General features: G+C 66.4%; 109 protein-coding genes, 9 tRNA genes and 1 other RNA gene (2 of these 119 only partly in view). 66 read left to right on the top strand and 53 right to left on the bottom strand.

The genetic code is table 11. The features are described from left to right. The 14 genes from AC5P7U_RS14080 to AC5P7U_RS14015 form a co-directional block, all read left to right on the top strand. Positions 1–31, top strand: partial view of a hypothetical protein gene (locus AC5P7U_RS14080; RefSeq protein WP_004154550.1) — the end only. 338 nt of this gene lie to the left of the window's left edge; 31 of the gene's 369 nt are visible here — the last part of the coding sequence; its start codon lies beyond the left edge, outside the window; its stop codon occupies positions 29–31. A gap of 138 nt (positions 32–169) precedes the next feature. Beyond that, positions 170–254: transfer RNA gene (locus tag AC5P7U_RS14075), tRNA-Leu, on the top strand. Between the two features lie 159 nt (positions 255–413). After that, positions 414–974: an OB-fold protein gene (locus AC5P7U_RS14070; protein WP_308308122.1), complete on the top strand. Its 561-nt coding sequence runs from the start codon at positions 414–416 to the stop codon at positions 972–974. A 315-nt stretch (positions 975–1,289) separates the two neighbouring features. Next, entirely contained in the window at positions 1,290–2,585 is a 1,296-nt protein-coding gene (tig, locus tag AC5P7U_RS14065; protein WP_197563632.1) for a trigger factor, read from the top strand. A 76-nt stretch (positions 2,586–2,661) separates the two neighbouring features. Then, complete coding sequence (clpP, locus tag AC5P7U_RS14060) at positions 2,662–3,288, top strand: ATP-dependent Clp endopeptidase proteolytic subunit ClpP (protein WP_004146318.1); 627 nt, start codon at positions 2,662–2,664, stop codon at positions 3,286–3,288. A 126-nt stretch (positions 3,289–3,414) separates the two neighbouring features. Next, on the top strand, positions 3,415–4,704 hold the full coding sequence (gene clpX / locus AC5P7U_RS14055) for an ATP-dependent Clp protease ATP-binding subunit ClpX (protein ID WP_004154600.1): 1,290 nt from the start codon (positions 3,415–3,417) through the stop codon (positions 4,702–4,704). Positions 4,705–4,846: 142 nt separating this feature from the next. Further along, positions 4,847–7,294: an endopeptidase La gene (lon, locus tag AC5P7U_RS14050; RefSeq protein WP_308308121.1), complete on the top strand. Its 2,448-nt coding sequence runs from the start codon at positions 4,847–4,849 to the stop codon at positions 7,292–7,294. 217 nt (positions 7,295–7,511) lie between these two features. Continuing rightward, entirely contained in the window at positions 7,512–7,784 is a 273-nt protein-coding gene (locus AC5P7U_RS14045) for an HU family DNA-binding protein (RefSeq protein ID WP_004146343.1), read from the top strand. Between the two features lie 11 nt (positions 7,785–7,795). Then, positions 7,796–7,870: transfer RNA gene (locus AC5P7U_RS14040), tRNA-Val, on the top strand. Positions 7,871–7,896: 26 nt separating this feature from the next. Beyond that, positions 7,897–7,973 (top strand) — tRNA-Asp (locus AC5P7U_RS14035). A gap of 83 nt (positions 7,974–8,056) precedes the next feature. Continuing rightward, a tRNA-Asp gene (locus AC5P7U_RS14030) sits at positions 8,057–8,133 on the top strand. An 87-nt stretch (positions 8,134–8,220) separates the two neighbouring features. Further along, positions 8,221–8,297, top strand: a tRNA-Asp gene (locus AC5P7U_RS14025). A 106-nt stretch (positions 8,298–8,403) separates the two neighbouring features. Continuing rightward, positions 8,404–8,480: transfer RNA gene (locus AC5P7U_RS14020), tRNA-Asp, on the top strand. A 147-nt stretch (positions 8,481–8,627) separates the two neighbouring features. Continuing rightward, positions 8,628–10,583 (top strand): peptidyl-prolyl cis-trans isomerase, encoded by a 1,956-nt coding sequence (locus tag AC5P7U_RS14015; protein ID WP_004154601.1) that lies wholly within the window; start codon positions 8,628–8,630, stop codon positions 10,581–10,583. Between the two features lie 132 nt (positions 10,584–10,715). On the opposite strand, the gene AC5P7U_RS14010 is transcribed toward AC5P7U_RS14015, so the two are convergent. After that, a complete protein-coding gene (locus AC5P7U_RS14010) occupies positions 10,716–11,915 on the bottom strand; it encodes a lytic transglycosylase domain-containing protein (RefSeq protein ID WP_495221216.1) in 1,200 nt (399 codons plus the stop codon). Then, the gene (gloB, locus tag AC5P7U_RS14005; protein WP_495221215.1) at positions 11,912–12,676 is read right to left on the bottom strand and encodes a hydroxyacylglutathione hydrolase; all 765 of its coding nucleotides are present in this window, start codon (positions 12,674–12,676) and stop codon (positions 11,912–11,914) included. Before gloB ends, AC5P7U_RS14010 begins: the two co-directional genes overlap by 4 nt. A gap of 11 nt (positions 12,677–12,687) precedes the next feature. On the opposite strand from gloB, the gene AC5P7U_RS14000 reads away from it, so the two are divergent. The 3 genes from AC5P7U_RS14000 to dnaQ are packed head-to-tail and all read left to right on the top strand — an operon-like array spanning position 12,688 to position 14,533. Further along, positions 12,688–13,332 carry a class I SAM-dependent methyltransferase gene (locus AC5P7U_RS14000; RefSeq protein WP_004154602.1) on the top strand — a complete coding sequence of 215 codons (645 nt, stop codon included), beginning with the start codon at positions 12,688–12,690 and terminating at the stop codon, positions 13,330–13,332. Positions 13,333–13,344: 12 nt separating this feature from the next. Next, the gene (gene rnhA, locus AC5P7U_RS13995; RefSeq protein ID WP_004154603.1) at positions 13,345–13,797 is read left to right on the top strand and encodes a ribonuclease HI; all 453 of its coding nucleotides are present in this window, start codon (positions 13,345–13,347) and stop codon (positions 13,795–13,797) included. Between the two features lie 4 nt (positions 13,798–13,801). After that, positions 13,802–14,533 (top strand): DNA polymerase III subunit epsilon, encoded by a 732-nt coding sequence (gene dnaQ / locus AC5P7U_RS13990; RefSeq protein ID WP_495221214.1) that lies wholly within the window; start codon positions 13,802–13,804, stop codon positions 14,531–14,533. Between the two features lie 65 nt (positions 14,534–14,598). On the opposite strand, the gene AC5P7U_RS13985 is transcribed toward dnaQ, so the two are convergent. Beyond that, positions 14,599–15,303 carry a PP2C family protein-serine/threonine phosphatase gene (locus tag AC5P7U_RS13985; protein ID WP_133933935.1) on the bottom strand — a complete coding sequence of 235 codons (705 nt, stop codon included), beginning with the start codon at positions 15,301–15,303 and terminating at the stop codon, positions 14,599–14,601. Positions 15,304–15,468: 165 nt separating this feature from the next. Here AC5P7U_RS13985 and AC5P7U_RS13980 point away from each other — a divergent pair. Next, positions 15,469–15,559, top strand: a tRNA-Ser gene (locus tag AC5P7U_RS13980). 309 nt (positions 15,560–15,868) lie between these two features. Next, a complete protein-coding gene (locus tag AC5P7U_RS13975; protein ID WP_197563622.1) occupies positions 15,869–16,273 on the top strand; it encodes a DUF6165 family protein in 405 nt (134 codons plus the stop codon). 48 nt (positions 16,274–16,321) lie between these two features. Here AC5P7U_RS13975 and AC5P7U_RS13970 read toward each other — a convergent pair whose 3' ends face one another. Beyond that, on the bottom strand, positions 16,322–17,368 hold the full coding sequence (locus AC5P7U_RS13970; protein ID WP_495221213.1) for a glycosyltransferase family 9 protein: 1,047 nt from the start codon (positions 17,366–17,368) through the stop codon (positions 16,322–16,324). A 20-nt stretch (positions 17,369–17,388) separates the two neighbouring features. On the opposite strand from AC5P7U_RS13970, the gene AC5P7U_RS13965 reads away from it, so the two are divergent. The 3 genes from AC5P7U_RS13965 to AC5P7U_RS13955 are packed head-to-tail and all read left to right on the top strand — an operon-like array spanning position 17,389 to position 19,291. After that, positions 17,389–18,138, top strand: coding sequence for a 3-deoxy-D-manno-octulosonic acid kinase (locus AC5P7U_RS13965; RefSeq protein ID WP_197563618.1), 750 nt, complete (start codon positions 17,389–17,391; stop codon positions 18,136–18,138). After that, the gene (locus AC5P7U_RS13960; protein WP_495221212.1) at positions 18,138–18,905 is read left to right on the top strand and encodes an MBL fold metallo-hydrolase; all 768 of its coding nucleotides are present in this window, start codon (positions 18,138–18,140) and stop codon (positions 18,903–18,905) included. Before AC5P7U_RS13965 ends, AC5P7U_RS13960 begins: the two co-directional genes overlap by 1 nt. Continuing rightward, entirely contained in the window at positions 18,902–19,291 is a 390-nt protein-coding gene (locus AC5P7U_RS13955; RefSeq protein ID WP_004154610.1) for a nuclear transport factor 2 family protein, read from the top strand. Before AC5P7U_RS13960 ends, AC5P7U_RS13955 begins: the two co-directional genes overlap by 4 nt. Before the next feature lie 79 nt (positions 19,292–19,370). Here AC5P7U_RS13955 and ffs read toward each other — a convergent pair. Beyond that, positions 19,371–19,467: signal recognition particle sRNA small type (gene ffs / locus AC5P7U_RS13950), an RNA gene on the bottom strand. A 300-nt stretch (positions 19,468–19,767) separates the two neighbouring features. Here ffs and AC5P7U_RS13945 point away from each other — a divergent pair. Continuing rightward, complete coding sequence (locus AC5P7U_RS13945; protein ID WP_004154611.1) at positions 19,768–20,085, top strand: DMT family transporter; 318 nt, start codon at positions 19,768–19,770, stop codon at positions 20,083–20,085. 366 nt (positions 20,086–20,451) lie between these two features. Continuing rightward, positions 20,452–31,338 (top strand): autotransporter-associated beta strand repeat-containing protein, encoded by a 10,887-nt coding sequence (locus tag AC5P7U_RS13940; RefSeq protein WP_495221211.1) that lies wholly within the window; start codon positions 20,452–20,454, stop codon positions 31,336–31,338. Between the two features lie 57 nt (positions 31,339–31,395). Here the strand turns inward: AC5P7U_RS13940 and AC5P7U_RS13935 are convergent, their stop codons facing one another. The 3 genes from AC5P7U_RS13935 to AC5P7U_RS13925 all read right to left on the bottom strand — a co-directional run bounded on the left by AC5P7U_RS13935 (position 31,396) and on the right by AC5P7U_RS13925 (position 33,449). Next, positions 31,396–31,839, bottom strand: coding sequence for a GNAT family N-acetyltransferase (locus AC5P7U_RS13935; protein ID WP_197563612.1), 444 nt, complete (start codon positions 31,837–31,839; stop codon positions 31,396–31,398). 82 nt (positions 31,840–31,921) lie between these two features. Then, positions 31,922–33,043, bottom strand: coding sequence for a DUF3667 domain-containing protein (locus AC5P7U_RS13930; protein WP_414555865.1), 1,122 nt, complete (start codon positions 33,041–33,043; stop codon positions 31,922–31,924). A gap of 313 nt (positions 33,044–33,356) precedes the next feature. After that, positions 33,357–33,449 (bottom strand) — tRNA-Ser (locus AC5P7U_RS13925). 144 nt (positions 33,450–33,593) lie between these two features. Between AC5P7U_RS13925 and dnaX the strand changes: the two genes are divergently transcribed. From dnaX to AC5P7U_RS13905, 4 genes are all read left to right on the top strand, one after another. Beyond that, positions 33,594–35,645 carry a DNA polymerase III subunit gamma/tau gene (gene dnaX / locus AC5P7U_RS13920; protein WP_414555275.1) on the top strand — a complete coding sequence of 684 codons (2,052 nt, stop codon included), beginning with the start codon at positions 33,594–33,596 and terminating at the stop codon, positions 35,643–35,645. A 6-nt stretch (positions 35,646–35,651) separates the two neighbouring features. Further along, entirely contained in the window at positions 35,652–35,972 is a 321-nt protein-coding gene (locus AC5P7U_RS13915; protein ID WP_004154630.1) for a YbaB/EbfC family nucleoid-associated protein, read from the top strand. 86 nt (positions 35,973–36,058) lie between these two features. Further along, entirely contained in the window at positions 36,059–36,658 is a 600-nt protein-coding gene (gene recR / locus AC5P7U_RS13910; protein ID WP_008267969.1) for a recombination mediator RecR, read from the top strand. Between the two features lie 67 nt (positions 36,659–36,725). Beyond that, complete coding sequence (locus tag AC5P7U_RS13905; RefSeq protein WP_004154631.1) at positions 36,726–37,085, top strand: histidine triad nucleotide-binding protein; 360 nt, start codon at positions 36,726–36,728, stop codon at positions 37,083–37,085. A 78-nt stretch (positions 37,086–37,163) separates the two neighbouring features. Here AC5P7U_RS13905 and AC5P7U_RS13900 read toward each other — a convergent pair whose 3' ends face one another. From AC5P7U_RS13900 to AC5P7U_RS13885, 4 genes are read right to left on the bottom strand one after another with little or no spacing between them, the layout of a single operon-like run. Beyond that, a complete protein-coding gene (locus tag AC5P7U_RS13900) occupies positions 37,164–37,691 on the bottom strand; it encodes a Slp family lipoprotein (protein ID WP_004154632.1) in 528 nt (175 codons plus the stop codon). Beyond that, positions 37,688–39,637, bottom strand: coding sequence for a transglutaminase TgpA family protein (locus tag AC5P7U_RS13895; RefSeq protein WP_197563608.1), 1,950 nt, complete (start codon positions 39,635–39,637; stop codon positions 37,688–37,690). The genes AC5P7U_RS13900 and AC5P7U_RS13895 overlap by 4 nt, the downstream gene beginning before the upstream one ends. After that, the gene (locus AC5P7U_RS13890; protein ID WP_004154635.1) at positions 39,630–40,574 is read right to left on the bottom strand and encodes a DUF58 domain-containing protein; all 945 of its coding nucleotides are present in this window, start codon (positions 40,572–40,574) and stop codon (positions 39,630–39,632) included. Before AC5P7U_RS13890 ends, AC5P7U_RS13895 begins: the two co-directional genes overlap by 8 nt. 2 nt (positions 40,575–40,576) lie before the next feature. Further along, positions 40,577–41,530, bottom strand: a complete 954-nt coding sequence (locus AC5P7U_RS13885) for an AAA family ATPase (RefSeq protein WP_049457627.1) — start codon at positions 41,528–41,530, stop codon at positions 40,577–40,579. Between the two features lie 42 nt (positions 41,531–41,572). Here AC5P7U_RS13885 and AC5P7U_RS13880 point away from each other — a divergent pair, with 42 nt between their 5' ends. After that, positions 41,573–43,408, top strand: a complete 1,836-nt coding sequence (locus AC5P7U_RS13880; protein ID WP_308309303.1) for a glycosyltransferase family 39 protein — start codon at positions 41,573–41,575, stop codon at positions 43,406–43,408. Positions 43,409–43,496: 88 nt separating this feature from the next. On the opposite strand, the gene AC5P7U_RS13875 is transcribed toward AC5P7U_RS13880, so the two are convergent. Continuing rightward, entirely contained in the window at positions 43,497–44,066 is a 570-nt protein-coding gene (locus tag AC5P7U_RS13875; RefSeq protein WP_197563604.1) for a Maf family protein, read from the bottom strand. A gap of 112 nt (positions 44,067–44,178) precedes the next feature. Here AC5P7U_RS13875 and AC5P7U_RS13870 point away from each other — a divergent pair, with 112 nt between their 5' ends. From AC5P7U_RS13870 to AC5P7U_RS13800, 15 genes are all read left to right on the top strand, one after another. Then, positions 44,179–44,688 carry a YceD family protein gene (locus tag AC5P7U_RS13870; protein ID WP_049457624.1) on the top strand — a complete coding sequence of 170 codons (510 nt, stop codon included), beginning with the start codon at positions 44,179–44,181 and terminating at the stop codon, positions 44,686–44,688. A gap of 107 nt (positions 44,689–44,795) precedes the next feature. Next, on the top strand, positions 44,796–44,990 hold the full coding sequence (gene rpmF / locus AC5P7U_RS13865; protein WP_004154640.1) for a 50S ribosomal protein L32: 195 nt from the start codon (positions 44,796–44,798) through the stop codon (positions 44,988–44,990). A 91-nt stretch (positions 44,991–45,081) separates the two neighbouring features. Beyond that, on the top strand, positions 45,082–46,059 hold the full coding sequence (locus AC5P7U_RS13860) for a beta-ketoacyl-ACP synthase III (protein ID WP_004154642.1): 978 nt from the start codon (positions 45,082–45,084) through the stop codon (positions 46,057–46,059). A gap of 77 nt (positions 46,060–46,136) precedes the next feature. Next, complete coding sequence (locus AC5P7U_RS13855; protein WP_004154643.1) at positions 46,137–46,919, top strand: BUD32 family EKC/KEOPS complex subunit; 783 nt, start codon at positions 46,137–46,139, stop codon at positions 46,917–46,919. Between the two features lie 136 nt (positions 46,920–47,055). Beyond that, positions 47,056–48,000, top strand: a complete 945-nt coding sequence (fabD, locus tag AC5P7U_RS13850) for an ACP S-malonyltransferase (RefSeq protein ID WP_008268782.1) — start codon at positions 47,056–47,058, stop codon at positions 47,998–48,000. An 81-nt stretch (positions 48,001–48,081) separates the two neighbouring features. Further along, positions 48,082–48,825, top strand: a complete 744-nt coding sequence (fabG, locus tag AC5P7U_RS13845) for a 3-oxoacyl-ACP reductase FabG (protein WP_004146899.1) — start codon at positions 48,082–48,084, stop codon at positions 48,823–48,825. Positions 48,826–48,977: 152 nt separating this feature from the next. Continuing rightward, positions 48,978–49,217, top strand: coding sequence for an acyl carrier protein (gene acpP / locus AC5P7U_RS13840; RefSeq protein ID WP_005408313.1), 240 nt, complete (start codon positions 48,978–48,980; stop codon positions 49,215–49,217). Between the two features lie 143 nt (positions 49,218–49,360). Further along, on the top strand, positions 49,361–50,623 hold the full coding sequence (gene fabF, locus AC5P7U_RS13835) for a beta-ketoacyl-ACP synthase II (RefSeq protein ID WP_049457622.1): 1,263 nt from the start codon (positions 49,361–49,363) through the stop codon (positions 50,621–50,623). 101 nt (positions 50,624–50,724) lie between these two features. After that, positions 50,725–52,089 carry an aminodeoxychorismate synthase component I gene (locus tag AC5P7U_RS13830; RefSeq protein ID WP_197565083.1) on the top strand — a complete coding sequence of 455 codons (1,365 nt, stop codon included), beginning with the start codon at positions 50,725–50,727 and terminating at the stop codon, positions 52,087–52,089. A 164-nt stretch (positions 52,090–52,253) separates the two neighbouring features. Beyond that, the gene (mltG, locus tag AC5P7U_RS13825; protein ID WP_004154649.1) at positions 52,254–53,315 is read left to right on the top strand and encodes an endolytic transglycosylase MltG; all 1,062 of its coding nucleotides are present in this window, start codon (positions 52,254–52,256) and stop codon (positions 53,313–53,315) included. Continuing rightward, positions 53,312–53,977: a dTMP kinase gene (gene tmk, locus AC5P7U_RS13820; protein WP_004154650.1), complete on the top strand. Its 666-nt coding sequence runs from the start codon at positions 53,312–53,314 to the stop codon at positions 53,975–53,977. Before mltG ends, tmk begins: the two co-directional genes overlap by 4 nt. Continuing rightward, positions 53,974–54,930, top strand: a complete 957-nt coding sequence (locus tag AC5P7U_RS13815; RefSeq protein ID WP_049457619.1) for a DNA polymerase III subunit delta' — start codon at positions 53,974–53,976, stop codon at positions 54,928–54,930. The genes tmk and AC5P7U_RS13815 overlap by 4 nt, the downstream gene beginning before the upstream one ends. Continuing rightward, the gene (locus AC5P7U_RS13810) at positions 54,927–55,280 is read left to right on the top strand and encodes a PilZ domain-containing protein (RefSeq protein ID WP_004154652.1); all 354 of its coding nucleotides are present in this window, start codon (positions 54,927–54,929) and stop codon (positions 55,278–55,280) included. Before AC5P7U_RS13815 ends, AC5P7U_RS13810 begins: the two co-directional genes overlap by 4 nt. 109 nt (positions 55,281–55,389) lie before the next feature. Further along, a tRNA-Val gene (locus AC5P7U_RS13805) sits at positions 55,390–55,464 on the top strand. Between the two features lie 307 nt (positions 55,465–55,771). Then, positions 55,772–56,269 carry a DUF4760 domain-containing protein gene (locus tag AC5P7U_RS13800; protein ID WP_197563728.1) on the top strand — a complete coding sequence of 166 codons (498 nt, stop codon included), beginning with the start codon at positions 55,772–55,774 and terminating at the stop codon, positions 56,267–56,269. Positions 56,270–56,300: 31 nt separating this feature from the next. Here the strand turns inward: AC5P7U_RS13800 and AC5P7U_RS13795 are convergent, their stop codons facing one another. Both AC5P7U_RS13795 and AC5P7U_RS13790 read right to left on the bottom strand, forming a co-directional pair. Beyond that, complete coding sequence (locus tag AC5P7U_RS13795; protein WP_197563729.1) at positions 56,301–56,630, bottom strand: hypothetical protein; 330 nt, start codon at positions 56,628–56,630, stop codon at positions 56,301–56,303. Positions 56,631–56,719: 89 nt separating this feature from the next. Then, the gene (locus AC5P7U_RS13790; protein WP_197563730.1) at positions 56,720–57,088 is read right to left on the bottom strand and encodes a hypothetical protein; all 369 of its coding nucleotides are present in this window, start codon (positions 57,086–57,088) and stop codon (positions 56,720–56,722) included. 562 nt (positions 57,089–57,650) lie between these two features. Here AC5P7U_RS13790 and AC5P7U_RS13785 point away from each other — a divergent pair. Both AC5P7U_RS13785 and AC5P7U_RS13780 read left to right on the top strand, forming a co-directional pair. After that, on the top strand, positions 57,651–57,845 hold the full coding sequence (locus AC5P7U_RS13785; protein ID WP_197563731.1) for a DUF2158 domain-containing protein: 195 nt from the start codon (positions 57,651–57,653) through the stop codon (positions 57,843–57,845). After that, positions 57,842–58,108, top strand: coding sequence for a DUF6953 family protein (locus AC5P7U_RS13780; protein ID WP_414555277.1), 267 nt, complete (start codon positions 57,842–57,844; stop codon positions 58,106–58,108). Before AC5P7U_RS13785 ends, AC5P7U_RS13780 begins: the two co-directional genes overlap by 4 nt. Before the next feature lie 114 nt (positions 58,109–58,222). On the opposite strand, the gene AC5P7U_RS13775 is transcribed toward AC5P7U_RS13780, so the two are convergent. Together AC5P7U_RS13775 and AC5P7U_RS13770 are read right to left on the bottom strand one after the other, a co-directional pair. After that, positions 58,223–58,675, bottom strand: a complete 453-nt coding sequence (locus tag AC5P7U_RS13775) for a hypothetical protein (RefSeq protein WP_197563732.1) — start codon at positions 58,673–58,675, stop codon at positions 58,223–58,225. A gap of 10 nt (positions 58,676–58,685) precedes the next feature. Next, positions 58,686–59,093, bottom strand: coding sequence for a hypothetical protein (locus tag AC5P7U_RS13770; protein ID WP_197563733.1), 408 nt, complete (start codon positions 59,091–59,093; stop codon positions 58,686–58,688). 606 nt (positions 59,094–59,699) lie between these two features. On the opposite strand from AC5P7U_RS13770, the gene AC5P7U_RS13765 reads away from it, so the two are divergent. Continuing rightward, positions 59,700–59,987: a DUF3892 domain-containing protein gene (locus AC5P7U_RS13765; RefSeq protein ID WP_197563734.1), complete on the top strand. Its 288-nt coding sequence runs from the start codon at positions 59,700–59,702 to the stop codon at positions 59,985–59,987. Between the two features lie 112 nt (positions 59,988–60,099). Next, positions 60,100–60,366 (top strand): hypothetical protein, encoded by a 267-nt coding sequence (locus AC5P7U_RS13760; protein WP_197563735.1) that lies wholly within the window; start codon positions 60,100–60,102, stop codon positions 60,364–60,366. A gap of 367 nt (positions 60,367–60,733) precedes the next feature. Here the strand turns inward: AC5P7U_RS13760 and AC5P7U_RS13755 are convergent, their stop codons facing one another. After that, on the bottom strand, positions 60,734–61,297 hold the full coding sequence (locus AC5P7U_RS13755; protein WP_197563736.1) for a hypothetical protein: 564 nt from the start codon (positions 61,295–61,297) through the stop codon (positions 60,734–60,736). A 52-nt stretch (positions 61,298–61,349) separates the two neighbouring features. Continuing rightward, positions 61,350–61,757, bottom strand: coding sequence for a hypothetical protein (locus AC5P7U_RS13750; protein WP_197563737.1), 408 nt, complete (start codon positions 61,755–61,757; stop codon positions 61,350–61,352). 518 nt (positions 61,758–62,275) lie between these two features. On the opposite strand from AC5P7U_RS13750, the gene AC5P7U_RS13745 reads away from it, so the two are divergent. After that, positions 62,276–62,656 (top strand): tautomerase family protein, encoded by a 381-nt coding sequence (locus AC5P7U_RS13745; protein ID WP_197563738.1) that lies wholly within the window; start codon positions 62,276–62,278, stop codon positions 62,654–62,656. Positions 62,657–62,737: 81 nt separating this feature from the next. Here AC5P7U_RS13745 and AC5P7U_RS13740 read toward each other — a convergent pair whose 3' ends face one another. From AC5P7U_RS13740 to AC5P7U_RS13630, 23 genes are all read right to left on the bottom strand, one after another. Then, positions 62,738–63,811 carry a phage late control D family protein gene (locus tag AC5P7U_RS13740; RefSeq protein ID WP_197563739.1) on the bottom strand — a complete coding sequence of 358 codons (1,074 nt, stop codon included), beginning with the start codon at positions 63,809–63,811 and terminating at the stop codon, positions 62,738–62,740. Then, positions 63,802–64,017 carry a tail protein X gene (locus AC5P7U_RS13735; RefSeq protein WP_008266797.1) on the bottom strand — a complete coding sequence of 72 codons (216 nt, stop codon included), beginning with the start codon at positions 64,015–64,017 and terminating at the stop codon, positions 63,802–63,804. The genes AC5P7U_RS13740 and AC5P7U_RS13735 overlap by 10 nt, the downstream gene beginning before the upstream one ends. Then, positions 64,001–64,468 carry a phage tail protein gene (locus tag AC5P7U_RS13730; RefSeq protein WP_004154659.1) on the bottom strand — a complete coding sequence of 156 codons (468 nt, stop codon included), beginning with the start codon at positions 64,466–64,468 and terminating at the stop codon, positions 64,001–64,003. Before AC5P7U_RS13730 ends, AC5P7U_RS13735 begins: the two co-directional genes overlap by 17 nt. A gap of 2 nt (positions 64,469–64,470) precedes the next feature. Then, positions 64,471–66,933, bottom strand: coding sequence for a phage tail tape measure protein (locus AC5P7U_RS13725; protein ID WP_414555279.1), 2,463 nt, complete (start codon positions 66,931–66,933; stop codon positions 64,471–64,473). A 120-nt stretch (positions 66,934–67,053) separates the two neighbouring features. Then, the gene (locus tag AC5P7U_RS13720) at positions 67,054–67,344 is read right to left on the bottom strand and encodes a phage tail assembly protein (RefSeq protein ID WP_004154663.1); all 291 of its coding nucleotides are present in this window, start codon (positions 67,342–67,344) and stop codon (positions 67,054–67,056) included. A gap of 81 nt (positions 67,345–67,425) precedes the next feature. Next, positions 67,426–67,929: a phage major tail tube protein gene (locus AC5P7U_RS13715; RefSeq protein WP_004154666.1), complete on the bottom strand. Its 504-nt coding sequence runs from the start codon at positions 67,927–67,929 to the stop codon at positions 67,426–67,428. Positions 67,930–67,931: 2 nt separating this feature from the next. After that, positions 67,932–69,134 carry a phage tail sheath C-terminal domain-containing protein gene (locus AC5P7U_RS13710; protein ID WP_197563741.1) on the bottom strand — a complete coding sequence of 401 codons (1,203 nt, stop codon included), beginning with the start codon at positions 69,132–69,134 and terminating at the stop codon, positions 67,932–67,934. A gap of 102 nt (positions 69,135–69,236) precedes the next feature. Continuing rightward, the gene (locus AC5P7U_RS13705) at positions 69,237–69,869 is read right to left on the bottom strand and encodes a hypothetical protein (RefSeq protein ID WP_004154668.1); all 633 of its coding nucleotides are present in this window, start codon (positions 69,867–69,869) and stop codon (positions 69,237–69,239) included. A gap of 1 nt (position 69,870) precedes the next feature. Beyond that, positions 69,871–71,862, bottom strand: coding sequence for a tail fiber domain-containing protein (locus AC5P7U_RS13700; protein WP_197563742.1), 1,992 nt, complete (start codon positions 71,860–71,862; stop codon positions 69,871–69,873). A gap of 7 nt (positions 71,863–71,869) precedes the next feature. Beyond that, a complete protein-coding gene (locus tag AC5P7U_RS13695; protein ID WP_414555287.1) occupies positions 71,870–72,418 on the bottom strand; it encodes a phage tail protein I in 549 nt (182 codons plus the stop codon). Positions 72,419–72,641: 223 nt separating this feature from the next. After that, positions 72,642–73,538: a baseplate assembly protein gene (locus AC5P7U_RS13690; RefSeq protein ID WP_495221207.1), complete on the bottom strand. Its 897-nt coding sequence runs from the start codon at positions 73,536–73,538 to the stop codon at positions 72,642–72,644. 2 nt (positions 73,539–73,540) lie between these two features. Next, positions 73,541–73,879, bottom strand: coding sequence for a GPW/gp25 family protein (locus tag AC5P7U_RS13685; RefSeq protein WP_197563744.1), 339 nt, complete (start codon positions 73,877–73,879; stop codon positions 73,541–73,543). A 52-nt stretch (positions 73,880–73,931) separates the two neighbouring features. Continuing rightward, positions 73,932–74,522 carry a phage baseplate assembly protein V gene (locus AC5P7U_RS13680; protein ID WP_495221205.1) on the bottom strand — a complete coding sequence of 197 codons (591 nt, stop codon included), beginning with the start codon at positions 74,520–74,522 and terminating at the stop codon, positions 73,932–73,934. After that, entirely contained in the window at positions 74,519–75,070 is a 552-nt protein-coding gene (locus AC5P7U_RS13675) for a hypothetical protein (RefSeq protein ID WP_495221204.1), read from the bottom strand. Before AC5P7U_RS13675 ends, AC5P7U_RS13680 begins: the two co-directional genes overlap by 4 nt. Positions 75,071–75,187: 117 nt before the next feature. Further along, positions 75,188–75,448, bottom strand: a complete 261-nt coding sequence (locus tag AC5P7U_RS13670) for a hypothetical protein (RefSeq protein WP_495221203.1) — start codon at positions 75,446–75,448, stop codon at positions 75,188–75,190. Next, positions 75,432–75,809, bottom strand: coding sequence for a hypothetical protein (locus tag AC5P7U_RS13665; protein ID WP_495221202.1), 378 nt, complete (start codon positions 75,807–75,809; stop codon positions 75,432–75,434). The genes AC5P7U_RS13670 and AC5P7U_RS13665 overlap by 17 nt, the downstream gene beginning before the upstream one ends. Then, positions 75,806–76,291: a glycoside hydrolase family 24 protein gene (locus AC5P7U_RS13660; RefSeq protein WP_164240523.1), complete on the bottom strand. Its 486-nt coding sequence runs from the start codon at positions 76,289–76,291 to the stop codon at positions 75,806–75,808. Before AC5P7U_RS13660 ends, AC5P7U_RS13665 begins: the two co-directional genes overlap by 4 nt. After that, positions 76,288–76,638, bottom strand: coding sequence for a hypothetical protein (locus AC5P7U_RS13655; protein WP_164086085.1), 351 nt, complete (start codon positions 76,636–76,638; stop codon positions 76,288–76,290). The genes AC5P7U_RS13660 and AC5P7U_RS13655 overlap by 4 nt, the downstream gene beginning before the upstream one ends. Beyond that, positions 76,635–77,063, bottom strand: a complete 429-nt coding sequence (locus tag AC5P7U_RS13650) for a helix-turn-helix domain-containing protein (RefSeq protein ID WP_495221201.1) — start codon at positions 77,061–77,063, stop codon at positions 76,635–76,637. Before AC5P7U_RS13650 ends, AC5P7U_RS13655 begins: the two co-directional genes overlap by 4 nt. A 352-nt stretch (positions 77,064–77,415) precedes the next feature. Beyond that, positions 77,416–77,793 (bottom strand): hypothetical protein, encoded by a 378-nt coding sequence (locus AC5P7U_RS13645; protein WP_004154679.1) that lies wholly within the window; start codon positions 77,791–77,793, stop codon positions 77,416–77,418. 152 nt (positions 77,794–77,945) lie between these two features. Continuing rightward, a complete protein-coding gene (locus AC5P7U_RS13640; RefSeq protein ID WP_197563750.1) occupies positions 77,946–78,497 on the bottom strand; it encodes a nucleoside/nucleotide kinase family protein in 552 nt (183 codons plus the stop codon). 41 nt (positions 78,498–78,538) lie between these two features. Next, entirely contained in the window at positions 78,539–78,766 is a 228-nt protein-coding gene (locus tag AC5P7U_RS13635; protein WP_197563751.1) for a hypothetical protein, read from the bottom strand. Between the two features lie 157 nt (positions 78,767–78,923). After that, entirely contained in the window at positions 78,924–81,260 is a 2,337-nt protein-coding gene (locus AC5P7U_RS13630; RefSeq protein WP_197563752.1) for a VapE domain-containing protein, read from the bottom strand. 480 nt (positions 81,261–81,740) lie between these two features. Here AC5P7U_RS13630 and AC5P7U_RS13625 point away from each other — a divergent pair, with 480 nt between their 5' ends. The 5 genes from AC5P7U_RS13625 to AC5P7U_RS13605 all read left to right on the top strand — a co-directional run bounded on the left by AC5P7U_RS13625 (position 81,741) and on the right by AC5P7U_RS13605 (position 86,613). Then, a complete protein-coding gene (locus AC5P7U_RS13625) occupies positions 81,741–81,965 on the top strand; it encodes a hypothetical protein (protein ID WP_004154683.1) in 225 nt (74 codons plus the stop codon). 11 nt (positions 81,966–81,976) lie between these two features. Then, positions 81,977–82,231 (top strand): hypothetical protein, encoded by a 255-nt coding sequence (locus AC5P7U_RS13620; protein WP_004154684.1) that lies wholly within the window; start codon positions 81,977–81,979, stop codon positions 82,229–82,231. 211 nt (positions 82,232–82,442) lie between these two features. Next, positions 82,443–82,829, top strand: coding sequence for a DUF2946 family protein (locus tag AC5P7U_RS13615; RefSeq protein ID WP_004154685.1), 387 nt, complete (start codon positions 82,443–82,445; stop codon positions 82,827–82,829). A 128-nt stretch (positions 82,830–82,957) separates the two neighbouring features. Beyond that, positions 82,958–85,096 carry a TonB-dependent receptor gene (locus tag AC5P7U_RS13610; RefSeq protein WP_414555239.1) on the top strand — a complete coding sequence of 713 codons (2,139 nt, stop codon included), beginning with the start codon at positions 82,958–82,960 and terminating at the stop codon, positions 85,094–85,096. 11 nt (positions 85,097–85,107) lie between these two features. Beyond that, positions 85,108–86,613 (top strand): PepSY domain-containing protein, encoded by a 1,506-nt coding sequence (locus AC5P7U_RS13605; protein WP_197563754.1) that lies wholly within the window; start codon positions 85,108–85,110, stop codon positions 86,611–86,613. Positions 86,614–86,622: 9 nt separating this feature from the next. Here AC5P7U_RS13605 and AC5P7U_RS13600 read toward each other — a convergent pair whose 3' ends face one another. Both AC5P7U_RS13600 and AC5P7U_RS13595 read right to left on the bottom strand, forming a co-directional pair. Next, the gene (locus tag AC5P7U_RS13600) at positions 86,623–87,756 is read right to left on the bottom strand and encodes an MFS transporter (protein ID WP_197563755.1); all 1,134 of its coding nucleotides are present in this window, start codon (positions 87,754–87,756) and stop codon (positions 86,623–86,625) included. A gap of 11 nt (positions 87,757–87,767) precedes the next feature. Further along, positions 87,768–88,544, bottom strand: a complete 777-nt coding sequence (locus AC5P7U_RS13595; protein ID WP_197563756.1) for a DeoR family transcriptional regulator — start codon at positions 88,542–88,544, stop codon at positions 87,768–87,770. A 126-nt stretch (positions 88,545–88,670) separates the two neighbouring features. On the opposite strand from AC5P7U_RS13595, the gene smqnr reads away from it, so the two are divergent. Further along, positions 88,671–89,318 (top strand): SmQnr family pentapeptide repeat protein, encoded by a 648-nt coding sequence (gene smqnr / locus AC5P7U_RS13590; RefSeq protein WP_312560172.1) that lies wholly within the window; start codon positions 88,671–88,673, stop codon positions 89,316–89,318. Positions 89,319–89,321: 3 nt separating this feature from the next. Here the strand turns inward: smqnr and AC5P7U_RS13585 are convergent, their stop codons facing one another. Both AC5P7U_RS13585 and AC5P7U_RS13580 read right to left on the bottom strand, forming a co-directional pair. Beyond that, complete coding sequence (locus AC5P7U_RS13585; RefSeq protein WP_004154693.1) at positions 89,322–89,996, bottom strand: class I SAM-dependent methyltransferase; 675 nt, start codon at positions 89,994–89,996, stop codon at positions 89,322–89,324. A gap of 78 nt (positions 89,997–90,074) precedes the next feature. Then, positions 90,075–91,454 (bottom strand): aminotransferase-like domain-containing protein, encoded by a 1,380-nt coding sequence (locus AC5P7U_RS13580; protein ID WP_004154694.1) that lies wholly within the window; start codon positions 91,452–91,454, stop codon positions 90,075–90,077. A 133-nt stretch (positions 91,455–91,587) separates the two neighbouring features. Between AC5P7U_RS13580 and AC5P7U_RS13575 the strand changes: the two genes are divergently transcribed. The 3 genes from AC5P7U_RS13575 (at position 91,588) to AC5P7U_RS13565 (ending at position 94,406) form a co-directional block, all read left to right on the top strand. Further along, entirely contained in the window at positions 91,588–92,451 is an 864-nt protein-coding gene (locus AC5P7U_RS13575; RefSeq protein WP_495221199.1) for a DMT family transporter, read from the top strand. 156 nt (positions 92,452–92,607) lie between these two features. Further along, complete coding sequence (locus tag AC5P7U_RS13570; RefSeq protein ID WP_004154696.1) at positions 92,608–93,489, top strand: SDR family NAD(P)-dependent oxidoreductase; 882 nt, start codon at positions 92,608–92,610, stop codon at positions 93,487–93,489. Between the two features lie 38 nt (positions 93,490–93,527). After that, entirely contained in the window at positions 93,528–94,406 is an 879-nt protein-coding gene (locus AC5P7U_RS13565) for a LysR family transcriptional regulator (protein ID WP_197563761.1), read from the top strand. Between the two features lie 13 nt (positions 94,407–94,419). On the opposite strand, the gene AC5P7U_RS13560 is transcribed toward AC5P7U_RS13565, so the two are convergent. Beyond that, positions 94,420–95,319, bottom strand: a complete 900-nt coding sequence (locus AC5P7U_RS13560) for a LysR family transcriptional regulator (RefSeq protein ID WP_049457635.1) — start codon at positions 95,317–95,319, stop codon at positions 94,420–94,422. A gap of 106 nt (positions 95,320–95,425) precedes the next feature. Here AC5P7U_RS13560 and AC5P7U_RS13555 point away from each other — a divergent pair, with 106 nt between their 5' ends. After that, complete coding sequence (locus tag AC5P7U_RS13555; RefSeq protein ID WP_004154699.1) at positions 95,426–96,943, top strand: MFS transporter; 1,518 nt, start codon at positions 95,426–95,428, stop codon at positions 96,941–96,943. On the opposite strand, the gene AC5P7U_RS13550 is transcribed toward AC5P7U_RS13555, so the two are convergent. Both AC5P7U_RS13550 and AC5P7U_RS13545 read right to left on the bottom strand, forming a co-directional pair. Continuing rightward, a complete protein-coding gene (locus AC5P7U_RS13550) occupies positions 96,927–99,014 on the bottom strand; it encodes a TonB-dependent siderophore receptor (protein WP_004154700.1) in 2,088 nt (695 codons plus the stop codon). The two genes, AC5P7U_RS13555 and AC5P7U_RS13550, sit on opposite strands and share 17 nt — an antisense overlap. A gap of 331 nt (positions 99,015–99,345) precedes the next feature. Then, positions 99,346–99,750, bottom strand: a complete 405-nt coding sequence (locus AC5P7U_RS13545; RefSeq protein ID WP_004154701.1) for a GFA family protein — start codon at positions 99,748–99,750, stop codon at positions 99,346–99,348. 171 nt (positions 99,751–99,921) lie between these two features. On the opposite strand from AC5P7U_RS13545, the gene AC5P7U_RS13540 reads away from it, so the two are divergent. Beyond that, complete coding sequence (locus AC5P7U_RS13540) at positions 99,922–100,896, top strand: Lnb N-terminal periplasmic domain-containing protein (protein ID WP_495221227.1); 975 nt, start codon at positions 99,922–99,924, stop codon at positions 100,894–100,896. Beyond that, positions 100,896–102,917: an esterase/lipase family protein gene (locus AC5P7U_RS13535; RefSeq protein ID WP_495221198.1), complete on the top strand. Its 2,022-nt coding sequence runs from the start codon at positions 100,896–100,898 to the stop codon at positions 102,915–102,917. The genes AC5P7U_RS13540 and AC5P7U_RS13535 overlap by 1 nt, the downstream gene beginning before the upstream one ends. An 86-nt stretch (positions 102,918–103,003) precedes the next feature. Here the strand turns inward: AC5P7U_RS13535 and AC5P7U_RS13530 are convergent, their stop codons facing one another. Then, positions 103,004–104,425: an MFS transporter gene (locus AC5P7U_RS13530; RefSeq protein ID WP_197564905.1), complete on the bottom strand. Its 1,422-nt coding sequence runs from the start codon at positions 104,423–104,425 to the stop codon at positions 103,004–103,006. 29 nt (positions 104,426–104,454) lie between these two features. Here AC5P7U_RS13530 and soxR point away from each other — a divergent pair, with 29 nt between their 5' ends. Further along, positions 104,455–104,889, top strand: a complete 435-nt coding sequence (gene soxR, locus AC5P7U_RS13525) for a redox-sensitive transcriptional activator SoxR (protein WP_008267329.1) — start codon at positions 104,455–104,457, stop codon at positions 104,887–104,889. 81 nt (positions 104,890–104,970) lie between these two features. Here soxR and AC5P7U_RS13520 read toward each other — a convergent pair whose 3' ends face one another. Continuing rightward, complete coding sequence (locus tag AC5P7U_RS13520; protein ID WP_008266431.1) at positions 104,971–105,573, bottom strand: short chain dehydrogenase; 603 nt, start codon at positions 105,571–105,573, stop codon at positions 104,971–104,973. 100 nt (positions 105,574–105,673) lie between these two features. Between AC5P7U_RS13520 and AC5P7U_RS13515 the strand changes: the two genes are divergently transcribed. After that, positions 105,674–106,549 (top strand): LysR family transcriptional regulator, encoded by an 876-nt coding sequence (locus tag AC5P7U_RS13515; protein ID WP_312560187.1) that lies wholly within the window; start codon positions 105,674–105,676, stop codon positions 106,547–106,549. Between the two features lie 39 nt (positions 106,550–106,588). Here AC5P7U_RS13515 and proC read toward each other — a convergent pair whose 3' ends face one another. Together proC and AC5P7U_RS13505 are read right to left on the bottom strand one after the other, a co-directional pair. Further along, positions 106,589–107,410: a pyrroline-5-carboxylate reductase gene (gene proC, locus AC5P7U_RS13510; RefSeq protein WP_049457581.1), complete on the bottom strand. Its 822-nt coding sequence runs from the start codon at positions 107,408–107,410 to the stop codon at positions 106,589–106,591. Between the two features lie 18 nt (positions 107,411–107,428). Beyond that, complete coding sequence (locus AC5P7U_RS13505; RefSeq protein WP_495221197.1) at positions 107,429–108,106, bottom strand: YggS family pyridoxal phosphate-dependent enzyme; 678 nt, start codon at positions 108,104–108,106, stop codon at positions 107,429–107,431. Positions 108,107–108,193: 87 nt separating this feature from the next. Between AC5P7U_RS13505 and AC5P7U_RS13500 the strand changes: the two genes are divergently transcribed. From AC5P7U_RS13500 to AC5P7U_RS13490, 3 genes are all read left to right on the top strand, one after another. After that, entirely contained in the window at positions 108,194–109,231 is a 1,038-nt protein-coding gene (locus AC5P7U_RS13500) for a type IV pilus twitching motility protein PilT (RefSeq protein WP_006422551.1), read from the top strand. A gap of 99 nt (positions 109,232–109,330) precedes the next feature. After that, entirely contained in the window at positions 109,331–110,473 is a 1,143-nt protein-coding gene (locus AC5P7U_RS13495; protein WP_006422552.1) for a PilT/PilU family type 4a pilus ATPase, read from the top strand. A 121-nt stretch (positions 110,474–110,594) separates the two neighbouring features. Further along, positions 110,595–111,448, top strand: the 5' portion of a protein-coding gene (locus AC5P7U_RS13490; RefSeq protein ID WP_006422553.1) for an aldo/keto reductase. The gene runs 130 nt beyond the window's last position; only the first 854 of its 984 coding nucleotides appear in the window; the start codon lies at positions 110,595–110,597; its stop codon lies beyond the right edge, outside the window.

Here is a 111,448-nt window from a genome sequence, read left to right as displayed (position 1 = left end):
GGCGCCGGCCAAGGCCGGGTCGCAGCCCTGAACCCCGCCGCCCCGGATGAGCTGGCGCTCGCCGGGGCAGTCCGGACGCGCGGGCTGTACGCAAGTCTCCATATTCAGTTTTGTGCAGGCCTTCCGCTTCCCGTCATCGCCTGCGACAATGAACGCCTGTGCCGGCCACGCGAAAGTGGCGGAATTGGTAGACGCCCTGGATTTAGGTTCCAGTGCCGCAAGGCGTGGGGGTTCGAGTCCCCCCTTTCGCACCAGCATCGGTGTATCCAAGGCCGGCCAGTGATCCCCCAGCAACACGGCCTGCGAAGGGCGGGCCGCCAATTGCTGCTCGACGATCTTCACATGGACGTTATACTTGCTGACCGCATTGCGTGGCCGGAATTGCTGCGCTTACAACAAGGAAGGGGGGATTGATGAAGAAGTTCCTGAAGTGGGCGATCATTGCGATCGTCGGTCTGTTCGTCGCTCTGATGGTGCTTGGCATGGTGATCAATGCCAACAAGTCGCCGGAGCAGCGTGAAGCCGAGGCCGCTGCGCGTGAACAGCAGCGTACTGAAGCTGCCGCCGCCAAGGAGCAGGCCAAGGCCGACGCCGAGGCTTCCAAGGAGCGCGCCAAGGCCGAAGCCGAGCAGAAGAAGCTCGATGAAGAGCGCGCGGCGCTCGATGCGTTGCCGCAGGTGACTGCTGCAGAGCTGGCCAAGGCCTACGAAGAAAACACGGTTGCCGCCGACCAGCAGTTCAAGGGCAAGCGTTTCCGTGTTTCGGGCACGGTGGACTCGATCAACACCGATCTGATGGGCAATCCGTACGTGACCCTGCGCACGGGCCTGTTCCTGGATCCGCAGTTCTCGTTCAGCCAGGCCCAGCTGGACGTAATCGGCGGCCTGAAGAAGGGCCAGGCGGTGAATCTGGTCTGCACCGGTGGCGGTGATGTCGCCAAGACGCCGATGTCCAAGGACTGCCAGGTGCTCTGACGGCGACGCCGTTGCGCAATGAGGAAAAGGGCGCCGTTGGCGCCCTTTTCTTTGGGCATTGCCGGGTGGGATGGCGCCCGCATCGGGTCGTCCGATCCTCCTGAACGGGGGTGGATAGATCTGCCCGGTACGGATGATGAGGGGGCCTCGACCCTGGTTCGGGCCCCCTTGACCGGCGCGCGCTGGCAGTGCAGGCCGAATTGGGCGAAACTAAAGGGCTGCGGCAAGCAGGCGCGTCCCAGACGCCGTGTCCTTACAACCGTTTCATCCCAATCATCGAGCCGGGGGCCTGGGCCACCGGTGGCAGGAGTCAACATGCAAGCTTCGATCGAATCCACCGGCAACCTGGAACGCCGCCTGAGCTTCTCGCTGCCGGAAGACCGTCTGCAGAGCCACATCGTCGGCCGCCTGGGCGAAATCGCCCGTACCACCCGCATCAAGGGTTTCCGTCCGGGCAAGGTGCCGGCCAAGGTGATCGAGCAGCGCTTCGGCGCGCAGGTCCGTGGCGAAGCGCTGGACGGCCTGCTGCGCGAAACCTTCGATGCCGCCGTGCGTGAGCACGACCTGCGCATCGTCGGCAGCCCGCGCATCGACAAGGGCGACGAGGGTGAGTTCTCGTTCGTGGCCACCGTGGAAGTGGTGCCGGACTTCGGCGACATCGACGTCAGCAAGCTGACCGTGGTGCGCCACAGCGCCGAAATCACCGACGCCGACATCGACCAGATGATCGAGAACCTGCAGAACCAGCGTCGTACCTGGGCCCCGGTCAGCCGTGGCGCGCAGGACGGCGACCTGGTCGCCGTGGAAACCTGGTCGCAGGCCGGCGAAGAGCGCCTGCCGGCAGAAGGCACCGAGAAGGGTTCGATCGTGCTCGGCCAGGGCATGATGTTCGACACCATCGAGAAGGGCCTGGTCGGCGTGGCCAAGGGTGAAGAAAAGACCCTGGACGTCGAGTTCCCGGCTGACTGGCGCGTGCCGGTGCTGGCCGGCAAGACCGTGCAGGTCACCGTCAAGGTTGCCGAAGTGTCCGAGCCGGTCGTGCCGGCGGTCGACGAAGCCTTCATCAAGAGCTTCGGCGTGAAGGGCGGTGACGTCGAGCAGTTCCGCAGCGACATCCGTGCCAACCTGGAGCGCGAGCTGAAGGGCGCGCTGATGAACCGCCTGCGCCGCGAAGTGGGCGAGCAGCTGATCGCCGCCTACGCCTCGGTGGAAATGCCGCCGCGGCTGGTCGAGAACGAGGCCCGCGCCATGCTGGCCCAGCAGGTCGAGCAGATCCGCCGCAACGGCCAGAACGTCGGTGAGATCCCGGCCGATGCCCATGAAGGCTTCAAGGACGCCGCCGCCAAGCGCGTGCTGGTCGGCCTGCTGGTCGGTGAAGTGGCCCGCACCAACGACCTGCGCCTGGAAGCCAAGCGCCTGAACGAAACGATGCGCCTGATCGCTTCGACCTACGAAGAGCCGGAGCAGGTCATTGAGATGTACCGCAACGACCCCCAGCTGATGTCTGGCCTGCAGAACCGCGTGATGGAAGAGCAGGTGATCGACTGGATCGCCGAGCGTGCCCAGCACACCGAAGAAAAGCTGTCGTTCCAGGACGCGATCCGCCAGTAAGCCCGGGCGGATCACCGAATGCCCCGCGCCTTTGCCGGCGCGGGGTTGTTTCCCCCCAAGATAGGTACCTCACGTAATGGACAACCGAACCAAAGCCCTGAACCTGGTTCCGATGGTGGTCGAGCAGACCAGCCGCGGCGAGCGTGCCTACGACATCTATTCGCGCCTGTTGAAGGAGCGCCTGATCTTCCTCGTGGGCCCGATCGACGATCACATGGCCAACGTGGTGGTGGCGCAGTTGCTGTTCCTGGAATCGGAAAACCCGGAAAAGGACATCAACATCTACATCAACTCGCCGGGTGGCGTAGTCACCGCCGGCATGGCGATCTACGACACCATGCAGTACATCAAGCCGAATGTGAGCACCACCTGCATCGGCCAGGCAGCCTCGATGGGCGCCCTGCTGCTGGCTGCCGGTGAAGCCGGCAAGCGCTACGCGCTGCCGAATTCGCGCGTGATGATCCACCAGCCGCTGGGCGGCTACCAGGGCCAGGCCACCGACATCGACATCCATGCGCGTGAGATCCTGACCCTGCGCTCGCGCCTGAACGAGGTGCTGGCCAAGCACACCGGCCAGTCGCTGGAGACGATCGCCCGCGACACCGAGCGCGACAACTTCAAGAGCGCCTTCGAAGCGCAGGCCTATGGTCTGGTCGACCAGGTCCTGGAGCGTCGTCCGGATGAGTCGATCCAGGCCGGTTGACCGGCCTTCACGGGGCCCGGCAGGCCCCGTTCCTGCAGGGTCGGGCGGGACTGGTGTCCCTCCGGCCCTGTGCTATTCTCGAATCGAACCCCCGTTCAGCGGGTGGGGTAACTGGGTAAGCGAAGCATGAGCGAAGACCGCCAAGGTCGTTCCACGGACACCGGCAAGATCCTCTACTGCTCTTTCTGCGGCAAGAGCCAGCATGAAGTGCGCAAGCTGATTGCGGGTCCGAGCGTATTCATCTGCGATGAGTGCGTGGAGCTGTGCAACGACATCATCCGTGAGGAACTCGAGGAAAAGGCGCAGTCGGCGCGCAGTTCGCTGCCCAAGCCGCGCGAGATCCTCGAGGTTCTCGACCAGTACGTGATCGGCCAGAACCGTGCCAAGCGCACCCTGGCCGTGGCCGTGTACAACCACTACAAGCGCATCGAGAGCCGGCAGAAGAACGACGACGTCGAGCTGGCGAAGTCGAACATCCTGCTGGTCGGCCCGACCGGTTCGGGCAAGACGCTGCTGGCCGAGACCCTGGCCCGCCTGCTCAACGTGCCGTTCACCATGGCCGACGCCACCACGCTGACCGAAGCCGGTTACGTGGGCGAGGACGTGGAGAACATCATCCAGAAGCTGCTGCAGAAGTGCGACTACGACGTCGAGAAGGCGCAGCAGGGCATCGTCTACATCGATGAGATCGACAAGATCTCGCGCAAGAGCGAGAACCCGTCGATCACCCGCGATGTGTCCGGCGAAGGCGTGCAGCAGGCCCTGCTGAAGCTGATCGAAGGCACCGTGGCCAGCGTTCCGCCGCAGGGCGGCCGCAAGCATCCGCAGCAGGAATTCCTGCAGGTGGACACCAAGAACATCCTGTTCATCTGCGGCGGCGCGTTCGCCGGGCTGGACAAGGTGATCCAGGCCCGTTCCACCGACGTCGGCAGCATCGGCTTCGGCGCCAAGGTCAAGAGCAGCGAGCGCAAGCAGGAAGTGGGCAAGGTGCTGGCCGAAGTCGAGCCGGAAGACCTGATCAAGTTTGGCCTGATTCCCGAGTTCGTCGGCCGCCTGCCGGTGGTGGCGACCCTGGAAGAGCTGGACGAGCCGGCCCTGATCAAGATCCTGACCGAGCCGAAGAACGCCATCACCAAGCAGTTCAAGAAGCTGTTCGAGATGGAGAACGTCGAGCTGGAGTTCCGTCCGGACGCGCTGTCGGCCATCGCCAGGAAGGCGCTCAAGCGCAAGACCGGCGCCCGCGGCCTGCGCACCATCGTCGAATCGGTCCTGCTGGACACCATGTACGACCTTCCCTCGCAGGAAAACGTCAGCAAGGTGGTGGTGGACGAGTCGGTGATCGAGCACAAGTCCGAGCCGTACCTGATCTACCAGACCCCGGCGGCCCCTGAACAGAAGGCCGCAGGCGCCGAGTGATCCTTCCAGGTTGTTGATTGGAAAGGATTTTCAAGGAATGCCTTGCATCTGAAAGCCGATGGCCCCATAACGGGGCCATCGGCTTTTTTTGTCTCCGGAAGATGCCCTCCCGGAGGCGGTTTTCCCCTTCCCTGGAGCCCCCATGGCCCGTTCCCCAAGTGAAACCCTCGACCTGCCGGTCCTGCCGCTGCGCGACGTAGTGGTGTTCCCGCACATGGTCATCCCGCTGTTCGTCGGCCGTGACAAGTCCATGCACGCGCTCGAACAGGCAATGGAAGCGGACAAGCGCATCCTGCTGCTGGCGCAGAAGTCGGCCGAGACCGACGACCCGCATGCGGCCGACCTCTACCAGGTCGGTACGCTGGCGCAGGTGCTGCAGCTGCTGAAGCTGCCCGACGGCACCATCAAGGTGCTGGTGGAAGGCCTGTCGCGGGTGCAGGTCACCCACGTCGACGAGCGCAACGGCTCGCTGCACGGCCAGGCCGTGGAGATCGATACCACCGACGAGCGCGAAGCCCGCGAGGTCGAGGCGATTGCGCGCTCGCTGATGTCGCTGTTCGAGCAGTACGTCAAGACCAACCGCAAGCTGCCGCCGGAGCTGCTGCAGACGCTGTCGGGCATCGACGAGCCGGCCCGCCTGGCCGACACCATCGCTGCGCACATCAGCGTGCGCCTGGCCGACAAGCAGCGCCTGCTGGAAACGCTGGCCGTGAGCGACCGCCTGGAGATGCTGGTCGGTCTGGTCGATGGCGAGATCGATGTGCAGCAGATGGAGAAGCGCATCCGCGGCCGCGTGAAGTCGCAGATGGAGAAGAGCCAGCGCGAGTACTACCTCAACGAACAGATGAAGGCCATCCAGAAGGAACTGGGTGACCTGGACGACGCGCCGGGCGAGCTGGAAGAGCTGGCCCGCAAGATCGCCGAAGCCGGCATGCCGAAGGCCGTTGAAGCCAAGGCGCGCAACGAACTGAACAAGCTCAAGCAGATGTCGCCGATGTCGGCCGAAGCGGCGGTCGTGCGCAACTACCTGGAGTGGCTGCTGGGCGTGCCGTGGAAGAAGCGCAGCAAGGTGCGCAAGGACCTGAAGGCTGCGCAGGACACCCTCGATGCCGATCACTACGGCCTGGAGAAGGTCAAGGAACGCATCCTTGAATACCTGGCGGTGCAGTCGCGCGTGAAGCAGATGAAGGGCCCGATCCTGTGCCTGGTCGGGCCGCCGGGCGTGGGCAAGACCTCGCTGGGCCAGTCCATCGCCAAGGCCACCAACCGCAAGTTCGTGCGCATGTCGCTGGGCGGCGTGCGCGATGAAGCCGAGATCCGTGGCCATCGCCGTACCTATGTGGGTTCGATGCCGGGCCGCATCGTGCAGAACCTCAACAAGGTCGGCAGCAAGAACCCGCTGTTCGTGCTCGACGAGATCGACAAGATGTCGATGGATTTCCGCGGCGACCCGTCTTCGGCGCTGCTGGAAGTGCTCGACCCGGAGCAGAACAACGCGTTCAACGACCACTACCTGGAAGTGGACCTGGACCTGTCCGAAGTGATGTTCGTGGCCACCTCGAACTCGCTGAACATCCCGGGTCCGCTGCTGGACCGCATGGAAGTGATCCGTATCCCCGGTTACACCGAGGATGAGAAGCTCAACATCGCCACGCGTTACCTGGTGCCGAAGCAGATCAAGGCCAACGGCCTGCAGCCGGAAGAACTGGAGATCGGCAGCGATGCGATCCAGGACATCGTGCGCTACTACACGCGCGAATCGGGCGTGCGCAACCTGGAACGCGAGATCGCCAAGATCTGCCGCAAGGTGGTGAAGGAGATCGCGCTGGCCGGCCCGCAGCCGGTGAAGGCGAAGAAGGGTACGAAGAAGAAGGCGCTGGTGAGCGTGTCCAGCAAGAACCTGGACAAGTACCTGGGCGTGCGCCGCTTCGACTTCGGCCGTGCCGAGGAAGAAAACGAGATCGGCCTGGTCACCGGCCTGGCCTGGACCGAAGTCGGTGGCGATCTGCTGCAGATCGAATCGACGCTGGTGCCGGGCAAGGGCCAGCTGATCCTGACCGGACAGCTCGGCAACGTGATGAAGGAATCGGCGTCGGCGGCGTTGTCGGTGGTGCGCTCGCGCGCGGTCGGCTTCGGCATCGACAGCGACTTCCTGCAGAAGCACGACGTGCACCTGCACGTGCCGGACGGTGCCACGCCGAAGGACGGCCCGAGTGCCGGTGCGGCGATGGTCACCTCGCTGGTGTCGATGCTGACCAAGGTGCCGGTGCGTGCCGACGTGGCGATGACCGGCGAGATCACCCTGCGCGGTCGCGTCACCGCCATTGGTGGCCTGAAGGAAAAGCTGCTGGCTGCGCTGCGCGGCGGCATCCGCACGGTCATCATTCCGGAAGAGAACCGCAAGGACCTGGCCGACATCCCGGCCAACGTCACCCGCGATCTGAAGATCGTGCCGGTGAAGTACATCGAAGAAGTCCTGGACCTGGCGCTTGAACGTCCGTTGGCACCCAAGAAGGCACGCAAGAGTGCGCAGCGTGTCACGGTGCGCGGCAAGGCCAAACCGAGTGGAAGCGCGCGCGTCAAGCATTGACGCGCGCTGTCCGATGGCCCGAAACCCGCGTCGTTGCTGGCTTTCCAGCTTGCGTGGGGGTAGGGCCACTGGTATAAAAGCAGCACTCGCGAATGAGTGATCGCTGTCAGCGATGACTGAATCGGCGAACCGTTTCCACATGGCGGCCGCATGCAGAAGGCGTGCGGTTGCTTCCCTGTCGAATAAGCGGAACCCACCGCCAAAGGAGTTGTAGAGAATGAACAAGACCGAATTGATCGATGCCGTTGCTGAAGCTGCCGACCTGACCAAGGCCGAGTCCAGCCGCGCTGTCGATGCCGTCGTTGCTGCCGTCACCAAGGCGCTGAAGGACGGCGATGCGGTCACCCTGGTTGGCTTCGGTACCTTCCAGGTCCGCGACCGTGCTGCCCGCACCGGCCGCAACCCGAAGACCGGCGACACCATCAAGATCGCTGCTTCGAAGAATCCGTCGTTCAAGGCTGGCAAGGCCCTGAAGGATGCTGTAAACTAAGCGGCTCGCTGGGGTGCTTAGCTCAGCGGTAGAGCGTCTCCTTTACACGGAGAGGGTCGGGGGTTCGAAACCCTCAGCACCCACCACAGCACCGCGGTAAAAGTTTGAGTGTGGAGCGGTAGTTCAGCTGGTTAGAATGCTGGCCTGTCACGCCGGAGGTCGCGGGTTCGAGTCCCGTCCGCTCCGCCATTCAACGAGGCCTCCGGCCAAAAGCTGGAGGCTTTGTTTTCTTCCCGGTCCAGGCCGGCGGAAAACAAAAACGGTAACAACGCGGAGCGGTAGTTCAGCTGGTTAGAATGCTGGCCTGTCACGCCGGAGGTCGCGGGTTCGAGTCCCGTCCGCTCCGCCACTACATCGAGGCCCCCGGTCTGAAGCCGGGGGCCTTGTCTTCTCCCCGGAAGGCTCGGGAAGAAGGCGAAAAGGCTTTTGCAAGAACGGAGCGGTAGTTCAGCTGGTTAGAATGCTGGCCTGTCACGCCGGAGGTCGCGGGTTCGAGTCCCGTCCGCTCCGCCATTGCAGAATTCTTAAGTACCCGTGAAAAAACTTTGAAAAAAGTGTTCATCGGGCTGGGTTTCCAGGGAGTCTTCGGATATACTGGGCGCCTGCAAAGTTTCAGCGCGGAGCGGTAGTTCAGCTGGTTAGAATGCTGGCCTGTCACGCCGGAGGTCGCGGGTTCGAGTCCCGTCCGCTCCGCCAACTCTAAAAGCCCTCGGCACACGCCGGGGGCTTTTTCTTTGTGTGCTCGCGAAGAGACGCGCAGGCCGCGCCGGTGCTGCTTTTGGTCCCTGCGGCGAAGCGGGTTACACTGCCGGGCTCGCCAATCAGGCCTTGTGATTCCTCACCATGCTGCAGAAACTCCGCGACAAGACCTCAGGCTGGATCGTCACCGTGATCCTGGGGCTGCTGATGATTCCGTTCCTGTTCGTGATCGACAACAGCTACCTCGGTGGCGTTGGCGCTCAGAACGTGGCCAGGGTTTCCGCACCTCCGACCTGGTGGCGTTCGGCGCCGTCGTGGTGGCCGGTGCGCATGATGTGGCAGCACCACGAGATCAGCGCGCAGGATTTCCGCACCCGTTTCGAACAGGAACGCATGCGCGAGCGCCAGCAGCAGGGCGAGAACTTCGACCCCCGCGCGTTCGAAAGCACCGAAAACAAGCTGGCCGTGCTGGACCAGCTGATCGACGAGCAGGTCGTGCGCCTGGTGGGTGAGCAGGCCGGCGTCGTGATCGGCGATGGTGCGGTGCGCGAGTACATCGCCACCATCCCGGCCTTCCTCGATTCGAACGGCAAGTTCAACGAGAACAACTACCGCCTGGCGCTGGCCGGTGGCAATCCGCCGCGTACCCCGACCCAGTTCCAGGAACTGGTGCGTGAGAGCCTGCAGCAGTCGGTGATTCCGTCGGGCCTGCAGAACTCCGGTTTCGTCACCCAGTCCGAAACCGAGCGCCTGCTGAAGCTGCTGGGCGAGACCCGTGACGTCGAGCTGGCCGCGCTGCCGGAAGTGCCGGCCGATACCGCGCCGGTCACCGATGCGCAGATCAAGCAGTGGTATGACAGCCACGGCAAGGATTTCCGCCAGGCCGAGAGCGTGTCGCTGGAGTATGTCGAGATCAACGGCGGCAACCTGCCGGCACCGGCCGCGGCCGACGAAGCGACCCTGCGCAAGCGCTATGAAGACGAGAAGGCGAAGTTCACCTCGCCGGAGCAGCGCCAGGCCGCGCACATCCTGATCACCGGCGACGGTGCCGAAGCCAAGGCCAACAAGATTGCCGCCGACGCCAAGGCCGCCGGTGCCGACTTCGCCGCGCTGGCCAAGGCCAACTCGGAAGATCCGGGCTCGAAGGCGCAGGGTGGTGACCTCGGTTGGGTCGAGCGTGGCGCGATGGTCAAGCCGTTCGAAGACGCACTGTTCGCCGCCAAGGCCGGCGACGTGATCGGCCCGGTCAAGACCGACTTCGGCTACCACATCATCAAGGTGGCCGCTGTGCGCGGTGGCCAGGGCAAGTCGTTCGAGGAAGTGCGTGACACGCTGGCCGCCGAGCAGCTGAAGGCCGATGGTGAGCGCGGCTTCAACGAGCTGGCTGGCCGCCTGGTCGACGCCATCAACAAGAGCCCGAGCGATCTGGCGGCTGCAGCCAAGGAAGTGAACCTGCCGCTGCAGACCCTGGGCCCGATCACCCGCGCCACTGCCAGCGGCATCGCCGCTGATCCGGCGGTGCTGCGCGCTGCCTTCTCCGACGTGCTGGTACAGGACGGCACCGCCAGCGACCCGATCGCTCTGGGCGGCGCCAGCAACCACAGTGTGGTCATCCGCGTCTCCGCGCATACGCCGGAGCAGGCGATGCCGCTGGACAAGGCCCGCGAGCAGGTGATCGCCGCGATCCGCGCCGATCGCCAGCGCCAGGCCAGCGACAAGGCTGCTGACGCTGTGCTGGCCAAGCTGAAGGGCGGCGCCACCCTGCAGTCGCTGGCGGCCAGCGAGAAGCTGCAGCTGAGCCCGATGCCGGGCCTGCCGCGCAGCCAGCCGGTGCCGACCCCGGACATCCACCGCGCGATCTTCAGTGCGCCGGCGCCGGTCAATGGCAAGCCGAGCTACGGCAAGGTTGACGTGAACGGCCACGCGCTGCTGTTCGCGGTGAACAAGATCAACCCGGGCGACATCAAGGAAGTGACCGCCGAGCAGCAGAAGCAGCTGAAGGACCAGCTGAGCCAGATCGATGGCATGGCCGCGGCCAAGGCCTACGTCGAAGCGATGCGCAAGAAGTTCGTGGTCCAGACCACCGAAGCCAACCTGTAAGCCCCGCGGCGAGCAGGGACGAAAAGGCCCGGCATTGCCGGGCCTTTTTTGTGGCTGCGCGTCGTCTTTGGCGCGTTAGGGCTTTGGTAATGGTCGAGCTTGCTCGACCGCCTTCTGCCGGGTTGGCGTGCGTCAGTCTTCGACGCGCAGCACCGCACCGGGCTTCAGCACGCTGCTGCCGCTCAGGCCGTTCAGCGAGAGCAGGGCCTTCACCGGCATGCCGTAGCGGCGGGCGATGGTCCAGGCCGACTCGCCATCACGCACGGTGTGGCGGCGGCTGCGCGGGCGGTCGGCGATTGCGGCAACGGTCCTGGCGACCGTCGGCGTGGGCACAGCAGTGGCCGCCGGGGCCGCGCCGGCGACCAGGGCGCTCGCCGCCTCCGTGACCGTCGCATTGGCGGCCGAGACGGGAGCCAGCACGCGGGTGGTGCCGGCAGCGCGGCCACCCGATGCCAGCGCGGGGTTGAGGCGGGCGATCTTCGCCGGGTCCAGGGCGCGCTGTGCGGCCCACTGCTGGACGCTGGTGCCGGCCGGCAGGGTGTGGTCCTTCAGCACCGGCACGGTGCGGTCCAGCGAGGCCATCACGCCGGGCTGGTCTTCCACGTCTTCCAGCACGCAGGCCAGGGCATGCAGCTTCTCGACGTAGGCATGGGTGACCGGTGACAGGCCGGGCAGGGCCGAAGGCGTGGCGTTCTGCGCATTCATGCCGGCCTTGCGCATGGACTGCAGCACGCGGTACTCGCCGGCGTTGTAGGCCATGGTGGCCAGGCGCCAGTCGCCGCCGAACATGCCGTGCAGGGTCTTCAGGTAGCGCACCGCGGCCTGGGTCGAATCGACCGCCGACAGGCGGCCGTCGTAGCCGTTGGCCATCGGCACGCGGTGGTTGCGCGCGGTGGTGGCGATGAACTGCCACAGGCCGGTCGGGCCGCTGCCATTGCGGGCATTGGGCCGGTAGCCGCTTTCGACGAAGGGAATTAGCGCGAATTCGGTGGGCAGGTTCGCCTTGCGCAGCTCTTCGACCACGTAGCCGAACAGCACCAGTGCATCGTCATCCTGGTTGGCCAGGCGCGACGGGGCATGGGCGAACTGCTTCTGCCAGCGCGGGCTGGTGGCCTCGGCGTCACAGCGCGGCTCGGCCAGGCCGTCGCGGAAGCTGGTGAAGATCTCCTGGCCATTGCGCACCGAGGCGGCCGGAAGCGTGGACGGGTCCAGCGGCAGCGCTGCCGCAGCCGTCAGGTTCTGGCTGATGCCGGCGCCCAGCGACTGAGCGCCCGCGGTTCCGGCCAGCCCCAGGGCAAGGCCCAGGGCCAGCGGCAGACTTCGGCGCATCATGCGCGGAAGCCGTCTTTCCAATGCCGGAGACCGGCCATCACGTCGACGTCGTCCACGACGTCACGGCCCAGGTGTGCCGATACCGACTCACGAATCGGCGCCGTGTGCACACGCAGGAAGGGATTGCAGTCGAATTCGTTGGCCAGGGTTACCGGCAGGGTGGAACGGTCATCGCGGCGCATGGCCAAAGCCTCCTCTTGGCGCTGCCACAGGGCAGCGTTGGCGGGGTCGACATGCCGCGCGAAGACGGCATTTGACACGGTGTACTCGTGGGCGCAACAAAGCAGCAGTTGCGCGGGCAAGGTACCCAGCTTGCGCATCGACGCCAGAAGCTGGGACGGCGTACCTTCGAACAGACGTCCACAGCCCAGGCTGAACAACGAATCTCCGCTGAAAAGATGTTCAGCAGTGTGAAACGCGATGTGGCTGCGGGTATGCCCGGGCACGGATAGTACGTGGAACATCCGGCCCAGTGCCTGAACGCGTTCACCTTCAGCGACCCGTTCGGTGGCCGTGGGGATGCGCTCCTCGACGGGCGCGATCACCCGCACGCCGGGAAAACGGGCCTGCAGCGCCGGCACGCCACCGATGTGGTCGTCGTGGTGGTGGGTGAGCAGGATCGTGTCCACGCGCAGGCCCTGATCGGCCAGCGCGAGCACCGGCGCAGCATCGCCGGGGTCGACGACCACGGCGGCGCCATCGTCGTCGATCAGCGTCCAGATGTAGTTATCCGCAAATGCGGGCAGGGCAGTCAGTCGCATAGAATTGGACCATGCCCGCGCTGCAGAGCACCCGTCAAGCGAGCCAGACCCCGTGGTTCGACAGTGAACCGGCGGCGGCGTTGCGCGTGCTGGAGCGGCAATTGCTGCTGCCGCAGCTGTCGGTGTTGCCGTCCCAGCCCTGGTTGTGGATCGCGCCGAGTGCGGCCTGGCTGGACGACGCACAGCTGGGCGGGCGCGGCCTGCGACTGCACCGGCAGGGACACGGCTATGCCGGTGATACCCGCTGCGCGTTGCCGCTGCCGCTGGCCAACGAGAGCGTCAATGCGATCGTGCTGCAGCATGTCACCGCCGCCGATGCCGACCTGCTGCTCGACGAGTGCGAGCGCGTGCTGATGCCGGGCGGCCACCTGTGGCTGAGCAGCCTCAATCCGTTCAGTCCGTACCGCACGCGCTGGCGCCATCACGGGCTGGTGGTGCGCACGCCGCAGCGGATCCGCCTGCTGCTCGGCCGGCATGGCCTGGAGTGCGACGATATGCGTTATCTCGGCCCGCTCTGGCGGGGGGCCGGCAGCCGTCGTCCCGGTGGCTGGGCGCCCTTGCGCGCGGCCTGCCTGTTCCATGCGGAAAAACGCACGCTGGCCCTGCCTGGGCCGAAACCGTTGCCGGTGCGTTGGCATGGCACCGTTGCTACCTGATCTGGAGTTGTATTGAAAACCATCGAAATCCACACCGACGGATCCTGCCTCGGCAATCCCGGCCCCGGCGGCTGGGCCGCGCTGCTGCGCTACAAGGGCCACGAGCGCGAACTGAGCGGTGGCGAAGCGCATACCACCAACAACCGGATGGAGTTGATGGCGGCCATTTCCGGGTTGGAGACGCTGACCGAGCCGTGCAACATCGTGCTCTATACCGATTCGCAGTACGTGCGGCAGGGCCTGACCCAGTGGATGCCCGGCTGGATCCGCAAGAACTGGAAGACCGCTGGTGGCGACCCGGTGAAGAACCGCGAGTTGTGGGAGCGGCTGCATGCGGCCACGCTGCGGCACCAGATTGACTGGCGCTGGGTGAAAGGCCACTCCGGTGACCCGGACAACGAACGGGTGGATACGCTGGCACGCAACGCGGCCATCCAGGTCCGCGACTCGAGCCCGGTAAACTGAGCCCATGCGTCAGATCATCCTCGATACCGAAACCACCGGCCTGGAATGGAAGAAGGGCAACCGCATCGTTGAAATCGGCTGCGTGGAGCTGTTCAAGCGCCGCCCCACCGGCAACAACTACCACCAGTACATCAAGCCGGACTGCGAGTTCGAACAGGGCGCACAGGAAGTCACCGGCCTGACCCTGGAGTTCCTGGCTGACAAGCCGGACTTCGCGCAGATCGCCGACGAGTTCCTGGCGTTCATCGATGGCGCCGAGCTGATCATCCACAACGCGGCATTCGACCTGGGCTTCCTCGACAACGAGCTGTCGCTGCTGGGGCCGCAGTACAGGAAGATCACCGACCGCTGCACGGTGATCGATACCCTGGTGATGGCGCGCGAGCGCTTCCCCGGCCAGCGCAACTCGCTGGATGCACTGTGCAAGCGGCTGGGCGTGGACAACTCGCACCGTGCATTGCACGGCGGCCTGCTCGATGCGCAGATCCTGGGCGATGTCTACATCGCGCTGACCTCGGGCCAGGAAGAGATCGGCTTCGGCCTGGGCGATGAGGACGGCGGTGGCGCAGGTGCAGCGCTGCAGGCGTTCGATACCAGCAAACTGCTGCCGCGCCCGCGGGTGATGGCGACGCCATCGGAACTGGAGGCGCACGCTGCGCGGCTGGAGCGGCTGCGCAAGAAGGCCGGCCACGCGCTGTGGGATGGCCCGAAGGTGGAAGAGCCCGCCAGCGCGTAATGCGTGGCGGTCGTGCCGGCTACTGGCCGGCATCGCCACATCCGCGCATGGCGTGGATCTACCGGCTAATGGCAGCGCACCAGGATCACGCTGATGTTGTCGCGGCCGCCGCCATCGAGCGCGGCGGCGACCAGCGTATCCACGCATTCCTGCGCGCTGGCGTCCTCGAACGCCAGGGTGCGGGCGATGCCGCGGTCGTCCACTTCCTCGGTGAGGCCGTCACTGCACAGCAGCAGCTGCATGCCCGGGCGCAGCTCTCCGCTGGTGGTGGCCACGTTCAGATGCGCCGGATCGGTCACGCCCAGGGCCTGGGTGACCACGTTGCGATGCGGATGCGCGCGTGCCTGCTCGGCGGTCAGGTTGCCCTGCGCGACCAGCTCCTGCACCACGCTGTGATCCTGGCTGAGCTGGGCCAGCTGGCCATCGCGCCACAGGTAGGCACGGCTGTCGCCCACCCACGCCACTTCATAGCGGTTGCCCTGCACGCGCGCGGCGACGACGGTCGTACCCATCGGCAGGGTGTCGTTGCGCCGCCGGGAGGCGCGGATGATCTCTTCGTCGGCGGTGCGGATGGCCTGCACCAGCGGCGCGCCGCGGCGGATTTCGCGCACGATGGTCTCGCGCGCCAGCGCACTGGCCACTTCGCCGCAGGCGTGCCCGCCCATGCCATCAGCCACCAGCCACAGGGCCAGCTCACTGTCACCGTAGTAGGTGTCCTCGTTGAGCTCGCGGCGCATGCCGGGGTGGGTGAGGTGTCCGAATTCGATCATGGTGGGCGGGGGCGGGGTAATGCTGGGGAGACAGGCATCATCGGGCGGCTGCAGGCATCCGGCAAGGCGTGCGCTCAGGAAATTTTCACTTCATTGGCCGCAATGACTTGTCGTCGGCCTCACTTCCTCGTATGATGCGCGTCCCCGGTCCGCCGGGGACCACCCGGAGAGGTGGCAGAGTGGTTGAATGTACCTGACTCGAAATCAGGCAGGCGTTTATAGCGCCTCGGGGGTTCGAATCCCCCCCTCTCCGCCAGATAAAGAAAAAAGCCGCCCATTGGGCGGCTTTTTTCTTTATCTGGCTGGGGATGCGCCGCGCTCCGCGCGTCGCCCCACACGTTGCTGCGCAACCTGTGGGCCCCTCCCTTTGCCGGCCTCTCCCCGCCCCTGTCGGGGCAGCCCCTCAACAGAGGGGCTTGTTCCTCCAGATGCATCGGTAGATCCGTGCCATGCGTGGATGCTGTTCCTGCTGGCAGGCTCATCCACGCATGGCGTGGATCTACCTGGCATATCCGTCCGAACGCTGCGGGTTACCATGTACGCATCACCTGCTGGAGCTTTCCCAATGACCGCTGAAATTCTCGTGCCCGTTTCTTTCGGCGAGCTGCTGGACAAGATCTCGATCCTGCAGATCAAGTCCGAGCGCATCAGCGACGAGGGCAAGCTGGCCAACGTGCGCAAGGAGCTGTCGGCACTGGAAAAGACCTGGATGGCACACCCGGCGGCTGTGAAGGATATCGCCAAGCTGCGCGCCGACCTGAAGGAGGTCAACGAGCAGCTGTGGGACATCGAGGATGACATCCGGCTCAAGGAGAAGGCGCAGGCGTTCGACCAGGGCTTCATCGATCTGGCGCGCAGCGTCTACCTGCGCAACGACGAGCGCGCGCGCATCAAGAAAGCAATCAACCTGGCGCTCGGTTCGGCCTACGTGGAAGAGAAGTCCTACCAGGATTACACGCAGCGCGCGTAATCCCGTCCAAGCGGTAGATCCACGCCATGCGTGGATGGTGCCTGCCGCTCACCCCAGGTGGTCGGCGACGTAACGCTCGAAGGCGGCGATGCCGTCTTCGACGGTGATCAGTTCCATCACATCGTCGAACTCGATCTTGGTGCCCCACTTCAGATCAGCGGCCTGCTTGGCGAGGTACTTGCGCGCAGCGTCGTCGTAGCGGTCCACGCAGTAACGGCGGTCCGAGTACGGGCCACTGCGGTTCGGATTGCTGGCCGCATGCAGGCCGAGGACTTTCGCGCCCATCGCGTTGGCGATGTGCATCGGGCCGGAATCCGGCGTCATCACCAGGTTGGCGCGGGCCAGCAGGGCGGGCAACTGCTTGAGCGTGTCCTTGCCGACCAGGTCCAGTGCCGGTGTGTGCAGCTGCGCCTGGATCGCGTCGGCCATGCTGCGTTCCAGCTCGCTGCGGCCTCCGCACAGCACCACCTGCCAACCGCGCTGAGTCGCATGGTTGGCCACCGCAGCGTAGCGATCGGCGTACCAGTTGCGGCGCACGTGGCTGGAACACGGCGAGATCATCAGCAGCGGCCGGCCATCGTCCTGCCACTGTGCGTTGGCCCATTCATAGGCCGACTGCGGTACGGCCAGGTCCCAGCTGACCTCGGTCTGGCGCAGGCCCAGCGGTTCGCAGAAGCTGCCGATGGCGTCCAGTACATGGATGCCGGGACGGTCGGGGATGCGTTCGTTGATGAACAGTCCGTGCAGGTCCTTGGAGCGGCTGCGGTCGTAGCCGATGCGGCGCTCGGCCGGGATGAAGGCCGACAGCAGGTTGGCGCGGAACGCCACCTGCATCTGCAGCAGCGCTTCGAAGCGCCCCGGCGGTAGTTGCCTGCGCAGCTCCTTGACGCCGGCCATGCCGCTCTTCTTGTCGTAGGCATGGAAGGTGACGCCGGGCAGGCCATCAAGCAGCTTGTGCCCGGCCTTGTCGATGATCCAGTGGATCGGCGTGTCCGGGCGCGCGGCCTGCAGCGTGCGCACCAGGGGCACCACGTGGGTGACATCGCCGAGTGCGGACAGGCGCAGGAGGCACAAGGAAGAGGACGCTGATGCCATGTGTTGTTAGACTCAATGAGATGGTCGCATTCGACGCCAATGAAGCGCTGACGCCATGCCGCGAGGGTCGCGGCATCGGGGCCATTCTGTTCGACCGCGAGCGGCTGCGGCAAGCCGAGGTCGGCCTGTTCTCGCCCCAGCACTGGGGTAGCAAGGCCCGGCCGGTGGGTGAGGGCGGCCGCGGCAGCGCCTGGTTCATCGATGCGCCTTTCGGCGCCAGCGTGCTGCGCCACTATCTGCGCGGTGGTCTGGCGGCGAAGATCAGCCATGACCAGTACCTCTGGCGCGGCTCGGACCGGACCCGCAGCTTCGCCGAGTTCCGGCTGATGCGTGCCCTGCGCGAGAAGAAACTGCCGGTGCCGCGACCGATCGCGGCGTTCTACATGCGTGAGGGCCTGCGCTACCGGGCGGCGATCCTGATGGAACGGATAGAGGGTGTGCGCTCGCTGGCCGACCGGGCGCTGGTCGCTGGCCGGGGGGCGCCGTGGGAGGAGACCGGCCGGCTGATCGCCCGCTTTCACCGTGCCGGCCTGGACCATGCCGACCTCAATGCGCACAACATCCTGTTCGATGGCAACGGCCATGGCTGGCTGATCGACTTCGACCGCGGGGTGATCCGCATCCCGGCCACGGCCTGGCGCGAACGCAATCTCAAGCGCCTGCTGCGCTCGCTGATCAAGCTGCGCGGCGAGCGCAGCGTGGAAGACGTGCAGAAGGACTACGTGCGGCTGCGCCGCGCCTATGACATGGCCTGGAACCGGGGCACCTGATGGACTGGTCGTTGCGTTTCCTCGGCGTCGGCAATGCGTCGGCGGTCGAGCTGGGGTCGCCGATGTCGGTGATCGAGCGCGATGGCCGTCCGTGGCTGACCATCGATTGCGGCGGTGAAGGCCTGACCGCGTTCAAGGCGCACTACGGGCACATGCCGCAGGCACTGTTCGTCACCCATGTGCACCTGGACCACGTGGCCGGCTTCGAACGGTTGTTCGTGGACACCTTCTTCAACGCGCACCGGCGCGGCAAGGTGCGTCTGTATGTGCCCGCCACGGTGGTGCCGCTGCTGCACAAACGCATCGGCGACTACCCGAACGTGCTGGCCGAGGGCGGTGCCAACTTCTGGGATGCCTTCCAGCTGGTCGTGGTGGGTGAGGCGTTCTGGCACGAGGGTGTGCGCCTGGAGGCCTTCCCGGTGCGCCACCACTGGCCGGAGACGGCCTATGGCCTGCGCCTGCAGGGCGCGCTGACCTGGAGCGGCGATACCCGCCCGATTCCGGAGATGCTGGCCCGCTACGCCAATGACAATGAACTGATCGCCCACGACTGCGGCCTGCACGGCAATCCGTCGCATACCGGCGTGGCCGATCTGGAGCGCGAGTACAGCGCCGAGCTGCAGGCGCGGATGATGCTGTACCACTACGCCAGCGCGGCCGACGGCCAGGCGCTGGCCGCGCGCGGGCACCGCGTGGCGCAGCCGGGGCAGTGCGTGCCGCTGGCCAGCCCGACCGCAGCGCACGTCCTGGCGCAGGACCCGCCATGAACGATACCGGCCGGCCCGCTGATGCGGCGCTGGCTGCCGAACTGGAGGCGCTGGAGCGCGCGCTGCACGCACCGCAGGTGCGGGGTGATCGTGAGCGCCTGGCTGCATTGCTGGACGAGGATTTCAGCGAGATCGGCAGTTCCGGCCAATGCTACGGCCGTGCGGCCGCGCTGGCGGAAATTCCGCTGGAGCGGGCGCAGCTGTTGATCGAGTCGGAACAGTTCGCGGTGCGGCTGTTGGCCGGTGGCCTGGCCCAGGTGCGCTACCGCAGCCGCTATCACGTGGATGGCCAGGCGCAACGCTGGGTGCTGCGCAGCTCGCTGTGGCGCTGGCACGGGCAACGGTGGCGGATGCTGTTCCATCAGGGAACGCCCGAAGCACGGTAGCGCCGGGCCATGCCGGGCGAAGGGCGCCAACCAAGGTTGGCGTCTACCCAAGCGGCGGGCATCGCCCGAAAAGGCGATGGCCCCGCCGGCTGACCTCGGCGCCCGCGTCGATCGATACCGTTGCTGCCTTCCGGCCCTGGCGGGATTTTCGACCTAGCGTCGCGAGGGGCCGACGGGGCCACCATAGAGACGTTGGCCGCCCAGTGGGCGTCCAGTTCACGGATCAGGGGAAGCAGCGCGCGATGCGCCAGAGACCACAGCCGGACTGCACATCAGCTGGCTGATGGCAGAGGCGCATTCTAGCGCAGGCAGGCCCATCGACGCCAGCTTCGCGCACTGAATCGGCTGTAACCCGTTCCCGGCAACGGCGGCCGGGGCGCACCCCCGTTGCTAGAATGCCGGCCAGGAGGAACGACCTCCCCCACATCGGGACCCAATGACCAGGACGGCCTGGCCCTACCAAGAGGAGGGCCGTCATGGCCTGGATCTATCTGTTGTTCGCCGGCCTGCTGGAAATCGTCTGGGCCGTGTCCATGAAGCAGTCAGAAGGCTTCACCCGGCTCACGCCTACCGTGGTCACGATCGTCGGCATGATCGCCAGTTTCTGGCTGCTGGCCGTGGCCATGCGCAGCCTGCCGCTGGGCACCGCTTATACGATCTGGACCGGCATCGGCGCGGTCGGCGCGTTCGTGGTCGGCATCGTGTTCCTTGGTGAGCAGGTCAGCTCGATGCGGATCGGCGCAGCGGTGCTTATCGTTTCTGGCCTGGTTTTGATGAAACTCTCCAGCAGCTGAGAGTTTATCCGGGCGGTTATATGTGCGCTCGGGGTGTTTGCCGTGAATAGGGAATGTGCATTTTCGGCAAAATAAATTCATTCACGTATTTTATTTGACGCACGTCATGAAAATTATGTGGGTGATTCACGCGGCACTGTCGGCGCCCGTCGCACAGTGCCGCCATTCGTGGAGCGGAATCGGGGAGTTTTTGCTCCGGCGGATACGCTGACGCGTCGTCTTCGCTGCGCGCCCGCGTGAAGATTTGAGATTTTCAGAAGTTAATGCCGCCAGGCCTTGTTCCCGCATCGGGAGCCGGGATGGGCCGCATCGTCTTCAAAAAAACCTGCCCGCAGTGCCATCCGGTCTTTTCATGGAGATTTACCGATGAACCGCATTTACCGTCTGGTTTTCAATCGCGCCCTCGGCGTAATGCAGGTTGCATCGGAGGTCGCCCAGAATCCCGGCGGAAGTGCGGTTACCGCGAAGCGGCCACCGCGTCTGCGGGCGCATCAGCTGGCGGTCGCACTGGTGGCCACGCTGGCCAGCGGTTCGGCCTTCGCAGCGTGCACAGGCACCACGATCGTCAACTGCGACAGCTCCACCAACATCAACAACTACGCCAACCCGAGCAGCGGCCTGACGTTGAACATCGCCAGCGGCGCGGTGTTCAGCGTGCCTCTGCTGTTGGGCGGCAATGCGGTGACGTTGAGCGGCAGCAACACCACGGTCAACAACGCCGGCACGATCGATCCGTTCCTGACCGGTGGGCTCAGCTTGGCCGCGGCCGGCCTGGTGGTCGGCAACAACACCGCCGGTGGCAGCGCGATCACGGTCAACAACCAGACCGGCGGCCAGATCAAGGGCATCTTCAACATCGGTACTTTGCTGGGCTTCGGCGGCCAGGCGATAACCGCGCAGAATGCCGCAGGTGGGACCACCACGCTGGTCAATGATGGTGCGATTGGAATGTCGCTGCTGGGGGTAGGGCAGCTTGCGGATGCGACGTCGGTGGTGACCTATGGCGGGGCACAGGCCAACGTGACCAACCGTGGCAGCATCACCGGCCGTGTCGGCCTCGGTGCTTCGACAGGCAATACGTTCACCAATGCGGGCACGATCACCGGCAGTGTGCATCTGGGCGATTCCACCGGCGGCAATACCTTCACTGCCGTGGCAGGGTCCAGCGTGGTTACCGGTGGCGGCAGCGCACCTGCCGGCGTGCTCGCTGGCGTAACCGGGGTGAAGGTCGCAGCGGCGGGCACCGTTGACGCAGGCATCGGCACCGGTGCCGCCAACAACACCCTGGTGCTGCAGGACAACGCCAGCAACAACGGGCCTGCGTCGAGCATCGGCTGGACCAACTACATCGGCTTCCAGAAGCTGACCGTCAACAGCGGCACCTGGAACCTGCAGGGACCGTGGTCGGGCACGGGCGCGATCACCCTCGGCGGTGGCGTGGTGAACTTCAACAGCAACACCTCATTCGGTACCGGCCTGTTCACCGTCACTGGTGGTTCGATTGCGGCGAGCGGTGCGGGGCTGTCGCTGGGCAACAATTTCACCCTTAATGGCGGGTTGACCCTGGCTGGTGCCCAGGGCTTCGGCCTGGGGGGCCTGTTGTCCGGTACCGGCGGGCTGACGGTGAACAACACCGGCATCGTCACCCTGGGCGGCGCGAACCTGTTCAGCGGTGGCGTCAACCTCAATGCCGGCGGCCTGGTGCTGGGCAATGCCGGGGCGCTCGGCAGCGGCAGCCTGACCGTCGGTGGCAGCGCCTCGCTGGATACGACGGCCGGCTTCAGCCTGGCCAACAACCTGGTGATCAATGGTGGCGGCGCGCTGAACCTGCTGGGCAGCAATGCGTTGTCATTGAACGGCTCGATCTCCGGTGCCGGCAATCTGACCAAGAACGGTGCCGGCACCCTGACCTTGAACGGCGCCAATTCGCTGACCGGCAATTTCAACCTGGCCGGAGGTGCGTTGGCACTGGGCGCGGGTGGCACCCTGTCGCCCACCGGTGCGATCACGGTCGGCATCGGCACCAGCCTTGACCTGTCTGCAGCGGGCAACCAGACCATCGGTTCGCTGGCTGGGCTTGGCGGCTCGGTCAACCTTGGCAGCCGCACGCTCACGCTCGGCGGGCTGGGCAATACCAGCTACAGCGGCACCTTCGCCGCAGGCACGGGTGGCCTGGTCAAGCTCGGCTCCGGCGTGCAGACCCTGTCAGGCGTCAACAACCTCAGTGGCGGCGTGGCGCTCAATGCCGGTGGCCTGCTGCTGGGCAACGCGGCTGCGCTGGGCAGCGGTGCGCTCAGCGTCGGCGGCAACGTGACGCTGGATGGCACCACGGGCGCGCTTGCGCTCGGCAACACGGTCAATCTGGGGGCGGGCAGCATCCTCAACCTGTCCGGCAGCCAGGCACTTACGTTCAACGGCGTGATCGGTGGGACCGGCAGCCTGGTCAAGAACGGTGCGACCACCCTGACCCTCAACAACGCCAACACCTTCAGTGGTGGGCTGTCACTTGCTGCCGGTGGCCTGGTGCTCGGCAATGCCGCTGCGCTCGGAACCGGCGCCCTGAACGTCGGCGGTGCGGTGACGCTGGATGCAGGGTCTGCGCTGAGCGTGGGCAATGGCATCAACCTTGGCGTGGGCGGGCTGCTGAATGTGCTGGGCAGCAATGCGCTGACCCTGGGCGGTGCCATCGGTGGTACCGGCAGCCTGGTCAAGAACGGAGCGGCCACGCTGACGCTGGGGGGTGCGAATACCTTCACCGGTGGCCTGGCGATCAACGCGGGCAAGGTGGCGGTGGGCAGCGGCGGAAGCCTGGCCGCCGGTGGTGCGGTCAGCCTGGCCGGTGCCGGCGCGGACCTGGATATCTCGGCCGGAGGCAACCAGACCATCGGTGCCTTGTCCGGCATTGCCGGCAGCACTGTGACGCTGGGCGGCAGCACGCTCACCTTCGGTGATGCCACCAACCAGACGTTCGCCGGGGTGATCGGTGGCACCGGTGGACTGGTCAAGCAGGGAACCGGCACGCAGACGCTGAGCGGCGCCAATACGTTCAGCGGTGGCCTGAACCTGGCCGCGGGCGGCCTGCTGCTGGGCAACAACAGTGCAATCGGCAGTGGCGCGCTGACCGTCAGCGGAAACGGTACGCTCGATGGCTCGGCCGCACTGAACCTCGGCAACGCCATCAACCTGGGTGCGGCGCTGACCCTGCCGGGCAGCCAGAACCTCACGTTGGGCGGCAACATCACCGGCACCGGCAGCCTGACCAAGAACGGCGCCTCGCTGCTGACCTTGAATGGCACCAACACCTTCAGCGGTGGCCTGACGCTCAACGCCGGCAGCCTGCTGCTCGGCAACAGTGGCGCACTTGGCAGTGGCGTGTTGAATGTGGGAGGCAGCGCGTCGCTGGACGGCAGCGCGGCGCTGAACCTGGCCAACAACGTGGCCCTCGGCAGCGGGGCGGTGTTGTCGCTGCCGGGTTCGCAGGCGATCACGCTCGGCGGGGTGGTGTCCGGTGCGGGCGGCCTGGTCAAGAACGGTGCCAGCACGCTCACCCTCAACGGTGCCAACACCTTCGCAGGTGGCCTGACGCTCAATGGCGGCGGCCTGATGCTGGGCAATGCCGGCGCGCTTGGAACCGGACTGCTTGCGGTCGGTGCAAACGCCACACTCGACAGCTCGGTGGCCTTGAACCTGGCCAATGCAATCGATCTCGATGCCGGCGCGCAGTTGAGCCTGACCAGCAACCAGAACACGGCCCTGGGCGGCCTGGTCACGGGCACCGGCGGCCTGATCAAGACCGGAACCGGCGTGCTCTCGTTGAACAACAGCAATCTCTTCAGCGGTGGCCTTGCGTTGAATGCAGGTGGCCTGTCGGTTGGTGCCAACGGCGCGCTCGGCACGGGGGCGTTGAACATCGGCGGCAACGTTTCGCTGGATGCCGGCGCTGCGGTGACGTTGGCCAATGCAGTGAACCTGGGGGCCAACACGCTGACCCTGCCGGGCAGCAACAACCTGACACTGACCGGTGTGGTGGGCGGGACCGGTGGCCTGATCAAGAACGGTGCCTCGACGCTGACGCTGTCCGGAGCCAACACCTTCGTGGGCGGAGCCACGGTCAACGCCGGTACGCTCGCACTCGGTGCCGGCGGCAGCCTCGCCGCAGGCGGCGCCGTGGATCTTGCCGGTGCGGGTGCAACCCTGGATATCTCCGCGGCGGGCGCCAACCAGACCATCGGCGCGTTGAACGGCGTGGCCGGCAGCCAGGTTGCGCTGGGTACGCAGTCACTCACCTTCGGCGGCGCCAGCAATGGCAGCTTTGCCGGCGTCATCGATGGCAGTGGCGGGCTGGTCAAGACCGGCACCGGCGTACAGACGCTGTCCGGCGCGAATACCTTCGGCGGCGGTGTCGCACTGAATGCCGGTGGCCTGGTTCTTGGCAACACGGGGGCGCTGGGAACCGGGGCGCTGGCGATCGGAGGCACCACCACGCTGGACAACACGGTGGCGGTGAACCTGGCCAATGCAGTGAACTTCGGCAACGGCACGCAGTTGACGCTGGGCGGCAGCAATGACGTCACCCTGGGCGGCGTCGTGGCGGGCAACGGCAGCCTGGTCAAGAACGGTACCGGCCTGCTTACCCTCAACAACACCAATACCTTCGGCGGTGGCCTGACCTTGAACGGTGGTGGGCTGGTGGTCGGCGCCAACGGCGCACTGGGGGGTGGCGCGCTGGCGGTGAATGCCAGCACCACGCTGGATGCAGGTGCCGGCGTCAGCCTGGGCAATGCGATCAACCTGGCCTCGGGTGTTGCGCTGACCCTGCCGGGCAGCAACACGCTGACATTGTCGGGGGTGATCGATGGCGACGGCAGCCTGATCAAGAACGGTGCAACCACGCTGACGCTGTCCGCTGCCAACACCTATACCGGTGGTACCACCATCAATGACGGCACGCTGGCACTGGGCCTGGGCGGCAGCCTTGCCGCGGCGGGGGATGTCACTCTGGGTAACGCCGGCGCCGCTTTCGATATCTCCGGTGCGGGCGGCAGCCAGACCATCGGCGCGCTCAATGGCGTGGGTGGAACCACGCTGGCGCTGGGGGGTAATTCGTTGACCTTCGGCACCGCCAGCAACGCCGCCTTCGGTGGCGTCATCAGTGGCAGCGGCGGCCTGGTGAAGGTAGGTGCGGGCGTACAGACCCTGTCCGGCGCCAACACCTTTGGTGGCGGCGTGACGCTCAATGCCGGTGGCCTGGTGCTGGGCAACGATGCCGCGCTGGGTACCGGTACGCTCACTGTCGGCGGTGCGTCGACGCTGGACACCACCGGGCTGGCCACGCTGGCCAACAACATCGCGCTCAATGCCGGGCTGACCGTGCTCGGCACCCACGCATTGACCCTCAATGGCGTTCTGTCCGGTACGGGCAGCCTGACCAAGGAGGGCGGCGCGACGCTGACCTTGAACGGCGCCAACACTTACACCGGTGGCACCAACATCAACGCCGGTACGCTGGCGCTGGGCGCCAATGCCAGCCTGTCGGCAACCGGCACGGTCAACCTCGCCACCGGCGCCACGCTGGATCTGTCTGCGGGCAACGGCACGCAGCAGTTCGGCACCCTGATCGGCAACGGCACAATCAACCTCGGCGCCAATGCGATCGAGGTGGGTGGGGCGAGCAATGGCACCTTCAGCGGTTCGATCACCGGTACCGGTGGCCTGACCAAGGTCGGTGCCGGCACTGAAACCCTGACCGGAACCAACACCTATACCGGCGGCACGCTGATCAATGCCGGTACGCTGGCGATCGGCCCGGGTGGCAGCCTGGCGGCAACCGGTGCGGTGACGCTTGCTGCACCGGGGACCGGCTTCGACATCTCGACATCCGGCGCCGACCAGACCATTGGTTCGCTGGCCGGCGTAGCTGGCTCCAACGTGAGCCTGGGCGCGCAGTCGCTGATCCTCGGCGGGGTGGCCAACAGCGTGTTCGACGGTGCGATTTCAGGCACCGGCGGCCTGGTCAAGAACGGAGCTGGCGTCCTGACCCTGGGCGGCACAAATCTGTTCAGCGGTGGCGTCGCACTCAACGGCGGTGGCCTGGTGGTCGGCAACGGTGCTGCGCTGGGCGGTGGCGCGTTGTCGGTCGGCGGCAACGCGACGCTGGACGCTTCGACGGGTGTCACTCTGGGCAACAACATTGGGCTCGCAGCGGGTGTCACTCTCGATCTTCTGGGCAGCAACGCGCTGACGCTGGGCGGTGTGATTTCCGGTACCGGCGGCCTGATCAAGAACGGTGCGGCGACCGTGACCCTGACCGGTGCGAATACCTACACCGGAGGCACCACCATCAACAGCGGCACGCTGGCCATCGGTGCTGGTGGCAGCCTGGCATCGACCGGCGCGGTGAACCTGGCAGGTACCGGTACCCTCGATATCTCTGCGGGCAACCAGACCATCGGTTCGCTGGCCGGCGTGGCAGGCAGCACGGTGGCACTCGGTGGCAGCACGCTGAGCCTGGGCGGCACGGTGGACAGCACCTTCAACGGCGCGATCAGCGGCAACGGTGGCCTGATCAAGAATGGTGCCGGCGTGCAGACGCTCAATGGCGCGAGCACCTTCAGTGGTGGCGTAACGCTCAATGCCGGTGGCCTGGTGCTCGGCAACAACGCTGCGCTGGGCACCGGCGCGGTAACGGTGGGTGGCAATGCCACGCTCGATTCGAACACCGCAGTGACGCTGGCCAACAACTTCATCCTCAACAGCGGGCTGACCGTACTGGGCAGCAACAACCTCACCTTCAACGGCAACCTGAGTGGCGCCGGCTCGCTGACCAAGGAAGGCGCCGCGACGCTGACCTTGAACGGCACCAACAGCTACACCGGAGGCACCTTCATCAATGCCGGTACGCTGGCGTTGGGCGCAGGCGCGAGCCTGCACGCCGGTGGCATCGTCAACCTGGCTTCGGGCGCGACCTTCGATCTGTCGGCAGGCAATGGCACGCAGACCTTCGGCACCCTGATCGGCAACGGCACGGTGAACCTGGGCGCCAATACGCTGACGATCGGTGATGCCAGCAACGGCACGTTCAGTGGTTCGATCGGCGGCACCGGTGGGCTGGTCAAGGAAGGCAGCGGCACCGAGACCCTGACCGGCACCAACACCTTCACCGGTGGCACTACGATCAATGCCGGCACGCTGGCGATCGGCGCGGGCGGCAGCCTGGCCGCGACCGGCGCAGTGACCCTGGCCAATGCCGGTACCGCCTTCGACATCAGTGCAGGGGGCGCGCAGTCCATCGGCTCGCTGGCCGGCGTGGCCGGCAGCACGGTGTCGCTGGGTGGCAGCACGCTGACACTCGGTGGCGTGGGCAACACCACGTTCGCTGGTGACATCACCGGTACCGGCGGCCTGGTCAAGAACGGTGCCGGCGTGCAGACGCTGAGCGGCAACAATACCTTCAGCGGTGGCGTGGCGCTCAACGCCGGTGGCCTTGCCCTGGGCAACAACAACGCGCTGGGAACCGGCACGCTGACGGTGGGCGGAAACGCCACGCTGGACGGCACCACGGCATTGACCCTGGCCAATGGCATACAGCTGGCCAGCGGCACGCTGACCTTGCCTGGCAGCAACGCGCTGACCTTGAATGGTGCGATCGGTGGTGCCGGCGGCCTGCTGAAGGACGGTGCCTCGACGGTCACCCTCGGTGGTGCCAGCACCTATACCGGCACCACCACCATCAACAGCGGAACGTTGGCGGTGGCGGCCGGTGGCAGCCTGTCCGGTGCCAGCACGGTCAACCTGGCCGGTACCGGGACACTGGATATCAGTGCCGGCGGCAACCAGAGCATCGGCGGCCTGGCGGGTGTGACCGGGTCCAGCGTGCTGCTGGGTGGCGCAACCCTGAGCACCGGCGGCAACAATGGCAACACTACGTTCGGCGGTGTGCTCAGTGGTACCGGCGGCCTGGTGCAGGGCGGTACCGGCACGCTTACCCTGACCGGCAGCAATACCTACACCGGTGGCACCACCATCAACGGCGGCAGCACGCTGCAGATCGGCAATGGCGGCAGCACCGGGTCGGTACTGGGTGACATCACCAACAATGGCAGCCTGGTCTACAACCTCGGCACCACCGCAACCGTGGGTGGCGTGGTCAGCGGCAGCGGCGGCCTGACCCAGGCCGGCAGCGGTACGCTGGTGCTGACCGGCAACAACACCTACACCGGCGGCACCACCATCAATACGGGCGGCACGCTGCAGGTCGGCAATGGCGGTGCGACCGGCGCGATCGTCGGTGACATCAGCAACAACGGCGCACTGGTATCCAACGTCGCCGGCAACACCACGCTGGGCGGCACCATCAGTGGCAGTGGCGGCCTGACCCAGGCCGGCAGCGGCACGCTGACCCTGACCGGCAACAACACCTACACCGGCGGTACCACCATCAATACCGGTGGCACGCTGCAAGTGGGCAACGGCGGTGCGACCGGTGCGATCACCGGCAACGTCGCCAACAACGGCAGCCTGGTGTTCGACGTGGCGGGCAATACCACCGTCGGCGGTGCGATCAGTGGCAGTGGCGGCCTGACCCAGGCCGGCAGTGGCGTGCTGACCCTGGTCGGCAACAACACCTACAGCGGCGGCACCACCATCAATGCGGGCGGTACGCTGCAGGTGGGCAACGGCGGTGCCAGCGGTGCGATCACCGGTGATATCACCAACAATGGCGCACTGATCTCCAACGTTGCAGGCAACACCCTGCTGGGCGGCACTATCAGCGGCAGCGGTGGCCTGACCCAGGCGGGCAGCGGCACGCTGGTACTGACCGGTACCAATACCTACACCGGCGGCACCACCATCAATACCGGTGGCACGCTGCAGCTGGGTAACGGCGGAGCAACGGGTTCCATCGTCGGTGACATCACCAACAATGGCTCGCTGGTGTCCGGCGTGGCCGGCAACACCACGCTGGGCGGAACCATCAGCGGCAGCGGTGGCCTGACCCAGGCGGGCAGCGGCACGCTGACCCTGACCGGCAACAATACCTACACCGGCCCGACCACCATCAACGCCGGTGGTACGCTGCAGGTGGGCAATGGCGGCGCCACCGGAGCGATCGGCGGCAGCGTCACCAACAACGGTAGTCTGGTGTTCAACGTGGGTGGAAACACCACCGTCGGCGGGGCGATCAGCGGCAGCGGCGGCCTGACCCAGGCCGGCAGTGGCACGGTGACCCTGACCGGTAACAATACCTATACCGGCGGGACCACCATCAACGCGGGCGGCACGCTGCAGGTCGGCAACGGCGGCGCCAGCGGCGCGATCACCGGCAACGTCACCAACAATGGCAGCCTGGTGCTCAACGTGAGTGGAAACACCACCGTCGGCGGAACCATCAGCGGCAGCGGCGGCCTGACCCAGGCCGGTAGCGGTACCGTCACCCTCACCGGCAACAACACCTATACCGGTGGCACCACCATCAATGCCGGTGGCACTGTGCAGGTTGGCAATGGCGGCGCCAGCGGATCGATCACCGGCAACATCACCAACAACGGCGGCCTGGTCATCAATACCGGTGGCACCACGACACTGGGCGGCAGCATCAGTGGCGGTGGCAGCATCGTGCAGGCCGGCCCGGGCGGCCTGAACCTCGGTGGCAACAGTGGTGGCTTCAGCGGCACCGGCCAGGTCACCGGCGGTGGCCTCAATGTCACCGGCACCATCGGTGGCCAGTGGACCATCGGCAGCGGTACCGGACTGTCCGGCACCGGCACCATTGGCGGTACCGGTGGTGGCGTGACCGTATCCAGCGGCGGCGTGCTGTCGCCGGGCAATGGCCCCGGCAACGGCAGTGGCACCGGCAATGGCGTCGGTACCATCACCATCGGTGGCAACCTGACCCTGTCGCCGGGCAGTACGCTGGGTATCGATCTGGGCGCCACCGGCAGTGACACGGTGCAGGTGGGAGGCAGCGCCAACGTGGGCGGCAGCACCGTGCAGGTGAACACCATTTCGCCGAGCACCAGCTACCAGCAGGGCCAGCAGTACACGGTGGTCAATGCGGGCGGCGGCGTCAGCGGCCAGTTCGCCGCGGCGACCACGCCGTCGGCCTTCCTGACCATCACCCCGGTCTACACCGCGAACACCGCCAACCTGAAGATCGATGTGGCGCAGACCGCAGCGTTCACCACCGTGGCGAAGACGCGCAACCAGTACAACACGGCTGCGGCGCTGGACAGCCTGCCGCAGAGCGGTCCGGCGCTGGGCCTGTACAACACGCTGCTGATGTACGACGCCGGCACTGCGCGCAGCGCATTCGACCAGCTCTCCGGCGAAGTGCATGCGGCCAGCCGAGCGGTGCTGCTGTATGACAACTACCTGGAAGAAGGCATCCGCCAGCGCCTGGGCAGCGAGTTGCCCACCGTGCGTGGCGAGCGCGCTTCGGCGTGGCTGGCCGGCAGCGGCAAGGTGTTCAAGCAGGATGGCGATGGCAACGGCGACGAGATCCGTTCCAACCGCAATGCGGTGATGGCCGGCGTGGACTGGCAGCTGGGTGAGCACGTGGTGCTGGGTGCGGCCGCAGGCAGCGAGCGGTTGGATACACGGCTGTACGATCGCAACTCGCGTGCCCGCCTGCGCGGTACCACCTTCGGCCTGTATGCACAGGGCGAGTGGAACAACGGCTTCGCGGTGGGCGGCAGCGTGTCGCGCGGCGATTACCGCACGCGCACCACCCGTGAGGTGCCGTTGCTGGGCCAGACCCTGCACAGCCGCCAGGATTCGGATGTGACCATCGCCCAGGTGGAGGGCAGCTGGACCTGGACCCACGGCAGGACCCAGCTGCAGCCGTACGTGCAGTTCACCAGGCACTGGGTCGACAGCGATCGTGCGACGGAGCAGGGCGGCAGCGCTGCGCTGGTGCTGGAAGGCGGCAAGGACACGCTCAATGTCAGCACGGTGGGCGTGCGGGGCCGCTGGGAGGTGGGCAGCGGCGAGCGCTTCCCGGCACAGCTGACCGTCGGCCTGGGGTGGCAGCACGCCTCCGGTGACACCGACGTGGCCAGCCGCAACCGCTTCGCGGTGGGTGGCGATGCCTTCGACGTCTACAGCGCGGTGATGGCACGCAATGCGCTGGTCAGCCAGGTCGGCGTGGCGGTCGGGCTGGGCCGCAACAGCCAGCTGTCGATGTTCGTGCAGGGCCAGCACGGCGATGGCCGCCGCGATGTCGGCGGGCAGATCAACCTGCGCGTGGGCTTCTGAGGGGAGTAGGCCGGCAACGGATCCACGCACACCGTGGATCCGGGGCGGAGCGGAGGGCTACACCCTTCGCTCCATCTCCACGGCGTCGATCCCGGCGCCGTGGCCATCGGGTATCACCCGTGTCACGTGGAAGCCGAGGCCGGCATAGAAGCCTTGCGTGTGCTGGCTGGTGCTGAGCGTGATGTGCGTGATCGACGAGTCCGCCTCGGCCTGGCGCAGGCGTGCCAGCGTCAGTTCGCGGCCGATGCCCTGCCGGTGCAGCGCGCGCTGGACCATGCCCCAGCAGAAGCCGGCGCTGCCATCGCCGCGGCGCGACAGGCCGCCACAGGCCACGATGGTGCTATCGCGCTCGATGACCTGGAATACACAGTCGGTGGCCTGTTCGCGCAGGAAGCGTTCGAAGTCGCTGCGCTCTTCCGGCGCGAAGTAGGTGGGTACGTTGCTGTCGAAAATCGACAGGCAGGCGCTGGCATCTGCGGGGCGGTAGAGGCGGAGTTTCATGCGCCCACGATAGTCGATCGGCAGTAGCAGAAGATCCACGCCACGCACGGATTCAGGGGGGGCACGCCATGCGTGTTTTCCCTCAGGCCGAAATGCCCGCCAGTGCCGCGTACATCACCACGAAGGTCACCAGGAACAGGTACACGCCGCCGATGGCGAGGTAGCGCAGTACGGTGAACGCCTTGTTGCCGCCATACACGCGCTGCTGCATCCACAGCAGGTACACCGGAACCGCCAGCCACAGCAGGGCATACAGCCATTGGCTGAGCGTGGCGATCGTGGGTGATGCGAAGGCGTTGCCGATGCCGGCGACGATGAACGTTGCCAGCAGCACCATCATCAGCCAGCAGTGGCTGTAGAGGGCGACTACCAGGTGCTCGAGATAACCCATCGGTCGCCGGAGGTAGGCGATGCGCAGTACCAGTGCGAACACCGGCATCAGGAAGAACAACGCACCGGGCAGCGCAGTGAGGATCGCCTGCATGTAGAGGTCAGCCTTGCCGCCCATGCGCTTGATGTTGGTGTTGCCGTTCTGCAGGCGCTTGTTGAGCCATCGGTTGGCGAACTGCGGCCAACCATCGAGGACGACGGGATTGCTGTCCGCATCCCAGGGTTTGCCGTTGACGGTGTGATCGAAGAAGGTGCCGTATCCGCCTGTGGTGGTTTCAGCAGGGACGACGGTGCCGGTGCCATCGAGTTCTGCCTTGCGCTGTGCGGCGGCGGCATTCACTGCGGCTTTCGCCATGGCGAAGCCGGCGTTGCCGGTGGCGGGGGAGCTGGCCTGCTGTTGGTCGATCAGCGCCAGCTGTCGTGCGCGTGCGGCTTCGACCTGTTCCACGGTGGTGGCCTTGGCGTACACCGAGCCGCGCCCGTCGCCCACACCGAAATCGTCGACGTGCACGAACAGCTTGCCGACGAAGAAGGTGAACAGCGTGAGGATGACGAACAGCCGCAGTGGCTGTACGTACCCCACCCTGCGGCCCTTGAGGTAGTTCAGCGCGATGCGGCCGGGCACCCAGAGGTCGCGCAGCGTGCGGAAGATGCGCCCATCCAGGTGCCAGAAGGATTCGAACACTTCCTCGATGGCGTGGCCGACATGCTTGAGCGGGTTGTGCGCCGATTGCCCGCAGCGATGGCAGTAATGGCCATGCAGGGCGGTGTCGCAGTTCTCGCAGGCGGCGTGAGCGTGGTCGGTCGAGCTCATGGGCGATCGGGCGGCGTTGGATGAAGGCGCCTACGATAGCGAATTTTCAGGTTTCGTTCAGTTTTGTTTGAGGGGCTGCGGGAGTGTGAAAGGCGACCAAGAGCATCCACGCATGGCGTGGATCTACGGGTCGGTCTGGAGGAACAAGCCCCTCTGTTGAGGGGCTGCCCCGACAGGGGCGGGGAGAGGCCGGCAAAGGGAGGGGCCCAAAGGTTGCGCAGCAACGTTTGGGGCGAAGCGCGCGTAGCGCGTTTCGCGTCCCTCGCCAGATAAATAAAAAAGGCCACCCGAAGGGCGGCCTTTTTTATTTATCTGGCGGAGAGAGGGGGATTCGAACCCCCGAAGCGCGGTTTAGACGCTTACACACTTTCCAGGCGTGCTCCTTCAACCACTCGGACACCTCTCCGGATCCCTGCCATCGGCAAACGCCTCAGCAGGGGCGCAGATTCTAGCGGGCCGCGCGGCACTTCACAAGCACCCTGGTCAGGAACCGGCGAAGGGCGTGCCGGGGGCGAGGGGGCTGGACAGGCATGGCACAATGGAACATCCGATGGAAGACGGTGGCCTGATGTCCTATCTCGTCCTTGCCCGCAAGTGGCGTCCGAAGCGTTTTGCCGAGCTGGTGGGCCAGGAACACGTGGTCCGCGCGCTCAGCAATGCGCTGGACAGTGGCCGGGTCCACCATGCGTTCCTGTTCACCGGTACGCGTGGCGTGGGCAAGACCACCATCGCGCGCATCTTCGCCAAGTCGCTGAACTGCGAGCAGGGCACCAGCGCCGACCCGTGTGGCCAGTGCGCGGCCTGCCTGGACATCGACGCCGGCCGTTACATCGACCTGCTGGAGATCGACGCCGCGTCCAACACCGGCGTGGATGACGTGCGCGAGGTGATCGAGAACGCGCAGTACATGCCGTCGCGCGGCAAGTTCAAGGTCTACCTGATCGACGAAGTGCACATGCTGTCCAAGGCGGCGTTCAACGCGCTGCTGAAGACGCTGGAAGAGCCGCCGGAACACGTCAAGTTCCTGCTGGCCACCACCGACCCGCAGAAGCTGCCGGTGACCGTGCTCAGCCGCTGCCTGCAGTTCAATCTCAAGCGCCTGGACGAGGATCAGATCCAGGGCCAGATGACCCGCATCCTGGCGGCGGAAGACATCGAGGCCGACGACAGCGCGATCGTGCAGCTGGCCAAGGCCGCTGACGGCAGCCTGCGCGACGGCCTGTCGCTGCTGGACCAGGCGATCGCCTATGCCGGTGGCGCGCTGCGCGAGGACGTGGTGCGCACCATGCTGGGCACGGTCGACCGCACCCAGGTGGCGGCGATGCTGGATGCGCTGGCCGAGGGCGATGGCCCGCGCCTGTTGCAGGTGGTGGCCGCGCTGGCCGAGTTCTCGCCGGACTGGAGTGGCGTGCTGGAAGCGCTGGCCGAAGGCCTGCACCGTATCCAGGTGCAGCAGCTGGTGCCGGGTGCGGCCGTTGCCGAAGGCCTGGATGCCACCGCCTTTGCCGAGCGCCTGCGCCCTGAAGTGGTGCAGCTCTGGTACCAGATGGCCTTGAACGGTCGTCGTGACCTGCCGCTGGCGCCGAGCCCGCGTGCCGGCTTCGAGATGGCGGTGCTGCGCATGCTGGCGTTCCGTCCGGCCGCCGCGGTACCGCCGGTACCGAAGTCGGTGGAAGGTGCAGCAGGAGGCAACGTTGCCGGTGGTGGCAGCGGCGCCGGGACCCACGAGGCGACGCCGGCCGCTGCCGCCGCTTCGGCAGGCCCGGCCGCGACGGTACAGGTGGCTGCCCCGATGCAGGCCGCGCCGCGCGAACCCGATCCCGAACCTGAGCCGGCCCCGCAACCGGAACCGGACCCGACACCGGAACCCGAGCCGGTGCCGGTGCAAGAGCCCGTGCAGCCGCCACCGATGAAGGCCGAGGTGGAAGCGCAGGTGCCGCCGGCTGAGCCAGCAGCGAGCGACGACCTGCCGCCGTGGGCTACCGATGAGGCCGAGGCGCGCGACGAGGCGCTGGCGGTCGAGATGGCCAGCCCGGAGGCGGCCATGGTGGCGCCCTGGCAGGAACCGCCGAGCCCGGCAGCAGTACCTGCTGATGCGGAACCTGTCGAGCGGGAGCGCCCATTCCGCACCGAAGGCATCGCCATCGCCCCGGCCGAGCCGGCGATGGTGCTCGACGCCGCGCCGCTGGAAGGTGTCAGCGAACTGGCCAGTGCCGAGGACTGGCTGGATCTGGTCGCCAACAGCGGCCTCAGCGGCCCCTCGCGGCAGTTGGCGGCCAACGCGGCGTTCATCAGTTGCCAGCACGGGACCTTGAAACTGGGCCTTTCGCCCGGATTTGAATACCTGCGCTCCGAGCGCGCGCTGGCTGCCCTGGGCGAGATGCTGCAGAAGGCCCTTGGCCAGGCGCCGAAGATCGTGGTCGAGACCGTGGAAACCGAACACGTTCCGGCCGAGACCCTGCACCAGCGGGCGGACCGCCAGCGTGGCGAGCGGCAGCAGGTGGCAGAGGCCGTTTTCATGGACGACCCGGAAGTGCAGGTGCTGATCCAACAGCACGGCGCGCGGGTTGTTTCCGATTCCATCCGTACTTTTGACGAGTAAGACACCATGCGCGGAAACATCGCCCAACTGATGCAGCAGGCCCAGAAGATGCAGGAGAACCTGCAGAAGGCCCAGGAAGAAATCGCCAAGATCGAAGTGACCGGCAGTGCTGGTGGCGGCATGGTCAGCGTGACCCTGACCGGCGCCAAGGAGTGCCGCAAGGTGCGCATCGACCCGTCGCTGGCCAGCGACCCGGAAATGCTGGAAGACCTGATCGCGGCCGCCTTCAATGACGCCTCGAACAAGATCGATGCCGAGTCGAAGTCGAAGATGGGGTCGGCCACCGCCGGCATGCAGCTGCCGCCGGGCATGAAGCTGCCGTTCTGATGCGTGATATGGCACCCGGTTGCCGGGTGCCATCGACTGCTCCAACCCCCGGTCGAGCATGGCTCGACCCTACAAAGCCTGTCGCCGTGTCCGCACCCCTGCTTGAACAATTGATCGACGCACTGCGGGTGCTGCCTGGCGTTGGCCAGAAGACCGCGCAGCGCATGGCCTACCATCTGCTCGAGCGAGAGCGCGAAGGTGGCCAGCGCCTGGCCGAGACCCTGGCGCTGGCGGTGGAGCGCATCGGCCACTGCGCGCAGTGCCGCGACTTCAGCGAAACCGAGCTGTGCCCGACCTGTGCCAACAGCAGCCGCGAACGCAGCCAGCTGTGCGTGGTCGAATCGCCGGCCGACCGCCTGGCCATCGAGAACGCGACGGGGTTCCGTGGGGTCTACTTCGTGCTGCAGGGCCGGTTGTCACCGCTCGATGGCATCGGTCCGCGCGAACTGGGGCTGGAGCAGCTGGAGAACCGCCTGGCCGAAGGCGAGGTGCAGGAGTTGATCATTGCCACCAGCGCGACCGTCGAAGGTGAGGCGACCGCGCACTACCTGGCGCAGCTGGCACGCGCGCGCAAGGTGCAGCCCAGCCGCCTGGCGCAGGGGCTGCCGCTCGGCGGCGAGCTTGAGTATGTCGACCGCGGCACGCTGTCGCACGCGTTCGGAACGCGCAGCGAATTCCGCGATTGAGCATGCGCGGGGCACGCTCCAGCGCGGCCGGCCTACAATGCGGACGACATCCCCGCCGAGGCCGACCATGAGCACCGAAACCCTTTTCAGCAAGATCATCCGTCGCGAGATCCCGGCCACCATCGTCTACGAGGATGACGAGGTGCTGGGCTTCAAGGACATCGCGCCGCAGGCGCCGGTGCATGTGCTGTTCATTCCGAAGAACGAGATCATCCCGACCCTGGACGACCTGCAGCCGTCGCAGGCACACCTGATCGGCAAGCTGGCACTGGCCGCGGCCGAGTACGCGCGCGGCGAGGGTTTTGCGCAGGACGGCTACCGCATCGTGATGAACTGCCGCGAGCATGCCGGGCAGACCGTGTTCCACATCCACATGCATCTGCTGGCCGGTGGACCGCTGGGCCATTTCGGTTCGCCCGGGCGCTGAATCCCCTGTCCACGCTCTGCGTGGATGAAAAAAGGCCGCCCGAGGGCGGCCTTTTCCGTCATGCATGCCAGCTTGCGATTACCACCAGCCCCAACGGCCGTAGCCGCCCCAGTACGGGCCATACGGACCCGGGCCCCACGGACCATAGGGGTAGGGCACCACATCGACCTGGCGCTGTTCCGGCCACAGGTAGATCACGTCGGCCGACAGCTTCGGCAGGCGATAGTCGTAGTCGCCGATGCGGGTGTTCTGGTAACCGTCGATCTTGCCGATGAAGGTCACGTCGCGGCCGGCTTCAAACACAGCCGGGTCGTAGAAGCCGGCGCGGCAGGCGATGAAGCGGCCGTCGCTGGCGTCGGACGAGGTGGTGTTCGGGCGGCCACTGGCGTTGAGCGGGCGCGAGATCATCTGGAAGCAGGTCTCGCCCTGGCCAGGCTTGGTTTCGATGATGCGCCCGCCCCAACGGACCGGCGTGCCGACCTGCTGGGTGGCGACCGAGTCGCGGGGAGAGACCAGGCTGAACTGTCCCTGCAGCGGCTTGGGAGCCGTGGCGCAGGCCGACAGGGCCAGCGTGGCCACGGCGGTGAGGAAGAACTTGGTGTTCATGGGGAGGCTCCGGAAGTCGGGCGATGCCTGCGCAGGTCCCGCAATAATGAAGCGAGGTCGGTGCAAGTTCCAGCGTAACGCGCGTCGGCGAAACGCTGGCTGAGTGCGAGGAGGGCAGGGTCGGGCCGCCGGGCGTGTACCCGATGCGCCCAGTCCCGCGCGGTTTCATGGGGCTCCCGGGCCAGGCCGAGGCGCGCATAGCGTCGCCCCAGCCGGTGCCAGGCGCGCAGCAGCGGATCACGTTCGCGTTCGCCGCGGGCCAGCAGCCAGGCCATCCAGGCCAAGGCCAGCAACGCGGCGATCACGAAGCCGGCGGCCAGCTGACCAGGGCCCAGCTCGTCCAGCCCGAACGGCTTGAGCAGCTGCTGCTGGCGGCGTGCGTCGAAGGACAGCACCAGATCGTTCCAGCCGCGGCGCAGCCAGTCGCCCATCTGCCCCAGCTCCAGCAAGCGCTGCTGCATCGGGTTGTCGGTGCCAGCCTGCAGGCGGTCATCGAGGGTATCGAGGATGCGTTCGGGCGCCACCGCAGCGGTGGGATCGACCCGCACCCAGCCGCGCTGCGGCAGCCATACCTCGGCCCACGCATGGGCATCCATCCGTCGCACGACCCAGTAATCGCCAAGGCGATTGCGGGTGCCGCCGGCAAATCCGGTGACCACCCGTGCTGGAATGCCGGCATTGCGCATCAGCACCACAAACGCGGAACTGAAGTGCTCGCAGAAGCCGGCCTTGTAGCCGAACAGGAACTCGTCGACCGGGTCACGCCCGGCCTGCGGCGTTTCCAGCGTGTAGGAGAAATCGGTGGTGATCCATTGCAGCGCGCGGCGGACGATGGCCGCGTCATCGTTGCCTGCGTCATGCCGCCATTGGCGTGCCAGGGTGGCGGTGCGTGGATTGAAGCCATCGGGCAACTGCAGCGCCGCGCGCCGCAGATACGGCGACAAGGTGCTGTCGAAGCGCCGTGGTGGCGCCGATTGCAGCCGCCAGCGGCTGAGCGAGGCCAGCGCTCGGTCGCTGCTCAGGCTCATGTCCGCATCCAGCGTGCTGCCTGCGGGCGCCTGGCCCGGCAGGTCCAGCGCGACCAGCTGGCGACGGTCGGTCGGCTCGTAATCGATCTGGTAGTCCCAGCGCTGCGTGCCGGCCTCGACCACCGCGGGCGGCCGCCGCGCGCTGGCAGGGTCGCGCATCCAGCGTCGTCCATCGAATGCGGTCAGCACCGGCCCACGCCAGTAGCGCTGCGCCGATTCGGGTACGGCACCGAAGAACTGCACGCGCAGTGCGGGGGTGTCGTCGGCCATCAGGTCCAGCCACTGGCCCGGTTCCATGCTGTCGGACAGCCCCGGGGTGCCGACGGCGCGCTCGGGGACCCCCCACAGTGGCGTCGCCAGGCGCGGGAACAGCCAGAAGCAGGCCAGGGCCAGCGGCAGCCCGATCGCCAGCAGGCGACCCACGCCGCGCAACTGCCCGTACAACGGGACTCGGCCTGCATGGCCTTCATCCTGGGCCAGGCGTTGCAGGGCCAGCAGCGCGCTGATGCCTGCCAGCGCCGCCAGCACGGTTGTCAGCGGGCCCTGGTCGAGCAGGAACGCCGCAAACGGCGAGAACAGCGCGAAGCCGAGCAGGCTGCGGGCATCGCGAAGGCTGCGCAGCTCGCTGGACTTGATCGCCAGCATCGCGGCCAGCAGGGCGCAACCGGTATCGCGCCCGGGGCGCACCATGCCCATCTGCCAGACGATGGCGGCGAGCATGCCGAGCACCAGCAGCAGGCGCACCGGCATCGGCAGCACCTTCCGCCATGAGAGGAATGCAGTCACCACCGCTGTGGCTGCGATCACCCCGGCCAACAGCGGCGGCAGCTGCAGCAGCAACGGCAACAGCGCCAGCGCCGCGCTGGCCAGGGTCCAGCTGCGGGCGCTGCGATCGATCATGGCAGGGGTCTCAGCCATGCGGCAGCAACGCCAGCGTGCGCAGGCACAGGTGGTGGTGGCCGGCCCCCTGTCCAGGGCCGATCGCAGGATGCGCCGGCAACAGCAGGGTGTAGCGCCGGCCCTCGCGCTCGGCCACATCCACCCAGCGTGCCAATCGCGCGATGCGGGCTTCGTGCCCCAGCGGCGCCAGCGTGCGCCAGTCGAGGATCACTTCGATGCCGATCGGCTTTTCATACTCGCGTACCAGCAGGCTGTCGCGGCGCGCGGAGTGCTTCCATGAAATGCTGCGTGGCGCGTCGCCCGCGCGATAGGGGCGCAGCTGGTGCAGTTCTTCGCCACTGGCATGGGCACGCGTGTGCAGGGGATCGTTGCCGCTCTCAGGCAACGCCGGGGCCAGCGCCTCGGCCAACGGATAGACCAGCAGCGGCTGTTCCGGCCACACCCACGACCAGGCCCGCACCAACCCCAGTGGCTGGGTGGTGGACAGGCGGATGCGTGGCAGTTCCAGCCATCCGCGGCGCTCGCTGGGAACCTCCAGCTCGACCTCGCCACGCCCCTGTGCCGGCAGTGAGGTCCAGGCTTCGCTGTCACCCAGTTGCAGGTGCAGCCCATGCCGCGCACGCGGATCACGCAGCGACAGGTCCACGCGCAGGCGCAGTGGTTGCCCCGCTGCAACCGGTTCGGCCGAGATCGCATCGACCTGCACACCGGAGAGCTGCAGGTGCGCGGCGATGGCACTGGCGATCGCCGCGGCGGCCAGCAGCAGGGCCAGCAGCAGGGCCGGGTTGTTGTTGTAGTTCAACGCACCCAGCAGCATCGCGGCCAACAGGGTGGCCACGAACACCCCGAAGCGGGTAGGCAGCACATAGATGCGATGGCGGTCGAGCCGCTGCGGCAGCGATTCGGGCCGGCGCGGACGTGCCAGCAGCCGTAGTCGAGCCCAGCGTGTGGTCACCTTCAGTCCACCGCGACGGTCTGCAGGATCGCCCGCGCCAGTGCCGGTCCCGAACTGGACTCGGCCTCGGCCACCAGGCGATGCCCGGCCACCGCCACGAACAGCGTCTGCACATCCTCGGGCACCACATGGCTGCGGCCCAGCAGCAGCGCATGCGCCTTGGCCGCGCGCAGCAGCGCCAGGCCGGCACGCGGTGACAAACCCACCCGTACGCCCGCGTGCTGGCGGCTGCGGGTCAGCAAGGCCTGCACATAGTCGACCAGCGCATCACTGGCATGAATCGCACCGACCGCCTCACGCAGCGCGCGGACCTGTGTGTCATCCAGCTTCGGCACGGCGCGTGCGATCAGGTCACGGCGATCGGTTCCGCGCAGCAGCTCGCGCTCCGCCTGGGCGTTGGGGTAGCCCATCGCCAGGCGCAGCAGGAATCGATCCAGCTGCGAATCCGGCAGCGGGAACGTGCCGGACAGGTCCACCGGGTTCTGCGTGGCGATCACGAAGAAGGGATCGGGCAGCGGATGGGTCTGTCCATCCAGGGTGACCTGCTGTTCGGCCATGGCCTCCAGCAGCGCGCTCTGTGTGCGCGGTGGCGCGCGGTTGATCTCGTCGGCCAGCAGCACATGGGTGAACACCGGTCCGGCGTGAAACTGGAACTGACGGCTGCCGGCCTCGTACACCGACACGCCCAGCACATCGGCCGGCAACAGGTCGGAGGTGAACTGCACGCGCTGGAAGGTGAGGCCGAGGCTGCTGGCCAGTGCATGTGCCAATGTGGTCTTGCCCAGCCCGGGCAGATCTTCGATGAGCAGGTGGCCGCCGGAAAGCAGGGCGACAAACGCCAGCCTGACTTCCGGCACCTTGCCAAGCACCAGTGCGTTCACCTGATCCTGTGCTTCCCGCAGGGCCTGACGCAATTGATCGGTTAGCATGCTGGGATTGGGGGACGAAGCTGGCATGATCGTCTCAGTTCTGAATTCCACTTGATTATCCATAGAGCAATGCAAGGCGAACAGCGCGCGCGGGCGATTTTTCTCTGGTTGTGGACGCTGGTCACAGCGGCCAAGCTGGTGGTGGCTGCGCGTCTGCCATTGTTCGTCGACGAGGCGTTCTATTGGCAGGAAGGGCAGCATCTGGCTGCGGCCTATTCCGATCTGCCCGGGCTGACCGCATGGCTGGCGCGGCTGGGGGTGGAAATCGGCGGCCATCATGTGCTGGCGTTGCGACTGCCGTTCCTGGCCATTGGTGCACTGCTGCCATTGCTGGTGGTGCGCACGGCCACGCGGTGGTTCGGCAACGTGGCGGGCTGGCAGGCGGGCAGCCTCACGCTGTTGATGCCGCTGTCGGCGACGCTGGGCCTGCTGGCGGTGCCGGATGTGCCGATGGCACTGGCGGCGGTGATCTGCCTGCATGCCGGTGCACGCCTGCTGCACAACGTGGATGCCTCTTCGGCGATGAAGCTGGCGCTGGGCCTGATGATCGGTGCCCTCAGCCACTATCGCTTCATCGGGGTCATCGGTGTCGGCTTCATTGCCCTGCTGGCGCTGCCAAAGGGCCGGCGCATGCTCGCCGATCCGCGCGTATGGGTTGCGTTGGCCGTGGGTGTATTGGCCTGGCTGCCGCTGCTGGCGTGGAATGCCGACAACCATGATGCAGGCCTGAAGTTCCAGGTGGTCGAGCGCCATCCGTGGACCTTCGAATGGGACGGGCTGTGGTTCCTGGTGATCCAGCCGATGCTGGTCACTCCGATCCTGTGCATGGCGATGTGGAAGGTGGCGCTGGCCGGTACCCGCAGCGGCGGCGGCACGCGCGTGCAATGGCGTTACTTCGGCCTGGTGGGCGGCGTGTCCACGCTGGGTATTTTCCTGCTGGGCTTCTTCACCGACGTCGAACGCATCAGTTTCCATTGGCCGTTGCCCGGGTACCTGGCGCTGCTGGTGGCGGTGCCGGTGGTGCTCAATGGCTGGCCGCGCTGGTTGCGCCGCACCGGTTGGTGGCTGGCGGGCGCGGGCATGGTGCTGGCCTTTGGCTATTACCTGATGGCCTCCACGCCATCGCTGCGAGAGCAGATGGCGGGCAGCAAGTACTACCCGCGGAATTTCGCAGGCTGGCAGCCGCTGGCCGCCGCCGTGCGCGAAGAGCTGCAGCAGATGCCGCCCGGTACGCGCGTGCTGGCCGGCAACTTCAAGGTGGGGGCCGAGCTGGGCTTCCAGCTGGGTGATGGTGACATCGAAGTGCTGCCGCACCCGCTCAATGACAAGCACGGGCGAACCGCGCAGCTGGTGCAGTGGCAATTGCTGCACGCGGGCACACGTTCGGCGCCGACGCTGCTGGTGCTGTCGCCCAGCGATCAGCGCTACCGTGACCTGCTGGCGCGCTATCACGCCATCTGCGAGCAGGTGGGGCCCTTGCCTGCGCCGCGGGTGGTCAGCAGTGACCATGGATTCCAGCGGTTCCTGCTGTTCCGGCTGCCGCCGCAGCGTGCGCCCGGGGCATGCGTGACCCCGGCGATGGCGTGGCTGGATGCCCCTGCCAATGGCGAGAAAGTGTCCGGCACGCTCGCCATCCGCGGATGGGCCTTCAAGGACGGCGTCGGCCTGGCAGGTGTCGAGGTGCTGGTTGATGGACGCTCGATCGGCGACGCACGCTATGGCCGTGTCTTCGATGTTCGCCAGACCTGGCCGGACAGCACTGATCCGCAGCATCCGGCGGTAGGCTTCGATGCCACGCTGGACACGACCACGCTGTCACCGGGGCGGCACTGGATGGGCCTGCGGCTGCATGGCCGCGACGGCAGCGTGGAGCAGTGGCAGGAGCAGCCGTTCGAGGTTCGTTGAGGCCCTGCTTTTGTAGAGTCGAGCTTGCTCGACTGCTTCTGTTGCAGAGGTCCGGCGGACAGGAAAAAGCAGTCGAGCAAGCTTGACTCTACGGCACTGCGAAACCTGCTTTGCGCAGCAACCCGCACAGTGCGATCAGCGGCAGGCCGACCAGCGCGGTCGGGTCGCGGTTGTCGATCGCCTCGAACAGGCTGATGCCCAGGCCTTCGCATTTGAAGCTGCCGGCGCAGTCCAGCGGCTGTTCGGCTGCGACGTAACGGGCGATCTCATCCCGTTCCAGCGCGCGGAAGCGCACTTCGGTCAGGTCGATGGCCGTGAACGATTCTCCGGCGTGGCTGAGACAGATGGCGGTATGGAAGCGCACCGTCTGCCCGGACATCGCCGCCAGCTGCGCGCAGGCCGCCTCGACCGTGCCCGGCTTGCCCAGCGGCTGCCCGTTCAGGTCGGCCACCTGGTCCGAACCGATCACCCAGGCACCGGGATGCCGGGCGGCGACCTCGGCGGCCTTGGCGGCAGCCAGGCGTGTGGCCAGGGCCAGCGGCGCTTCACCGTTCAACGGGGTCTCATCCACCTCCGGGCGCGCGCAGTCGAAGGGCAGGCCCAGCCGTTGCAGCAGTTCGCGGCGGTAGCGGGAGGTGGAGGCCAGGACCAGTGGCATGCGACAATACCGGGGCAGGGCGGGGCAGTCTGGCCGCCCGCGCTGCCAGCGGCAAGGCCCGTATGGCAGGCATTTGACACCGGCCCTCCCGATCCTTAGTATTCAGCGGCTTATGTCCGCGAACGTGCCCGAAACGCTGGATGCCTGGCGGATGGTTGTAGCGCGAAGGCGCTTCGACGGTCAGGTGTCCCTGGCTGAATTGACCCGCCTGCAGGGGTTGGTCGCAGATACCGACGGCGAGTGTGCCTACTCGCTTGAGTTCGGTCGCGACGACGTCCTGCGGGTATCCTATGTGGAACTGACCATCGATACCGCGTTGCCGCTGACCTGTCAGCGCAGCATGCAGCGTTTCCTGTTGCCGGTGAAGATGACCCAGAGGCTTGGCCTGATCCGCGACGAGGACGAGGAATCGTCCCTGCCGGAGGAGTACGAGGCGCTGCTGGTGCCGGAAGACGGCCAGCTGCGTCCGTTGGACCTGGTCGAGGACGAGTTGGTGCTGGCAGTGCCGGTTGTACCGCTGTCGCCCGATGGCGAAGCAGTCGACAAGGACTGGGCGCCGAGCGAAGAAGAAACAAAGCAGGCCAACCCGTTTGCGGCGTTGGCAGCACTGAAGAAACAATAGCAGCCGGATTGTCGTCGGCGGCTGCGGCGAAAGCGAAAGTGTGCTGGGCGCTGGCGTCCTGCGCGACGATACGACGAAGCAAAACGAACCGAGTTTGGAGCAATCCCATGGCTGTCCAGAAATCCCGTGTCACCCCGTCCCGCCGCGGCATGCGTCGTGCCCATGACGCCCTGAGCGCCAAGCAGCTGTCGACCGACCCGACCACCGGCGAAGTGCACCTGCGTCACCACATCACTGCTGACGGTTTCTACCGCGGCAAGAAGGTCATCCAGACCAAGACCTCGGCCGTCGAAGAAGATTGATGTGCCGGGAAGGCCGCTGCCTGCGGGCAGCGGCCTTTGCCTTCTTTCCCGGGCGTGCCGGTGATCGGCGGCCCGCGCAACAGGAAACATGATGAGCAAGCGGATCTATTCGAGGATCGCGGGCACCGGTAGCTATTTGCCGGAAAAAGTCCTGACCAACGCCGACCTGGAAAAAATGGTCGAAACCTCGGATGAGTGGATCCAGTCGCGCACCGGAATTCGTGAACGGCACATCGCGGCCGAAGGCGAAACCACCAGCGACCTCGGCTACCAGGCCGCGTTGCGCGCACTTGAAGCGGCCGGTATCGACGCTTCGCAGCTCGACATGATCGTGGTCGGCACGACCACGCCTGACCTCATTTTCCCCTCCACCGCATGCCTGATCCAGGCCAAGCTTGGTGTTGCAGGGTGCCCTGCCTTTGACGTCAACGCCGCCTGTTCGGGCTTCGTGTTCGCGTTGGGCGTGGCCGACAAGTTCATCCGTTCCGGCGACTGCAAGCACGTGCTGGTGATCGGCACCGAAACGCTGACCCGCATGGTCGACTGGAACGATCGCACCACCTGCGTGCTGTTCGGCGATGGCGCCGGTGCCGTCGTGCTCAAGGCCGACGAAGAGACCGGTATCCTCAGCACCCACCTGCATGCCGATGGCAGCAAGAAGGAGCTGCTGTGGAACCCGGTGGGTGTCTCGACCGGCTTCAAGGACGGCGCCAACGGTGGTGGCACGATCAACATGAAGGGCAACGACGTGTTCAAGTACGCCGTCAAGGCGCTGGACTCGGTCGTGGACGAAACCCTGGCCGCCAACGGCCTGGACAAGTCCGACCTGGATTGGCTGATTCCGCACCAGGCCAACCTGCGCATCATCGAAGCCACGGCCAAGCGCCTGGAGATGTCGATGGACCAGGTGGTGGTCACCGTCGACAAGCACGGCAACACCTCCTCCGGCTCGGTGCCGCTGGCGCTGGATGCCGCGGTGCGTTCGGGCAAGGTCGAGCGCGGCCAGCTGCTGCTGCTGGAAGCCTTCGGTGGCGGCTTCACGTGGGGTTCGGCCCTGCTGCGCTATTGATAGTGCAAGTTACGACAACGTGAAGTCTGTCGTTACGGCCCCCCTGGGGCCGTAACGCGTTTTAAGGAGGACCTGTCATGGTTGAGCCCATCGTCATCGAAGGGCAGCGCGCCTGGCTGAAGCAGTACGGCAAGGGAAGCCGCGCACTGGCCCTGGGCCTGCTCAATTTTGTTGCCCGTCGTTTCCATCTGGACGCCTTGCGCCCGCCACCGCACCGCGGCGGTGATGCCGCACGCGAAACCGAAGCCCGTCGCCTGGCAGAGCTGCACGCGCAGGGCGTGAACGTGCCTGATGTGCTGGGAACCGGCCATGCGGCGCTGGTGATCGGCGACAACGGAAGTTCTTTCAATACCTGCCTGCGCGAGGCCGATGAGGCCGGTCGCGACCGGCTGGTGATGGCGGCGATGCAGGCCATCGCCGAGGCGCATGCGCGCGGGGCCTATTTCGGCCAGCCGCTGCCACGCAACCTCACCTGGGATGGCCAGAAGGTGGGCTTCATCGACTTCGAGGAAGACCCGCTGGAAGTGATGGATCTGGCCGAGGCGCAGGCCCGCGACTGGCTGATGTTCGGCTACGGCGTGGCCAAGTACTACGCTGAGCGCCCCGAGCACCTGCAGGCGATGATGGCCGAGGCGATGGGCGATGCCCAGGCGCCGGTGCGCGAGCATGTGCATGCGGTCAGTGGCCGCCTGCACGGCCTGGCCCGGGTATGCATGAAGCTGGGCCGTTCCGCGCGCGCGCTGGCCCATTCGATCTTCATCGCCCATGGTGCCAGTACCGCCGGCGTGCTGATGCTGGTGGGCCTGTGCGTGGATTTCCTCGCCGACGGCGACCTGGACGTGCTGCAGCTGTTGTGCTGAGTGATGCGTCCGCCGGGCCATGCCCGGCGGACTGCTGGCCGGGTAGCTCCATACGCCTGCATACGCGCACGTACAGACGACACAGCGGATTCGCCCTTATCATGGCCCGCTTCGATTGCAACAAGCGGATGACCGCGTGACCGTATCCACCCTCGCTTTTGTCTTCCCCGGCCAGGGCTCGCAGTCTGTGGGCATGGTGGCCGAGCTGGCCGAACTGCACCCGCAGGTGCGTGAGGCCTTCACCGAGGCATCCGATGGTGCCGGCGTCGACCTGTGGGCGCTGTCCCAGGGTGGCCCGGAGGAAATGCTCAACCGTACCGAATACACCCAGCCGGCCCTGCTGGCCGCGAGCATCGGCGTGTGGCGCGCCTGGAACGCCGTGGGCGGTCCGCGCCCGTCGGTGCTGGCCGGCCATAGCCTGGGCGAATACACCGCGCTGGTCGCTGCCGGCGCACTGAGCCTGCATGACGGTGCGCACCTGGTGCGCCTGCGCGGCCAGCTGATGCAGGAAGCCGCGCCGGCCGGTGTCGGTGCCATGGCCGCCGTGCTGGGCGCCGAAGACCAGCTGGTGCTGGACGTGTGCGCCGAAGCCGCAGGCAGCCAGGTGGTGGTACCGGCCAACTTCAATTCGCCGGGCCAGATCGTGATCGGCGGCGACGCTGATGCCGTCGACCGCGCGTTGGCGCTGCTGGCCGAGAAGGGCGTTCGCAAGGCAGTCAAGCTGGCGGTCAGCGTGCCCTCGCACACCCCGCTGATGCGCGAAGCCGCCAACCGCCTGGCTGAAGTGATGGCCGGCCTGTCCTGGCAGGCGCCGCAGCTGCCGGTGGTGCAGAACGTCGATGCCAAGGTGCATGACGGCGTCGACGCCATCCGCACCGCGCTGGTGCAGCAGCTGTACCAGCCGGTGCAGTGGACCGGCTGCGTGCAGGCGCTGGCCGCGCGTGGCATCACCCAGATCGCCGAATGCGGCCCGGGCAAGGTGCTGACTGGCCTGGTCAAGCGCATCGACAAGGCCATCGACGGCCGTTCACTGGCCACGCCGGGCGACTTCGAAGCCGCCCGCGAGGCATGGTCGGCCTGACCCCCCTGTTCCTGCCGACCGTGCCGGTGGCCGCTGCAAGCGGCACGGGCGCGGCGGCCGTCCCAGCCTGAGGAAAACATCATGAGCAAGCCCCTGCAGGGTGAAATCGCACTGGTCACCGGCGCCAGCCGTGGCATTGGTGCCGCCATTGCCGATCTGCTGGCCGCCCAGGGCGCCACCGTCATCGGCACCGCCACCACCGAATCCGGCGCTGCGGCGATCGGCGAGCGCCTGGCTGCCCACGGTGGCCACGGCCGCGCGCTGAACGTGACCGACGCGGCGGCGCTGGACAGCGTGCTGGACGGCATCGCCAAGGAGTTCGGCCCGATCTCGATCCTGGTCAACAACGCCGGCATCACCCGCGACAACCTGCTGATGCGCATGAAGGACGAGGACTGGGCGTCGATCATCGACACCAACCTGACCAGCGTGTTCCGCACCAGCAAGGCGGTCATGCGCGGCATGATGAAGGCGCGCAAGGGCCGCATCATCAACATCGCATCGGTGGTGGGCGTGACCGGCAATGCCGGCCAGGCCAACTACGCGGCCGCCAAGGCCGGCATCATCGGCTTCAGCAAGTCGCTGGCCAAGGAAATCGGTTCGCGCGGTGTCACCGTCAATGTGGTCGCTCCCGGCTTCATCGACACCGACATGACCAAGGCGTTGCCGGAAGAAGCGCGTACCGCGCTGATCAACGACATCGCCCTCGAACGCCTGGGTTCGCCGGAAGACATCGCCCATGCGGTGGCCTTCCTGGCCGGCCCGGCTGCCGGTTACATCACCGGCGAAACCCTCCATGTGAACGGTGGCATGTACATGCCGTAAGCAAGGGGCGCAGGGATTGCGCCGCAAGTGGTTGATCTGCCGGGTTTTTTGCTGCGATGCAAGGCCGCGCCGGTTTCCACTACACTATCCCACGGCCATCGCCTTTGATGGCGACCACTTTTGAACCACAACTCCATCTGGAGCGAGATCCCATGAGCACCATCGAAGAACGCGTCAAGAAAATCGTCGTCGAACAGCTTGGCGTCAAGGAAGAAGAAGTCACCAACAGCGCATCGTTCGTCGATGACCTGGGCGCTGACTCGCTGGACACCGTCGAGCTGGTGATGGCCCTGGAAGAAGAATTCGAGTGCGAGATCCCGGACGAAGAAGCCGAGAAGATCAGCACCGTGCAGGCCGCCATCGACTACGTCAAGGCCCACGTCAAGGCCTGATGCCAGACGGCAGTGCGCGCGCGGGTTGATCCTCGCCGCGCACCGCACCCCATGGGGCCGCTGTTGCGGCCCCGTGTGTTTGGGCATCACATCGAAGCAAACCGAGTTACCCGTAGAAACCATCCGGGTCAGGAGAAACAGCAATGAAGCGTCGCGTCGTCGTAACCGGCCTGGGTATCGTCTCGCCGTTGGGCAATGATCTGGCCAGCAGCTGGGAAGGCATCACCCACGGTCGTTCGGGCATCGGTCCGCTGACCAACGTTGCTGATGCCTATCTGGATCGGTTCACCACCAAGATTGCAGGTGAGGTCAAGGGATTTGACATCACCGCCGACAACGAGTTGTTCGGCAAGTTCCGGGTCAGTGGCAAGGATGCCAAGAAGATGGACCCGTTCATCCATTACGGCCTCGGCGCCTCGTTCATGGCCCTGCATGATTCGGGCCTGGAGATCACCGAGGCCAATGCCGATCGCATGGGCGCCATCGTCGGCGCCGGCATCGGCGGCCTGCTCGGCATCGAAGAGCAGACCATCGAGTTCCACGAGGGCAAGAAGATCTCGCCCTTCTACGTGCCCAAGACCATCATCAACATGCTGCCGGGCCAGCTGAGCATCATCACCGGCCTGAAGGGCCCGTCGTTCTCGGCGGTGTCGGCGTGCGCGACCTCGAACCATTCGATCGGTACCGCGATGCGCATGATCCAGTACGGCGATGCCGACGTGATGGTGGTGGGTGGTGCCGAGCGTGGATCGTCGCCGACCGCCGTGGGCGGCTTCTGTGCGATGAAGGCCATGAGCACCCGCAACGACGCCCCGGAACAGGCCTCGCGCCCGTGGGACAAGGACCGTGACGGCTTCGTGCTGGGCGACGGTGCCGGCATCCTGATCCTGGAAGAGTACGAGCACGCCAAGGCACGTGGCGCGAAGATCTACTGCGAACTGGCCGGTTTCGGTGCCAGCTCCGACGCGTACCACATGACCGCGCCGAGCGAGAACGGCGAAGGCGCCGCGCGCTGCATGGTGATGGCGATGAAGGACGCCGGCGTGACCCCGGAACAGGTGGGCTACCTCAACGCACACGGCACCTCCACGCCGCTGGGCGACCTGGGCGAGACCATGGCGATGAAGACCGCCTTCGGCGACCACGCCTACAAGATGATGGTCAGCTCCACCAAGTCGATGACCGGCCACCTGCTCGGCGCCGCCGGTGGCGTGGAAGCGATCTTCTCGGTGATGGCGCTGCAGGACAACGTGATCCCGCCGACCATCAACCTGCAGCAGCCGGGCGAAGGCTGCGACCTGGACTACGTGCCCAACGAAGCACGCCAGGCCAAGGTGGACGTGGTGATGTCCAATGGCTTCGGCTTCGGCGGCACCAACGGCACGCTGATCTTCAAGCGCATCTGACCGAGTTGTAGAGTCGAGCCATGCTCGACTGAACGTGCGTCACGCACGAGGAGGCCGCCGCAAGGCGGCTTCCGTGCATCTGATTCCCTGAGCTGGCCGCCATGACCCACGCACCGCTGATCCACCCGCTGCCGCACCCGATCGATCTGCTCGCCCTGCAGCAGCACGATCCGGCGCGCTTCCCGCTGTTGATGGAGTCCACCGCCTCGGGTACCGCCCAGGGCCGCTGGAGCCTGCTGCTGGCCGCACAGGGCGGTGTCCTGCGCTTGGATGCCGATGGCCAGGTGCGTGACCAGCACGACGCCGTACACGCGGGCAGCTTCCTGCAGGTGCTGGACAGCGCCTGGCAGGCCGAACGCCTGCCGCATGACGGCAGCCACAGCCTGCCGTTCCGTGGCGGCTGGGCGCTGATGCTGGACTACGAAGTGGCCAGCCAGATCGAACCGGTGCTGCCGGCGCGCGCGCGCGACGACGGCCGCCCGACCGCGCTGGCGCTGCGCTGCCCGGCGGCGGTGCTGCACGACCACCACAACGATGCCAGCTTCGTGATCGCCGAAGCGGGCCAGCAGGTGCTGCTGGATGCACTGGTGGCACAGGCCTCGGCCGCGCTGCCCGAGGCCGGGCTGGGCTGGCAGCCGCCGCAGTCGGTGGGCGAGGATGCGCCGCAGCGCTTCACCGACGGCGTGCGCCGGGTGATCGAGTACCTGCGTGCCGGCGACGTGTTCCAGGTGAACCTGTCGCGGCGCTGGAGCGCCCGGTTCGCCGCGCCGGTCAGCCCGCAGGCGCTATATGCACAGCTGCGCCGCGCCAACCCGGCACCATTCGCCGGCCTGTTCAGCGCGCATGGCCGCCACGTGGTCAGTTCCTCTCCGGAGCGGCTGGTGTCGGTGCATGCCGGCCATGCGCAGACCCGTCCGATTGCCGGTACCCGTCCGCGGTTTGAGGGCGATGACGATGCCGCACGCATCCAGGAGCTGGTCGGCCACCCGAAGGAGCGTGCCGAGCACGTGATGCTGATCGACCTGGAGCGCAATGACCTGGGCCGCATCTGCCTGCCCGGCACCGTGGTGGTCGATGAGCTGATGACCGTGGAGAGTTACGCCCACGTGCACCACATCGTCAGCAACGTCAGTGGCCATCTGCGCCCAGAGGTCACCCCCGGCGAGGTGATCGCCGCGACCTTCCCGGGCGGCACCATCACCGGCTGCCCGAAGGTGCGCTGCATGCAGATCATCAGCGAGCTGGAGCAGGTGCCGCGCGGTGCCTACACCGGTGCGTTCGGCTGGCTGAACCGCGATGGCGACCTGGACCTGAACATCCTGATCCGCACCGCCGAAGTGGAGGGCCACGAGGTCAGCTTCCGCACCGGCGCCGGCATCGTGGTCGATTCGGACCCGGACAAGGAACTGGACGAGACCCGGGCCAAGGCGCGCGGCCTGCTGCGCGCACTGGGCCAGCAGGGGTAGGCGCACTCCGGTAGTGCCGGCCGCTGGCCGGCAATCGCGCGGATCATGGGTGCATGCGGTTGCCGGCCAGCGGCCGGCACTACCGGGGTGTCTGCCACCCCGGTCATGACCCCAATCCACCGGCACGGTATCCTGCACGACGGAATCGAGTTCAGAGGTAGTCCATGGCGGGAGCCAAGCGCGGGTGTCTGTTCGTGGTAACGCTGGTGGTGGTGCTGGCCGCCGTCGTCGCCGGTGCGGGCGCGTGGTTCTTCTACCAGCAGACCCAGTTCGCCGACGCGCGGATCACCCCGACCGCCGAAAGCGTGGTCATCGCCAGCGGCGATGGCATGAACAGCGTGCTGCGCAAGCTGCGCGAGGCCGGCGTGGACGAAGGCCAGGATGCGCAGTGGCAGCTGCTGGCGCGCCAGCTCGATGCCGCCGGCAAGCTGAAGGTAGGCGAGTACGCGCTCAGCGCCGACCTGACCCCGCGCGAACTGCTGCTGCGCATGCGCGCCGGCAAGGTACTGCAGCACCGCGTCACGATCGTCGAGGGCTGGAACATCCGCCAGCTGCGTGCCGCGCTGAAGCGCGCCGAGCCGCTGCTGCACACCACCGACACGCTTGATGACGCGGCCCTGATGCAGCGTCTTGGTTTCGGTGGCCAGCATCCGGAAGGCCGTTTCCTGCCGGAGACCTACGTCTACCAGCGTGGCGACAGCGACCTGGACGTGCTCAAGCGTGCCCACGCGGCGATGGAAAAGGCGCTGGACGAAGCCTGGGAAAGCCGCGCACCGGACCTGCCGATCAACACGCCGTACGAACTGCTGACGATGGCCTCGATCATCGAGAAGGAAACCGCGCTGGCCAGCGAGCGCCCGCAGATTGCCGGCGTGTTCATGCGCCGCCTGAAGATCGGCATGCGCCTGCAGACCGACCCGACCGTGATCTATGGCATCGGTGCCGCGTATGACGGCAACATCCGCCGCCGCGACCTGACCACCGATACGCCCTACAACACCTATACCCGTGCCGGCCTGACCCCGACCCCGATCGCCATGCCCAGCCGAGATGCGCTGATGGCGGCCGCGCAGCCGCTGTCGGGCGACGCGCTGTACTTCGTCGCCGTCGGCGATGGCAGTGGCGCGCACGTGTTCTCGTCCAGCCTGGACCAGCACAACGCCGCCGTAGCCCGCTACCTGCAGCAGCTGCGCCGGCAACGTACCCAGGAGACCCCGGCGCAATGAGTCCCGCGCTGCTTCGCCACCCGCGTTTCGTCAGCCTGGAAGGCGGCGAGGGCGCGGGCAAGACCACCGCCATCAATGCCATCCGTGACTGCCTGCGCAGCCACGGCCACGAGGTGGTGCTGACCCGCGAGCCGGGCGGTACGCCGCTGGCCGAGCGCATCCGCGGCCTGGTGCTGAAGCCCGATGCCGAGATCGCCGCCGAGCCGCTCAGCGCCGAAGCCGAGTTGCTGCTGGTTTTCGCCGCGCGCGCGCAGCATGTGCGGCAGGTGATCCAGCCGGCGCTGCAGCGCGGCGCCTATGTGCTGAGCGATCGCTTCACCGATTCCAGCTATGCCTACCAGGGCGGCGGCCGCGGGCTTGATCCGCAGTGGATTGCCGATCTGGAACGACGCGCGGTCGGCCTGCTGCCCGGCCTGACCCTGCTGCTGGATGTGGATGTGGCCGTGGGCCGCGCGCGCGCCAACGGCCGTGACCTGTGGCCGGACCGCATCGAGAGTGAGCAGGACGATTTCTTCCAGCGCGTGCGCGCCGTGTTCCGCAGCCGCGCGCAGCAGGATCCGCAGCGTTTCGCGCTGATCGACGCCGGCCAGGTGCAGGCGCGCGTGGCAGCCGATGTGGTCGTGCGCGTCGAGCGCTGGCTGCAGGACGGGGAGGGCGCATGAGCACGTTCTCGCCATGGCAGCAGCGCGCGTTCGAGCAGACCGTGGCCGCGCTCGATGCCGATCGCCTCGGCCACGGCCTGCTGATCTGCGGCCCGGCCGGGCTGGGCAAGCATGAGGTGGCGCTGGCGCTGGCCGACCATGTGCTGGCACGTGGCGACGCTGCACATGCCACGCGCACGCGCCAGCTGATCGCCGCCGGCACGCATCCTGACCTTCAGCTGGTCAGCTTCATTCCGAACAAGAGCGGCGACAAGCTGCGCACCGAGATCGTCATCGAGCAGGTGCGCGAGATCACCAACAAGCTGGCGCTGACCCCGCAGTACGGCGTGGCGCAGGTGGTGATCGTCGACCCGGCCGATGCGATCAACCGCTCGGCGGCCAATGCGCTGCTGAAGACGCTGGAAGAGCCGCAGCCGGGTCGCTACCTGTGGCTGATCAGCAGCGACCCGGCACGCCTGCCACAGACCGTGCGCAGCCGCTGCCAGCGCCTGGAGTTCAAGCTGCCGCCACGCGATGAAGCACTGGCCTGGCTGCAGCAGCAGGGCCACAGCGAAGCATCGGCGCGCGAGGCGCTGGATGCCGCGCGCGGCCATCCCGGCCAGGCCGACAACTGGCTGCGCGAAGATGGCCTGAGCCTGCGCCGCGAAGTGGGCCGGGAGCTGGAGCAGCTGGCCGCCGGCAAGACCGGCGCGGTGGAGCTGGCGCAGAAGTGGTGTGGTGATGACAACGCGGCGCTGCGCCTGCGCTTCGCTGCCGACCTGGCACTGGCCCAGGCCAGCACCGATGCCTTGACCACGCCGGAGCGATTGCACAAGCTTGCAGCCTGGTTCGATGCGGCCAACCGCACCCGCGACCTGCTGCGCACCACGGTGCGTGCAGACCTTGCGGTGGTCGAGTTGCTGCTGGCCTGGAACAAGGTGAACGAGCGGCCTGCCGCAAGGGGAAATCGATGAGTGCCAGCAACGCCCGCCAGGGCATCCTGTCCCTGGCCGTGAAGGACAAAGCCGCGCTGTACAGCGCGTACATGCCGTTCGTGAAGAATGGCGGCATCTTCGTGCCCACGCCCAAGCGCTACTTCCTGGGCGACGAGGTGTTCCTGCTGCTGACCCTGCCCGATTCCAGCGAGCGCCTGCCGGTAGCCGGCAAGGTGATCTGGGTGACCCCGGCCGGCGCGCAGGGCAACCGCACCGCCGGCATCGGCGTGCAGCTGGCCGATGGCGCCGAAGGCGAGGGAGTGCGCCACAAGATCGAGACGATGCTGGCCGGCCTGACCAGCTCGGACAAGCCGACCCATACGATGTGAGGCGCCGGGCCATGCCCGGCGGCGCCTTCGAAACACCCGTGAACACAAATGTGAAAAACGGTTGACGGCCTCTGAAAAGCCCCTATAATGAGCGGCTCAGCAACACACCGGGCGGTTAGCTCAGCGGTAGAGCATTGCCTTCACACGGCAAGGGTCACAGGTTCGATCCCTGTACCGCCCACCATATAAAGCCTTGATTTTTAAAGGCTAATGACAAAGCCGGCTTTTTAGTCGGCTTTGTCGTAAGTGCAGTGTAAGTGCAGTTTGGAAGTCCGGTCGCCGAAGCGATGTTCAGTCCTTCACTTGAACTTCCGGCATGTAGATGTGTCATAGTCAGTACGTAACACCACGAGGCACTTACCAAAGGAGATGGACATGAATCAGATCACTACGAACGAAGGCTACGAAGGCTTTTAATTGTTCACCACTCTTGGGAGTGCCCGCCGCAATGGCGGGCATTTTTGTTTGTGGGGCGGATTCAGGGGGAACTAATGGATTGGTTTATTGCTGCGGTTGAAACGCCGTTCTTTCGAAATGTTTCTTTCTTGGTTGGTGTTCTTGTAGCTGTCATTTCTGTGCTATCTGTGCGAGCTACTGCACGGAAAAAACAGAGCGCAGATGTCATCTTCGCCACGCGTTCAGATGAGTTGCTCCAGAAGGGAGTTCGGCTGATCCGTGAGGAAGCGTTGCATATACAGTCGAACATCAGGAAGTACGCGAACGCTCCGGATTCCAACACTGAGAACGCGGCCGCGATTCGCTATGTGCTCAATCACTACGAGAACATTGCAATCGGCATTCAAGATGGAATCTATGACGAAGAGATGTTCAAGAAGGCTTCGTTCAGCACGATCATGGAGATCCGCAGACATTCGGAGACCTTCATAACGGACGTTAGGGTCACCGCTCAGAGGGAAACCCTCTACCAGGAGTTCTGCTGGCTTTGCACTAGATGGAAGAAGTATCCGCTGAAGTCGCGCCCTCATTGATTTCCTGTCTAAAACTGATGATGGACTGGATCTAACGGGCGTGACGCCGTACCGCGTGAGTAGATCGCATGGTTTTGGAAATGCCCGTGCCCCGCGCCATGTCGCTGTTGATCTCCTTCTTTGCTTGGACCACTGCGGGCTTGACCGTGGCCTTGAGCATCAGCCGTTCCCGCCCAGACGTGCTCCCGTTGACCTCGAAACTTAGGTTGAAGTTGTCGCCGTTGGCGGCGGAGGAGCTGTCGCGGCTGACTTGCTCCAAGATGGCATCGAGCTTCGGGCTGTTCGCCGCCGTCGTGACTCGCTCGCCCTTCTGCAGCAGCCTGCCCGTCTCCGGCACCGCGTTGATACCGTCATGTGCCATGCCGGACAGCCAAGACAGTTCCGCGACGGCAGCAACATAGGGCGCGGTGGCCGCGAGGGCTGCTGCCGCTGCGGATCATCGAGCGGATGCTACAGATCGGGCTTGTTTCTTCGGAAAGGATGAGCGCACCGCAACCATCGGGAAAGTCGGTCCCATAGTCCCCTTTGTGCAAGCTCATCGAGCAGCTTGGCCGCCTCAAGCGTTTCCATTGAAATTTCAGCGGCAGCGCTGCCAATCATTCGCTTTCGCCCCAAGATCCGGGCGCCGTTCATTACCGGCGACGAGCTCGGTGCAGCGGTCAACTCGCCGTGTAGCCTGGTGAGCGTTAGCAGGCATCGATTAAGGGCCATCATCAAGCGTAGGTCCGGCACAGCATCCATCGGAACGGAGCGGAGCTGATTGATCGCCGATCCGACTAACGCGATATTTTCTTCTGAATGAGGTGCTTCAGAAGCCATGAAAAGGGACTCCTCGACATGCGTCATCACCGCTAGGTAAGCGTCAGCCCTCCGGCGAAACGCAAGCCGCTCTTGGCGGGAGGCAAGTCTTGCCGCTGCGTAAATTGCCATCGCAGAAAGGAGAGCCTGCGCCCACGCAGCCCAGATCTCAGGCTTGAGGCAGGGAGCGTCGAGTAGCCAAAGGCAATAGATTGGGTCTGCCACGGGGCCTTCCTTGATGATGGCCAAGAATGAGGGGTCCGCGGTCCTGCAGCAACCCATCCTTATTCCTGTTCCTCTGCGAGAATGCCGCCGCTGATCACGGCAGAGCCGACGAACATGTCCTTTGTGTCGTGGCCGCCGAATGCATATGGGATCGGCTGTGCTGACAGCATCTGGTCCACGCCACCCACCACCATGCCGATGCCCAAGTCACCAGTGGCGATCCAAATGGGATAGCAGATCGGTTTATGGCATATGTGTACTACATAGGCCGATTTAGTACTATTCCAGGACCCGACGATGATGCTAGTAGGCGTCTTCGCCGCTCGGACTAAATCCAACTCTGGAAAAGGAGCATTCTGTGGAAGCTAAGGCGAAATACAAAGTGGGCGACAAAGTAAAGCTCAATGTTGGCGGACCCGACATGGCTGTGAACGAAGTGCACAGCGGGCTGGAACGTACAAGCTACCGGTGTAAGTGGTTCGCCGGAAAGAAGCTTGAAGTCGGCTCCTTTGCCGAAGAGATGCTTGATGCAGTCCCCGGGAATGTGGAGTGAGGATCGATGAGGTCATAGAGTGGATGCAATCCGCCCTCGAAGCAGAGAGCTGCCTCTACCAGGACGACGTAGTCGATCACTTGGTCAAAGCAAATTGCGAAGAATTCCTTAGGGAAAACGCCGACGGCAACGTTGTTCTATCCACTTCGTTGCTCACTGGCTTCCGGAGGCGCAATGCGGATTCTGTGGTGTGGGTAAAGCCTGACCGGTACTGGCGCTTGCGAGTCCCAGAGGATGAAGTGGGCCGAGAGGCTAGGGGGTGATCATCTTTTGACAACTGCTGCCCGGTCACCAGCGCGAGGTATGCGGGTACGCAGGGCGCTGGCCCGGGCTGCAGGTGTTGTTGGGGACACCGCCTGCTGGTCCCTCCTGGCGAATCAGTCCGCCAGCGTGATCGCTGGATTGGCATCGCCGCGGCGTGGGATGCTCTTGCCGGCAGCAGAGGCCTCCCGAATCAACAACTCTTCCTGCCGCCCCAGCTCCAGCAGTTGCGCCTCTAGGCTTTCCTGCTTCCGGTCATCGGTGCTTGTCACCTCGCCCTGGTAGAGGGCTGCGACTTCGGTGCGGAGGCGGTCACGGACGACGTCCGGGAAGAACATGCACGCATATGCATGAGGGCTCTCAGGGTACGCCGAGACTGCGTCGCCGCCGCCGCCAAGAAGGGCATTTGGCCGGATGGTTACTTTGTCAGCCTCGCGTTCGATGTGAGCGTCGACAGCTGCAAGGGCAACTTCTTTAGGAGGCATGCCGTTGCGGAGGTCGTGGATATCGTCGGCCAGCTTCTGAATCTGGGCGCGGACGCGCGCCACCTTTGGCAAGTAGTCGGTCATGATCTTTCCCTTATTGGCTCAAGCCCCAATCGGCCACGGTCTGTTGAAGATGCTTTGAGGCGGCCTGGTAAGCCCCTACGTCACCGGATGAAGCACTGAGTTCGTCGTAAGCGGCGGCCACTATCGCGTCCACTGCATCGATCGCAGCCATCCAGCGCTGCAACTTGGCCAACGTCTCGTTCCGATATTCGTTTAAGGTTCTGCCGCCAAGGTTTGTAGGCCTGCCGACGCCCACCGTAAGTTCTCTGCCGCTGAAGCTCTTAGAGACGGTCTCCATCTCTTCGCGGATGGACCTGCGCTGATCATTGAGCTCTCTGCGACGCTCGCTCAGTGCGCGCCGCGCGGCGAAGTAGAGGCTATTGCGAATTCGTAGGTGCTCCAGCTTCAGTAGTGAAGAGGGCGGGGATTGATCACTCACGGGGTGCTCCGGGGTTGAGGGAGAAGGCCGGAAGACGTTCAGGCCTGGCTGCCAAGGCGCGCTGGAACGCAGGGAGGGTGCGTAATGCATCAGCCAAGAGCTCGGCAGGAGGAATACCTGCAGTGTCGGCGACGTCCATCAAGGCGTCGCAGACCACCTGTGGCAGATCGAGCTCGATTTTGGGCATGGCGACATGGCTCAGATGGAGCGTCTATTGGACGCTGGACACCGCTACTGGGCCGGGCTGGAATGCGTAGCAACGCGCACTTGCTGGTGGCAAATTCGGCAAACGGCACCTGTGCATCGCCTTAGCTGGTCAGTGGCCGGGAATGCACAAGGCGCACAGGCAGGAAGTGGGCCTTTCCTTCGGAGAAAACGCGGTTTTTTGCGAACCTGTGGTGAAGCATCCCTAGGCGCCGAAATACTGTCTTTTACCGGGGTCCGAATTCCACCCGGTGGCCGGGGATAAGCGCCAGGGACCCCCGTCATGTCCGAGAGGAGGGGGCAAGGGGCCCGATCATCCGTGTAAATGTGATGCTTGGCACGCTTTCGGATATATTCGCCACTGACCGGGGAGCGGTCCCCGGCGCACCAAGGAGAGGTTGCATGGCAGATCGTCACAGGATCGGTTGCATCAATAAGGATGACCGACAGGACAAGTACAACCGCATCACGCACGTCGGCGGAACCGGAGGAGATCGTAAGCAGTGGAAGCTGACACTCGATGAGGCTATCCGCGGAATCGAGGCTGGCAAGTGGGCGTTCTACACCGAAGTGAACGGTCACGTCAGAGACGTCGTTGTCGTAACCCCAGTCAACGGAAGAAAGTATCTCCGCACCACTGCTGATAGAGACACACCGGACAACCTGCTGAGCCTTCCGGAGTGCCCCTGATGTAAGCCAGGGTGCCGGCAATCGTCGGCACCCCTCCTCTTCTAGCGGCCGTCCGGTGCTACGGTGCCCGTGTAGGTGAATTCTGGCCGGCGTCCGACATAAGGATAGACGCGTGATACCTAAGTACTCAGATCTGCAAAAACTATCGGACGAGAATCTGCAGCAACGTTACGACGCACATGCCGCCAACACCGTCGTTGGAACAGGGTTCTATCTTGAAGAGCTCTCGCGTAGAAAGGCTGCCAAGGAGAGCGCGCGGATGCTTAAGCTGACGGAGACGATGAGACTCCTCACATGGGTGGTCACGGGAGTTTCCATTCTCAATCTGATCTTCGTCGGCGTGCAGGTCTGGCTGGCGCTTTTTGCTTCAGCAACGTGACATAGCTGGGAAGGGGCGAGGATCAACGAAACGCCTCGCCGCCCTCGATCCAATCGAGAACGTCGAACACCGGCAGCAGCGGTTTGCCGCAGCAGTCGCAGGCAATCGGGATCACTTAGAATCGGCGGCTCATGGCGCACGCTCCTGCTGGCGGCGTGGGGCGCGATCAATGGCAGCTGCCAGGCGCTCGGCGAGTGCCTGTAGGCGAGCCTCAGACAGTGCGGACAGCGGCGGAGTCCGCACGATGCGGTGTGCAGGGAATGGGATGATGGTTGCGCCCACCGTGAAGCCTCCCCGAAGGCATCGTGATACTTCCGCAGGTAGCGATACGCGGTCGCGCGACACATCCGCCGAAGCGGGCTCCGTCTCAGCCGCGATCCTCCAGCCGTTCGCGGGCCAACATCGCCACGCCATCCAACAGGTCGTAGCCGCTGCCGGCCTGCACCACCACCGCCAGCAGGCTGCGGCCTACCTCGGCATTGCCGCCGCTCAGCTCCATCTCGCCTTCGAAGCACACATCGCTCAACCATTCATGCGCCTGCTGCAGCCCGCGCTTGCGCGCGCGGCTGAACTCCGCAAGCAGCTTTGCCCGGCCCGCTTCGTGTTCCCCATCGGCAAGCAGGCCGATGGCGCCGCCGTGCGCCGCACGCCACACCGCAGGCAACGGACGGCCGTTCTCGTCCACCACGTCTGCTGACAACTGCGCGCAGTACACCTCATAGCGCTTGCCCGCCGTGCTGGCCGGCACGACGCCGGCTTCGGCCAGCAGGCGCTCGGCTTCATGCAGGTGATTGAACTTCAACCGCAGCAGGGCGGGGCGGCTGACCTGCTGGGCGAGCGCCTGCTGGTTGGCGGCAAACCAGACATTCCAGCCTACCGATGCGCGGCCTTCCAGGGCAGCCTTGAAGTACTCCAGGTGTTCGGCGTCCATTGCGGTCTCCTGCGATTCCCTGCGCGATTGTAGCTACGTCGCGACCGAGCGCTCAGGCGGTTCCGCCTTCCAGGCAATGGTTGGCCTCGCGCACCAGCTGCCGTGCGGCCACGATCAACCCGTCGGTGTGGAAGGCGCCCAGCTGTTCATCCGGGCCGGCCTCGCTACGCGCGCGGTCGGCGGCCTGCAGCAGATCGAGCAGTGCGGTGAGCCCCGCCATCGAGCGGCGCAGCGACGCGTGATTGGCGGCGGCAAGGGTGAGGCTGGTGCACGGCTGCCCATCCTCGCCATCGACGTTGTTGATGGCATTGAGGCACGCGAAAAACGCGGGTGACTGCACGGGCAGGTTCTGCTCGTCCAATGCGCACTCGATCTCGCGTGCGATGTCGTCGGGAACCTGGTTTGCGATGTCGGCAATCAATGCGTACAGGCGTGGAAGCGATGCGGCTCGTTTGGTCATGGCAAAACCCTCACTGGCGTAGGGCCACCTTCGGAATGAAGGTGGCGGACGGTGCGGGTTGGCGTACCAAGGCAAACAAGCTTCAAGGGAGAAGAACGCCTGGCGGATCTTGCGATCCCCACGCACCGTCCGCCATTGACGGCAGTCGGTGCATTCTCTCAGCTGCGATTGGTTTCGCAGGCCTTGAAGCTTGTTCGTTTATTCGAGACGCCAATCCCGACCAAGGCGTGTTGCCTTGGCGAGGCGATCATCGATCCGCTTAAAGACGGAAGTCATTGAGGAAAGTTGTAACAACGCCAGCCACGAGGGGATTCCACCTCCCATAGGGCAATCCGCGCCTTGTCTGAACGAAGCAGCGCCGCTACACAGCCCAGGTAGATGCCAATCACGTCACCCGGCGCGGGCCCAGACAAGCGTGCCATCCATGAAAGCAGACGTTCCATCCATGCGCTGTGCCGCCGCTCACGACGGGCGTAGTCTCGGCGCACTGCCGTCCCACCTGGCCCTGGAGACCCACCATGCCGCTCGCCCGCATCGATCTTCGCAAAGGTAAATCCGCCGACTACCTGCAACGTGTGGGTGAAGCCATCTACCAGGCCATGCGCGCGGTGGGCGTGCCGGAAAACGATCGCTTCCAGATCTTCCAGCAGCACGACGCCGGGACGCTGATCTACGACCCGGGCTACCTGGGCGTGGACCGCACCGACGACTTCATCTGCATCCAGATCACCTGGAACGAAGGGCGCACGCTGGAGCAGAAGCAGGCGCTGTATGCGGGCATCGCCGAGGGCCTGCACGCGGCGGTGGGCATCCGCCGCGAGGATGTGTTCATCAACCTGGTGGAAGTGAAGAAGGAGAACTGGTCGTTTGGCAATGGCGTGGCGCAGTACGTGAGTTGATGTGCGAAAAGCATCCACGCATGGCGTGGATCTACTGAGCGTGGGCGAGGACGCTGATGTAGATCCGCGCTCCGCGTGGATTTACACCTCGCTGGCTACCTGCTCGCCTTCGCTGGCCGGGGCATCGCTGGCCGCTTTTACTGCGTCGGCACTGTTGGGTTGTTCGCATTCGATGCGGGTGACGTAGCCCTCGCTGCCGATGCTGTGCTCGGCACGCTTGACCAGCCACTGGCCATCCACGCCCTCGCGGAACCCCTGCATCACCACGGTGGCTTCGGCCATCAGTGTTTCGCGGCCGGGCAGGGTGTAGCTGAGCGTCCGCGTCTGCCGTGCCTGTTCGCGATGCTTGGCGCGTGCGGCCGCCTCTGCGCTCTCCCGGTCGGCATAGGCCATGCGCAGGCGAACGATCGGTTCACCGCTGCCCACCTTCACTTCCTGGCGCTTGGCACTGCGCACGTCGCGGTAGTAGGCAATGGTGGTACCGGCATCTTCGCGTGCGGCAAGGGTTACCCGATAGTCGCTGCCATCGGCGGGGGTGAGGGTGACATCGGGAATGCGCTCGCCGCTGGCGCTGGTGGATTCGCCCCGCTTCACGAACACCAGGCGCCCGCCTCCGGGCTTGGCGATGGCATCGTGCTGTTTGGCCAGGCGCAGCAGCAGGTTCATGTCCGACTCCTGCGACTGCACCGTCAGCGGCAGCACAATTGACGCCAGCGATGCACTCACCGCTGCGTTCAGCCCATGCTCGCCGGCCATGCGCCGCACCATGTCGCCGATCGTGGTGCCCTTCTTCCAGGTGCGCGTTTTCTGCGTCTGCAGATCGCTCTTGCCCCCCTTGCTGGTCTCGAACGGTGCCGCCCGGGCGCGCAGCGTCATGCTGCCGGGAAAGCCGGAGATCTCCACCTCGTCGCAGATGTACAGGCCTACGCGCCGCACTTCGCCGTCATAGCCGATGAAGGCCTCCAGTTCCGCGCCCACCGGTGGCAGCTGGATCGGGTCGGACGGATCATGGTCGGCCAGCTGCAGCTCCAGCGTGTCGGACGTGTTGCCGGTCTCGTCGGTGATGCGCAGCGACTTGAAGCGCGCCATGATCTTGTGGGTGATGTCCTGGCTGTTGGCCACCACGCGGAAGGTCGGTGCGATGTTCAATCCCACAGGGCCACTCCCTTGCGCTCGCTGGCCGGGCGCTGCACCTGCGGCAGGGTGATCGCCACGCCGGCAGGCAGCACTGCGCCGCGCGCGGCCAGACCCGGGTTGGCGTCGAGTACCGCGCGCAGGATGGCTGGTGACTGCTCGCCATAGTGCGCATACGCGATACGGTCGACGACATCGCCGTCGCGGGTGTTATACGTTCGTGCCATCGCTGTGCTTCCGCAGTGAAAGGGTGAATTCCTGTTTCAGGATCGCGCTGTCGGCGGTGAACTCGCTGGCGGTGGCATCGATCTTCTCGATGACCCACAGGCCCAGGTTGCCGCCCTTGCCGGTCAGCAGTCGATGAGGCGTGCCCTGCGCGGCCAGCCTGCGCAGCTGCGCGAGCTCATTGCCGGCTCCGCGGAACTGGTAGTAGATGACGCCAGGCAGGGTCATGCTGGCCGAGCCCGGTCCGGTGTACTGCAGGGCCGCCATCTGGCCGACGCGGTCCTGCGCCTGCCAGCGATACTCGTTGGACTGCTGGATCTCCCGGAAGACCGCGGTGTTGAGGCTGAACTTGAAGCCGCCCAGCATCAGCAGGACCGGGGCGTTGCCGGAGTCGTTGGCTTTGAACTGCGACAGCAGCTTGTCCACTGCGCCGGTTACGAATTCGCGTTTCATGCTCAGTTCCTGTCTGCCAGGCCACCACGGGCGGTCACCGCGCTGCGACGCTGCAGCTCGTCGGCCGTGCGGCGCGCCACCGCTTCGCTGGATTCGCCTGGCTGCTGGTGGATGGTGATGTTGTTGGTCTGCTGCTGCTGCACCGTGGTGGCGCTGCGCGGGGTGGGCGAAGGCATCTCCGGTGCGGCACGCCCGGCCGGTGTACCAAAGGCATTCGGCATGCGTGGCTGCACGCTGGCGCTGTGCATGCTGGCGGGCGCGAGCATCACCGGGGGGAGCTGTATGCCGCCGTTTGCGCGTATCGCGCCGTAGGCATCGGCCGCGGTGTTCACACCAAACGCGATCTTGTCCTTGGCGGTGCCCAGCACGCCCCCGACCTTGTCCATGATGGTGCCCACCACCTTCATGAAGGGGGCCATCTTGGTCATCATCGTGTCGATCACGCTGCTGACCTTTGCTGCAACCCAGTCCCAGGCACTGCCGAAGGTGACGACGATGAATCCGGCCACGGTGCCGATGACCTCGCCGATCATCCTGAAGACCTCGGCGACGAAGCCAGCGACATGGATGACGGCGCGGAAGTTGAGCATGAGTGCTTCGCCCACCAGCTTGCCGATCTCGCCCACGCGGGAGAGTTCGTTTCCGGTGTACTGCGCCGGGGCCAGCATCCGCGACAGCCAGTCCCAGGCCTGCCCCAGCAGGGCACCCACGGCCTCCCACGCCGGACGCAGCGGCGCAACGGCATTCACCAGTTCTCCCATCGCGGAGGTGCCCGCACTGCTGAGACCTTCCCATACACCGCCGAGGAAGGCCTTGATCGGCTCCCAGTACTTGCGGACGAGCAGGGCACCGGCAGTGAGCGCGGCCACAGCTACCGCGATAGGTCCGCCACCAATGGCCCCCACTGCGGTGGCGACGACGCGGAACACCGAGGCGATACGCATGGCCATCGGGCCGAAGCGCCCCAGCTGGGCCAGCAGGTTGCCGGCACGGAACAGCTGGAAGACCTTCTGCACGCCCAGGATCGGACCCTTCACGAACGTCCAGGCGTAACGGGCACCGAGTACCGCGCTGCGCATGGCAAGCATGCCCACCACCACCTTGGTGGTATTGGCGATCAGCTTCGGATTCTCGGTCACGAAGGTGGTTACGCCGTTCAGCAGTTCGGTCAGTTTCACCGCGGCGTCGCCGACCGCGGGCAGCAACGCCGCACCAAAGGCCTTGGACAGGTTGTCCACGGCGATCTTCGCGCCCTGGATCTTCTCCGGGTCGGTCTGCATGGCATTGGCATAAGCCGCATCGGTGGTTCCGGCAGAGCCATTGAGCGCCTTGTCGCGGATCCGGGTGTACTGGTCCCAGTTCTGGATCATCGGGCCGACGAAGTTCTTCGCCTGTGCATCGCCGAACAGCTTGCCGATCTTCTGCTGATCGCCGGCCGTGGCCTGGATGATGGCCTGCATCGCAGCGTCGAACGGGTTGCCACCGCTGCTCTGCGCGTCGCTGATGACCTTGCGCAGGTCGAGGCCGAATCCCTTCTTGGCCTTGGCCTGGAGCTCGGGCGACATGATCGATTTCATGAAGCCCTTCATCTGGGTGGCTGCCTGGTCAGCGCCGCCCGCGGACCTGCGCGTGGCTTCCAGTGCCGCGCCCATGGTGGCCGCTGCGGCGTTGCCCTGCAGCTTCAGTGCCTGGAACGAGGTTCCCAGCACCGGCATCACCTTGGCCATGTCCTTCAGCCCCAGCCCGCCCTGGCGGCTGCTGACGACCAGGACATCCAGCGCCGACTGCATGTTGGCAGGGTCGATGTCGAATGACTGCTGCAGGCCAACGGCAGCGCTGGAGACGTCGTCGATCCCCGTACCGGTGACGGTGGCGGTGCGGCCGATGGCGCGCAGGCTGGTCTGCGCCGACTGTGCATCCATGCCGGCGTCGACCAGCAGCCGGATGGCGCGCTGCAGGTCATTCGCCTTCTGGTTGGTGTTGCCGGTCTCGGCCAGGATCGTCCTGCCCAGCGCCTTGACCTGGCCGTTGTCCAGGCCCGCTGCGCTGCCGATCTGCTGGTTCTGGCGGGCGAAGCTGGAGGCGTTCTCGACCGGCTTGGCCAGCTGGGTCACTGCGCTGCCGAGCAGGGTGCGTGACTCCTTGAAGGAGGCTCCCAGCTTCTTGCGGCTACGCAGATTGGCGGTGCTCGCCTTCTCGACGCGCTCCAGGCCGGTCTGCACCTTGCGCAGGCGATCGCCCTCGCTGGAGAGCCTGGCGTACTCCTGGCGCAGCCCGGCAACGTTCTGCTTGAGCTTCACCAGCGAGGGGTTCGCCTTGCTCATGGAGCGCTGCTTGCGCTCCAGCCTGTCCAGTTCGCTGCCGATCTTCTTCAGTCCATCCTCGGTGGAGGACAGCGCGGACTTCAGCGAGCCCGAGATCGAGCCACCGATCGTGATCGTTGTCGTTTGAACGTTACTCGCCATGTACCGGCAATCCTTGTATCCACCAGATGAACTTCGACACCCGCAGCGTCATGATTTCGCGCAGGCCCCAGCCGGTATGGCCGGCCAGGGCGAGCACTCCCTGCCTGATCTGCGGCAGGGTCAGGTGGTAAAAAGCGCGACCCCCGACTGCAGGCGGGCGTAGTCGCGCAGCGGCAGCTTGCGCAGGTCGTCCGGCGGGATCTCGCACAGGTTGGCGATCATCCGCACCTCACGCTGTGCATCGCTGCCCTTGTCATCCTGGAAGCGCTCCATGTCTTCCACGGTGGGTTCGCGCATGCGCAGCACGGCGGTCTCCACGCCATTGACCTGGCGCGGGCGGGTGAGGGTGACTTCGGCATAGCCATCGCGTTCGATGACGTGGTCGTTGGCGGTCTTGGTCTTGCTGGACATGGATGTGTTCCTGGAAATCGAGGGAGCGCGATGAAGGCGGGGGCGCGAGGCGCCCCCGGTGCTGTGGAGATGCGTGCGGGGTCAGATGCCCAGGGCGCTGCGCAGGCCGGCCAGCATGTCCACGCCGTTCTGCTTGGCGATCATGTTGACCACGTCCAGCTCCTGGACGACCAGCGGTCCGTGGGTGAGCTTGTAGTAGTTCAGCGCGAGCGAGATTTTCACCGTGCCCTTCTCGCCGGACTTGGACTCGCCACGATCAATGGCCTTGACCTTGCCGCGCATGTTGTGGACCACGGCGGTGATGCTGCCGTCGCTGGATTCCAGTGCCTCGCGTGCGGTGAAGGAATACTCCTTGCTTTCCACGACATGGAACTTGCCCATGATGTCCGGGTCATCGGCGATGAGGACGGCCTCGGCTTCAAGCTTCTCGTGGCCCAGGGTGATTTCGGTCGGGGCGAACATGCCACCCGCCTGGAAATCCTCGGTCTTCAGCGTCAGCTTCGGAGCGGTGAAGGATTCCACGTTGCCGGCATAGCCCTTGCCATCGACGTAGAAGTTGAAGTTCTTGCGGACGTTGCGCGCCATGCTTAGAAGATCTCCGAGACGTAGTTGTTGTTCATGTGCATGCGGAAGGTCAGCTGTTCACCCGGGTAGGTCGGGGTGAAGTCGAAGTCCCAGTAGAAGCGGCCCTGGGCCACGCTGTCCGCTGCGTTCAGATCGGGGTCGATCCAGCAGTTGCCGCCGAGGATCGCGCCCTGGGTCTTCAGGCCGCGCAGGAAGGCATTGACGCCTTCGCGCACGTCATCGACGTAGGTCTTGCTGATGCCGCGGTCGACAGCCCACAGATGAGCCGCCTCGAGGCTGTCGGCGATGATGTCGGCGGTGCGCACTACGCACAGGAACTGCCACTTCTGGTCGCTGCTGGCGGTACGGTTGCCCCACAGGCGGAAGCCACCTTCGCGGATGATGGTCGCCACGTTGGACTGGTTCAGCAGGTTGGCGCGGCTGGTCGCGTCGGACAGGCCGAAGTCGATGGCACGCGCGGTACCGACCACGCCGTTGAGTTCCAGGTTCGACGGCGACGCCCACCAGCCGCGTTCGTTGTCGCTGCGGGCGATGGCGCCGGCCACGGCACCGGAGGCGTAGCGGGTGACGATGGCATCACCGGACTGCACCAGCAGCGCCGGGTCGACCACGTAGACGCGCTTGGAACCGGTCAGAGCGGTGGTGCTCTTGGCGGCGTCATCGTTGCTGTTCGGGCCGTCCTTGATGATCACCGCGCGCAGCTTGTCGGCGATGCCGAGCAGCTCGGCCACGACCGGGTTGGCCAGTACCGCCTCGGGCTTGGCCGGATCGGTGGGATGCACATGGGTGAAACCCGGTGCGACCAGGATGCGCGGCTTGACGCCGACGATGGACTTGGCCGCCAGCAGGGCATGCACGCCTTCATAGGCGCCGGTCTGTGCGTTCACACCGCCCAGCACGTTGGCCAGGGTGGCGCTTTCGTTGGCACCGTTCTCGACGCGGATGACGACGACGACAGCACTGGACTGATCGAAGATCGCATCGAGTGCGCCGGGTAGCGTGCCGGCTTCGGCGCCGGTCTTGGCCGACAGCTTGGCCGCCTGCGAGGGCGAGGTCACCAGGACGGGGGTGTTGATGGGGAACGCTTCGGTATCAGCCAGCGGTGCGGTGCCGACGATGCCGATCACGCTGCTGGAGGCGATGGCAATCGAGCGGGCACCGGTATCGATGTTGACGACCTGTACGCCATGGAGAAATTCGGTCATTCGGGGTTCTTCCTCGGTGTGGGTGTGTGCCGGCTTGTGCAGGCGACGGGGTAATGTTCGGAGAAGGCGGCGTTGGCGATAATTGCAATCGTGGCCGCGGCGTCATTCCAGGATGGGTCCGGTGTCACCACGCGAGTGCGATGCGCTCATGTAGACCTGGTCTTCGCGCGCCAGGACGACGCCGGTGCTGGCTCGGCGAATCTCGACAATGAGGCTGCAGCCCGCGCTGCCATGGACAACGTCGAATCCGCAGTAGCGATCGGTACCGAGATTCAACCAGGCACCCGTTCCAGAAGGATTCGCATCGCCTTCGACCTTGGTGTAGCGGATCTCGAAGTTGCTCGCGATACCACGGATGAGCCATGGACCGAAGGTGCGGGTGACGCCGTTGGGGTTGTTCGTCCACGTCTGCACCATGCCGTTGGACTTGAAGCTGAAGGCCGCGTGTCCATTGGGCGCAGCGCCGGCGTAGGACGAGCCGCCGATGCTCGGGTTGGGGATGGTGACCGCGTCGTACTGCGCGGTGCCCCGGGCCGCCCACAGGTTCGACACGTCCATGCCGCCGATGCGATGCCCGACGTCCGCACGCTTGCTGCCGTACTGGATGTGGGCGTAGCGGCGGCTCAGGTCGGTGCCGCCGACGCGGCGGCCCGAATCCTGTGCCAGCGGACCTTCTACATAGGGATCGAACAGGTCATCGAAATCCGTGCCGCCGGAGCGATAGCCACTGGCCATATCAACGCTCCGCCTTCAGGGCGCGAACCTCGGCCGACAGCTCCTGGATGGCCTTGGCCAGGACCGGCAGCAGCTGGTCGAGCTTGACCGATGCCACGCGCTCGCCCTGGAACTCGACGCCTTCCAGGTCGACCGCTTCCGGGACCAGTTCGGCCAGCTGCTCTGCGACGAAGAACAGGCGACGACGACCGTCATCGTTGTACTCGGGCTTGTAGTGGCCGGCTGCCAGTTCCATCCGCTCGACAGCTGCCAGGCCGTAGGGGAGGGTGCCTTCGATGTTCTTCAGCTTGCGGGAGGAGCCCACGTCGTATCCTCCCGTGGCAGATACGCCGCCGATGAAGGCGTGTCCGGTGAACCCATTCTCGGCTGAGTACTGAATCCGATTGCCGTCACCCCAGCCTACGTATCCCATGCGTGTTCCGTCAGTGCGATGGAACGCGACGTAGCCGGCAAGTGCACCGGTACCAGCGTTGGTTCGAACGCAGCCGCCAGCACTGATGACCGAGCCAGCAGCGGTGACGGTTTCGTTGAAGGAGGCGGGCCCGGCCACGGATACGCTGGAACCGGTCAGCTCCAGTGGCGCAAAGGCATTTTCTGCCGGATTCACTGATTGGAGCACGGTGTTCCCCGCCCCATTGCTGATGAATCGGATCAGATTGTGACCTGCAGCGGCCTGGGCATACAGATAGGCATTGATGCGCAGTGCACCGGACACAGTGTCGCCGGCCTTGTTTATCTTGCTTGCCGGATCAAAGTTTCCACTGGTCCAGATCTGGCCGCCAGCGCTGAGCGTGGTGGTATAGCCGCCTGCAGAATTCGCAAAGGTGAAGTTCGTACCGTTCTTGAAGATGTACGAGTTGGCGTCGCCCAGCACGAGTACGCCATCGTTGGCCACACCATTCCAGCCATAGGAACGAAGCGAGTTTCCATTCACGCCGACGTGTCCGGTGAACGTCCCGCCGGTCTTGTCCATCTTCGATTCCGGCGCGAAGTTGCCGGCGTGCCATATGACCGAGCCATTCCAGCGCGGCGAGTCGCCATGCTTGATGGTGATCTCGCTGCTGGCATTACGATCGGCACTCCACACGCGCCACAGGCCCGTGTTCGCCCAGCCACCGATGAACGACTGTTCCGCCCCGGCACTGCCGAATCCAACCAGGGGCCAGCTGCCCGAAATGAACTGCTGGTCGGTGAAGGTATTGCCCGCCTTCGTCGCTTTGCCATCCAGTGCCGACTGCAGCCCGGTCACGTCAGCAATCACATGCTTGTGGCCGACCGTGGCGAAGTCGCCGGCCAGCGCGAACTCGGAGGCATGCTTGCCGTCCAGGGTGTCGGCGTCCAGGCCGTTGCCATGCCCGGTGTCCTTCAGTGCAGCGCTCTTCAGTTCCAGCGCGGTGCGGGCTGCCGTGGCGGTCGTGGCCGACAGCAGTGTCTTCGCCAGTGCGGTCGGGGCGCTGGCACCGAAGCGCTTGTCGGTGTAGGCGCGTACGCCACGCGGCGTCACCGCGCGCTGAGTGTCGGTCGCATCTTCGGCTTCGGTGCTCGTGGCCAGTTCAACCACGCCCACGACCTCGGTGGTTGCGGGCGGATAGATGAAGCCGGCGTCACCGAACTGGATCAGTGCGGTATCCACCTCGGCGAAGCGCGTATCGGTGGCCAGCAGCAGCATCGAGGCGGCCGACTTCTCCATGATCGGATCGGCTTGGCCATACGTGGCGAACAACGTGCCGTCGGCCAGGTACAGGCCGAACCCGCGCAGCGTGTAGGCCGTTGCGCTGTCGTCGCGGATGGTGACGTGCACGGTGTCATCGCCCACCGCCTGCCCGCCGAAGCTGGCGACGCGTTTGATTTCGCCCGGCAGCGTGGTAAGCCCCGCCGATGGAGTGAATGCAGTGGACGTCAAACCAATCTGCGTGATCAGGACGGCGTTGGTGCCGGTGTTCGGCGGATTGACCAGCCTGGCGAAGCCGGCATCGGTGATTTTCAAGCGCATGCGGGGGTTACTCTCCGATCAGTTGAAGGCGGCGGAAGGCCGTGGCGTGGGCGGCTGCAAGGGCGCCGACGGCGGCGTCGGCCTGCATGCCCTGGGTGAAGGTGAAGTGCGATCGAACCGGTTTGGTCCGGCTGATCTCGCCGATGACGTCCTCGACGAACATCGCCGTGGCGGCCTGGCCGCCCTGGTTGGCGATGGTCATCACCGCTTCGAAGGTGTGCGGCGGTCCCTTGGGCTGCAGCTGCCACCATTCGCGGATCAGCACCGAGCCACCGAAGGCAGCGACCACGTCGCGCACACTGCCGGCGGTGCCCTTGCGGCGCTGGATGGCGATGGCCGTGCGCACCCGGGCGCGCTTTACCGCTTCGGGCCAGTACGCCTTCCACTCATCCACCGACAGCGCCCAGGCCAGCCAGGGCAGCAGTGCGGTCGGGCAGCGGTCGGCGTCCCACAGTGCAGTGATGTCCACCGGCAGCGGGCGCGCCACGCTGGCGCGGGCAAGCGCGCGCTCGGCACGGGTGGCATTGGCGGGCAGCAGGCTTGCTGCTGACGGCACAACCACCTGGGCGTCGCCGTCGATGATCTCGCCGGGCACCGGTGCAGCAGCCAGGGTCACCACGCTGCCCTCGATGACGCCGCCCTGCAGTGGCTGGCGTCCTTGCGCGTTCGTGCGGTACACCGCCTGCAGCGTCGCCAGCGCGCCACCGGGGTGGCGAAAGGTGCGGTTGCGGCCATCGATCGCGCCGCGCAGGCGCGCGTTGATCAGGCGCGTGCTGGGCTCATTCATCGGTGCCGCCATGGGTCAGGGTCACGCCGGTGCAATGCGTGGCCTGGGTGCGATCCACCACCACGTCGGCAGCCGGGCGGATGATCTCCACACGCTGTACGCCCTCGGCGTGCAGTGCCGCGAACAGGCCCGAACGGGTGACGTCACGGCCGAGGCGATGCGATTCGCTGATGTAGCGATCGAGGCGGCTGCGCGCCTCGGCCAGCACCACCTGCGAGTCCGGGCCGGCGAAGGTGAACAGCGCAGCCTCGACCGCGTAGTTGACGATCGTGGCCGGCTTCACCAGCACGTGATCGGTCAGCGGCCGCACGTCATCCGCCCCCAGCTTGGCCTCGACGATGTCGAGCAGGCCCTGGGTGGCGGTGCCATCGGCCTCGCGCGACAGCACCGAGACCACGACCTCGCCTGGCGTGGGGCTGGTCGCACTCGCATCAAGTACCCGCGGGTCGGCGCTGAGTGCATGGAATACATAGGCACCCTCCGGCCCCGCCACGCTGAAGCCTTCCGGGCCCAGCTGGATACGGCGGCGGAAATCATCATCGCTCTCGTAGCGTGGCGCGATGCCCTCCTGCGGTTTGCCCGGGTCCAGCACCTGGCGCGCGATGCCGAAGATCGCAGCGAGATGGTCCAGGTCGCTGCCGCCGGCATAGGCCAGCATCACGCCGCGCGCGGCGTCGTTGACGCGTTGGCGGTCGAGCAGGCGCAGGTAGGTGCAGACCTCCAGAATCTTGAAAGCAGGGTCCGACGGCAGCAGCGCGTCGAAGGTGGAATCCAGGGCCTGCAGCGCGGTCAGCGACTCATCGAACATGGCTTCGAAATCGAGCACTTCGATGACCGCCGGGGCAGGCAGCTGGGACAGATTGACACTGGTGAACGAGCCGGATGCCACGGTTAGCGAACCTCGATTCCTTCGATGGTGATGGCCTGCCCGTCGGGAAGATGGATGCCGGTCACTGCCAGGATCATCACGCCGGGGGCGGGGAGGGAGACGTCGATGTTCTCGACGTGGAGCCGCGGTTCCCATCGCGCCAGGGCGTCGACGGTGGCGGCAATCAGGTCCATGCGCAGCGAGCGATTGGTGGGCGCATCGATCAGTTCGAACACGCGTGAGCCGTATTCGCGGCGCAGTACGCGGGAGCCAAGCGGCGTGGTGAGAATGTCACGCACGGATTGGTGCAGATGGGCCAGCCCATCCAGGGATTTGCCGGTGTTGGCGTCGATTCCTCGCATGGTCTCTATCGTCGTGGAGTGCAGGTTTTCAGGGCATTGCAGGCGTGGCCGGTCAGGCCTGGGCCGGCGTGGTCGGTGCGGTGGGGCCCTGCGCGGTGTGCTTGTGCGCCTTCAGGCCGATGGCGCCGGCCTTGATCTCGCCGGGGGTGCTGATGTCCTTGCCGGCGGTGATCGCACCGGTCACGTCCAGGTCGCCCGTGGCCTTGATCGACGGTGTGTCGAGCAGCACCGATTCGCTGGCGATCACCTGCGCGCTTGCACAGTTCACGATGACCTTGCCGCTGCCGACGTTGACGCTGAGCGTGGAGGTTTCCTGGTCGTACTCGACGCTGCTGCCGTCGGCGAACTCGGCGCGTTGCCGCAGGCGCGAGTCAGCCGGTGCGGCGAAGCGGTCCTGGTACAGGCTGCCCAGCACCAGCGCCTGGCCCGGGTCGCCATAGGGACAGGCCAGCACCACCTGCTCGCCCGGCTCGGGCGCGCACCAGCTGCGCATGCCTGGCCCGGCACGTCGCTCCAGCCAGGGAATCCAGTCGGTGAGCATGCCGTCGGCATCGACGCGTACGCGCGCTGCGGCTTCGTCGAGTTCGCGCACGACGCCGATCATCAGCAGGTTGCCGATCAGCCGCGAATGCTCGGCGCTCATGGCGCGTGCTCCGGCAGCGGCTGGTAGTGTGGCTCATGGGCGCGGCCGATCTCGGGTGCGAAGCTGTAGAAGGCCTGCGGCACCACGCCGCCGGTGTCCTCCCACGCGTTGCTGCCCAGGGCGATCGGCAGCGACCACTCGACCACCCAGCTTCGGAGACCAGGCTGTGCCGTCGCAACGTCTTCGGGCAACGCGGCGATCACATCGATGGCGCCGCTGGCGGACCCGGGAAATCGGCCGAGCTGGTGCAGCCAGGTTGCCAGGGCGACGGCGGCATTGCGTACCTGCAGCGCTGCATCGGCATTGGCCGCTACGACAATGCGTGCCTCGAAGCGCAGCAGGGCGTGCAGCAGGCCGCTGCCGTCGCTGTTTTCCTTGTTGCGATCACAACGGGTCATGGCCAACAGGCAGGCCGGCATGGGCATGTTGTCCGTGCTGGATTCCCGATAGAACGCGACGGTGGCAAGGCCCGGGAAGTGCGCGCGTATCGCGGTTTCGATGGCGCTGTGCAGCGCGTCGAGCGTCGGAGGAGGGGAATCGGTCGCCATGTCAGCTCATGCAGTGAATGGAAGGAGGGCAGGGTCGGTGCGGCCCATGCGGTCTGCAGCCAGTGTTGCCATCACCGGAGGTGGGCGGCATTGCAGGCGTGGCCGCGAGCGGCGGGGTCAGGGCAGGGTCTTGCTGGCGCCGGCTGCAGTGCCGCAGCTGGCAGGCGCGACCGGCAACGCACCGTTGATGGTGAAACCGCTCTGGTTGCCAAGGCTGTACAACAGCGCCCGCAGCTGGTCGGCGAGTTCGTGGTATCGGCGCGCGACGGCGACGTGGTTGCGCAGCAGCGCATCGTCGTCGGCGCCCTGCAGGTCCGGCAGCTCAGGGGGTGTCTGCAACTGTGCCGGTGCGATGCTGAGGTCAACGTGGCAGGGCATGGCCGGCGTTGGCTTCGCGCCAGATGCGCACGAACTCAGCATCAGCATTGCCGCGATCGCGGCCAGGAGTCTTGGCATGGGTGTCGATGTCCCGTTGCAGGGCGTTGAACTGCTGGGTGCGCTCGGCCTGCGTGGCCAGGCGCTGCGATTCGACCCGGGCGCTGGCACGGGCGTTGGCGAGGTCCTGCTGATGTGCGGCCTGCGCCGTATCAGCGCGGGATGCCTGCTGTGCGGCCTGGGCGCTGGCAGCGGCCAGGTCCGCGCTGCGGTCCCGCAGGGTCCACCCCAGCCAGGCGAAACCGGCATGACTGCCGACGAGCAGTAGCAGGCCGACGCGCAGCCTCAGCGCGAGTGGGGTCATGCCAGGGCTCCACCCGCGGCGCGATAGGCAGCGCGCAGCGTTTCCAGTGCGTGTTCCTTCTGCCCATACCCGGCGCCCGGCAGCGATGCCCAGATGCGCCGTGCCGCGCTGACGGCGGCGTCGAATCGTCCCAGCCGGACCAGCTCGTAGGCACCGCATTGCTTGAGCAGGGCGACCGCGGCGCGATCCTGCGAGACCGGGCCGAAGTCGGGCAGGCCCAGGCGTGCGCGCAGGTCGTCCCAGGTACTGCGCAGGAACTGGTAACGGCCGGCGGCGCTGGATTTGATGCCATAGCGCGGCAGCGACACCAGGACGCGGGGATGGTCGCGGTAGGTGCCGAGCAGCTGGCCACCGACGATCACGTCGTAGCCGCGGTCACGTGAGCGCTGGCTGGGAATGTCGGTACCCTCGGACACGGCCAGCATGTCGAGGAACGCGGCCACGTTGGCACCGCCGAGGGCGCTGGCGGCGGCGGCGGTCATGCAGCGGCTCCCGGCTGCTTGCGCACCAGCGCCAGCAGCGCGTCTATCTGCACGCTCTGCTGGGCGATCTGTGCACGCAGGGCGTTGACCTCGCCACGCAGTTGCCCGATCTCCTGCGCCATCGCCTCGCGTTCGTGCATCAGGCCATCGGCGCGGGTGCGCTCGGCGGCAAGTTGCTCCTGCAGGGTGCGCAGGGTGTTGCTGGTGGCTTCATCGGCGGTGCGGTCGACCTTGGCCGACGACAGCCATTGGCGCAGCCACAGCGACACCGCGATCAATACGCCGGAGGTACCGCCCAGGTACTTGGCCCAGTCCGGCAGGCCGGCCAGCAGGTCGCTCTCGTTCATGCGCGTGCGTATCCCTTGAGCAGGGCCGGGTGCACCGCCGGCGGTGGCGTGGAGCGGGCATCGCGCAGGGCGCGCTTGATGGTGGTCTGCGAGACACCGAACTCACGCGCGACGTGGTCGCGTGGTACGCCGCTGGCAACGGCACGTGCGATGCGTTCACGGCGCTGCTGCGCGCCGGCAGCGAAGCAGGAGGCCAGGAACAGCAGCTCGCCACCGAAGTGCGCGACCAGCTGCTGGGCGACGTCGTAGCCGAGGATGTCGATCAGCCGGTGCTGGTCGGGCAGGGTGGACGGCACGTAGACGATGACGCGGTGGCGGCCGGTCGTGCTGGAGGTGGTCGGCGGCCATGCGCGCACCAGCGTGAGGGCTGCGGATTCGCCGATGACCTCGGCGAGGGTCTGGATGCTGTCGGGCAGGGCGTTCATGAGGAGTGTCGTCAGTGGCATTGATCTCCACTGTTGCCCTCCCGTTCTTCTGGTCAACACCTTTCATCTACTTTGGAAATTGCGCGCTGAAGGCATTCAGTGAGCCTGAGTACCGATGAGGACGGCGCTGCGGATGCCTGCGGCGGCTCTTGCCGGGTTGTCGTTGCCGCGGCTGTTTTCCGTATTCCTGTACTCGCTGTCCTCACCGTGTGGAAACAGAGGCAGGTCAAGGGGAATCCGGCAGGTATGGGGTGAGGATGGCCTTGTTGCCCGCCCTCACGTCCGGGCGCAGGCCCGGAAACAAAAAAGCCCCGGACGATGCCGGGGCTTCAGGGCTGCAGGTGGGGCTGGGTCAAAGGTCGAACACCAGGTTGCCGCCGGTCTTGCGTGGGATGTAGCCGGCGTCGCGCAGCCAGCGTGCCGCATTGACCTGGTCCATGCGCTTGACCGGAAAGCGGTTGGCGAACATCAGGAAGCGCGCCACCGTGATCGACTCACCCTTGCCCTTCAGGGCGGCCAGGGTTTCGGTGAACCACGGTGCGGGCGGCTGCTGCCTGCCGGGGCGGGCCACGGTACGGGCCTGCGTCGAGCTGCCATCGCCGGCCCGGGCCAGCGAGCACAGCGAGATGAAGATCGCGTCCAGGCTCACGACGTCCTTGCCACCCTTGGGCTGGGACTTGAACAATTCGATGGCCTTGAGGCGCGTCGACGCGAACTGTTCGACCTCCATGGGGTTTCCTCTCTGCGAAAATTGGTGGGGGGATGCAGGGTGACGACAGGTGTCGTCGGTGATGAGGCGACCTTACATCATTTTCGCCGATGATGGGCCACGACCTGCGCTCGGATGAGTGGGAATAGAGATCACACGGCCCCGCGCCGTGCTCAGATCACGCCGCGCGACAGCAGCTGGTCCAGCGTCCTGCGCACCAGATCGGCCGGGGTGCCGTCATTGTTTACTTCGATGTCGACCAGATGGTCCGGCAAGGCCTGTTCGCTGGCATGGCCCGGACGGCTGACGCGGATCACGACACCGCCACGGCGGCGGATCGCGCGGGCTTCATCGGCCAAGCGCACATCCGGCACCAGTCCGCCTGCAGGCAGGCGTGCGAACAACGCGCGCTCCCGCAGTTCGGGGAGGATGCAATCACGCCCCGATCCGGTTCCGGCGCTCTGCATCAACTGCTGAGGGATGAGCTCAGCCAGCGCCCGCAGCGGTGCCGCAAAGCTGTCGCAGGGCAGCGCCAGTGCCGAGGCCAATCCATTGGCCAGGGTGTCCTTGCCCGCATGCTTGGCGCCGGTGATGCCGATGTAGAGCGGACCCACCGCCTGCGGGGCAGGCCGCAGCGGCGTGCGGCCCAGGGCGGGGCCGGCACGGAATGCGGCCAGGGTGTCGGCGATCATGCGATGGCCACTGTCGAGGGAGGCGGGAATCATGCGGAATCTACTCCTGGAAGAAGGTGGCAGCCGGCGATGGGTCAGGAATCGCGACTGCCAGCACCGCGCGCGCGCAGCAGGCGCTGGGTGATGCGCCCCCCGCGGGCGGCGGCCGCGACAGGGTCAAAGCAGAGCATGGCGGTGCGGGTACGACGGCCAGCGGCAAGGTGATCGCGGATGGTCCGTTCGGACAGCACCGGTACCCGCTGGTGGATCTGCCGCACGGTCAGCTGTTCGCCTTCGAAGGCATGCAGTTGGGGACGAGGCATGACGGAAGCGCTCCTGGAAGGTGGCGTGGCCGAGATAGGCATCTTGCCTTCACGGGCCGCCTTAGTCAACACCTTTCATCTACTTGTATCTTGGATCGTGCCGCCGGGTGGTGGTCCCCGCCAATGCCCTTCTCGTGCACCCGGGGGGAACGAGGCTCTAGAACGGACCTGCCGCCTGCTCGCCGAGGGTGAGCCTGCGCGGCGGCATCAGCCAGACCTTGGCCCGCTCCTTGCCCACCACGCGCGTACGTACGCCATGGCGCTTGACCACATAGGCGGCCGCCTCGTTGACGTCGCGACGGTTCGGCTTGTCGATGCCCGCGGCAATGACGATCTCGGTGGCGCGGTAGTGCGCGTTCCAGTGCTCGGTAGGCAGCGACCAGTCGAAGCGGCGGTCGATCAGTTCGGCGATCGGCGAGATCGGTTCGTGCTCGCTGTTGGTGGTATTCAGTGCATCCAGTTCCTCGGCGGACAGGTGCCAGGTTTCGCCCTGGCAGTACAGCGCATGGGCCTCGGCCCACACCTGCTGCATGTCGATGCGCGCCGGTTCGCCCAGTGCCACGGCATGCACGGTCCACCAGCGCGTGTTGCCGGTCGCGTCGCGCAGGAAGCGCTCGTCATTGACACTGGCAAACAGGATGGTGCGGCGCGCATAGCGCGATTCGTTGCGCGCGTATGGACGGCGGATCTCATCATGGCTGCGCGAGATGAACGATTTCAGCGCGGCGATATCGGTGCGGCGGAAGGTGGCATCCACTTCACCCAGTTCGACGATCCACTTGGAGATGACCTGCTTGATGCTGTCCTTGTTGGCCGGATCGAGCACCACGCCGTCGGCGATCAGCTGCAGCTCGGCCGGTGCCAGTTGCCGGGCCCAGCGTGTCTTGCCCAGATTCTGTTTCGAGACGAACGTCAGCACACCCCGCGCCACCACGCCATCGGGCTCAAAGGCCGCCGCCACGCCGGAGACCAGCCAGCGTCGCATCAGTACTTCCTTCAGGACGCGCCCGTCGGCCATGCGCGTGGGCTGCGCTTCCTGCACCGTATCGAAGAAGGCCTGCAGACGGGACTGGCCGTCCCATGGGCGTGAGGTGATCCAGCTGGCGACCGGATTGTAGGGGTTGGCTTCGGCCACCTGGCACAGGTTGGTTTCGAAGCTGGCGGTGGTCATGCCAGCGCGGTGCATGCAGTCCATCACTTCACCGGCAGCCACTTCCTTGGCATTGTCCACCGTGCTCTGCAGGCCCGGCACCAGGATCTCCAGGTCCTTGCGGATGACGTTGTAGCGCACGGTCACGCCGGTGCGCCGGCACAGTTCGGCCAGATTGCGTGCGGTGGGCAATGGGCGGCCGCGCGCGCTGGTATCGGGAAAGGGCGTGAAGGCATCGAACGCGGACAGGTTGCCGGGCACCTGATAGCTCGCGCTGGCTGCCGAAGGTGGGACGTCGCCGGCCATGTCATGTTCCGCCACGGCGGCTGGTGGCGGCAGGAGCTGCGCGCGGACTGCCTCCAGCCCCTCGCGCAGGTGCAGGTCGTTGAAGTCGGTAGGGCGGTCACTGTCACCGTGCACTGCGGAGAACTCGGGCCATGCCACGCGTGCATCGATCTCCGCAGCGGCGCGCGTTGCCTGGGTGACGCCGGGATTGTCCACGGGCTGCCGGGTCCATTGATCGTTGTCCGCGCAGAGCACGAACACACCGTCAGGCACGGCGCTGCGCCAGGCGCGGGCGACTGCGGCGAGGTTGCCGGCATCCCAGGCGACCACCACGCACCAACCGGTGGCCTGATGGATGGAGGCGGCGGTGGCATAGCCCTCGGCGATGGCGATCGGCTGTGCAGCGAGCGGCTTGCCGATGACATGGAAACACCCCTGTTTGCGGCCACCGGACAGGAAGTCCTTGTCGCGGCCCAGTGCCGGCTCCAGGCGCGGAAAGATCGCCTGCAGCGAGACGATCCGACCGGCTGCGTTCATCACCGGCACCAGCAGCGCGTTGTCGACGTGGCGGAAGACCAGGCCGTCGCTGTTGCGTACCGGCCACGGCGCCACCCGCAGGCCATGCGCAGGGATGCCCTTGCGCACCAGATAGGGATGGCTGCCGTCCGCCGGTACCGCGCGGTTCCACAGGACGTTGGCGGCCTTGGCGGCGGCCTCCTCGCGTTCACGCTGCTGCTGCTCGCGTTCGGCACGGGCCGCCTCCTGGCGGTGGCGGATGGCGCGCTGTTCGGCGGCGCTGAGCGTGCCGGGTGACTTCGCGCACCAGGCATGACGGGTGCCGGTACGCCAGCTGCCGAACTCGCCGGCCGGCACCTGGTCACCGAACAGTACAGCCCACCCATTGCGAGTGCCGGGGCGGTCACCCTGCACATGGAAGCGCACCAGCATGCCGTCGGCATTGAGTGACTCGCGGCCGCGGGCGTCCGGCACGATGCCGTGTGCGTGCATGACCTGCAGGAACGCAGGAACGACGTCCTGCGCTGGGTGCGATGTGTGCATTCGGCGAAGCCCCTTGAAGCGTGGTCCGGTTCACCGCAGCCTGTCGATGCGCAGCGTGATTCATGCCGGGCGCAGTGCACGTGGCGACCGGCCGACGCGGCAGGGTCAGCCGCAGAGGGGAAGCGGTGATGCGGCCATGGTGTCGGAACGACCTCTCTTTTGCAACACCTTGCGACACCTTGCATCCCCGACCCTGCCGATGCACTTGGGTGCTCGGGGGATCTGCGATGACCTTCGCAGATTGTCGCTTTTGCGGTGGCGTGTCGCAGTTGGCGAGAACCGTTTTTCCGATGATGCCGTCGCCGTCAGAGACGGCCTTCCGACCCGCCTTCCGCCCCTCCGGGCGCCCATGCACAAGGAGCCTGAATGCCTGAAATCCACTGCAACAACGAACGCCGATCCGATCACGGACGTGTCTCGTCCAGCGCCGTTGTGGCGTTCTCAATCGGTGCGACCACCCCCCGATAAAATACAGCCGGCATGACGGACACCATCGACGAAGCGCAGGAACTGGAAGCGCGCCATCTGCAACAGGCATTGGCCCAGCACGCAATGCGGGCCCGCGCTGTTGCCCCTCTCACACCCATTGGGGAATGCCACAACCCGGACTGCAGCGAAGACTTCGACAACGATCCGGCCAGGCTGTTCTGTGGGCCTGCCTGTGCCGAGCGCTACGAAGCCATCCATCAACACCGCAACGCATAGGAACAGGGGACATGTCTCTGAACAGCAACGACGCTGGATTCACCGAACGCATCGCCGGAGTGTCGGCCGAGCTCGCCGTGCTGGTGAGCCTGGTGGAGCACCACATCCATCTGCAATTGGCTGACCTGGCCGATTCGGGCGACATGGATGCCCAGGAGCGATTCGCGGTCGCCGATCCGGAGCGCTGGTTGGAGAACGCCCGCCACAGCCTGCAGGTGGGCGTCATGTTCCTGGAACGCGCGGTGCGGCAGCCCGCCCGGTTCTAGCGTTGCCGCGTGGGGACGGAAGGGGCCGGTGTGGTCGCCTTCCGTCCCCACTGCAGGACGCAGTGCGCTGCGCGACGGGGGCTGCGTCATAACGTCGCACCGCCTGTGCAGCAACCCTGAACGTGGTCCAAGGTTGGCCGCGCCCCCGTAGAATGGCAGCGTGCGCCGTTCTGTTCTCCATCGCCGGTTCCAGGCTCTGGCATGGCTTGCCATGCTGCTGGTGCTGCTCGCCCCGCTGGTGAGCCGCTGGCTGGCGCACGGCCACGTTGCGGCGAGCGCACCGGTGGCGGCAATCGACCACAGCCTGCACGCACCGCATGTGATGGACGGCCACCACGACCATCATGCGATGGCGATGCAGCACGGCGAATCGGCACCGAAGCCTGCTGCCGACCCCCATGCCGATCATGAGATGGGCGTGGACTGCGATTACTGCCTGATCGCCGCGCGGATGATCACCCTTCTGGTGGCAGCGCTGCTGCTGTTGGCGCCGATGACGCCGGTCTGCCGCGCATTGCGCGGTGCGGTGCAGGCCCTGCCGCAGCGGATCAGCGGCACCCTGGGAGCGCGTGGGCCACCGGTCCTCAGGACCGCCTGAGCCACACGCGCGCTGCAGTGATCTTCCTGCCATGAGGTTGCCGGCCACGGCCGGTGCCCGCACGCGCGTGCCTGTCCCTTTCTGATTGCTGCCCTGCAGTGCGGGGTGGCCTTGCATGCCGTGACCCAATGAAAACCAACCCCAACTCCGCGTGCCTGCGCCGGGCGCTGCTGCCCGCGCTGTGTGCCTGGCTTCTGCAGGCGGCGCCTGCCCTTGCCGCCGATGCGGCGCCTCCCACCACGCTGGATACCGTGCGCGTGGTCGACACCCGCAGCAGTGAGCTGTCTTCCACCGCCAGCGCGGGCTCCACGCTGGGCCTGAGCGTGCTGCAGACGCCGGCCGCGCTCACCGTCATCAGCCGGGACCAGCTGGAGCAGCGCGGCGATACCAACCTCAACGATGCGATCAGCCGCGCAGGTGCGATCAGCGCCATGCCGCACCCCGGCAACGGCCTGAGCGCGCTGTCCAGCCGCGGCTTCACCGATGGGGCGTCGGTGATGCGGTTGTATGACGGGCTGCGCCAGTACGGCGGCGTGGGCATCACTTTCCCGTTCGATACCTGGTCGATCGAGCGCATCGAAGTGCTGCGTGGGCCAGCTTCGGTGATCCATGGTGACGGTGCGATCGGCGGTGTCATCAACATCGTGCCGAAGAAGCCCTCGCGCGGAGCCATCGAGAACGAAGTCAGCGTGACCGTCGGTAGCGAGGACACCGCACGCCTCGGATTCGGCAGCGGCGGCGCGCTGACCCCGGTGCTGGCGTACCGGCTGGATGTGAGTGGCAACTACAGCGGCGGGTGGGTCGATCGCGGGCGCAACAGTGACGCCACCTTCTCCGGTGCGCTGCTGTGGCAGCCGCGCGACGACCTGCAGCTGACCCTCACCCATGCGCAGGGCCAGCAGAGGCCGATGCGTTACTTCGGCACGCCGTTGATCGACGGTCGCCAGCTGGACGCGCTGCGCCACCGCAACTTCAACGTGGAAGACAGCCAGATCCGCTTCCGTGACCGCTGGACCCAGCTCGACGCGCTGTGGACGCCCACCGCGAACGTGGAATGGCGCACCCGCGTCTACCAGATCGACAGCCAGCGCGACTGGCGCAACGCCGAGGCCTATGTGTACAACCCACGCACCGGCCTGGTTGATCGCTCCGGCAATACCCGGATCACCCATAACCAGGACCAGACCGGGTTGACCTCGACGCTGCGCGTGCAGGGTGAGGTGGGCGGCCTGGTGAACAGCTTCGCGGTGGGGCTGGATGCCAACCGTGCGCACTTCAAGCACACCAACAACACCTATGCCGGCAGTTCGGGCCCGGTCGATCCGTTCCATCCGGTGCCAGGCACGTTCGTCAGCGATGCGCCGAACCTGCCGCGCTACCGCAACCGCGCCGAGCAGTACGCGCTGTTCGTGGAAGACCGGCTGGCACTGGGTGAGCGCTGGTCGGTGCTGGGGGCCCTGCGCCACGATCGTGCCGACATTGATCGTACCGATCTGATAAGCGGCCAGCGTGCGTTCTCCAAGACCTACAGCAGCACCGGGTGGCGCGCGGGCACGGTGTTTGCGCTGCGCCCGACGCTGAGCCTGTACGCGCAGTATTCGCAGGCAGCCGACCCGGTCAGCGGCCTGTTGATGATCAGCCCGGCCAACGGTGCGTTCGACCTGGCCAAGGGCCGGCAGATGGAGGTGGGCATGAAGCAGGCCTTCGACGTTGGCGAGTGGACGCTGGCCGCCTACCGCATCCGCAAGACCGGTCTGCTCAGCCGCGACCCGCTGCAGCCTGACCGCCGCGTGCAGATCGGCGCGCAGACTTCGCGTGGCATCGAGGCTTCGTTGAACTGGAACTTCGCGCCGCAGTGGTCGCTCGATGCCAACGCGACGGTGCTGAAGGCCGAGTTCGAGGACTTCCTGGAAACCGCGGGGACGCCACCGGTGCTGGTCTCGCGCGACGGCAATGTGCCGCCGAATGTGGCCGAACGCCTGGCCAATGTGTGGTTGAGCTGGCAGTTCCTGCCCGACTGGACCCTGGCCGGTGGCGCGCGCTACGTCGGCAAGCGCTACGCCGACAACGCCAACACGCTGGAACTGCCGGGCTACAGCACCACCGACCTGGCACTGACCTGGCAGGCCGCGCCGCGGACGCGGTTGTCGGCACGCATGCTCAATGTGTTCGACAAGGCCTACTACGCCACCGCGTACTACACCAGTACGCAGTGGTTGTCGGGTGCGGACCGGCGCGTCGAATTCACTGTCGATCATCGCTTCTGAGGGCAAGGGCCATGTCGCTGCGTTCCACCGCCAAGCGCTGGACCTACCTGGTGCATCGCTGGCTGGGCATCGGAGGATGCCTGTTGATGTTGCTGTGGTTCGTCAGCGGCATGGTGATGCTGTTCATCGGCTATCCAAAGCTGACATCCGGCGAGCGCCTGGCGGCGTTGCCGGTGCTGGGTGATGCCGTCGATTGGCGAGGGCTGTCGGCGCTGCCATACGCTGTACAGGCCGAGCCGGAAGCCGTGGCGCTGACCACGCTGCGTGGCGAACCCACCTATGTGGTGCGCAGCGGCAGCAACGTCGGTGCGTGGTCGGCGCGGACAGGCCAGGCGCTGCTGCCGGTGTCGGCACAGCAAGCTGAAGCGTCGGCAGCGCAGTTTGCCGGCGGGCAGGCGTTTGTCGGCGCAATGCGTGTGGATGAAGATCGCTGGACGCACTCGCGCGCGCTGGATGCGCATCGGCCGCTGTACCGGGTTGAGGTGGGCGGCGCGCAACCAGGCGATGTGTACGTGTCCTCGCATACCGGCGAGGTGGTGCTGGATGCGCCGCATGTGCAGCAGCGCTGGAACTATGTGGGCGCGTGGTTGCACTGGCTGTATTTCCTGCGCATGCAATCGGTGGATCCGGTATGGACGTGGGGGGTGATCGTGCTGTCCGCGCTGTGCACCGTGGCGGCGGTCAGCGGCATCGTGGTCGGCCTGTGGCGCTGGCGTTTCCGCGGGCGCTACCGCTCCGGCGCGAAGACGCCGTATGTCGAACCCTGGATGCGCTGGCACCACCTGATCGGGCTGGTCGCTGCTGCCTTCGTGTTCACCTGGATCTTCAGCGGCTTGATGTCGATGAATCCGCTGGGCGTGTTCAGCAGTACCCGCGATGCGATCGATGCCACTCGCTATCGCGGTGACAGGGTGGCGGTGGATGGGACGCTGGCCGAACCGTCGGCGTTGCTGGCGGTGGCCGGCGACGCGCGTTTCCGGCCGGTGGAAATCCAGTGGCGTCGCATCGGCGGCGAACTGTTCGCGGTGTTGCTGGACGGGCAGGGCGATAGCCGCATCGTGTCCAATGTGGACGGGCGGCTACAGGTCGCGCGCCAGTTGCCTGTTGCGCGCCTGCAGCAGCAGGCAGGCCTGATGTCGGATGCGCCGCTGCAGGACTTCCGCGTCCTGCAGTCGCCTGATGCCTATTTCTATCCGCGCGCGCCTGAGGCCATGAACGGTGCGGCCGTGCGCCGCTTCCCGGTGGCGGTTGCGGATTTCGATGATGCCGAAGCGACGCGTGTCTACCTCGACCTGGGCACCGGCGACCCGCTGTTGACGATGGGGCACCGCGAGCGGCTGGGGCGCTGGCTGTTCTACTTCCTGCACAGCTGGGACCTGCCGGCGATGCTGCGGCAGGACATCGCGCGACTGGGTGTGTTGTTGCTGCTGAGCGTGGCGGGTGCTGCGTTGTGCACGACTGCCACGGTAATCGGCTATCGGCGGTTGCGGATGAAGTTGCGGCGTCTGCGGCGCTGATGCGACGGGTCACAGCCGCAACCAACGGGTGGACATCGCCACCAGCAACAGGGCCGTCGCCACGCCGATGAACGCGGCGACCAGGCCGAAGTGATTGGCGGCGAAGCCGATCAGCGCCGGGCCGGCGAGGATGCCGGCAAAGCCAAGCGTAGACACCGCCGTAATCGCCAGTGCACCCGGCATACGGGTCTGGTGGCCGGCCAGCGAGAACAAAGCCGGTGCGATGTTGGCGCAGCCCATGCCCACCAACACATAGCCGAGCAGGGATGCCTGCCAGGGCGTAACCAGGGTCAGCACCAGCACGCCGCTGGCGGCGAGCAGGGCGCCGAACACGATCGCGCGCTGGCGACCGACGCGTGCCACCAGCACATCGCCGAACAGGCGCGCGACGGTCATGGTCAGGGTGAAGGTCACATAGCCGATGCCGGCCAGGCTGGCGTCGACACGACGTACGTCGGTGAGGAACACCGCGCTCCAGTCCAGCATCGCGCCTTCGCCGAGGAAGGCGATGAACGCCAGAATGCCGATGAACAGCACCACGCCGTGCGGCATCGCCAGCATCGGCGTGTCATGCGGCATGCGCTCGCGGTGCCAGTACGTCGCCGACAACAGCATCACCAGCAGCATGGCGCCTACGCCGATCAGCACCGACGCCAACGGTGGCAGCTGTGCCGAAAGCAGTACGGTCATGGCGGCCGCACCAAGGAAACCGCCGATGCTGAAGAAGGCATGGAAGCCGGACATCATCACGCGCCGGGCTTCGCGCTCGACGATCACCGCCTGCACGTTCATCGTGCAGTCCATCGCCCCCACCGCGGCACCGAACACGAACAGCACCAGCCCCAGCAGCCAGGCGGTGTCGGCCAGCACCAGCCCTGGCACGCTGAGGCAGATCAGCAACGTGCTGGCCACCATCACCCGACGGCAGCCCAGGCGTGCGGCCAGCACGCCGGACAGCGGCATCGCCAGCAGCGAACCGGCACCGAGGCAGAGCAGCACCAGGCCCAGCGTGGCATCGTTGATGTCCGTGCGTGACTTGGCGAAGGGCACCAGCGTGGCCCACAACGCGGTGGCGAAGCCGGGAATGAAGAATGCAGCGCGGGTCGCGTGCTGTTCGGCACGCGCGCGGTTGGCAATAGGCATGGGCGGTTCGGTCAGGGCAGGGTGGGATGCACTGTGATGCCGGCGGCACGGAAGCGGGCGGCCAGTGCGGGAGGCGCCGACGTGGTCAGCACCAGATCGTCGATCTCGTCGAGGCTGGCGATCTGCCAGTTGCCGCGCGCGCCGAGCTTTTCAGTGGTGGCAGCGACGATGACGCGGCTGCTGCACGCCACCATCGCGCGTTTCAGCGTGGCTTCTTCCGAATCCATCGCCCACACGCCGGTGTCGCCGTCCACCGCACACGGGCCCGGCAGGTACACATCGGCCCGCAGGCGCTGCACCTGGGCCAGCGCTTCGGCACCGACCGCGCCGCCACCGCTGGCCAGGCGGCCGCCGATCAGCTGCACGGCGGTGCCTTCATGCACGCTGGCGGCGGTGGCGATCTGCGGCGCGTTGGTGATCACCGTCAAGCCGAGAGCGGCCGGCAGCTGCTGGGCGATCGCCAGGTTGGTCGACCCGGCGTCGAGCAGTACCACCTGGCCGGGTTGCAGCAGTGCGCAGACACGGGCGGCCAGTTCGGCCTTGTCGCCGCGGTCGCGGGTCAGTCGTTCGCGCAGTGGGCGTTCCTGCGGCGGCGGCAGCACGGCGCCCCCGTAGACGCGCTGGCATAGCCCTTGCGCGGCCAGTTCGCGCAGGTCACGGCGGATCGAATCTTCGGAGACGGCATAGCGGCGCGCCAGCTCGGCGGCGATCACGCGACCCTGCTGGCGCAGTTCCTCGAGGATCTGCTGGGGGCGCTGGGCGGGGAGGGGGCTGGGATCGGAGCTCATGCTGAGAATCATGCACGACTGTGCATGAACGTGCAATATCAGGCATTGCGTTCCGCGGCGCTGGCGGGGTTGGGAATACGGCGCCTGCCCGGCATCATGGCCGCGCTCCCTGGCATGGAATCCCTGATGTCCCCCACCGTTCACCGCAAGCTGCGCATCGGCGCGGACCAGTACACCGGCCAGAAAGTGGTCGACCAGCAGTTCCATGAGTGCGATTTTTCCGGCGCCGACCTGACCGCCACCGAGTTCATCAACTGCAGCTTCTACGACGCCGACAGCCGCGCCGGCTGCCGCTTCAACGGTGCCACGCTGAAGGAAGCCAGTTTCCGCAGCTGCGACATCAGCATGTGCCACTTCAACTTCATCAAGGCACTGGGCCTGGAGATCAGCGAATGCCGCGCGCAGGGCGCGGATTTCAGCAATGCCAGCTTCATGAACCAGATCACCACCCGCAGCTGGTTCTGCAGTGCCTTCATCAAGAAGTCGAACCTGCGCTACGCCAATTTCTCGCGGGTGACGCTGGAAAAGTGCGAGCTGTGGGAGAACCGCTGGGACGGCGCCAATGTGAGCGGCGCCAGTTTCTCCGGCTCGGACCTGTCCGGTGGCCAGTTCGAGGGCATCGACTGGAACAGCGCCGATTTCACCGATTGCGACCTGACCAACTCGGAGCTGGGTGAGCTGGACCTGCGCAGCACCAACCTGCGTGGCGCCACGCTGGATGTGCAGCAGGTGGCGCTGTTGATGCAACGCATTGGCATCACCGTGGTGCCGTAGGCATCAACCGGCGTAGGCCACCCAGCCCTTGAAAGTGAAGCCGGCGTAGAACAGTTCCACGTCGTCGAAGCCGGCCTCCTGCAGCAGCGCGACCTCCTGTTCGGGCGACAGCAACGGCAGCCGCTCGGCAATGGCTTCGATCGCGCGCTGTGCATCCACGCGCGCAACGCCAGAGGCTTCTGCGAACGCCGCATAGCGCTGCAACCAGCGCAGCTTGCCGTCCGGATCCTGCGGCACGCTGTGGTGAGCGACCACCAGAGGGGCACCCGTGCGCAGTCGCTTGTGTAGTTCGCGCAGCGTATCCAGGCGTTGCGTGGCGTCGAGGAAGTGCAGGGTCAGCAGGCAGCTGGCGCCGTCGAAGCGCACGTCCGGAGCATCGTCGATGTAGCCTTCCAGCAGCTCAACGCGTGCGTTCAACGGGCCCAGCGTCTGCTCGGCCAGGGCCAGCATCGGTGCGGCCGGGTCCACGCCCAGCAGCTGCCAGCCCGGTTGTGCCTCGGCAAAGGCTTTCAGCTCCAGGCCGCCACCGGCGCCCAGCACCAGCACGCGCCCCTGCTCGGGGACCCGTTCGGCCAGCAGCAGGCGACTCATCTGCTGCAGGGCGAGATAGCCCGGCACCTGGCGCAACGGGCCTTCGGCATAGCGGGCCACGGCCTGCGGATCGGAAAACGAGGACATGCGGGCATTCCTGCAACGGGGACTTACCACTGTACCGTGGCACGCAAGTGCCGGGGCCGCAGGGCACCGGCATCGCGTTCAGCGCAAGGCCTGCGCCAACACCTGCCAGATCCGCGGGTCCTGGCATTGCGAGACATTGAAGCGCAGGTAGTCGACCGCGCGCTGCGACTGGCTGAAGGCGTTGCCCGGTGCCAGTACGATTCCCTCGCGCAGGCAGTGCCGCGCCAGGGCCGCGGCGTCGCGGCCATCGGGCAGCTGGCACCACAGGAACAGGCCGGCTTCGGGCAGCAGCCACGGGGTGATGCCCAGCGCGTGCAGTTTCCGCAGCGTATGCCGGCGTGCATCGGCCAGGCGCGAACGCACCGACTGCATGTGGCGACGATAACCACTGTCGGTCAGCGCGATGTGCATCAGCTGCATCGCCAGATGGCCGCCGCCGAAGCTGGTTGCCAGCTTCAGGTCGGTCAGCGCGTCGATCCAGTCGTGGCGCGCCGCGATGTAACCGCACCGCGACGCCGCCGACAGTGTCTTGGAAAAACTGCCGACGTGGATCACCCGTGACAGCCCATCCAGCGCGGCAAGCCGCGGTGCGGGATGCAGCTCGAAGTCGGCGAAGATGTCGTCCTCGACGATGACCAGTTCGCTGCGTTCGGCCAGGCCCAACAGGCGATGTGCGGTGCTGGCGGAAAGCACCGCGCCGGTCGGGTTGTGCAGGCCCGAGTTGGTGATGTACAGCCGCGGCGCATGTGCCTGCAACGCCTGCGCAAACGCATCAAGGTCCGGCCCGGTGTGGGTGTACGGCACGCCTACCGCCTGCACCTGGTGTGCCTTCAGCAGCGCGTGGTAGTTGAAGTAGCTGGGGTCATCCACCAGCACGCAGTCGCCGGGCTTGAGCAGGAAGCGGCAGATCAGGTCGACCGCGTGCGTGCCCGATTCGGTCAGCAGGATCTGTTCCATCGGCGCGTCGATGCCCAATGCAGCAGCACGCCGCTGCAGCAACTGGCGCAATGCGGGCAGACCGAGCGGGCCGGCGTAGTCGACCAGCTGCGATGCATCGACACGTGCCAGCCGGCGCAGGCCACGGCGCATGCCGTCCTGGTACAGCCAGTCGCTGGGCATCCAGCCGCAGCCCGGCTTGAGGTGGCCCGCCGGCGTTTCCAGCGATTGCCTCGATACCCACAGCGGGTCCACCACGCGGTCCAGCCGCGGCTCCATCGCGGCCAGCGCCAGCGGTGCGGCCGGGCCACTGACGTAGAAGCCCGAACCCGCGCGCGCGCTGATCACGCCTTCGGCCGCCAGGCGCTCGTAGGCCTCGACCACGGTGGAAACCGATACGCCCATCGCTGCCGCCTGCGCGCGCACCGACGGCAGGCGGGAACCGGGGCCATCCACGCGCGCGCTGATGCGGGTGCGGACGGTCTGGATGACTGATTCGATGCGGGTGAGCGGACGCGACATGGCGGGACTGTAGTGGAAGTGCGGGCAGTACAGTTACTTGCGACTGTACTGGATTGTAGCTGGGGCGCACCCGGCGATGGATGTTCCCATGCAGGTTCCGCCGGGCGATGCCCGGCATGACAGGAATACAGGCGTGGAACGGTCAGCGAGCGGTTGGATCAATGGCTTCATCGGTGTGGTGATCTTCGCCGGCTCGTTACCGGCTACCCGCCTGGCGGTGCTTGAACTGGACGCCGGATTCGTCACCGCCGCACGCGCCACCATCGCCGCAGTGCTTGGCCTTGGCCTGTTGCTGCTGTTGCGCCAGTCCTGGCCGCGGCGCAGTGACCTGCCGGGGCTGGTGGTAGTCAGCCTCGGCGTGGTGGTCGGTTTTCCGCTGCTGACCGCGTTGGCGCTGCGCCATGCGTCATCGGCGCACACCATTGTGTTCGTCGGCCTGCTGCCACTGAGCACCGCACTTTTCGGGGTGTTGCGCGGTGGCGAGCGGCCGCGCCCGGCGTTCTGGCTGTTCTCGCTGCTGGGCAGCGCCTGCGTGGTCGGCTACGCAATGCGCAATGGCATCGAGGCCTCGCTGCAGGCCGACCTGCTGATGCTGGCCGCGATCCTTGCCTGCGGGCTTGGCTATGCCGAAGGCGGCCGGCTGGCCCGCCATCTCGGCGGCTGGCAGGTGATCAGCTGGGCACTGCTGCTGGCGTTGCCGGTGATGCTGCCGCTGAGCGTGGTGATGCGCCCGGCGTCGTTCGCCGCGGTGGGCGCGCCTGCGTGGTGGGCACTGGGCTACGTGGCGGTGTTCAGCATGCTGGTCGGCTTCCTGTTCTGGTACCGCGGGCTGGCCCAGGGCGGTATCGCGGCGGTCGGCCAGCTGCAGCTGCTGCAACCGTTCTTCGGACTGGCCCTGGCGGCGCTGCTGCTGCACGAAGCGGTCAGCGCCGGCATGGTGCTGGTGACGCTGGGCGCGGTGGTCTGCGTGGCCGGCGCGCGCCGCTTCAGCCGCTAGAAAAAGGGGACGGAGGGGATTAAGTCGCTATTGCCCCTTGTGCGCGGGAAGCGACTTAATCCCCTCCGTCCCCTTTTCTGGTGATAGCGCGGGCGTATCGTGGGCTGTGGTCAACGGTATTGGCCGGTGCCCCCGCCCGTGGTTGAAGCTGTGCGCATGCAACCTGTTTCCCGGATTTCCTTTGAAGGCCAGGTGGGGCTGGTGACCGGTGCCGCCGGTGGACTGGGCCTGGCCTACAGTCGGCTGCTGGCCGAGCGTGGTGCGCACGTGGTGATGCACGACGTCGGTGCCGGCACCGATGGGCGTGGCACCGATCCGCTGCGCATCCAGCACAGTGCCGAAGCGCTGCAGGCGCGAGGGCTGGCGGTGCAGGCCGTCAGTGATCCCATCGATCATCGTGCCGGTTGCCACGCGCTGGTGCAGGATCTGCTGCAGCAGCATGGCCGCATCGATTTCCTGATCCACAACGCTGGCTGGGTGGAGTACCAGGCGTTGGAAGCCATCGAAGACGATGCGCTGGAGCGGATGCTGTGCCTGGCCGCGAAGACACCCCTGTGGCTGGCACAGGCAGCGTGGCCGGCAATGCGCGCGGCGGGTGGTGGCCGCATCGTCATCACCACCTCCGATCGCGCGCTGTATCCGCAGTACGCACAGCGCGGTCTTTCCGCCTATGCGATGGGCAAGCTGGCCGCGCTCGGCCTGGTCAATGTGCTGGCACTGGAAGGTGCCGGGCACGGCATCGTGGTCAATGCGGTTTCGCCAGTGGCCAAGACGCGGATGTGGGGCATCGACGGCGAGCCGGACGAACTGCATCCGGAGGCAGTCGCGCAGGGCGTGGCCTTTCTGGCATCGACGCGCTGCCAGGACGGCGGGTGGGTGCTGCGTGCAAGCAACGGCCAGTTCCATGCGCTGCGGCTGCAGGAAGCGGAATACGTTGCATATCCGCGCGATCTGCGCGCGGTCAGCGCCGACAGCATCGAGTCGGTGGCCCTGCAGTGGCCGGCCATCGCCCGCGCCAGTGTGGATGCGCGCAGCTGAGGGCGTACCCTAGCCGGGTTCCCACCACCTGCATCGAGATGATCGACCTGCGCCTGCTCCGCCAGTTCGTGGCCGTGGCCGAAGAACTGCACTTCCACCGCGCCGCCGCCCGGCTGCACATGTCGCAGCCACCGCTGACGGCGGCAATGCGGCGGCTGGAAGACGGACTGGGCAGTGAGCTGATCGTGCGTGGCAACCGTACCCTGGGCCTGACCGTCGCCGGGCAGACCTTGCTGGTGGAAGCGCGCGTGACGCTGCAGCAGGCCGAACAGGCGCTGCAGCGCACCCGTGAAGCCGCCGCAGGGCAGAGTGGCAGCCTGCAGGTGGGCTATGTCGGCAGCGCCCTGTACGGTCGGCTTCCTGGTTTGATCCGCCGCTTCCGCCAGCAGTATCCGCAGGTGCGGCTGCATCTGCAGGAGGCGACCTCACGCCAGCAGCAGCTGTGGCTGCGTGAGCAGCGCATCGATGTCGGCGTGTTGATTCCACCGATTCCTGCCGCCGAACTACAGTTGCACGACTTCGACCACGACCATCTGGCGATTGCGCTGCCGCGAGCGCATGCGCTGGCCGCGTTGCCCGAAGTGAGCGTGGCGATGCTGGCCGATGAACCCTTCGTGTCGTGGCCAGCGGGTGAGGGCATCGGCTTCCACGCACAGGTGCTGGGCCTGTGCACCGCGGCGGGATTCACTCCGCGCGTGGTGCAGGAGGCGCAGGGCATGCATGCAGTGCTGTCGCTGGTGGCAGTGGATGCGGGCGTGGCCATCGTGCCGGCCAGCATGAGCAGTTTTCGTCCGGAAGAGATCGTCTACCGGAGGGTGGCCGGTGAAGCAGCGCGCTTCGCCCTGCAGCTGTGCGTGCGCCCGGAGCAACCGTCGCCGGTGCTGTGCAATTTCCTGGACGCCGCGAACGCGAGCTGATCCTGGCGGCCGCCTAGGCGTGTTCGCCCTGGAACAGATGCGCCACGGCGTAGTCGATGAATACCCGCAGGCGCGCGCTGGGGTGGCGTCCACCCGGCCATAGCAGCGAGAACTGCCCCTGGTGCGTGGGCAGCGCAGGCAGCACCCGTTGCAGGCGGCCGTCGGCCAGCGCGTCAGCGGCGAGGAAGTCAGGCATCCAGGCCAGGCCCATGCGCCCGATGGCGGCGGCCAGCAGCGCTTCCATGTTGTTGCAGGTCATCGCCGTCGGCAGGCCCGCTCCGGCATCGCCTTCAACGCCCGGCAGCTGCCACGGATGCAGCTTCCCGGTGGTCGGGTAGCGGAAGCGCAGCGCGGTATGCATGCGCAGGTCGCTCACATTACTGGGCGTGCCGTGCGCGTGCAGATAGCCGGGGGCCGCACAGAGCATGAAACGAAACCCGCCCAGCCGCCGTGCGGTCAGGCTGGAGTCGGCCAGCTCACCGCTGCGTATCACCGCGTCGAGGCCTTCGCTGACCACATCGACGATGCGGTCATTGAAATCCAGTTCCAGCTGCACCTGCGGATAACGCTGCTGAAAACCAGGCAGCACCGGCAGCAGGAAGCGATAGCCGATGGTCGGCAGTCCGATGCGCAGCAGCCCACTGGGCGCGTGCTGTCGTTGCGCCAGGTCCGCCTGCGCTTCGGAAAGCTCGTCCAGGGCACGCCGGCAGCGTTGCAGGAGCAGATCGCCCTCATCGGTGAGGTGTACGCGGCGGGTGGTGCGATGGAACAGGCGCGTACCCAGGTCCTGCTCGAGGCGGGCGATGCGCTTGCCCACCGCCGACGCGGACAGGCCGAGAACGCGGGCGGCACCGACGATGCTGCCCGCCTCCGCAGTGCGGACGAAGGCGAGCAGGGCAGAGATGGAGTCCATGTCCGGATGATTGCGGAACATAAGGATGTAATCAACGTCCATGGAGCCTGTTTTTCAGGAATAGCGGCCTGCTCATCATCAATGCCCCTGATGGATGGAGGCCCACATGGCCCCGGTTTCGATGCTCCCCTTGCCTGTCCGCGCGCAGCAGCGCTGGACGCTGCTTGCCGTCTGCCTGGCCGCGCTGGCGTTGCCGTTGTCCTTCTCGGCCGGCGCGGTCGCGGTGCCGGTGCTGGCCCGTTCCGCGGCGGCCTCACCCACTGCGCTGGCCTGGGTGACCAATGCGTTCATGCTCACCTTCGGCAGCCTGTTGCTTGCTGCCGGCGGCCTGGCCGACCGCTATGGCCGGCGGCGGCTGTTCCTGCTGGGCACGGTCGGGTTCACCGCCGCCACAGCCGTGGTGTGCCTTGCGCCCACGCTGCTGTGGCTGGACCTGGCGCGCGGGCTGCAGGGCGTTGCCGCCGCAGCAGCGCTGGCGTCCGGCACCGCCGCATTGGCGCAGGCCTGGCAGGGACCGGCACGTGCGCGCGTCTTCGCTCTGCTGGGCACGACATTCGGTGCAGGGTTGGCACTGGGGCCGCTGCTTGCCGGCCTTCTGCTGCAGGCACTGGGGTGGCGCAGCGTGTTCGCCGCCGGGGGTGTGCTGGCGATGGCGGCCTTCGTACTGGGCGCACGCGTGTTGCCTGAAAGCCATGGCGACCGCGGACGGTTGGACCTCGGCGGCATGCTCGGCTTCAGCCTGATGCTGGGGGCGCTGACCCTGTCCCTGCTGTGGCTGGGCGAATTCGGGCTGCATGCCCTGCGCGTGCAGCTGGCGCTGCTGGCGACGCTGCTGTTGGGCGGGGTGTTCGTCTGCATCGAACGGGTGCACCACTCACCGCTGCTGGACCTCTCATTGTTCTCGCAGCCGGCGTTCCTCGGTGTCCAGCTGCTGCCGGTGGCCACCTGCTTCGGCTACGTGGTGCTGCTGGTGGTACTGCCGCTGCAGTTGCTGGGCGTGCATGGGCAAAGCGCGACCGCGGTCGGATTGCAGATGCTGGCCCTGTCCGCGCCGATGCTGGTACTGCCGATGCTGGCCGCGCGCTGGGCCGAGCGTATCGGAAGTGCGCGGCTGTGCACGCTGGGCCTGCTGGTCTGCGCCACCGGCCTGTACCTGCTGTCGCGCCACGCGTCGCACCCGTCGCCCTCGCAGTGGGTGCCGTTGCTGATGCTGATCGGTGCCGGAACGGCCTTGCCGTGGGGCCTGATGGATGGGCTGTCGGTCAGCGTGGTGCCGGTGCAGCGTGCAGGCATGGCCGCTGGCATCTTCGGAACGGTGCGCGTAGCTGGTGAAGGCATTGCGCTGGCCGCAGTGACCGCGTTGCTTGCGCTGCTGATCGGCCAGCGGCTGCAGGGCGCGTCACCCGCGTCACTGGCCAGGGCCGGGGCCTATCTGGCGACCGGTGCGCATGCACAGGCGCAGGCGCTGCTTCCGGCGATGCGCGGCGCACACCTGCAGCAGGCCAGTGCCGAAGCGCTGGCGATACTGCTGCGGATGCTGGCGCTGCTGACCGCCGCCTGTGCCGCGCTGCTGCACGTACTGCTGCGGCGGCCAGCGTTGGCCGTGATCAGAACCGATAGGTGATGGTGCCGGTGACCACCCGCGGGTAGCCGGCGAAGCAGTCACCGAAGGTGCGGCACGGTGCGTAATAGCGCTTGTCGGTGAGGTTGGTGATGTTCAGCGCCATCGTCCAGTCGGTCACCTGCACTTCCACCAGGGCATCGGCCAGCGTGTAGCTGGGAGTGATGATGCGCCCGCCATTGCCCAGCGACACGGTATTGCCGACATGGCGCACGCCCAGGCCCAGGCGCAGGCGTGCGCCATCTTCCAGCGGGAAACCCTTCGAGACCCAGGCCGAGGCCAGGTCCTGCGGGGTGTCGTTGAGGCGTTGGCCCACTTCCAGCGCGAAGTTGCTGCGGCTGACTTCGGCCTCGTTGCGCGCAACGGCGGCGGTGATCGTCAGCTCGTTGGCGAACTGGAACTGGCCCTCCAGCTCCACACCCCTGGAGCGGATCTGCCCGGTCTGCACCACGTTCAGCACGTTGTCCGGGTCGTTGGTCTGCCGGTTGGTTTCGGTGATGCGGTACGCGGCCATCGTCAGCAGCAGGTTGCGCGCGGGTTGCCACTTGATGCCGGCCTCGGTCTGGCGGCCGCGCATCGGCTTGAAGGCCTGGCCGAACAGGTCCTGGCCGGCAACCGGCAGGAACGATTCGCTGTAGCTCAGGTAGGGCGATACCCCGGCGCCCAGTTCGCCGATCAGGCCGGCGCGATAGGTGGTGGCGTTGTCGGTCTGGCTGGGCTGGCCGTCGGTCTTCGAGCGTGCATGGTCGCGTCGTGCGCCCAGCACCAGTGAAACGCGGTCGGCCCAGCGGATCTGATCCTGCAGGTAGAGGCCGAGCTGGGTGGAGGTCTGGTCCGGCTGGCGCTCCCAGCCACGCACCGTCGGTGCCACCGACACCGGGGCGTAGATGTCGATCGGCGTGCCGGTGGCATCCAGGCGCTGCAGCTGCTCCCGGTACTGGCTGTAGTCGACGCCGGCCAGCAGCAGGTGCTGGAAGGCACCCGTGGCGAAGTCGAACTGCAGGGCGTTGTCGGCACTGAAGATCTGCACGTCGGGGCGGGTGCCGTAGGCGGTGCGGTTGACCACGCGACGTCCGGCATCGATGAAGGGATCGGCCGGGTTGCTGTAGCTGTCCACGTACATCTGCTGCAACGTGGTCTTGCCGTCGATGTAGCGCACGGCCGAGCGCAGGCTGAGCACGTCGTTGAAGCGGTGGTCGAACAGTGCGGTGAGGCTGTAGACGCGGGAGTCGATGCGGTCGAAGTCAGGGTCGCCGATGAACGTGGAGGGATCGAGGCGGCGCCCGGGGGGGGCCAGCAGCGTCGCTGCCAACGGCAGGAACTGCTGGCTGGAGCCGGTCCTGTCGTGCTGGTAGCTGGCCAGCAGGCTGAAGGTGCTGCGTTCGCCGCGCCAGCTGATCGAAGGCGCAAGGTAGACACGGTCGTCCTTGAGCGTATCGGTCTGCATGTTCGACTCACGCACCAGGCCGACGAAGCGCCCGGCAACCGTGCCGGCATCGTTCAACGCACCGCCGATGTCGCCCTGAAGCTGCCTGCGGTCGAAGCTGCCAAGCTGCACGCCTACCTCGCCCGCCACGTTGCCGAACGTCGGGCGCTTGCTCATCGCATTGATGATGCCGCCGGTGGCGCCTGCGCCGTACAGCACCGACGAAGGACCGCGCAGCACTTCCACACGCTCCAGGCCATAGATTTCCGGCCGCGCCAACGGACTGAACCCGTAACTGCGGCGGAGGCCATCCTGGTACTGCACCGGATCCAGGCCGCGTACCGAGGTGGCATCGTTGCGGGTATCCAGGCCCCACGCGTCGGCGGTGACGCCGGCGCTGTAGCGCAGCACTTCCTGCAGGTTGTGCGCGCCGCGATCGGTGAACAGCTGCTGGGTGACCACGCTGATCGCCTGTGGCGTCTGGGTCAGGGCGGTGTCGGTCTTGGTCGCGGTACTGGCACGCTCGGCCACCACGCTGACGCGGTCCAGGGTGCGGGGAGTCGGCGCGTCGTCGGCCAGTGCGGCGTGTGCAACGAGGCTGCCGGGCAGGGCGAGGGCAAGCGAGAGCAGGGTGCGGCGGGCGGGCATGGCGGTCGGTCCACGGAAGATCGCCGCGGATTATCGGGATTGCACTCCGTTGTTGCAAATGATTCTCAATGTCTTGTCATCGTCGAGACTTCGCCGCCTCACGCCCCCTATGCCGGCCAGCGCCTAGTCTCGGTTGTCCCCGTCCCCCACGGAGACCCGCCATGTGGCTGCTCGACCATCTCTGGCCTGGCCGCAGGCCCCTTCCTCCCCCGGTCGCTGCCGAGCCGCAGGCAGCGCCCCGCCGCCCTTGGCTGAAACGCCCCGCACGCGCCGGTCGCAGTGGCATGGCGCCTTGGCAGAAAGTGGCGGCACCACTGCGACGCACGCGGCACTAGGCGCTGCGGTCGGCCGGGTGGTTGACGCCATCGTTGACCGGGATCACGCCCAGCGCGAACGGGTCGATGCCCTCCAGGCAGGCCACGTTGTAGCCGTACTGCTCGGGATTGGAGCGACGCCGGTGGTGGGTGTAGATGCCGCACACACCGCAGAAGTAATGCTCGGCCACATGGGTGTTGAACTGGTACAGCCGCAGGTGGTTCTGCCCGCGCACCACCTGCAGTCCCGCACGGGTCACGCTGGCGGCGATGGCGCCACGGCGCCGGCACATCGAGCAGTCGCAGCGGCGTGGGTCGACGATGCCGTCCGGCAGTTCCAGCAGCAGTTCGACCGTGCCGCAGTGGCAGGTTGCGCGGTGCCGGGGTTGGACCGGAACGCCGGCCACGGATGTAATACCCATCGATGCTCCTGTGAGGTGAACCTGGCTTCGGGCGCCGCCGACGACGGTGCGCCGGCCTGGCTGAACGGGCCGTAGATGCCACGCTGAACCGGCTTGTGGCTAACTATGCGGCTTGAACACCGCCCCAGGATGCCAGTGAACACCGCAGGACGTTGGATGACAGGAAGTGCCATGGCGCTGGCGGCGCTGTGGGTGACCGGGCTGCTGGCCTACCAGCTGCCGGGGCCGGGTGCGCTGGCCACGACGGTGGCCGTGCTGTGGCTGCTGGTTGCGCTGTGGGCATCGTGGCGGGTCGCACGCGGCCGAGGCAACCGCCGGCTGGGCCTGGCGTTCGGCGCGGCACTGGCGCTGGCCGCGCTGTGGTGGCTGCTGCTGACGCCGCGCCAGGACCGCGTGTGGGCCGATGACGTGGCCCAGCGCCTGCATGTGGTTTCCTTCGACGGGCGTCGCGTGGTGCTCGACAACGTGCGTGTTTTCACCTGGCGCAGTGAAACCGACTATGACGCGCGCTGGGTGCGCCGCGAGTACGACCTGGACCAGCTGCGTTCGGCCGATCTGGTGCTGTCGTACTGGATGGGCCCGGCAATCGCCCACACGCTGATCTCGTTCGGCTTCGACGATGGCCGCCACGTGGTGTTCTCGCTGGAGATCCGCAAGGAACGGGGTGAATCTTTCTCGGCGCTGGGCGGCTTCTTCCGCAAGTTCGAGATGACCCTGGTGGCCTCCGAGGAGACCGACATCATCCGCACCCGCACCAATGCGCGGGGCGAGGATGTCTACCTGTACCGCCTGCACGGCATGGACCGCACGCAGCTGAAGGAACTGTTCGCCGCCTACATCGAGCAGGCGCGCGAACTGGATGCGACGCCGGGCTTCTACAACACGCTGACCAGCAACTGCACCACCATCGTCTTCGACTTGGCCCGCCACATCGCACCGCGGCTGCCGCTGGACTATCGCCTGCTGCTGTCGGGCTATCTGGCCGAGTACGCGCAGGAGGTCGGCGCGCTCACCCCGGGCGTGCCGTACGCCGAGCTGCATGACAAGGGCCGCATCACCCAGCGTGCGCTGGACCTGGGTGACGGCGCGCATTTCTCCACCGTAATCCGCCAGGGCGTGCCCGGCACCGAGCAGGACCCGCAGTAATGACCCAACGCCCCCCGACCCGCTGGCAGCGCCTGCTGCCGGTGTTGTTCGCCGCCTTCCTGCTGCTGGGCAGCAGCGGCTGCGCGATGGTTACCGTCAAGCAGGTCACGTCCAGTGATTCGCTGGTCAACAAGCGCGCCGACGTGCTCAACACCGGCAAGCTCAGCCCGGCCGCGCGCGAGACGCTCAGCGCGGCAGGCCTGGACGAATCGCAGTGCGAAAAGGACTTCCTGGTCTGCCGCAGCACGCTGCTGATGACCGATGACCTCAACGTCGAACAGCGGCTGTCGGCGCTGTCCGAACTGTGGGTGAAGGCCGCACTGGCGCTGACCCCGAAGAAGACTGCGGCCGGCGATCCGCCGATGAGCGATGCCGCGCTGGACGCCTGGCTGGAAGCGGCGCGTTACGCCTATGCGTACCTGTTCTACAGCGGCCGTTCGCCGTCTGACCGCGCCTTCGAGGACCGGCAGACGCAGGTGCGCGACTACTACAACTACGCAGCCGAGAAGGCGGCGGTGGTGCTGTTCGTGCGCGCGCGTGCGTCTGCGCTGGCCGGTGAGGACTACACGAAGCCGATCTCGGTCGGCAGCTGGTCACTGGCCTCCAACTACCAGCAGCTGGCCCTGAAGAGCATTCCCGCGCAGCTGGTGCCGGCCGGAACGGTCAGCTTCGTCGGCCTGCGCAGCACCTATCGCCGCGATGGCTTCGGTGCCGAACTGGTGATGGTGATGGACCCGCCGAAGCTGGTCGCGCCGGTGATCGCGCCGGATGGCCCGAAGACCGAGACGACGCAGGACGACGAAGACGATGCGCACCGTGGTCGCCGCCATCGCCATGACGATTCGGTGCCAGAGTTCAGCGAAATGTCCTCGATCAACGTCACCGCGCTGCTGCGCTTCGAGGGCAGCAGCCTGGACGACGTGATGCGCACGCGCCGGGTCGAGCTGGATGCCTACTCGCCGGAAGCCACCGAGCGCATCAGCCTGCACGGCGAGCAGGTGCCGTTGGCCGGTAATTTCACTGCCGCCTATGGCCTGTGGCTGGCGCAGAGCGGCTTTGCCCGGCAGTCGCTACGCACCCTGTTCGGCATGAGCGAGGGCATCGGTGAGCCGCACATCTACCTGATGCAGCCGTGGGACCCGAACCGCCGCATCATCTTCATGCTGCATGGCCTGGCCAGCAGCCCGGAGGCCTGGGTGAACCTGGCCAACGAGATCATGGGCGACCCCGAGCTGCGCCAGCAGTTCCAGGTGTGGCAGGTCTATTACCCGACCAATGCGCCGATCGCGCTGAACCGCTATGAGATCGCCAATGCGTTCAATGACACGCTGAAGCACTTCGACCCCGATGGCAGCACGCGGGCATCGAAGGACATGGTCTACATCGGGCACAGCATGGGCGGCGTGCTGGCCCGCCTGCTGGTCAGTGATTCCGGCGATGTGCTGTGGAATGACCTGCTGGCCAACTACGACCTGAAGGGCGAGCGCCTGAAGCGCGTGCAGGCCAAGCTGGGGCCGCTGCTGCACTTCAAGGCGCAGCCGAACGTGGAGCGTGCGATCTTCATCGCCGCACCGCACCAGGGCACCGATATCGCCGGCAACAAGGTCGGGCGCCTGATCGGCCGGCTGGTGCGCCTGCCGCTGACGATTCTCGGCAAGTTCGAGGATGTGTTCATGGCGCTGGCACAGGCCGAGCAGCAGGTCGACGGCACCGCCAAGCCGAAGATTCCCAACAGCATCGACAACCTCAAGGCCAGCGATCCATTCGTGAAGGCCGCCGCGCAGCTGCCGATCGAGACCGGCCTGAAGTACCACTCGATCATCGCCCAGCGCAAACCGGAACTGCCGGTGGAGAAGTCCGATGACGGGCTGGTGCCGTACTGGAGCGCACACCTGCCGGGCGCGCTGTCGGAGAAGGTGATCATCTCCGGCCACAGCGTGCAGGAGACCCCGCAGGCGGTGCTGGAAGTACGGCGCATCCTGCACCGGGACATCGACGACGTGGGCACCGGTAGCCGGTAGTGCCGGCCGCTGGCCGGCATCACCACGGTATTCCTGTTTGCGTGAAAGCTGCCGGCCAGCGGCCGGCACTACCGAGCGCTGCCGCCCTACACCCGTCGCGCGATCACCGTCGCCAGCACCGCCAGGCCGCAGGTGATCGCCAGGCACAGCACATAACCGGTGTGCGGCGCGGTTTCCACGAACAGCGCGAACAGTGCACCGGACACCGCCAGCGCGGTGGTCACCGACAACGCCTCGCTCAGCTGCAGGGCCGACGTGTTGGCGCCCTGCTCATGCGGCGCCGACAGCGAAAGCGTCAGCACCGACAGGCTGGCGTAGATCATGCCCATGCCGAAGCCGGTCACCGCCCAGCCGACCAGCGCCACCGGCAGTGGCACGGGGTTGAACAGCACCGCCAGCGTGGCGACGATGCCGACCGTCATCATCGCCGTGCCCACGCGCAGCAGCTGCTGGCGTGACCAGCCGCGCTGCTGGTGGCCCTGCAGCCAAGAGCCGGCAAACCAGCCCAGCGCGCCGAGGCTGAGCACCGCACCGGCCCAGCTCGGCGAGAGCCCGCGCTCGCGTTGCAGCAGCAGCGGCAGATAGGCCTCGCAGGCAAAGAAGGCCGCAGCGGCGACGCCACGCAGCGCGATCACACTGGGCAGGCCACGGCGCAGCACCAGCGTTCCGGTCGGAAGCAGGCGGTGCACGCAGAACAGCAGCGCCAGCATCGCAGCGCCGATGCAGAGCAGCGCCGGCAGGCCCTGCTGCTGGCCGCCGAAGTACAACAGCAGCGCAGCCAGCGAGGCCCCGCTGGCCCAGCGCACCACATTGCCGCGTCCATCGTCGCTGTCGCCGACCGAGGTAGGCCGCATGCGCGCCAGTGCCGGGCGCAGCAGCAGGGCAGCGGGAACCGCCAGCAGCGGCACCGCCAGGAACACCCAACGCCAGCCCAGATGCTGCACGATCAGGCCGCTCAACGCCGGGCCGATCATCGACGGCACCACCCAACCTGCGGAGAAGGCCGCAAACACTTTCGGCCGAAGGTGCTCGGGGTAGCTGCGGCCGACGATCACATACAGCGAAACCGAGATCGCGCCTGCACCCAGCCCCTGCAGCAGGCGCCCGGCGACCAGCATGCCCATGCGCATTGCAAAGCCGGCCAGCAGCAGGCCCAGTACGAAACAGGCCAGGCCGTACCATAGCGGTCGCGCCGGACCGTGGCGATCGGCCCAGCGCCCGGCCAGGGTCATGCCGATCACACTGGTGGCGAGGGTGCCGCCGAACGCCAGCGCATACAGGCGCAGGCCATCGAGCGCTTCGGCCACGGTGGGCATCGCGGCGGCCACGGCCAGTGCTTCGAAGGCGTGCAGCGCGACCAGCGCGACCATGCCGATGGTGGTGGCGCGGTAGCGGGCGGACAGGATCGAAGTATCGGCCGGCACAGGGGTATCGGCGGGGGAGAGCATGCTAGTCATACAGATGGGCTGCGGGCCGCGCTTGTCAACCGGCGGCGAAGATAGCAGCATGACACCTCAACCATAGTTGAGGTCAAGTGATGGCGTCCCAGGAACTGAGCGTTGGCGAAGTCTCCCAGCGCAGTGGCGTAGCGGTTTCCGCGCTGCACTTCTACGAGCGCAAGGGGCTGATCAGCAGCCTGCGCACCTCCGGCAACCAGCGCCGCTACAGCCGTGACGTGCTGCGCCGGCTGGCGGTGATCCGCGTGGCACAGCGCGTGGGCATGCCACTGGAAGCGGTGGGCCGTGCCTTCGAGAGCCTGCCCGAGGGGCGTGCGCCGACCAAGGCCGACTGGGCCAAGCTGTCCGCGCGCTGGCGCACCGAGCTGGAAGCGCGCATCCATATGCTGCAGCTGCTGCGCGATGAACTGACCGGCTGCATCGGCTGCGGCTGCCTGTCGCTGAAGCGCTGCCGCCTGGCCAACCCGGAAGACATCCTCGGCGAACGCGGCGACGGCCCGATGCGCTGGGAATGAAGAAAAAGGGGACGGAGGAGATTAAGTCGCTATTGCCCCTTATGTGCCGGAAACGACTTAATCCCCTCCGTCCCCTTTTTCTTACCAGACGGTGATCGTTTCGCCGCTCTGGATGCCTTCCACCGCGCGCTGGAAGGCCAGCGCCGCGCGCTGTGCGCTCACCGCTTCGAAGCCGGGGAAGTAGGGGCCATAGGCCGCCATCGATTCGATCAGTACGTTCGGGCTGACCACGTTGATGCGCAGGCCGCGCGGCAGCAGCTCCAGCGCCGCCGCGCGCACGAAGCCTTCCAGCGCGGCGTTCACCGAGGTGGCGTTGGCACCATCGCGGATCGGCTGGGCGCTGACGATGCCGCTGGTCAGGGTGATCGAACCGCCGGCGTTCAGATGGTGCTGCGCGGCCAGGGCCAACCGCACCTGGCCCAGCAGCTTGTCCTGCAGGCCGATGTTGAACTGCTCGGGTGTCATCTCCTGCAGTGGGCCGAAGTGCAGCTTGCCGGCGGTGGAGATCACCGCATCGACCGGGCCGGTGCGGGCGAACAGTTCGGCAACGCTGGCGTCGTCGGTCAGGTCGACCCGCAGTTCGCCGCTGTGGCGGCCGGCGGCGAGGATCTGGTGCTGCTGGCCGAGCTGGCGGGCGACCGCCTGGCCGAGGGTGCCGCTGGCACCGACGAGGAGGATCTTCATGGCCGTTCCTTGCGAGTGGGGGAATGAGCGCAGTCTGCGCGCTCACGGCACGGTTAAGTAAGTGGCGTATGCTTCGCAGATTCCTAACCTGGGGTTGGTAATGGATACGCTTCGCTGCATGCAGGCGTTCGTCGCCGTGGCCGAGCGCGGCAGCTTTGCCGGCGCCGCTGAACAGTTGCAGGTATCGGCGGTGATGGTCGGCAAGTACGTCCAGCAGCTGGAGGTGCACCTGGGCACTGCGCTGCTGCAACGGAACACCCGCCGCCAGCGCCTGACCGAAGCCGGCAGCGCCTACCTGGCCGGGTGCCGGCAGGTGCTGGAACAGGTGCAGCAGGCCGAAGCCGATGTGGCCGGCCTGCAGGTGCAGCCGCGTGGCCTGCTGCGGGTCAGCGCGCCGAGCACCTGGGGCAGCTGCGTGCTGGCCCCGCAACTGGCTGCCCTGCTGCGGGCACAGCCGCAGTTGAACATCGAGCTGGACCTGAGCAACCGCCGCGTGGACCTGATCGAGGATGGATTCGACGTGGCGATCCGGGTCGGGCCGCTGCCGTCGCAGGAGGTGGTGGCACGGCCGTTGCCGCCGTATGCGATGAGCCTGTGCGCGGCGCCGTCGTACCTGCGCCGGCGCGGCACGCCGCGTACGCCGGCGGATCTGCAAGGGCATGACTGCCTGAGCCATCTGGCCTGGCGTGGTGGCCATGGCTGGCAGCTGGCCAACGGCGAACAGGTGGATTGGGAAGCGCGGTTGACCTGCAATGATGGCGTTGCACTGCGCGAAGCCGCAGTGGCCGGCGCGGGGCTGGTGCTGCAGCCGACGGCACTGCTGGCGGGTGAAATCGCGGCAGGGCGGTTGAAGCCGCTGCTGCGCGACTATCTGCCCGAACCGCGGCCGATGCACCTGATCTACCTGCCTGACCGCAGGCCGCGCCCACGGTTGCAGTGCTTCGTCGATTTCGTCATGGCCACAATGGGGCAATGATGACGGTGGGTGCCGACCGTTGGTCGGCACACATCGGGATCAATCATTCGCCGCAGACAATTCCTGCCCGCGCACCTGCGCGGCGCGCAGCGCCTTGTCCACCAGCGCCTCGAACCCCCCAGCCTGGAAGCTCTCGATCGCCGCCTGGGTGGTGCCGTTCGGCGAAGTCACGCGGCGGCGCAGTTCGGCCGGGCTTTCGCCGGCTTCATCCAGCATGCGCGATGCGCCCAGCAGGGTGTGCACCACCAGCGCACGCGCGGCATCGGCCGGCAGGCCTTGCGCGATGCCGGCCGCTTCCATCGCTTCGGCCAGCAGGAACACATAGGCCGGCCCGCTGCCTGAAACGGCGGTGACCGAATCCATCAGCGTTTCGCTGTCGATCCACACCGTGCGCCCGGCACTGGCCAGCACCTGTTCGGCCTTCGCGTGCTGCTGCGCATCCACCGATGGCGTCGCGTACAAGCCGGTCACGCCGGCACCGAGCAGGGCGGGGGTGTTGGGCATTGCACGCACGACTGCCAGATCGCCGCCCAGCCAGCGCTCCAGCTGCGCGCTGGTGATGCCTGCGGCGATCGACACCACCAGCGGGCGCTGTGCCTGTGCCAGTGCCTGCAGCGACTGGCAGACGTCGCGCAGTACCTGCGGCTTCACCGCCAGCAGCCAGGTGCGGCCCTGCGCGGCGGCATCGGCCGCGTTGTCATGCACCTGCACGCCGAAGTCGGCGGCCAGCGTCTGGCGCAGCTCGGCCACCGGTTCGGCCACGTGGATGTGCGCGGCGGGCACGCCCTGGCGGATCAGGCCGGCAATCAGGCTGCGCGCCATGTTGCCGCCGCCGATGAAGGTGATGGAATCAGCTGCCATGGAAGTCTCCTTGTGATGTCAGGCCGGGCGCGGACGCGCGCCGAACAGGGCGGTACCGATGCGCACCAGGGTGGCGCCCTCGGCGATGGCGTCGGCGTAATCGCCGCTCATGCCCATCGACAGGGTGTCGACCTGCGCGTGCTGGGCCGCCAGCGACTGGAAAAGTGTGCGCATGCGCACGAATGCGTCGCGGCGTCGTTCGGCCTCGGGCCACGGCGCGGGAATCGCCATCAGGCCGCGCAGGCGCAGGCCGGGTTCGGCGGCAATCGCGGCAGCGAGTGCATCGACCTCGTCCGGCGCACAGCCGTGCTTGCTGGATTCGTCGTCGATGTTGACCTGGATCAGCACGTTCAGCGGCCCGCGCGCTGCAGGGCGATGGCGTGCCAGCGCGGTCACCAGCTTGAGCCGGTCCACGCTCTGCACCCAGTCGAAGTGGCTGGCCACGGCATCGGCCTTGTTCGACTGCAGGTGGCCGATCAGGTGCCACTCCAGCGCCAGGTGCTGCAGCGCCTGCATCTTGGCCAGTGCTTCCTGCACGTAGTTCTCGCCGAAGGCATGCTGGCCCTGCGCGGCCAGCGCAGCCACCGCCTCGGCCGGCTGGGTCTTGGACACCGCCAGCAGGCGTGGGTCGGGCCTGCCAGCGGCCTCGGCGGCCGCATGCAGGTTGCTCAGGATCTGGGGCAGGGGAGTGGCCACGTAACGCGTTCCGTTGAATCAGGAGGCTATACTGCCGCCCGGGGAAAGATCCTTCCAGTCGAAGCCGTTATTGGGGAGTAGCCGCTCATGGATATCGCCGAGCTGTTGGCGTTTTCCGTAAAGAACAAAGCGTCCGACCTGCACCTGTCCGCAGGCCTGCCGCCGATGATCCGCGTGGACGGCGACGTGCGCCGGATCAACATCCCAGCCCTGGACCACAAGCAGGTCCACGCGCTGGTGTACGACATCATGTCCGACAAGCAGCGCCGCGATTACGAGGAATTCCTCGAAGTGGACTTCTCCTTCGAGATTCCGTCGCTGGCGCGCTTCCGTGTGAATGCGTTCAACCAGAACCGTGGCGCCGGTGCGGTGTTCCGTACCATTCCGTCCGAAGTGCTGACCCTGGAAGACCTGGCCTGCCCGCCGCTGTTCCGCGAAGTGATCCAGCAGCCGCAGGGCCTGATCCTGGTGACCGGCCCGACCGGCTCGGGCAAGTCGACCACGCTGGCGGCGATGATCGACTACATCAACAAGAACGAATACGGCCACATCCTCACCGTCGAGGATCCGATCGAATTCGTGCACACCTCGCAGAAGTGCCTGATCAACCAGCGCGAAGTGCACCGCGACACGCACGGCTTCAACGAAGCGCTGCGTTCGGCGCTGCGTGAGGACCCGGACATCATCCTGGTGGGCGAACTGCGCGACCTGGAAACCATCCGCCTGGCGCTGACCGCAGCGGAAACCGGCCACCTGGTGTTCGGCACCCTGCATACCAGTTCGGCGGCCAAGACCATCGACCGCATCATCGACGTGTTCCCGGCCGGCGAAAAGCCGATGGTGCGTTCGATGCTGTCCGAGTCGCTGCGTGCGGTGATCTCGCAGGCACTGCTGAAGAAGGTGGGCGGCGGTCGTACCGCAGCGTGGGAAATCATGGTCGGCACCCCGGCCATCCGCAACCTGATCCGCGAGGACAAGGTCGCGCAGATGTACTCGGCCATCCAGACCGGCCAGCAGTACGGCATGATGACCCTGGACCAGCACCTGCAGGACCTGGTCAAGCGCAGCCTGATCACCCGCAACCAGGCCCGCGACTACGCCAAGGACAAGCGCCTGTTCGAGTAAGGCGGGGCAGCAACGGGGCGGCGTGCGCCACGGCGCCGCCGTTCCGTGCCGTTTCCTCCATCGACCGTTTCCTGGTACATGCCCCATTGGGAGCCCGCCGTGAACACCACCGCGACCACCATCGATTTCACTTCGTTCCTCAAGCTGATGGCGCACCAGCGCGCCTCGGACCTGTTCATCACCGCCGGCATGCCGCCGGCGATGAAGGTCAATGGCAAGATCTCGCCGATCACCCAGACCCCGCTCACGCCGCAGCAGAGCCGCGACCTGGTGCTCAACGTGATGACGCCGGCGCAGCGCGAGGAATTCGAGAAGACCCACGAGTGCAACTTCGCCATCGGCCTGTCCGGTGTCGGCCGCTTCCGTGTCAGCTGCTTCTACCAGCGCAACCAGGTCGGCATGGTGCTGCGTCGCATCGAGACGCGCATTCCAACTGTGGAAGAGCTGAGCCTGCCGCCGATCATCAAGACGCTGGCGATGACCAAGCGCGGCATCATCCTGTTTGTCGGTGCCACCGGTACCGGTAAATCGACCTCGCTGGCAGCGATGATCGGTTACCGCAACCAGAACTCGACCGGCCACATCATCACCATCGAAGACCCGATCGAATTCGTGCACAAGCACGAGGGCTGCATCATCACCCAGCGCGAGGTCGGCATCGATACCGACAGCTGGGAAGCGGCGCTGAAGAACACCCTGCGCCAGGCGCCGGACGTGATCATGATCGGCGAGGTGCGTACCCGCGAAGGCATGGACCACGCCATCGCGTTTGCCGAAACCGGCCACCTGGTGCTGTGCACCCTGCATGCCAACAACGCCAACCAGGCGATGGACCGCATCGTCAACTTCTTCCCGGAAGACCGCCGCAACCAGCTGCTGATGGACCTGTCGCTGAACCTCAAGGGCGTGGTCGCGCAGCAGCTGATTCCTTCGCCCGATGGCCGCTCACGCAAGGTGGCGATGGAGATCCTGCTGGGCACGCCGCTGGTGCAGGACTACATCCGCGACGGCGAGATCCACAAGCTGAAGGAAGTGATGAAGGATTCGGTCCAGCTGGGCATGAAGACCTTCGACCAGAGCCTGTTCGAGCTCTACCAGGCCGGCGAGATCAGCTACGAGGACGCGCTGCGCTACGCCGATTCGCAGAACGAAGTGCGCCTGCGCATCAAGCTCAGCCAGGGCGGCGACGCGCGCACCCTGTCGCAGGGGCTGGATGGCGTGGAGATCTCCGAGATCCGGTGACCCGGCCGGCGCCGGTCGTGGCTGGATTGATGAATTCCAGTCATGACCGACTGCCATCCCGTCGGTTCAATCCGTCGGCCGTGCAGGCGTATCGTCAGCGCTCCCCCTCTGGAGCACGACGATGCAGACACGTGAACTCGGCCGCAGCGGCCTGAAGGTTTCCGCCCTGGGCCTGGGCTGCATGGGCCTGAGCCATGGCTATGGCCAGCCGGTCGAGCGCAGCCAGGGCATCGCCCTGCTGCAGGCCGCCGTTGAACGCGGCGTGACCTTCTTCGACACCGCCGAGGTGTACGGCCCGTACACCAACGAAGATCTGCTTGGCGAGGCGTTGGCGCCGTACCGCGACAGGCTGGTGATCGCCACCAAGTTCGGCTTCAAGGATGCGCGCGTCGACACCGGCCTGGACAGCCGCCCGGAGAACATCCGTGCGGTGGCCGAGGCCAGCCTCAAGCGCCTGCGTACCGACCATATCGACCTGTTCTACCAGCACCGCGTCGATCCGAACGTGCCGATCGAGGATGTCGCCGGCACCGTGCGTGACCTGATCGCCGAAGGCAAGGTCGGTCACTTCGGGCTGTCCGAGGCCAGTGCCGCCACCGTGCGCCGCGCGCATGCGGTGCAGCCGGTTGCTGCCGTGCAGAGCGAGTACTCGCTGTGGTGGCGCGAGCCCGAGCGCGAGCTGCTGCCGACCCTGCAGGAACTGGGCATCGGCTTCGTGCCGTTCAGCCCGCTGGGCCGTGGCTTCCTGACTGGCGCGATCAGCGCCGACACCACCTTCGACGCCAACGATTTCCGCAACACCGTGCCGCGTTTCGAGGTGGAAGCGCGCCGCGCCAACCAGGCCCTGGTCGATCGCATCAGCACGATCGCCGCGGCACGTGGCGCCACACCGGCGCAGGTGGCGCTGGCCTGGCTGCTGGCGCAGGCGCCGTGGATCGTGCCGATTCCGGGCACCACCAAGGTCCACCGCCTGGA

The organism is Stenotrophomonas sp. YJH_SMC_57 (genome assembly GCF_059369755.1).
The sequence above is the reverse complement of the archived record's forward strand: the minus strand, read 5'-3'. Positions and strand labels throughout refer to the sequence as shown.

Coding starts and splice junctions, on each gene's coding strand:
- AC5P7U_RS14070 (WP_308308122.1), top strand. CDS start 414: ATGAAGAAGTTCCTGAAGTGGGCGATCATTGCGATCGTCGGTCTGTTC.
- tig (WP_197563632.1), top strand. CDS start 1,290: ATGCAAGCTTCGATCGAATCCACCGGCAACCTGGAACGCCGCCTGAGC.
- clpP (WP_004146318.1), top strand. CDS start 2,662: ATGGACAACCGAACCAAAGCCCTGAACCTGGTTCCGATGGTGGTCGAG.
- clpX (WP_004154600.1), top strand. CDS start 3,415: ATGAGCGAAGACCGCCAAGGTCGTTCCACGGACACCGGCAAGATCCTC.
- lon (WP_308308121.1), top strand. CDS start 4,847: ATGGCCCGTTCCCCAAGTGAAACCCTCGACCTGCCGGTCCTGCCGCTG.
- AC5P7U_RS14045 (WP_004146343.1), top strand. CDS start 7,512: ATGAACAAGACCGAATTGATCGATGCCGTTGCTGAAGCTGCCGACCTG.
- AC5P7U_RS14015 (WP_004154601.1), top strand. CDS start 8,628: ATGCTGCAGAAACTCCGCGACAAGACCTCAGGCTGGATCGTCACCGTG.
- AC5P7U_RS14010 (WP_495221216.1), bottom strand. CDS start 11,915: ATGATGCGCCGAAGTCTGCCGCTGGCCCTGGGCCTTGCCCTGGGGCTG.
- gloB (WP_495221215.1), bottom strand. CDS start 12,676: ATGCGACTGACTGCCCTGCCCGCATTTGCGGATAACTACATCTGGACG.
- AC5P7U_RS14000 (WP_004154602.1), top strand. CDS start 12,688: ATGCCCGCGCTGCAGAGCACCCGTCAAGCGAGCCAGACCCCGTGGTTC.
- dnaQ (WP_495221214.1), top strand. CDS start 13,802: ATGCGTCAGATCATCCTCGATACCGAAACCACCGGCCTGGAATGGAAG.
- AC5P7U_RS13985 (WP_133933935.1), bottom strand. CDS start 15,303: ATGATCGAATTCGGACACCTCACCCACCCCGGCATGCGCCGCGAGCTC.
- AC5P7U_RS13975 (WP_197563622.1), top strand. CDS start 15,869: ATGACCGCTGAAATTCTCGTGCCCGTTTCTTTCGGCGAGCTGCTGGAC.
- AC5P7U_RS13970 (WP_495221213.1), bottom strand. CDS start 17,368: ATGGCATCAGCGTCCTCTTCCTTGTGCCTCCTGCGCCTGTCCGCACTC.
- AC5P7U_RS13965 (WP_197563618.1), top strand. CDS start 17,389: ATGGTCGCATTCGACGCCAATGAAGCGCTGACGCCATGCCGCGAGGGT.
- AC5P7U_RS13960 (WP_495221212.1), top strand. CDS start 18,138: ATGGACTGGTCGTTGCGTTTCCTCGGCGTCGGCAATGCGTCGGCGGTC.
- AC5P7U_RS13955 (WP_004154610.1), top strand. CDS start 18,902: ATGAACGATACCGGCCGGCCCGCTGATGCGGCGCTGGCTGCCGAACTG.
- AC5P7U_RS13945 (WP_004154611.1), top strand. CDS start 19,768: ATGGCCTGGATCTATCTGTTGTTCGCCGGCCTGCTGGAAATCGTCTGG.
- AC5P7U_RS13940 (WP_495221211.1), top strand. CDS start 20,452: ATGAACCGCATTTACCGTCTGGTTTTCAATCGCGCCCTCGGCGTAATG.
- AC5P7U_RS13935 (WP_197563612.1), bottom strand. CDS start 31,839: ATGAAACTCCGCCTCTACCGCCCCGCAGATGCCAGCGCCTGCCTGTCG.
- AC5P7U_RS13930 (WP_414555865.1), bottom strand. CDS start 33,043: ATGAGCTCGACCGACCACGCTCACGCCGCCTGCGAGAACTGCGACACC.
- dnaX (WP_414555275.1), top strand. CDS start 33,594: ATGGAAGACGGTGGCCTGATGTCCTATCTCGTCCTTGCCCGCAAGTGG.
- AC5P7U_RS13915 (WP_004154630.1), top strand. CDS start 35,652: ATGCGCGGAAACATCGCCCAACTGATGCAGCAGGCCCAGAAGATGCAG.
- AC5P7U_RS13905 (WP_004154631.1), top strand. CDS start 36,726: ATGAGCACCGAAACCCTTTTCAGCAAGATCATCCGTCGCGAGATCCCG.
- AC5P7U_RS13900 (WP_004154632.1), bottom strand. CDS start 37,691: ATGAACACCAAGTTCTTCCTCACCGCCGTGGCCACGCTGGCCCTGTCG.
- AC5P7U_RS13895 (WP_197563608.1), bottom strand. CDS start 39,637: ATGGCTGAGACCCCTGCCATGATCGATCGCAGCGCCCGCAGCTGGACC.
- AC5P7U_RS13885 (WP_049457627.1), bottom strand. CDS start 41,530: ATGCCAGCTTCGTCCCCCAATCCCAGCATGCTAACCGATCAATTGCGT.
- AC5P7U_RS13880 (WP_308309303.1), top strand. CDS start 41,573: ATGCAAGGCGAACAGCGCGCGCGGGCGATTTTTCTCTGGTTGTGGACG.
- AC5P7U_RS13875 (WP_197563604.1), bottom strand. CDS start 44,066: ATGCCACTGGTCCTGGCCTCCACCTCCCGCTACCGCCGCGAACTGCTG.
- AC5P7U_RS13870 (WP_049457624.1), top strand. CDS start 44,179: ATGTCCGCGAACGTGCCCGAAACGCTGGATGCCTGGCGGATGGTTGTA.
- rpmF (WP_004154640.1), top strand. CDS start 44,796: ATGGCTGTCCAGAAATCCCGTGTCACCCCGTCCCGCCGCGGCATGCGT.
- AC5P7U_RS13860 (WP_004154642.1), top strand. CDS start 45,082: ATGAGCAAGCGGATCTATTCGAGGATCGCGGGCACCGGTAGCTATTTG.
- AC5P7U_RS13855 (WP_004154643.1), top strand. CDS start 46,137: ATGGTTGAGCCCATCGTCATCGAAGGGCAGCGCGCCTGGCTGAAGCAG.
- fabG (WP_004146899.1), top strand. CDS start 48,082: ATGAGCAAGCCCCTGCAGGGTGAAATCGCACTGGTCACCGGCGCCAGC.
- acpP (WP_005408313.1), top strand. CDS start 48,978: ATGAGCACCATCGAAGAACGCGTCAAGAAAATCGTCGTCGAACAGCTT.
- fabF (WP_049457622.1), top strand. CDS start 49,361: ATGAAGCGTCGCGTCGTCGTAACCGGCCTGGGTATCGTCTCGCCGTTG.
- AC5P7U_RS13830 (WP_197565083.1), top strand. CDS start 50,725: ATGACCCACGCACCGCTGATCCACCCGCTGCCGCACCCGATCGATCTG.
- mltG (WP_004154649.1), top strand. CDS start 52,254: ATGGCGGGAGCCAAGCGCGGGTGTCTGTTCGTGGTAACGCTGGTGGTG.
- tmk (WP_004154650.1), top strand. CDS start 53,312: ATGAGTCCCGCGCTGCTTCGCCACCCGCGTTTCGTCAGCCTGGAAGGC.
- AC5P7U_RS13815 (WP_049457619.1), top strand. CDS start 53,974: ATGAGCACGTTCTCGCCATGGCAGCAGCGCGCGTTCGAGCAGACCGTG.
- AC5P7U_RS13810 (WP_004154652.1), top strand. CDS start 54,927: ATGAGTGCCAGCAACGCCCGCCAGGGCATCCTGTCCCTGGCCGTGAAG.
- AC5P7U_RS13800 (WP_197563728.1), top strand. CDS start 55,772: ATGGATTGGTTTATTGCTGCGGTTGAAACGCCGTTCTTTCGAAATGTT.
- AC5P7U_RS13795 (WP_197563729.1), bottom strand. CDS start 56,630: ATGGCACATGACGGTATCAACGCGGTGCCGGAGACGGGCAGGCTGCTG.
- AC5P7U_RS13790 (WP_197563730.1), bottom strand. CDS start 57,088: ATGGCTTCTGAAGCACCTCATTCAGAAGAAAATATCGCGTTAGTCGGA.
- AC5P7U_RS13775 (WP_197563732.1), bottom strand. CDS start 58,675: ATGACCGACTACTTGCCAAAGGTGGCGCGCGTCCGCGCCCAGATTCAG.
- AC5P7U_RS13765 (WP_197563734.1), top strand. CDS start 59,700: ATGGCAGATCGTCACAGGATCGGTTGCATCAATAAGGATGACCGACAG.
- AC5P7U_RS13755 (WP_197563736.1), bottom strand. CDS start 61,297: ATGGACGCCGAACACCTGGAGTACTTCAAGGCTGCCCTGGAAGGCCGC.
- AC5P7U_RS13750 (WP_197563737.1), bottom strand. CDS start 61,757: ATGACCAAACGAGCCGCATCGCTTCCACGCCTGTACGCATTGATTGCC.
- AC5P7U_RS13745 (WP_197563738.1), top strand. CDS start 62,276: ATGCCGCTCGCCCGCATCGATCTTCGCAAAGGTAAATCCGCCGACTAC.
- AC5P7U_RS13735 (WP_008266797.1), bottom strand. CDS start 64,017: ATGGCACGAACGTATAACACCCGCGACGGCGATGTCGTCGACCGTATC.
- AC5P7U_RS13730 (WP_004154659.1), bottom strand. CDS start 64,468: ATGAAACGCGAATTCGTAACCGGCGCAGTGGACAAGCTGCTGTCGCAG.
- AC5P7U_RS13725 (WP_414555279.1), bottom strand. CDS start 66,933: ATGGCGAGTAACGTTCAAACGACAACGATCACGATCGGTGGCTCGATC.
- AC5P7U_RS13720 (WP_004154663.1), bottom strand. CDS start 67,344: ATGTCCAGCAAGACCAAGACCGCCAACGACCACGTCATCGAACGCGAT.
- AC5P7U_RS13715 (WP_004154666.1), bottom strand. CDS start 67,929: ATGGCGCGCAACGTCCGCAAGAACTTCAACTTCTACGTCGATGGCAAG.
- AC5P7U_RS13710 (WP_197563741.1), bottom strand. CDS start 69,134: ATGACCGAATTTCTCCATGGCGTACAGGTCGTCAACATCGATACCGGT.
- AC5P7U_RS13705 (WP_004154668.1), bottom strand. CDS start 69,869: ATGGCCAGTGGCTATCGCTCCGGCGGCACGGATTTCGATGACCTGTTC.
- AC5P7U_RS13700 (WP_197563742.1), bottom strand. CDS start 71,862: ATGCGCTTGAAAATCACCGATGCCGGCTTCGCCAGGCTGGTCAATCCG.
- AC5P7U_RS13685 (WP_197563744.1), bottom strand. CDS start 73,879: ATGCGAGGAATCGACGCCAACACCGGCAAATCCCTGGATGGGCTGGCC.
- AC5P7U_RS13680 (WP_495221205.1), bottom strand. CDS start 74,522: ATGAGCGCCGAGCATTCGCGGCTGATCGGCAACCTGCTGATGATCGGC.
- AC5P7U_RS13675 (WP_495221204.1), bottom strand. CDS start 75,070: ATGGCGACCGATTCCCCTCCTCCGACGCTCGACGCGCTGCACAGCGCC.
- AC5P7U_RS13670 (WP_495221203.1), bottom strand. CDS start 75,448: ATGCCCTGCCACGTTGACCTCAGCATCGCACCGGCACAGTTGCAGACA.
- AC5P7U_RS13665 (WP_495221202.1), bottom strand. CDS start 75,809: ATGACCCCACTCGCGCTGAGGCTGCGCGTCGGCCTGCTACTGCTCGTC.
- AC5P7U_RS13660 (WP_164240523.1), bottom strand. CDS start 76,291: ATGACCGCCGCCGCCGCCAGCGCCCTCGGCGGTGCCAACGTGGCCGCG.
- AC5P7U_RS13655 (WP_164086085.1), bottom strand. CDS start 76,638: ATGAACGAGAGCGACCTGCTGGCCGGCCTGCCGGACTGGGCCAAGTAC.
- AC5P7U_RS13650 (WP_495221201.1), bottom strand. CDS start 77,063: ATGAACGCCCTGCCCGACAGCATCCAGACCCTCGCCGAGGTCATCGGC.
- AC5P7U_RS13645 (WP_004154679.1), bottom strand. CDS start 77,793: ATGGAGGTCGAACAGTTCGCGTCGACGCGCCTCAAGGCCATCGAATTG.
- AC5P7U_RS13640 (WP_197563750.1), bottom strand. CDS start 78,497: ATGATTCCCGCCTCCCTCGACAGTGGCCATCGCATGATCGCCGACACC.
- AC5P7U_RS13635 (WP_197563751.1), bottom strand. CDS start 78,766: ATGCCTCGTCCCCAACTGCATGCCTTCGAAGGCGAACAGCTGACCGTG.
- AC5P7U_RS13630 (WP_197563752.1), bottom strand. CDS start 81,260: ATGCACACATCGCACCCAGCGCAGGACGTCGTTCCTGCGTTCCTGCAG.
- AC5P7U_RS13625 (WP_004154683.1), top strand. CDS start 81,741: ATGACGGACACCATCGACGAAGCGCAGGAACTGGAAGCGCGCCATCTG.
- AC5P7U_RS13620 (WP_004154684.1), top strand. CDS start 81,977: ATGTCTCTGAACAGCAACGACGCTGGATTCACCGAACGCATCGCCGGA.
- AC5P7U_RS13615 (WP_004154685.1), top strand. CDS start 82,443: ATGCTGCTGGTGCTGCTCGCCCCGCTGGTGAGCCGCTGGCTGGCGCAC.
- AC5P7U_RS13610 (WP_414555239.1), top strand. CDS start 82,958: ATGAAAACCAACCCCAACTCCGCGTGCCTGCGCCGGGCGCTGCTGCCC.
- AC5P7U_RS13605 (WP_197563754.1), top strand. CDS start 85,108: ATGTCGCTGCGTTCCACCGCCAAGCGCTGGACCTACCTGGTGCATCGC.
- AC5P7U_RS13600 (WP_197563755.1), bottom strand. CDS start 87,756: ATGCCTATTGCCAACCGCGCGCGTGCCGAACAGCACGCGACCCGCGCT.
- AC5P7U_RS13595 (WP_197563756.1), bottom strand. CDS start 88,544: ATGAGCTCCGATCCCAGCCCCCTCCCCGCCCAGCGCCCCCAGCAGATC.
- smqnr (WP_312560172.1), top strand. CDS start 88,671: ATGTCCCCCACCGTTCACCGCAAGCTGCGCATCGGCGCGGACCAGTAC.
- AC5P7U_RS13585 (WP_004154693.1), bottom strand. CDS start 89,996: ATGTCCTCGTTTTCCGATCCGCAGGCCGTGGCCCGCTATGCCGAAGGC.
- AC5P7U_RS13580 (WP_004154694.1), bottom strand. CDS start 91,454: ATGTCGCGTCCGCTCACCCGCATCGAATCAGTCATCCAGACCGTCCGC.
- AC5P7U_RS13570 (WP_004154696.1), top strand. CDS start 92,608: ATGCAACCTGTTTCCCGGATTTCCTTTGAAGGCCAGGTGGGGCTGGTG.
- AC5P7U_RS13565 (WP_197563761.1), top strand. CDS start 93,528: ATGATCGACCTGCGCCTGCTCCGCCAGTTCGTGGCCGTGGCCGAAGAA.
- AC5P7U_RS13560 (WP_049457635.1), bottom strand. CDS start 95,319: ATGGACTCCATCTCTGCCCTGCTCGCCTTCGTCCGCACTGCGGAGGCG.
- AC5P7U_RS13555 (WP_004154699.1), top strand. CDS start 95,426: ATGGCCCCGGTTTCGATGCTCCCCTTGCCTGTCCGCGCGCAGCAGCGC.
- AC5P7U_RS13550 (WP_004154700.1), bottom strand. CDS start 99,014: ATGCCCGCCCGCCGCACCCTGCTCTCGCTTGCCCTCGCCCTGCCCGGC.
- AC5P7U_RS13545 (WP_004154701.1), bottom strand. CDS start 99,750: ATGGGTATTACATCCGTGGCCGGCGTTCCGGTCCAACCCCGGCACCGC.
- AC5P7U_RS13540 (WP_495221227.1), top strand. CDS start 99,922: ATGGCGCTGGCGGCGCTGTGGGTGACCGGGCTGCTGGCCTACCAGCTG.
- AC5P7U_RS13535 (WP_495221198.1), top strand. CDS start 100,896: ATGACCCAACGCCCCCCGACCCGCTGGCAGCGCCTGCTGCCGGTGTTG.
- AC5P7U_RS13530 (WP_197564905.1), bottom strand. CDS start 104,425: ATGCTGCTATCTTCGCCGCCGGTTGACAAGCGCGGCCCGCAGCCCATC.
- soxR (WP_008267329.1), top strand. CDS start 104,455: ATGGCGTCCCAGGAACTGAGCGTTGGCGAAGTCTCCCAGCGCAGTGGC.
- AC5P7U_RS13520 (WP_008266431.1), bottom strand. CDS start 105,573: ATGAAGATCCTCCTCGTCGGTGCCAGCGGCACCCTCGGCCAGGCGGTC.
- AC5P7U_RS13515 (WP_312560187.1), top strand. CDS start 105,674: ATGGATACGCTTCGCTGCATGCAGGCGTTCGTCGCCGTGGCCGAGCGC.
- proC (WP_049457581.1), bottom strand. CDS start 107,410: ATGGCAGCTGATTCCATCACCTTCATCGGCGGCGGCAACATGGCGCGC.
- AC5P7U_RS13500 (WP_006422551.1), top strand. CDS start 108,194: ATGGATATCGCCGAGCTGTTGGCGTTTTCCGTAAAGAACAAAGCGTCC.